Source organism: Glycocaulis sp., from assembly GCF_050485565.1.
In the GTDB taxonomy this organism is placed as follows: domain Bacteria; phylum Pseudomonadota; class Alphaproteobacteria; order Caulobacterales; family Maricaulaceae; genus Glycocaulis.
This window is the reverse complement of the sequence record NZ_JBJHBQ010000004.1, coordinates 111,820-223,628: the sequence shown is the minus strand read 5'-3', so window position 1 is coordinate 223,628 and position 111,809 is coordinate 111,820. Positions and strand designations below refer to the sequence as shown.

108 protein-coding genes (2 of these 108 only partly in view) are annotated in these 111,809 nt (G+C 63.9%); 41 read left to right on the top strand and 67 right to left on the bottom strand.

Annotated features, from left to right (window positions below; all coding sequences use genetic code 11):
• The 5 genes from nadC to ACQ5ID_RS06365 form a co-directional block, all read right to left on the bottom strand.
• Positions 1–172, bottom strand: partial view of a carboxylating nicotinate-nucleotide diphosphorylase gene (gene nadC, locus ACQ5ID_RS06385; protein WP_429911622.1) — the beginning only. It extends 662 nt beyond the left edge of the window; only the first 172 of its 834 coding nucleotides appear in the window; it begins with the start codon at positions 170–172; its stop codon lies off the left edge, out of view.
• A complete protein-coding gene (locus ACQ5ID_RS06380) occupies positions 169–1,698 on the bottom strand; it encodes an L-aspartate oxidase (protein WP_429911621.1) in 1,530 nt (509 codons plus the stop codon). The genes nadC and ACQ5ID_RS06380 overlap by 4 nt, the downstream gene beginning before the upstream one ends.
• Before the next feature lie 92 nt (positions 1,699–1,790).
• Entirely contained in the window at positions 1,791–2,918 is a 1,128-nt protein-coding gene (gene nadA / locus ACQ5ID_RS06375; RefSeq protein ID WP_429911620.1) for a quinolinate synthase NadA, read from the bottom strand.
• Positions 2,919–3,106: 188 nt separating this feature from the next.
• On the bottom strand, positions 3,107–3,667 hold the full coding sequence (locus ACQ5ID_RS06370) for a dihydrofolate reductase family protein (protein ID WP_429911619.1): 561 nt from the start codon (positions 3,665–3,667) through the stop codon (positions 3,107–3,109).
• A gap of 11 nt (positions 3,668–3,678) precedes the next feature.
• A complete protein-coding gene (locus tag ACQ5ID_RS06365) occupies positions 3,679–4,131 on the bottom strand; it encodes an SRPBCC domain-containing protein (RefSeq protein ID WP_429911618.1) in 453 nt (150 codons plus the stop codon).
• Between the two features lie 96 nt (positions 4,132–4,227).
• Here ACQ5ID_RS06365 and ACQ5ID_RS06360 point away from each other — a divergent pair, with 96 nt between their 5' ends.
• From ACQ5ID_RS06360 to ACQ5ID_RS06330, 7 genes are all read left to right on the top strand, one after another.
• Positions 4,228–4,722, top strand: coding sequence for a winged helix-turn-helix transcriptional regulator (locus ACQ5ID_RS06360; protein WP_429911617.1), 495 nt, complete (start codon positions 4,228–4,230; stop codon positions 4,720–4,722).
• 82 nt (positions 4,723–4,804) lie between these two features.
• Positions 4,805–5,698 (top strand): glycine--tRNA ligase subunit alpha, encoded by an 894-nt coding sequence (locus ACQ5ID_RS06355; RefSeq protein WP_429911616.1) that lies wholly within the window; start codon positions 4,805–4,807, stop codon positions 5,696–5,698.
• Positions 5,698–6,090, top strand: a complete 393-nt coding sequence (locus ACQ5ID_RS06350) for a hypothetical protein (protein WP_429911615.1) — start codon at positions 5,698–5,700, stop codon at positions 6,088–6,090. The genes ACQ5ID_RS06355 and ACQ5ID_RS06350 overlap by 1 nt, the downstream gene beginning before the upstream one ends.
• Positions 6,083–6,679 (top strand): glutathione S-transferase family protein, encoded by a 597-nt coding sequence (locus ACQ5ID_RS06345; protein ID WP_429911614.1) that lies wholly within the window; start codon positions 6,083–6,085, stop codon positions 6,677–6,679. Before ACQ5ID_RS06350 ends, ACQ5ID_RS06345 begins: the two co-directional genes overlap by 8 nt.
• Positions 6,680–6,698: 19 nt before the next feature.
• Positions 6,699–8,885 (top strand): glycine--tRNA ligase subunit beta, encoded by a 2,187-nt coding sequence (glyS, locus tag ACQ5ID_RS06340; protein ID WP_429911613.1) that lies wholly within the window; start codon positions 6,699–6,701, stop codon positions 8,883–8,885.
• 68 nt (positions 8,886–8,953) lie between these two features.
• Positions 8,954–11,620 carry a pyruvate, phosphate dikinase gene (gene ppdK, locus ACQ5ID_RS06335; RefSeq protein WP_429911612.1) on the top strand — a complete coding sequence of 889 codons (2,667 nt, stop codon included), beginning with the start codon at positions 8,954–8,956 and terminating at the stop codon, positions 11,618–11,620.
• Positions 11,621–11,871: 251 nt separating this feature from the next.
• Positions 11,872–12,624, top strand: a complete 753-nt coding sequence (locus tag ACQ5ID_RS06330; protein ID WP_429911611.1) for a cell wall hydrolase — start codon at positions 11,872–11,874, stop codon at positions 12,622–12,624.
• Here the strand turns inward: ACQ5ID_RS06330 and ACQ5ID_RS06325 are convergent.
• From ACQ5ID_RS06325 to ACQ5ID_RS06315, 3 genes are read right to left on the bottom strand one after another with little or no spacing between them, the layout of a single operon-like run.
• Positions 12,621–12,764 (bottom strand): hypothetical protein, encoded by a 144-nt coding sequence (locus ACQ5ID_RS06325; RefSeq protein ID WP_371394928.1) that lies wholly within the window; start codon positions 12,762–12,764, stop codon positions 12,621–12,623. The two genes, ACQ5ID_RS06330 and ACQ5ID_RS06325, sit on opposite strands and share 4 nt — an antisense overlap.
• Entirely contained in the window at positions 12,761–13,540 is a 780-nt protein-coding gene (locus ACQ5ID_RS06320; RefSeq protein ID WP_429911610.1) for a methyltransferase, read from the bottom strand. Before ACQ5ID_RS06320 ends, ACQ5ID_RS06325 begins: the two co-directional genes overlap by 4 nt.
• On the bottom strand, positions 13,537–13,758 hold the full coding sequence (locus ACQ5ID_RS06315) for a DUF2007 domain-containing protein (protein ID WP_429911609.1): 222 nt from the start codon (positions 13,756–13,758) through the stop codon (positions 13,537–13,539). Before ACQ5ID_RS06315 ends, ACQ5ID_RS06320 begins: the two co-directional genes overlap by 4 nt.
• 175 nt (positions 13,759–13,933) lie before the next feature.
• On the opposite strand from ACQ5ID_RS06315, the gene ACQ5ID_RS06310 reads away from it, so the two are divergent.
• Positions 13,934–14,890, top strand: a complete 957-nt coding sequence (locus ACQ5ID_RS06310; protein WP_429911679.1) for a polyprenyl synthetase family protein — start codon at positions 13,934–13,936, stop codon at positions 14,888–14,890.
• Here the strand turns inward: ACQ5ID_RS06310 and ACQ5ID_RS06305 are convergent.
• Genes ACQ5ID_RS06305 through ACQ5ID_RS06290 form a run of 4 tightly spaced genes read right to left on the bottom strand, consistent with a single transcriptional unit; the run spans position 14,884 to position 20,174 of the window.
• Entirely contained in the window at positions 14,884–15,912 is a 1,029-nt protein-coding gene (locus ACQ5ID_RS06305; protein WP_429911608.1) for a glycosyltransferase family 4 protein, read from the bottom strand. The genes ACQ5ID_RS06310 and ACQ5ID_RS06305 overlap by 7 nt on opposite strands.
• Complete coding sequence (locus ACQ5ID_RS06300) at positions 15,912–16,808, bottom strand: 4-(cytidine 5'-diphospho)-2-C-methyl-D-erythritol kinase (RefSeq protein WP_429911607.1); 897 nt, start codon at positions 16,806–16,808, stop codon at positions 15,912–15,914. Before ACQ5ID_RS06300 ends, ACQ5ID_RS06305 begins: the two co-directional genes overlap by 1 nt.
• The gene (locus tag ACQ5ID_RS06295; RefSeq protein WP_429911606.1) at positions 16,805–18,532 is read right to left on the bottom strand and encodes a tetratricopeptide repeat protein; all 1,728 of its coding nucleotides are present in this window, start codon (positions 18,530–18,532) and stop codon (positions 16,805–16,807) included. The genes ACQ5ID_RS06300 and ACQ5ID_RS06295 overlap by 4 nt, the downstream gene beginning before the upstream one ends.
• A complete protein-coding gene (locus ACQ5ID_RS06290) occupies positions 18,507–20,174 on the bottom strand; it encodes an electron transfer flavoprotein-ubiquinone oxidoreductase (protein WP_429911605.1) in 1,668 nt (555 codons plus the stop codon). The genes ACQ5ID_RS06295 and ACQ5ID_RS06290 overlap by 26 nt, the downstream gene beginning before the upstream one ends.
• A gap of 183 nt (positions 20,175–20,357) precedes the next feature.
• Between ACQ5ID_RS06290 and ACQ5ID_RS06285 the strand changes: the two genes are divergently transcribed.
• The gene (locus ACQ5ID_RS06285) at positions 20,358–21,152 is read left to right on the top strand and encodes a uracil-DNA glycosylase (protein WP_429911604.1); all 795 of its coding nucleotides are present in this window, start codon (positions 20,358–20,360) and stop codon (positions 21,150–21,152) included.
• Here ACQ5ID_RS06285 and ACQ5ID_RS06280 read toward each other — a convergent pair.
• Both ACQ5ID_RS06280 and ACQ5ID_RS06275 read right to left on the bottom strand, forming a co-directional pair.
• On the bottom strand, positions 21,149–21,856 hold the full coding sequence (locus tag ACQ5ID_RS06280; protein WP_429911603.1) for a TIGR04282 family arsenosugar biosynthesis glycosyltransferase: 708 nt from the start codon (positions 21,854–21,856) through the stop codon (positions 21,149–21,151). The genes ACQ5ID_RS06285 and ACQ5ID_RS06280 overlap by 4 nt on opposite strands.
• On the bottom strand, positions 21,853–22,566 hold the full coding sequence (locus ACQ5ID_RS06275; RefSeq protein WP_429911602.1) for a TIGR04283 family arsenosugar biosynthesis glycosyltransferase: 714 nt from the start codon (positions 22,564–22,566) through the stop codon (positions 21,853–21,855). The genes ACQ5ID_RS06280 and ACQ5ID_RS06275 overlap by 4 nt, the downstream gene beginning before the upstream one ends.
• Before the next feature lie 85 nt (positions 22,567–22,651).
• On the opposite strand from ACQ5ID_RS06275, the gene ACQ5ID_RS06270 reads away from it, so the two are divergent.
• From ACQ5ID_RS06270 to ACQ5ID_RS06260, 3 genes are all read left to right on the top strand, one after another.
• A complete protein-coding gene (locus ACQ5ID_RS06270; protein WP_429911601.1) occupies positions 22,652–23,755 on the top strand; it encodes a PA0069 family radical SAM protein in 1,104 nt (367 codons plus the stop codon).
• A gap of 289 nt (positions 23,756–24,044) precedes the next feature.
• On the top strand, positions 24,045–24,632 hold the full coding sequence (locus tag ACQ5ID_RS06265; RefSeq protein ID WP_429911600.1) for a ribonuclease HII: 588 nt from the start codon (positions 24,045–24,047) through the stop codon (positions 24,630–24,632).
• 56 nt (positions 24,633–24,688) lie between these two features.
• Positions 24,689–25,789, top strand: a complete 1,101-nt coding sequence (locus ACQ5ID_RS06260) for a site-specific DNA-methyltransferase (RefSeq protein WP_429911599.1) — start codon at positions 24,689–24,691, stop codon at positions 25,787–25,789.
• A gap of 167 nt (positions 25,790–25,956) precedes the next feature.
• On the opposite strand, the gene mutY is transcribed toward ACQ5ID_RS06260, so the two are convergent.
• A complete protein-coding gene (mutY, locus tag ACQ5ID_RS06255; RefSeq protein WP_429911598.1) occupies positions 25,957–27,072 on the bottom strand; it encodes an A/G-specific adenine glycosylase in 1,116 nt (371 codons plus the stop codon).
• Here mutY and ACQ5ID_RS06250 point away from each other — a divergent pair.
• Positions 27,071–27,637: a DciA family protein gene (locus tag ACQ5ID_RS06250; protein WP_429911597.1), complete on the top strand. Its 567-nt coding sequence runs from the start codon at positions 27,071–27,073 to the stop codon at positions 27,635–27,637. The two genes, mutY and ACQ5ID_RS06250, sit on opposite strands and share 2 nt — an antisense overlap.
• Before the next feature lie 153 nt (positions 27,638–27,790).
• Here the strand turns inward: ACQ5ID_RS06250 and ACQ5ID_RS06245 are convergent, their stop codons facing one another.
• From ACQ5ID_RS06245 to ACQ5ID_RS06235, 3 genes are read right to left on the bottom strand one after another with little or no spacing between them, the layout of a single operon-like run.
• The gene (locus tag ACQ5ID_RS06245) at positions 27,791–28,348 is read right to left on the bottom strand and encodes a YceI family protein (RefSeq protein ID WP_429911596.1); all 558 of its coding nucleotides are present in this window, start codon (positions 28,346–28,348) and stop codon (positions 27,791–27,793) included.
• A 36-nt stretch (positions 28,349–28,384) separates the two neighbouring features.
• Positions 28,385–28,969: a cytochrome b gene (locus tag ACQ5ID_RS06240; RefSeq protein ID WP_429911595.1), complete on the bottom strand. Its 585-nt coding sequence runs from the start codon at positions 28,967–28,969 to the stop codon at positions 28,385–28,387.
• Positions 28,970–28,975: 6 nt separating this feature from the next.
• Positions 28,976–29,572 (bottom strand): YceI family protein, encoded by a 597-nt coding sequence (locus ACQ5ID_RS06235; protein WP_429911594.1) that lies wholly within the window; start codon positions 29,570–29,572, stop codon positions 28,976–28,978.
• A 295-nt stretch (positions 29,573–29,867) separates the two neighbouring features.
• Between ACQ5ID_RS06235 and ACQ5ID_RS06230 the strand changes: the two genes are divergently transcribed.
• On the top strand, positions 29,868–30,146 hold the full coding sequence (locus tag ACQ5ID_RS06230) for a hypothetical protein (protein ID WP_429911593.1): 279 nt from the start codon (positions 29,868–29,870) through the stop codon (positions 30,144–30,146).
• Between the two features lie 295 nt (positions 30,147–30,441).
• The gene (locus ACQ5ID_RS06225) at positions 30,442–32,226 is read left to right on the top strand and encodes an acyl-CoA dehydrogenase (protein WP_429911592.1); all 1,785 of its coding nucleotides are present in this window, start codon (positions 30,442–30,444) and stop codon (positions 32,224–32,226) included.
• Positions 32,227–32,586: 360 nt separating this feature from the next.
• Here ACQ5ID_RS06225 and ACQ5ID_RS06220 read toward each other — a convergent pair whose 3' ends face one another.
• The gene (locus tag ACQ5ID_RS06220; RefSeq protein WP_429911591.1) at positions 32,587–32,970 is read right to left on the bottom strand and encodes a DUF4870 family protein; all 384 of its coding nucleotides are present in this window, start codon (positions 32,968–32,970) and stop codon (positions 32,587–32,589) included.
• Between the two features lie 83 nt (positions 32,971–33,053).
• On the opposite strand from ACQ5ID_RS06220, the gene ACQ5ID_RS06215 reads away from it, so the two are divergent.
• From ACQ5ID_RS06215 to ACQ5ID_RS06200, 4 genes are read left to right on the top strand one after another with little or no spacing between them, the layout of a single operon-like run.
• On the top strand, positions 33,054–33,314 hold the full coding sequence (locus ACQ5ID_RS06215; RefSeq protein WP_429911590.1) for a hypothetical protein: 261 nt from the start codon (positions 33,054–33,056) through the stop codon (positions 33,312–33,314).
• 17 nt (positions 33,315–33,331) lie between these two features.
• Complete coding sequence (locus ACQ5ID_RS06210; RefSeq protein WP_429911589.1) at positions 33,332–33,661, top strand: YbjQ family protein; 330 nt, start codon at positions 33,332–33,334, stop codon at positions 33,659–33,661.
• Entirely contained in the window at positions 33,658–34,449 is a 792-nt protein-coding gene (gene lepB, locus ACQ5ID_RS06205) for a signal peptidase I (protein WP_429911588.1), read from the top strand. Before ACQ5ID_RS06210 ends, lepB begins: the two co-directional genes overlap by 4 nt.
• A 41-nt stretch (positions 34,450–34,490) precedes the next feature.
• Positions 34,491–35,363 (top strand): SDR family oxidoreductase, encoded by an 873-nt coding sequence (locus ACQ5ID_RS06200; RefSeq protein WP_429911587.1) that lies wholly within the window; start codon positions 34,491–34,493, stop codon positions 35,361–35,363.
• 214 nt (positions 35,364–35,577) lie between these two features.
• On the opposite strand, the gene ACQ5ID_RS06195 is transcribed toward ACQ5ID_RS06200, so the two are convergent.
• The 8 genes from ACQ5ID_RS06195 to dusA form a co-directional block, all read right to left on the bottom strand.
• Entirely contained in the window at positions 35,578–36,162 is a 585-nt protein-coding gene (locus tag ACQ5ID_RS06195; protein ID WP_429911678.1) for a methyl-accepting chemotaxis protein, read from the bottom strand.
• Positions 36,163–36,180: 18 nt separating this feature from the next.
• On the bottom strand, positions 36,181–37,275 hold the full coding sequence (locus ACQ5ID_RS06190; RefSeq protein ID WP_429911586.1) for a HAMP domain-containing protein: 1,095 nt from the start codon (positions 37,273–37,275) through the stop codon (positions 36,181–36,183).
• A 156-nt stretch (positions 37,276–37,431) separates the two neighbouring features.
• Positions 37,432–38,637, bottom strand: a complete 1,206-nt coding sequence (locus ACQ5ID_RS06185; RefSeq protein WP_429911585.1) for a TIGR03862 family flavoprotein — start codon at positions 38,635–38,637, stop codon at positions 37,432–37,434.
• Positions 38,634–39,410, bottom strand: coding sequence for a crotonase/enoyl-CoA hydratase family protein (locus ACQ5ID_RS06180; RefSeq protein ID WP_429911584.1), 777 nt, complete (start codon positions 39,408–39,410; stop codon positions 38,634–38,636). Before ACQ5ID_RS06180 ends, ACQ5ID_RS06185 begins: the two co-directional genes overlap by 4 nt.
• A gap of 3 nt (positions 39,411–39,413) precedes the next feature.
• A complete protein-coding gene (locus ACQ5ID_RS06175; RefSeq protein ID WP_429911583.1) occupies positions 39,414–39,677 on the bottom strand; it encodes a helix-turn-helix domain-containing protein in 264 nt (87 codons plus the stop codon).
• The gene (locus tag ACQ5ID_RS06170; RefSeq protein WP_429911582.1) at positions 39,658–39,951 is read right to left on the bottom strand and encodes a BrnT family toxin; all 294 of its coding nucleotides are present in this window, start codon (positions 39,949–39,951) and stop codon (positions 39,658–39,660) included. The genes ACQ5ID_RS06175 and ACQ5ID_RS06170 overlap by 20 nt, the downstream gene beginning before the upstream one ends.
• Before the next feature lie 18 nt (positions 39,952–39,969).
• The gene (locus ACQ5ID_RS06165) at positions 39,970–40,782 is read right to left on the bottom strand and encodes a sulfite exporter TauE/SafE family protein (RefSeq protein WP_429911581.1); all 813 of its coding nucleotides are present in this window, start codon (positions 40,780–40,782) and stop codon (positions 39,970–39,972) included.
• A complete protein-coding gene (gene dusA / locus ACQ5ID_RS06160; protein ID WP_429911580.1) occupies positions 40,782–41,771 on the bottom strand; it encodes a tRNA dihydrouridine(20/20a) synthase DusA in 990 nt (329 codons plus the stop codon). The genes ACQ5ID_RS06165 and dusA overlap by 1 nt, the downstream gene beginning before the upstream one ends.
• Positions 41,772–41,881: 110 nt before the next feature.
• On the opposite strand from dusA, the gene ACQ5ID_RS06155 reads away from it, so the two are divergent.
• The 3 genes from ACQ5ID_RS06155 (at position 41,882) to ACQ5ID_RS06145 (ending at position 44,631) form a co-directional block, all read left to right on the top strand.
• Positions 41,882–42,355, top strand: coding sequence for a MaoC family dehydratase (locus ACQ5ID_RS06155; RefSeq protein WP_429911579.1), 474 nt, complete (start codon positions 41,882–41,884; stop codon positions 42,353–42,355).
• Between the two features lie 177 nt (positions 42,356–42,532).
• On the top strand, positions 42,533–43,393 hold the full coding sequence (locus tag ACQ5ID_RS06150; protein ID WP_429911578.1) for a hypothetical protein: 861 nt from the start codon (positions 42,533–42,535) through the stop codon (positions 43,391–43,393).
• A 116-nt stretch (positions 43,394–43,509) separates the two neighbouring features.
• On the top strand, positions 43,510–44,631 hold the full coding sequence (locus ACQ5ID_RS06145; protein ID WP_429911577.1) for a nitrilase-related carbon-nitrogen hydrolase: 1,122 nt from the start codon (positions 43,510–43,512) through the stop codon (positions 44,629–44,631).
• Between the two features lie 146 nt (positions 44,632–44,777).
• Here the strand turns inward: ACQ5ID_RS06145 and ACQ5ID_RS06140 are convergent, their stop codons facing one another.
• The 5 genes from ACQ5ID_RS06140 to ACQ5ID_RS06120 form a co-directional block, all read right to left on the bottom strand.
• Positions 44,778–46,118: a flavin monoamine oxidase family protein gene (locus tag ACQ5ID_RS06140; RefSeq protein ID WP_429911576.1), complete on the bottom strand. Its 1,341-nt coding sequence runs from the start codon at positions 46,116–46,118 to the stop codon at positions 44,778–44,780.
• Positions 46,111–47,577 (bottom strand): sodium/proline symporter, encoded by a 1,467-nt coding sequence (locus tag ACQ5ID_RS06135; protein WP_429911575.1) that lies wholly within the window; start codon positions 47,575–47,577, stop codon positions 46,111–46,113. The genes ACQ5ID_RS06140 and ACQ5ID_RS06135 overlap by 8 nt, the downstream gene beginning before the upstream one ends.
• A gap of 20 nt (positions 47,578–47,597) precedes the next feature.
• The gene (locus tag ACQ5ID_RS06130; RefSeq protein WP_429911574.1) at positions 47,598–48,893 is read right to left on the bottom strand and encodes an APC family permease; all 1,296 of its coding nucleotides are present in this window, start codon (positions 48,891–48,893) and stop codon (positions 47,598–47,600) included.
• A gap of 78 nt (positions 48,894–48,971) precedes the next feature.
• A complete protein-coding gene (locus ACQ5ID_RS06125) occupies positions 48,972–49,403 on the bottom strand; it encodes a hypothetical protein (protein ID WP_429911573.1) in 432 nt (143 codons plus the stop codon).
• 4 nt (positions 49,404–49,407) lie between these two features.
• The gene (locus ACQ5ID_RS06120) at positions 49,408–49,755 is read right to left on the bottom strand and encodes a glycine zipper domain-containing protein (protein ID WP_429911572.1); all 348 of its coding nucleotides are present in this window, start codon (positions 49,753–49,755) and stop codon (positions 49,408–49,410) included.
• Between the two features lie 157 nt (positions 49,756–49,912).
• Between ACQ5ID_RS06120 and mgtE the strand changes: the two genes are divergently transcribed.
• A complete protein-coding gene (mgtE, locus tag ACQ5ID_RS06115; protein WP_429911571.1) occupies positions 49,913–51,217 on the top strand; it encodes a magnesium transporter in 1,305 nt (434 codons plus the stop codon).
• A 120-nt stretch (positions 51,218–51,337) separates the two neighbouring features.
• Here mgtE and ACQ5ID_RS06110 read toward each other — a convergent pair whose 3' ends face one another.
• A complete protein-coding gene (locus ACQ5ID_RS06110; RefSeq protein WP_429911570.1) occupies positions 51,338–53,425 on the bottom strand; it encodes an amidohydrolase family protein in 2,088 nt (695 codons plus the stop codon).
• 193 nt (positions 53,426–53,618) lie between these two features.
• On the opposite strand from ACQ5ID_RS06110, the gene ACQ5ID_RS06105 reads away from it, so the two are divergent.
• On the top strand, positions 53,619–54,815 hold the full coding sequence (locus ACQ5ID_RS06105; protein WP_429911569.1) for an acyl-CoA dehydrogenase: 1,197 nt from the start codon (positions 53,619–53,621) through the stop codon (positions 54,813–54,815).
• Positions 54,816–54,917: 102 nt separating this feature from the next.
• Here ACQ5ID_RS06105 and ACQ5ID_RS06100 read toward each other — a convergent pair whose 3' ends face one another.
• The 4 genes from ACQ5ID_RS06100 to ACQ5ID_RS06085 form a co-directional block, all read right to left on the bottom strand.
• On the bottom strand, positions 54,918–56,351 hold the full coding sequence (locus ACQ5ID_RS06100; protein WP_429911568.1) for a hypothetical protein: 1,434 nt from the start codon (positions 56,349–56,351) through the stop codon (positions 54,918–54,920).
• A 230-nt stretch (positions 56,352–56,581) separates the two neighbouring features.
• Positions 56,582–57,346: a ThuA domain-containing protein gene (locus ACQ5ID_RS06095; RefSeq protein WP_429911567.1), complete on the bottom strand. Its 765-nt coding sequence runs from the start codon at positions 57,344–57,346 to the stop codon at positions 56,582–56,584.
• Positions 57,347–57,411: 65 nt separating this feature from the next.
• On the bottom strand, positions 57,412–57,822 hold the full coding sequence (locus ACQ5ID_RS06090; RefSeq protein ID WP_429911677.1) for a PaaI family thioesterase: 411 nt from the start codon (positions 57,820–57,822) through the stop codon (positions 57,412–57,414).
• Positions 57,823–57,830: 8 nt separating this feature from the next.
• Positions 57,831–58,820: a M20/M25/M40 family metallo-hydrolase gene (locus ACQ5ID_RS06085; protein WP_429911566.1), complete on the bottom strand. Its 990-nt coding sequence runs from the start codon at positions 58,818–58,820 to the stop codon at positions 57,831–57,833.
• 109 nt (positions 58,821–58,929) lie between these two features.
• Between ACQ5ID_RS06085 and ACQ5ID_RS06080 the strand changes: the two genes are divergently transcribed.
• Both ACQ5ID_RS06080 and grxD read left to right on the top strand, forming a co-directional pair.
• Positions 58,930–59,160 carry a BolA family protein gene (locus tag ACQ5ID_RS06080; protein WP_429911565.1) on the top strand — a complete coding sequence of 77 codons (231 nt, stop codon included), beginning with the start codon at positions 58,930–58,932 and terminating at the stop codon, positions 59,158–59,160.
• A gap of 74 nt (positions 59,161–59,234) precedes the next feature.
• Entirely contained in the window at positions 59,235–59,567 is a 333-nt protein-coding gene (gene grxD, locus ACQ5ID_RS06075; RefSeq protein WP_429911564.1) for a Grx4 family monothiol glutaredoxin, read from the top strand.
• 219 nt (positions 59,568–59,786) lie between these two features.
• Here grxD and ACQ5ID_RS06070 read toward each other — a convergent pair whose 3' ends face one another.
• The 3 genes from ACQ5ID_RS06070 to ACQ5ID_RS06060 all read right to left on the bottom strand — a co-directional run bounded on the left by ACQ5ID_RS06070 (position 59,787) and on the right by ACQ5ID_RS06060 (position 62,011).
• A complete protein-coding gene (locus ACQ5ID_RS06070; protein ID WP_429911563.1) occupies positions 59,787–60,182 on the bottom strand; it encodes a hypothetical protein in 396 nt (131 codons plus the stop codon).
• A 127-nt stretch (positions 60,183–60,309) separates the two neighbouring features.
• A complete protein-coding gene (gene rpsD / locus ACQ5ID_RS06065; RefSeq protein WP_429911562.1) occupies positions 60,310–60,927 on the bottom strand; it encodes a 30S ribosomal protein S4 in 618 nt (205 codons plus the stop codon).
• A gap of 325 nt (positions 60,928–61,252) precedes the next feature.
• Positions 61,253–62,011, bottom strand: coding sequence for an RNA methyltransferase (locus ACQ5ID_RS06060; protein ID WP_429911561.1), 759 nt, complete (start codon positions 62,009–62,011; stop codon positions 61,253–61,255).
• Positions 62,012–62,119: 108 nt separating this feature from the next.
• Here ACQ5ID_RS06060 and ACQ5ID_RS06055 point away from each other — a divergent pair, with 108 nt between their 5' ends.
• Positions 62,120–63,337: an NADP-dependent isocitrate dehydrogenase gene (locus tag ACQ5ID_RS06055; RefSeq protein ID WP_429911560.1), complete on the top strand. Its 1,218-nt coding sequence runs from the start codon at positions 62,120–62,122 to the stop codon at positions 63,335–63,337.
• A gap of 120 nt (positions 63,338–63,457) precedes the next feature.
• Here ACQ5ID_RS06055 and ACQ5ID_RS06050 read toward each other — a convergent pair whose 3' ends face one another.
• Positions 63,458–63,772 (bottom strand): hypothetical protein, encoded by a 315-nt coding sequence (locus ACQ5ID_RS06050; protein ID WP_429911559.1) that lies wholly within the window; start codon positions 63,770–63,772, stop codon positions 63,458–63,460.
• Between the two features lie 241 nt (positions 63,773–64,013).
• Here ACQ5ID_RS06050 and ACQ5ID_RS06045 point away from each other — a divergent pair, with 241 nt between their 5' ends.
• Positions 64,014–65,096 (top strand): alpha/beta hydrolase family protein, encoded by a 1,083-nt coding sequence (locus ACQ5ID_RS06045; protein WP_429911558.1) that lies wholly within the window; start codon positions 64,014–64,016, stop codon positions 65,094–65,096.
• A gap of 118 nt (positions 65,097–65,214) precedes the next feature.
• On the opposite strand, the gene ACQ5ID_RS06040 is transcribed toward ACQ5ID_RS06045, so the two are convergent.
• On the bottom strand, positions 65,215–65,568 hold the full coding sequence (locus ACQ5ID_RS06040) for an MmcQ/YjbR family DNA-binding protein (RefSeq protein ID WP_429911557.1): 354 nt from the start codon (positions 65,566–65,568) through the stop codon (positions 65,215–65,217).
• An 83-nt stretch (positions 65,569–65,651) separates the two neighbouring features.
• Between ACQ5ID_RS06040 and meaB the strand changes: the two genes are divergently transcribed.
• Both meaB and ACQ5ID_RS06030 read left to right on the top strand, forming a co-directional pair.
• A complete protein-coding gene (meaB, locus tag ACQ5ID_RS06035; protein WP_429911556.1) occupies positions 65,652–66,629 on the top strand; it encodes a methylmalonyl Co-A mutase-associated GTPase MeaB in 978 nt (325 codons plus the stop codon).
• A gap of 67 nt (positions 66,630–66,696) precedes the next feature.
• Positions 66,697–67,260: a DUF1993 domain-containing protein gene (locus tag ACQ5ID_RS06030; RefSeq protein WP_429911555.1), complete on the top strand. Its 564-nt coding sequence runs from the start codon at positions 66,697–66,699 to the stop codon at positions 67,258–67,260.
• A gap of 33 nt (positions 67,261–67,293) precedes the next feature.
• Here ACQ5ID_RS06030 and ACQ5ID_RS06025 read toward each other — a convergent pair whose 3' ends face one another.
• From ACQ5ID_RS06025 to aceA, 5 genes are all read right to left on the bottom strand, one after another.
• On the bottom strand, positions 67,294–67,746 hold the full coding sequence (locus ACQ5ID_RS06025) for a hypothetical protein (RefSeq protein WP_429911554.1): 453 nt from the start codon (positions 67,744–67,746) through the stop codon (positions 67,294–67,296).
• Between the two features lie 12 nt (positions 67,747–67,758).
• A complete protein-coding gene (locus ACQ5ID_RS06020) occupies positions 67,759–68,805 on the bottom strand; it encodes a hypothetical protein (protein WP_429911553.1) in 1,047 nt (348 codons plus the stop codon).
• Positions 68,806–68,967: 162 nt separating this feature from the next.
• The gene (gene aceB, locus ACQ5ID_RS06015) at positions 68,968–70,575 is read right to left on the bottom strand and encodes a malate synthase A (protein WP_429911552.1); all 1,608 of its coding nucleotides are present in this window, start codon (positions 70,573–70,575) and stop codon (positions 68,968–68,970) included.
• Between the two features lie 215 nt (positions 70,576–70,790).
• Entirely contained in the window at positions 70,791–71,270 is a 480-nt protein-coding gene (rraA, locus tag ACQ5ID_RS06010) for a ribonuclease E activity regulator RraA (RefSeq protein ID WP_429911551.1), read from the bottom strand.
• Between the two features lie 275 nt (positions 71,271–71,545).
• Positions 71,546–72,841, bottom strand: coding sequence for an isocitrate lyase (gene aceA, locus ACQ5ID_RS06005; protein WP_429911550.1), 1,296 nt, complete (start codon positions 72,839–72,841; stop codon positions 71,546–71,548).
• A gap of 152 nt (positions 72,842–72,993) precedes the next feature.
• Here aceA and ACQ5ID_RS06000 point away from each other — a divergent pair, with 152 nt between their 5' ends.
• Positions 72,994–74,406, top strand: a complete 1,413-nt coding sequence (locus tag ACQ5ID_RS06000; protein ID WP_429911549.1) for a helix-turn-helix domain-containing protein — start codon at positions 72,994–72,996, stop codon at positions 74,404–74,406.
• A gap of 60 nt (positions 74,407–74,466) precedes the next feature.
• Here the strand turns inward: ACQ5ID_RS06000 and ACQ5ID_RS05995 are convergent, their stop codons facing one another.
• Together ACQ5ID_RS05995 and ACQ5ID_RS05990 are read right to left on the bottom strand one after the other, a co-directional pair.
• On the bottom strand, positions 74,467–76,908 hold the full coding sequence (locus ACQ5ID_RS05995; protein WP_429911548.1) for a TonB-dependent receptor: 2,442 nt from the start codon (positions 76,906–76,908) through the stop codon (positions 74,467–74,469).
• Positions 76,909–77,337: 429 nt separating this feature from the next.
• Positions 77,338–77,970: a glutathione S-transferase family protein gene (locus tag ACQ5ID_RS05990; RefSeq protein ID WP_429911547.1), complete on the bottom strand. Its 633-nt coding sequence runs from the start codon at positions 77,968–77,970 to the stop codon at positions 77,338–77,340.
• Between the two features lie 272 nt (positions 77,971–78,242).
• Between ACQ5ID_RS05990 and ACQ5ID_RS05985 the strand changes: the two genes are divergently transcribed.
• From ACQ5ID_RS05985 to scpA, 5 genes are all read left to right on the top strand, one after another.
• Positions 78,243–79,190 (top strand): hypothetical protein, encoded by a 948-nt coding sequence (locus tag ACQ5ID_RS05985; protein ID WP_429911546.1) that lies wholly within the window; start codon positions 78,243–78,245, stop codon positions 79,188–79,190.
• Positions 79,191–79,238: 48 nt separating this feature from the next.
• Positions 79,239–80,042 carry a hypothetical protein gene (locus tag ACQ5ID_RS05980; RefSeq protein ID WP_429911545.1) on the top strand — a complete coding sequence of 268 codons (804 nt, stop codon included), beginning with the start codon at positions 79,239–79,241 and terminating at the stop codon, positions 80,040–80,042.
• Between the two features lie 391 nt (positions 80,043–80,433).
• Positions 80,434–80,595, top strand: a complete 162-nt coding sequence (locus ACQ5ID_RS05975; protein ID WP_429911544.1) for a Flp family type IVb pilin — start codon at positions 80,434–80,436, stop codon at positions 80,593–80,595.
• A gap of 370 nt (positions 80,596–80,965) precedes the next feature.
• Positions 80,966–82,819, top strand: coding sequence for a methylmalonyl-CoA mutase family protein (locus ACQ5ID_RS05970; protein ID WP_429911543.1), 1,854 nt, complete (start codon positions 80,966–80,968; stop codon positions 82,817–82,819).
• Positions 82,816–84,954: a methylmalonyl-CoA mutase gene (scpA, locus tag ACQ5ID_RS05965; RefSeq protein WP_429911542.1), complete on the top strand. Its 2,139-nt coding sequence runs from the start codon at positions 82,816–82,818 to the stop codon at positions 84,952–84,954. Before ACQ5ID_RS05970 ends, scpA begins: the two co-directional genes overlap by 4 nt.
• Positions 84,955–85,086: 132 nt before the next feature.
• Here the strand turns inward: scpA and alaS are convergent, their stop codons facing one another.
• From alaS to ACQ5ID_RS05950, 3 genes are all read right to left on the bottom strand, one after another.
• Positions 85,087–87,744 carry an alanine--tRNA ligase gene (gene alaS, locus ACQ5ID_RS05960; RefSeq protein ID WP_429911541.1) on the bottom strand — a complete coding sequence of 886 codons (2,658 nt, stop codon included), beginning with the start codon at positions 87,742–87,744 and terminating at the stop codon, positions 85,087–85,089.
• A gap of 116 nt (positions 87,745–87,860) precedes the next feature.
• Complete coding sequence (recA, locus tag ACQ5ID_RS05955; protein WP_429911540.1) at positions 87,861–88,949, bottom strand: recombinase RecA; 1,089 nt, start codon at positions 88,947–88,949, stop codon at positions 87,861–87,863.
• 118 nt (positions 88,950–89,067) lie between these two features.
• Positions 89,068–91,650, bottom strand: coding sequence for an ATP-binding protein (locus tag ACQ5ID_RS05950; RefSeq protein WP_429911539.1), 2,583 nt, complete (start codon positions 91,648–91,650; stop codon positions 89,068–89,070).
• Positions 91,651–91,853: 203 nt separating this feature from the next.
• Here ACQ5ID_RS05950 and ACQ5ID_RS05945 point away from each other — a divergent pair, with 203 nt between their 5' ends.
• On the top strand, positions 91,854–92,336 hold the full coding sequence (locus tag ACQ5ID_RS05945; RefSeq protein ID WP_429911538.1) for a VOC family protein: 483 nt from the start codon (positions 91,854–91,856) through the stop codon (positions 92,334–92,336).
• A 5-nt stretch (positions 92,337–92,341) separates the two neighbouring features.
• On the opposite strand, the gene flhB is transcribed toward ACQ5ID_RS05945, so the two are convergent.
• The 4 genes from flhB to ACQ5ID_RS05925 all read right to left on the bottom strand — a co-directional run bounded on the left by flhB (position 92,342) and on the right by ACQ5ID_RS05925 (position 94,824).
• Positions 92,342–93,409, bottom strand: coding sequence for a flagellar biosynthesis protein FlhB (gene flhB, locus ACQ5ID_RS05940; protein ID WP_429911537.1), 1,068 nt, complete (start codon positions 93,407–93,409; stop codon positions 92,342–92,344).
• Between the two features lie 7 nt (positions 93,410–93,416).
• Positions 93,417–94,175 carry a flagellar biosynthetic protein FliR gene (fliR, locus tag ACQ5ID_RS05935; protein ID WP_429911536.1) on the bottom strand — a complete coding sequence of 253 codons (759 nt, stop codon included), beginning with the start codon at positions 94,173–94,175 and terminating at the stop codon, positions 93,417–93,419.
• An 8-nt stretch (positions 94,176–94,183) separates the two neighbouring features.
• Positions 94,184–94,447 carry a flagellar biosynthesis protein FliQ gene (fliQ, locus tag ACQ5ID_RS05930; RefSeq protein ID WP_429911535.1) on the bottom strand — a complete coding sequence of 88 codons (264 nt, stop codon included), beginning with the start codon at positions 94,445–94,447 and terminating at the stop codon, positions 94,184–94,186.
• A gap of 83 nt (positions 94,448–94,530) precedes the next feature.
• On the bottom strand, positions 94,531–94,824 hold the full coding sequence (locus ACQ5ID_RS05925) for an aspartate decarboxylase (RefSeq protein WP_429911534.1): 294 nt from the start codon (positions 94,822–94,824) through the stop codon (positions 94,531–94,533).
• A gap of 207 nt (positions 94,825–95,031) precedes the next feature.
• Here ACQ5ID_RS05925 and ACQ5ID_RS05920 point away from each other — a divergent pair, with 207 nt between their 5' ends.
• The 4 genes from ACQ5ID_RS05920 (at position 95,032) to ACQ5ID_RS05905 (ending at position 99,611) form a co-directional block, all read left to right on the top strand.
• Entirely contained in the window at positions 95,032–95,298 is a 267-nt protein-coding gene (locus tag ACQ5ID_RS05920; RefSeq protein WP_429911533.1) for a hypothetical protein, read from the top strand.
• 105 nt (positions 95,299–95,403) lie between these two features.
• Entirely contained in the window at positions 95,404–96,330 is a 927-nt protein-coding gene (locus ACQ5ID_RS05915; protein ID WP_429911532.1) for a DUF4349 domain-containing protein, read from the top strand.
• 131 nt (positions 96,331–96,461) lie between these two features.
• Positions 96,462–97,016: a hypothetical protein gene (locus tag ACQ5ID_RS05910; protein WP_127567613.1), complete on the top strand. Its 555-nt coding sequence runs from the start codon at positions 96,462–96,464 to the stop codon at positions 97,014–97,016.
• Between the two features lie 111 nt (positions 97,017–97,127).
• Positions 97,128–99,611: a PAS domain-containing sensor histidine kinase gene (locus ACQ5ID_RS05905; RefSeq protein ID WP_429911531.1), complete on the top strand. Its 2,484-nt coding sequence runs from the start codon at positions 97,128–97,130 to the stop codon at positions 99,609–99,611.
• Position 99,612: 1 nt separating this feature from the next.
• Here ACQ5ID_RS05905 and ACQ5ID_RS05900 read toward each other — a convergent pair whose 3' ends face one another.
• The 11 genes from ACQ5ID_RS05900 to ACQ5ID_RS05850 form a co-directional block, all read right to left on the bottom strand.
• Positions 99,613–100,149 carry a periplasmic heavy metal sensor gene (locus ACQ5ID_RS05900; protein ID WP_429911530.1) on the bottom strand — a complete coding sequence of 179 codons (537 nt, stop codon included), beginning with the start codon at positions 100,147–100,149 and terminating at the stop codon, positions 99,613–99,615.
• Positions 100,149–100,568 (bottom strand): hypothetical protein, encoded by a 420-nt coding sequence (locus ACQ5ID_RS05895; RefSeq protein ID WP_429911529.1) that lies wholly within the window; start codon positions 100,566–100,568, stop codon positions 100,149–100,151. The genes ACQ5ID_RS05900 and ACQ5ID_RS05895 overlap by 1 nt, the downstream gene beginning before the upstream one ends.
• On the bottom strand, positions 100,568–101,188 hold the full coding sequence (locus ACQ5ID_RS05890; RefSeq protein WP_429911676.1) for an RNA polymerase sigma factor: 621 nt from the start codon (positions 101,186–101,188) through the stop codon (positions 100,568–100,570). Before ACQ5ID_RS05890 ends, ACQ5ID_RS05895 begins: the two co-directional genes overlap by 1 nt.
• Positions 101,189–101,243: 55 nt before the next feature.
• Positions 101,244–101,840: a hypothetical protein gene (locus ACQ5ID_RS05885; protein WP_429911528.1), complete on the bottom strand. Its 597-nt coding sequence runs from the start codon at positions 101,838–101,840 to the stop codon at positions 101,244–101,246.
• A 70-nt stretch (positions 101,841–101,910) separates the two neighbouring features.
• Positions 101,911–104,781 (bottom strand): bifunctional [glutamine synthetase] adenylyltransferase/[glutamine synthetase]-adenylyl-L-tyrosine phosphorylase, encoded by a 2,871-nt coding sequence (locus tag ACQ5ID_RS05880; protein WP_429911527.1) that lies wholly within the window; start codon positions 104,779–104,781, stop codon positions 101,911–101,913.
• Between the two features lie 42 nt (positions 104,782–104,823).
• Positions 104,824–106,275, bottom strand: a complete 1,452-nt coding sequence (locus ACQ5ID_RS05875) for an ATP-binding protein (protein WP_429911526.1) — start codon at positions 106,273–106,275, stop codon at positions 104,824–104,826.
• Positions 106,272–106,943 carry a response regulator transcription factor gene (locus ACQ5ID_RS05870; protein WP_371395011.1) on the bottom strand — a complete coding sequence of 224 codons (672 nt, stop codon included), beginning with the start codon at positions 106,941–106,943 and terminating at the stop codon, positions 106,272–106,274. Before ACQ5ID_RS05870 ends, ACQ5ID_RS05875 begins: the two co-directional genes overlap by 4 nt.
• Before the next feature lie 34 nt (positions 106,944–106,977).
• A complete protein-coding gene (locus ACQ5ID_RS05865) occupies positions 106,978–108,459 on the bottom strand; it encodes a Do family serine endopeptidase (RefSeq protein ID WP_429911525.1) in 1,482 nt (493 codons plus the stop codon).
• Between the two features lie 138 nt (positions 108,460–108,597).
• Positions 108,598–109,812, bottom strand: a complete 1,215-nt coding sequence (locus ACQ5ID_RS05860; protein ID WP_429911524.1) for a bifunctional alpha/beta hydrolase/OsmC family protein — start codon at positions 109,810–109,812, stop codon at positions 108,598–108,600.
• Between the two features lie 55 nt (positions 109,813–109,867).
• Positions 109,868–110,239 carry a cytochrome c-type biogenesis protein gene (locus ACQ5ID_RS05855; RefSeq protein ID WP_429911523.1) on the bottom strand — a complete coding sequence of 124 codons (372 nt, stop codon included), beginning with the start codon at positions 110,237–110,239 and terminating at the stop codon, positions 109,868–109,870.
• Positions 110,236–111,809 carry the 3' portion of a heme lyase CcmF/NrfE family subunit gene (locus ACQ5ID_RS05850; RefSeq protein WP_429911522.1) on the bottom strand. Its footprint extends 355 nt past the window's final position, so only the last 1,574 of its 1,929 coding nucleotides appear in the window; its start codon lies beyond the right edge, outside the window — the gene reads right to left on this strand; the stop codon is at positions 110,236–110,238. Before ACQ5ID_RS05850 ends, ACQ5ID_RS05855 begins: the two co-directional genes overlap by 4 nt.

Below are 111,809 nucleotides of genomic sequence, written 5' to 3'. Positions count from 1 at the left end.
AGACTTCAGCTGCCACCGCCTGGCCTGACAGCACGCCCTCGCCCCGCGACGCAATCACGAACGCGGCATGGGCGTGGGCGGGGATCACCGCCTCGCTGGTCACATCGCCGCGCCCGCCCAGATCCTCGGCCAGCGCGCGGGCGACGATGTCGGTGAGGTAGGAGCTGTTCATTCGGCAGGCTCCGCCAGCGGGGAAATGTGAGAATTCACGGCGCGCGCTTCTGCGAGCGTCAGGCGGGTATGCGTGGCCGTCGCGGCGGTGGCGGGATGGTCGCAGCGGAAATGTCCGCCCCGGCTCTCGGTGCGGGTCAACGCCCCGGCCGCCACAAAACGCGCAGCGACCAGCGCATCGGCTTCGCCGTGAGCTGCTTCCAGCGTGTCGATAAGATCAAGCAGGCGGGCCAGCCCCGCCGCCTCGCGCTCCACGCCTGCCTGCATCGCCATGGCGGCGCGCAAGGTACCAAGCGCCTCAGCGGGCAATGACGGGGCAGGATCGGCCTCCAGCGGCGTCAGCGCGCGCTGGGAGGCGTTCTTCAGCGCCTCTGCCGCCCGCCGCCCGAACACCAGCCCTTCCAGCAGGGAGTTCGAGGCCAGCCGGTTCGCGCCATGCACGCCGGTGGAGGCGCACTCGCCCACGGCCCACAGGCCCGGCACGCCGGTAAAGCCTTCGGTGTCCGTCGCCACGCCACCCATGTGATAATGCGCGGCAGGCGCGACCGGGATCGGCTGCACACGCGGATCAATGCCCGCCGCCCTGCAGGCGGCAAACACGGCCGGGAAGCGCTCCGGAAATTCCCCGCCTACCGCCGCGCGGGCATCGAGATACGCGCCCCGCCCGGTCTTCACCTGACGATGGACGGCGCGGGCCACCACATCGCGCGGGGCGAGCTCTGCTTGCGAGTGAACGCCGCGCAGGAAGCGATGGCCTTTCGCATCGATAAGGGTTGCCCCCTCACCGCGCAGGGCCTCAGTGGCGAGCGGTGCCGGATCGCGGCCCACATCGATGGCCGTGGGGTGGAACTGGACAAATTCCGGGTCCTGAATGACTGCGCCGAGCCGCGCTGCCCAGCTGAGCGCCTGACCCTGGCTGCTGGCGGGCGTCGTCGTCACGCCATAGAGCCCGCACAAACTGCCCGTCGCCAGCACCACATCGCTCGCCAGAAGGTCGTGGCGCGCGCCGCTCGCATCAGAGGCGATCACGCCTGCACAGCCGCCGTGTTCATCAGGGATCAGGCCGGCTGCACGCCAGCCCTCGCGGATCTCGATATGGGGCGCGGCCTGAACGGCCCGGATCAAAGCGGCGAGTATGCACGCCCCGGCCTGATCGCCCTTCACCCGCGCCACGCGGGCGCGCGAATGGGCGGCTTCGCGCGACAATGCCCAGCCGCCGTCTGCCTCGCGCTCGAACGGCGCGCCGAGCGCATAAAGTGCCTCGATCTCAGCAGGTCCGGCTTCGGCCAGAAGGCGCGCTGCCGCCTCATCGACCAGCCCGGCGCCAGCGGCAATCGTGTCGCGCGCATGCAAGGACGGGCTGTCATCGGCCCCCAGCGCTGCGGCCACCCCGCCCTGCGCCCAGCCGGTGGAGCAGCCCTCGCCCAGCTTCGCGCCCGTCAGCAGGATCACCCGGCGCGGCGCGGCATGCAGCACGGTCCACAAGCCCGCTATGCCAGCGCCGACGATGATGAGGGGGTGGTTCACTTCAAAGCCTTTAATCCGCGTTTCACCGGGATGAGCCGGTGCCCAGCTTTTTCTGGGTCCCGGCGTTCGCCGGGAAAACGAGAAACGAGTGACTAAACGCTCACATAGGGGATCGAGACGGCAGGCTTGCTGGTATCGAAGGCAGGCGGCTTGCCGAGCGAAGGCAGCGCCAGCATCGCGTCCACGCTGGCCTTCGCGCGCTCCGCGATCAGCGGGTCCACGTGGACTTCATGCTTCATGTCGCGCAGCGCCTCATAGATGCCTTTAAGCGTGATGCGCTTCATGTGCGGGCAGAGATTACAGGGCTTTACGAAGTTCACGCCCGGATTTTCCACCGCCACATTATCGCTCATCGAGCACTCGGTGATGAGGATGGCCGTTTGCGGCTGGTGATCCTTCACATAGGCCGCCATCGCGCCGGTGGAGCCCGCAAAATCAGCCGCTTTCAGCACGTCCGGCGGGCACTCGGGGTGGGTGATGATCATGGCTTCGGGGTGGGCGGCGCGCAGGGCCTCGATATCCTCCACCGTGAACTGCTCATGCACCTCGCAGGAGCCTTTCCAGGTGAGGATGCGGATATCGGTCTGGCTCGCGACATTCTTGGCGAGATATTCGTCCGGAATGAGGATGACCGTATCGGTATTCCACTCCTCCGCGATGGCTTCGACCACCTGCACGGCGTTCGACGAAGTGCAGCAGATATCGGAATATGCCTTCACCTCGGCCGAGGTGTTCACATAGGTGACGATGGGATAGTCGGGATAAGCCTCTCGGATGGCGCGCACGTTCGCGCCGGTGATGGAGGCAGCCAGCGAACAGCCCGCGCGCTCATCGGGGATCAGCACGGTCTTTTCCGGCGAGAGGATTTTCGCCGTCTCGGCCATGAAATGCACGCCCGCCTGCACGATCACGCGGGCCTCGGTTTTCGCCGCTTCCTGCGCGAGTTTGAGCGAGTCCCCCATGATATCGCCCACCGTGTGGAAGATGTCGGCGGTCATGTAGTTATGGGCGAGGATGACAGCATCGCGCTCGATTTTCAGCCGGTTGATCGCGTCGATCAGCGGCGCATGCAGCGGCCACTCCATTGGGGTCACCACCGATTTCACCTTCTCATAGAGGTGATCGGTGCGCGCCTTCACGCCCGCATCATAGACCAGCGCATCGGCTTCGGGCCATGGATTATCAAGGGCTTGCATGCGGGTCGGATCGTGCCGGTCCATCGCGTCTCATCCTCTCCCTGCCCTCTTTTGCTCATTTTGAGCATTATGAGGGGCCAGAAAATCGGCGGGCCGTTTACCGGTCTCGCCGTTATGCTCTTAGTGAGCCTAAGGTGGGATGTTTCTACGCCCGCACAAGAGGGGATGCAAGACAGTTTTCTTACACCCCATCGTGAGAAGCGCGGGTACGCCTATCTCACGCGGGCATAGCGCAGCAGTACGACGTCCTTTTTCATCGGCCGGGCTTCCAGCAGGGAGAGCTTTCGTCGGCCTGCCCATTGCTTGAACAGCGGCACACCCTCTCCCAGCAATAGCGGCGCAATGCCGATGCGGTACTCGTCAAACAGATCCGCCTCGATCAGCGGACGGGCCAGGTCCGCACTGCCGAAAAGATAGAGGTCCTTGCCGCCTTCGGCCTTCAGCCGCGTGATCTCCGCCACCGGGTCGGTGTTGAACATTGTCACGTTGGACCAGTCGGAGTGCTCCACCGTGCGCGAGAAAACATATTTCGGCAGCGTGTTCATGAAGTAGGCGACATTGGCCTCCGGCCCGTCCGCCGCTGCCGGCCAGTGGCTCGCCATCAGATCATGGGTGCGCCGTCCGAACACCATGGCGCCCATCGCCTCGCCCTGCTGCATGGAGAGCGCCTCCATATCCTCGCTCCAGGCATCGGCCATCCACGAAATATCATGGCCCGGCCCTTCAAACCGGCCATCGAGGCCCATCAGATTCCACATGATCAGCTTGCGCATGGGCGCTGTCCTCACGCCGCACGGGCGAGTTCGCCAGCCAGATTGTCGAGCGAAGCGCCATAGCCGTGGCGATAGCCGTCGGCCATGCCGGGCACAAACTCTGTCACCTGGCAGGTCACGATCTGGCGGGTGCCCTTGCCGTCTGCAGCCAGCGAGACGCTGACCAGCGCCGCACACATCGGTTTTCCGTCCTCGCTGATGGTTTCGGCCAAGACGATACGCTCGTTCTGGACGATATCGAGATAGAGGACTTCGGCCTGAAACCGCAGATCGCCCTTCGCACCGCAGCGGGCGAGATCACGCCCGCCAACGCGAAAGTCTGACGTCTCATAGCGTAGTTCATGGTCCGGGCCGGGCACCGCCCAGCGGCTCATCGCCTCGCTATCCGCCCAGGCCGCGAATACCTGCTCCGGCGTTGCATCATAGCTGCGGTCGAACCGCACCGTGTCGTGGGAAAGGGTCATGGTCACACCTCCAAACCAATTGCATTTATCAACCGGTTGCAGCATGCTTCGAACCACATCAGATATGCAAGTGGTTTTTAAGGAGAATTGCAGGTCATGGCCGACGCGCCCCGTTCGGGCTGTCCGATCAATCTGTCCGTGGAGGTGTTCGGCGACCGCTGGAGCCTGCTCATCCTGCGCGACATGATCTTTGGCGGGCGCAGGCATTTCCTCGACCTGATGAAGAACCAGGAAGGCATCTCGACCAATATTCTCGGAGACCGGCTCAAACGCCTTGTGGCGCTCGGCATGCTGACAGCCGCGCCTGACCCCACCCACCGCCAGCGCATGATCTATTCGCTCACCGAACAGGCCATCCAGCTCATACCCATCATGGCGCATCTGGGCGCGTGGGGGCGCCGGCATCTGCCCGTCACCCCTGCCCTTTCGATCCGCGCACAATTGCTGGAGGAAGGCGGCCCGCCCATGTGGGAGGACTTCATGGAGGATCTGCGCTTCGAGCACCTCCGCCAGCCGCGCAAAGACCCGTCACGCCCATGGGTGCGCGACCGCCTGCAGGCCGCCTATGAGGCGATAGCGGGCGAGGGGTGACACCGCCTGATCTGCGGCTTGATTGCGGGCGCGGGCGCGCCTAGGTTCGCGCGCAATTTCCACCCCCGCCGGAACCCGCGCCATGGCCGAGCAAAAAGCCCCGTCCTTTCAGGACCTGATCCTGACGCTCCAGCAATATTGGGCAAGGCAGGGCTGCGCCATTCTCCAGCCGTATGATACCGAGGTTGGCGCAGGCACGCTGCACCCGGCCACCACGCTGCGCTCGCTGGGGCCGAAGCCGTGGCGGGCCGCCTATGTGCAGCCCTCGCGCCGTCCGGGCGACGGGCGCTATGGCGAGAACCCCAATAGGCTGCAGCACTATTACCAGTTCCAGGTGCTCTTGAAGCCCTGCCCGGCCGATATTCAGGACCTGTATCTCGGCTCGCTGGATGCGCTGGGCATCGACCGGCGCTTACACGATGTACGCTTTGTGGAAGATGACTGGGAAAACCCGACCGTGGGTGCCTGGGGCCTTGGCTGGGAGGTCTGGTGCGACGGGATGGAGGTCAGCCAGTTCACCTACTTCCAGCAGGTCGGCGGGCTCGATGTGGAGCTGGTCTCCGGCGAGCTGACCTACGGTCTGGAACGCCTCGCCATGTATGTGCAGGGCGTGGAGAATGTCTACGACCTCGATTTCAACGGGGCCGAGGGGGAAAACCGCCTGACCTACGGCGATGTATTCCTGGAGAACGAGCGCCAGCACTCGGCCTTCAATTTCGAGCATGCCGATGTCGACATGCTGATCGAATGGTTCAAGGGCGCGGAGAAGCAGTGCATGGCGCTGCTGAACCTGCCGAAGCCTTTGCCCCTGCCCGCCTATGACTGGTGCCTGAAAGCCTCCCATCTCTTCAACCTCGTCGATGCGCGCGGCGCGATTTCGGTGGCTGAACGGGCGAGCTGGATTGCGCGGGTACGTGAGCTCGCCAAGGGCTGCGCCAGCGCCTGGGTGGAACAGCAGAAACGCGAGGCCGCGTGATGGTGAACCGCAATTTCTCTTTTGTTCCTAATTCGCTGCTGGTGTCGCTGGAAGGCTCGAACGGAAAGGTTTGGCGCGTAAGGGCCGAAGGCAAAGCATACCCCGGCGACACCAAACAACCGTGTCTCGGCGGCGACGCTAAATTAGAAATCCTCGATGGAATCGATCCGCACGTCGCGGTTTTAAAAGGTAAAATTTCGATTGGTTTGCCTTTAGCCGCTATGACAGAGGCAGCAGCTTGGTCTCTGATTTCAAACGCACTGCGCTCAGGAAGCGCCCCAGAACTTCAGATGCGGGTTTTACCAGATTTCTATTCTGAATTGGAATCTGAAGTGTCTTCTATCAAGACATGGTCATGGGACGTTGCAGCGTTTGGAGAAGACGATGACTGACCTCATCGTCTGGCACGGCCCCAATACCCGCTCCACCGGTACGGTCTGGCTGGTGGAGGAGCTGGGCGTGTCTTACGAGCTGCGTAAAGTCGACGTGTTCGGCGGGGAAACGCGCGAGGCGGAATTCCTGAAAATCAATCCGGCCGGCAAGGTTCCCGCCATCCGCCACAAGGGCAAGACGCTGACCGAGATGGCCGCAATCTCGCTCTATCTGTGCGATGAATTTCCGGGTGCGGGCCTCGCCCCTGCCATCAATGATCCGCTGCGCGCCGATTATCTCTACTGGAGCGTATTCCGCCCCGGCGTGCTGGAACCGGCCATCGTGACAAAGGCGCAAAACCTCGATGTTGATCCGCGCACGGTCGGCTGGGGCGAGTGGGAGACGGTCATCACGCTGATCGAGACCGCGCTGGAGGACGGCCCCTATCTGCTGGGAGAGCGCTTCTCGGCTGCCGATATTCTCATTGGCGGCGCGCTCGGCTGGCTCAAACACTTCAAGCTGATGCCGGATAATCCGCGCATTGACGACTACATCACCCGCCTGCACGCGCGGCCCGCCTATGCCCGCATGCAGGCCAGCAACCAGTAAGAACCGGACGCGTTTTACCTTGGCCCAGCTACTCATCGAACTCTTCTGCGAGGAAATCCCGGCCCGCATGCAGGCGCGGGCCGAAGAAGACCTTGCCCGGCTGATGGGCGAGGCGTTCAAGGCGGCGGGCCTTGGCGTTGAGAGCCTTCAGACCTTCTCCGGCCCGCGCCGCATTGGTCTCGTCGCGGAAGGGGTCCCTGCCCGCACGGCGGATGTCAGCGAGGAGCGCAAAGGCCCGCGCGTTGGCTCGCCCGATAAGGCGGTTGAAGGCTTCCTGCGCGGGGCGGGGCTGGAAAGCCTCGATCAGTGCCGCATCGACAGCACCCCCAAGGGTGATTTCTATGTCGCTGTCATCGAGAAGCCGGGCCGCGATGCCGGCGCGGTGATTGCCGAGGCGCTGGAAGCGGCGATCCGCAACTTCCCCTGGCCAAAATCGATGAAGTTTGGCGAAGGCGAGCGGGCCCAGCGCTGGGTGCGCCCCCTGCACCGCATCATCTGCCTGCTGGACGGCGCGGTCGTGCCGGTAAGCGTCTTCGGTATCGAGGCGTCAAACCTCACCGAAGGCCACCGCATCCATTCGAAGGGTGAACGCGTCTTCGCGGTGAAGGACCATGCCGATTACGCTGCACGCTTGCGCGATAATGGCGTGGTGCTGACGCGCGCCGAGCGCTCCGCCATCATCCTTGAGGGGGCAAAGCGCGTCTGCGCGCAGGCCGGCCTTGAGCTGATCGAGGATGAGGGCCTGCTTGCCGAAGTGACGGGCCTTGCCGAATGGCCGGTCGCGGTGCTGGGCGAGATCGACCCTGCCTTCCTCGACCTGCCCGCCGAAGTCATCGCGCTGACCATGAAGGTGCACCAGAAATACTTCGCGGTGCGTGATCCCAAGACCGGCAAAATCGCCCCCAAATTTGTAAAAATCGCCAATCAGGACGCGACAGATGGCGGACATGCGATTGCCCATGGCGCGGCCCGCGTGGTCTCCGCGCGCCTGTCTGATGCCCGCCATTTCTGGGATCTCGACCGCAAGCGCGGCCTCGACGCGATGGCGGGTGAACTCTCCAAGGTCACCTTCCACGAAAAGCTCGGCACGCTGGCCGACAAGGTGGAGCGCGTCGCTGCGCTCGCGCGCGAACTGGCCCCGGCTGTGGGCGCAGACCCGGAGCTGGCATACCGCGCGGCGAAGCTCGCCAAGGCCGATCTCGTCAGCCAGATGGTCTATGAATTCCCCGAGCTTCAGGGCGTGATGGGGCGCTATTATGCGCTGGCGGCGGGTGAACCGGCGGAGATCGCCGACGCCATCCGCGATCACTACAAGCCGCAAGGCCCGTCAGACGCGGTGCCGACAGCGCCGGTCAGCGCAGCGGTCGCGCTCGCCGACAAGCTCGATACGCTGGTTGGCTTCTGGGCGATAGACGAAAAACCCACCGGCTCGAAAGACCCGTTCGCCCTGCGGCGCGCGGCGCTGGGGGTTATTCGGATACTTGAAGCGGGCGGGTATCGTCTTCCGCTCTTGCAAGCCTTAAGCGGCATGAAGTCAATCGAGCAGTTGTTGAAGGCGGTCCGTTCGGATCAAGTGGCTGTGAACGCTCGGCTTGAGCGAGCGAAAGACCTCCTCTCGTTCTTCGCCGACCGCCTTAAGGTCCACCTCCGCGATGAGGGCGTACGCCACGACGTGATCGATGCGGTATTCGCGCGCAATGATGACGACCTGGTACGGGTCACGAACAAGTCGCGGGCGCTACAGGCGTTTCTGGAGACCGATGACGGGTCTGCGCTGCTGGCTGCTTACAAACGGGTACAGAACATTCTCTCTGCCGAGGAGAAGAAGGGCTTCAACTCGGTTGCATACACCTCTGAAATACTGAGAGAAATTCCTGATCCGGATGATAATCTGTCGTGGTCGAACGAAGCTATGGACGCCGCCCTGCTTGCAGCCATCGCCAAGACGGCCGACACGCCGCAAGAGAGCGTCCTTGTAAGTGAAATCCAGACCGCAAGCACCGATGCGGCGAAGGCACTCCAGGCAGAAAACTTTGAAGGGGCGATGCGGGCGCTGGCCTCTTTGCGTGCGCCGGTTGATGCCTTCTTCGAGGCGGTTACGGTGAATGCGGACGATCCCATGTTGCGGCGCAACAGACTTGTTCTATTGTCGCGCATCTGCGCGGCGGTGAGGGCTGTGGCAGATTTTGACAGGCTGGAAGGCTAGGCAGGCGCCCGGCACATCACATGACCGCCCCAGCGCGGCGGACCTTAGGAAGAGCGAGTACACTGGCGATGACGAAATGGGTTTATGCCTTTGGTGGCGGCGCAGCCGATGCGATGACCGGCGATGCCCGCGCGCTTTTGGGGGGCAAGGGCGCAAACCTTGCCGAGATGGCGCGCCTTGGCCTGCCCGTCCCGCCGGGCTTCACCCTGACCACCGAGGTTTGCACCGCGTTTTACGCCAATGACCGCGCCTATCCGGCCGAGCTGGAAGGCCAGGTGGAAGCCGCCCTCGCCAGCCTGGAGAAGAAGGTCGGCAAGACGTTTGGCGATCCCGCCAATCCACTGCTGGTGTCGGTGCGTTCGGGCGCCCGCGCCTCCATGCCGGGCATGATGGATACGGTCCTCAATCTGGGCCTGAATGACGAGACGGCAGAGGGGCTGGCCAAGCTCTCCGGTGACCGCCGCTTCGCGCTCGACAGCTATCGCCGCTTCATCACCATGTATTCGGACGTGGTCTTAGGCGTCTCCCATAGCGAGTTTGAGGAGATCCTTGAGCGCTACAAGGAAGAGAACGACCTGCAGCTTGATACCGAGATCACGGCAGAGGGCTGGGAAGAGATCATCGCCGACTACAAGGCGGCCGTGCAATCGGCGCTGGGCGAACCCTTCCCCGCCGATCCGCGCGACCAGCTCTGGGGCGCTGTTGGAGCGGTGTTCGGTTCGTGGATGAATGACCGGGCCATCACCTACCGGCGCATGTATGACATCCCCGCCAGCTGGGGCACGGCTGTCAACGTGCAGGCCATGGTGTTCGGCAATATGGGCGACAGCTCGGCCACGGGTGTTGCGTTCACCCGCGATCCTTCAACCGGCGAGCGCGGCTATTACGGCGAGTTCCTGATCAATGCGCAAGGCGAGGACGTGGTGGCGGGCATCCGCACACCGCAATGCCTGACCAAGACCATGCGCGAGAAGATGGGCGACACCCAAGCCTCCATGGAGGAGGCCCTGCCGGAAGTCTATGGCGAGCTGGCAAAGGTGTTCGACTCGCTGGAGCGCCACTATCGCGACATGCAGGACATCGAATTCACCGTCGAGATGGGCCGGCTCTGGATGCTGCAGACCCGCAACGGCAAGCGCACCGCGCGCGCGGCGCTGAAAATCGCCTGCGACATGGTCGACGACGGCCTGATTACGCAGGAAGAGGCCGTGCTGCGCGTGGACCCGTCTGCGCTGGACCAGCTGCTCCACCCGACCATCGCCGAGGATTACCAGCGCGACGTGATCGCCAAGGGCCTGCCCGCCTCTCCGGGTGCGGCATCGGGCCGGGCGGTGTTTGATTCCGATGAAGCCGAACACCGCGCCAGCCTTGGCGAGAAGGTGATCCTGGTACGCGTGGAAACATCGCCTGAAGACATTCACGGCATGCACGCAGCCCAGGCCATCGTGACGGCGCGCGGCGGCATGACCAGCCACGCCGCGGTTGTCGCGCGCGGCATGGGCCGGCCTTGCGTCTCCGGCGCGGGCGAAATCCGCATCGATGCGGGCAAGAAGCAGTTTACCGCGCGCGGGCGCACCATCACCGATGGCGACATCATCACGGTCGATGGCGCTACCGGCGAAGTGCTGTTCGGCGAAGCCAAGATGATCAAGCCGGAGCTGACCGGTGATTTTGGCAAGCTGATGGGCTGGGCGGACGCGGCGCGGCGCATGAAGGTGCGCACCAATGCCGAAACGCCTGCCGATGTGCAGACGGCCAAGGAGTTCGGCGCCGAAGGCATCGGGCTTTGCCGCACCGAGCACATGTTCTTTGATGCCGACCGCATCGCCGCTGTGCGCGAGATGATCCTGTCGGAAGATCAGGACGGGCGCATCAATGCGCTGGCCAAGATCCTGCCCATGCAGCGCGATGATTTTGCGCAAATCTTCCGCATCATGGAGGAGCGCCCCTGCACGATCCGCCTGCTCGACCCGCCTCTGCACGAATTCCTTCCCCATAATGAGGAAGACGTGAAAGCGGTCTCCGAAGCGACCGGCCTGCCCGCCGACGCGCTGATGGAGCGCGCACGGGCGCTCGCCGAAACCAATCCGATGCTTGGCCATCGCGGCTGCCGGCTCGGCATCACCTTCCCTGAAATCTACGAGATGCAGGCGCGCGCCATCTTCGAGGCGCAGGCGCTGGTGGAGAAGGAAACCGGCTTCAAACCCGTGGCCGAAGTGATGATCCCGCTGGTTGCGACCGCCAGGGAGCTGGAAATCCTCAAAGTACGCGTGGCGGCCGTGGCCCGCGATGTGGAGCGCGAATCTGGCGTAGCGCCGGTGTATCTTATCGGCACCATGATCGAACTTCCGCGCGCGGCCCTGCGTGCGGGCGACATAGCGGAATTTGCCGAATTCTTCTCGTTCGGCACGAATGACTTGACCCAGACCACGTTCGGCCTGTCTCGCGACGATGCCGGCAAGTTTCTGGGCGCTTATCTCGAAGCACAGATTTTCGAGCGCGATCCGTTTGTAACAATCGACCAGGATGGTGTTGGCGACCTTATCCGCATCGCCGTGGAGCGCGGACGGGCCGCCCGGCCGGAGCTAAAGCTCGGAATTTGCGGGGAACATGGCGGTGACCCGGCCTCGATTCGGTTCTGCGAGTCGGTCGGCCTCGATTACGTCTCGTGTTCACCTTATCGTGTACCGATTGCCCGTCTGGCGGCGGCGCAGGCGGCATTGAAGGCCAAGTAAGACTAGCCTGCACTTTGCCTGAACTTTCCGATTACTGAAGTTGGGCGGAATTGTGGCTATAGTTAACAGCCAGTGCAGCGCTGTTGACCTTGCATGCGCACTTGAGTATGCATGGCCAGATTTCGTTCACACCTTGCTAACCGAAGCAGGCACCCTATGTGTGCCATCTCTGGCGCTCGGTCTGGTGCGCAGATTGCATGGGGACGTGCAAGCCGCAGCACCCGAACGGCAAGGCGGAAGAAGAGGTATGCATGGCTATCGCGACGCGATTGCGTTCAGCGTTGTCAGAATTTGCGCGTCTTGCAGGCGTTGCGACAACCATCGGTGTGATGTCTGCCCTGCCGCTCGTCAGCGGCGAGGTTTCGGCGCGCGCCGATAACGCACTCTGGTCGGCCATTGCCGAACGCTATCTGGACAGCGCGCTGGAAGGCAGCTGGGAAGAGGGCGAGGCCCTGTTCCAGACCGCTTCCTTCACTATCGACGCTTCAGACGGGCTTATGGTTCCGCAGGTCAATGGCCGGTCGCTGGACGATCTGCAGACATTTGATCTGGGGCATCTCTCGCTGGCCCGCGATGCGCGCCGCCAGCAGAACTGCCTGGCCGAAGCCGTCTATTACGAAGCGCGCGGCGAAACCCTCAGCGGTCAGATGGCCGTCGCCGAAGTGGTGCTGAACCGGGTGCGCCACCGCGCCTATCCGGACAGCATTTGCGGTGTGGTCTATCAGGGCTCCGAGCGCGCTACGGGGTGCCAGTTCAGCTTTTCGTGTGATGGCTCGACCGAGCGTGCGCCGCGTGGCCGCGCCTGGCGCCAGTCACAGCTGGTCGCCAAGCATGCCATGCTGGGCTTTGCCCCGCAGGTGACGCGCTCTGCCACGCACTTCCACACGGCCAGCGTCAATCCGCGCTGGTCTTCCAGCCTCGTGCAGACGCGCCGGATCGGCTATCACATCTTCTACCGCATGCCGAACCGCGCCGAGCGCGACCTGATCGACCGCGGCGTCTAGCGCCCGTCTTTTTCGAGTTGTTGCTCAACCGCTTTGCGGGCCGCTTCGGCGGCCCGTTCGCGTTTCTGGCGGGCATTGCGGCCGAATATCAGCGCGAAGATGATGGCCAGCAGGACAAGGCCGATAGTCAGCTCGATCATGGGCGTCTCCTCTCCGGGGACTGCAGGGCCAGGCGGGCCTCTCCCATCAGCACCGCCTTCGCTTCAGGCGTAAACCGCTCCCCCTCCCCGCCATGCACGATAAGGCCGGGCAGTATGCGCAAGGGCGCGCGGCTGGCCTTCACGGCCCGCACGATGATCCGCTTGGCCGGTTCGCCTGCGCGCGGATGGACCGGCAATATGCCGATATCGCCTGCACGGCCCTGAAACTCCGCCAGAATATCGCCCAGCCGGTCCGCCCTGTGGATCAGCACGATCTGACCCCTCGGGCGCAGTGCCTTCAGGCCCGCGCGTATCCAGTCTGCCAGCGGCGCATCGCTGATCCAGGCCCCGCGCTTTTCCGCCGAAGGCGGGCGCAAGGCGGTCTCATCGTCAAAGAAGGGCGGGTTGGAAAACACCGCGTCGAACCGCGCCGCCCCGGCCAGCGCCAGCGCCAGCGCATCGCCGGTTTCCACCCCAATCCGCTCATCACAATCATTCAGGGCAATATTCGCGGCGGCCAGCGCCGCCATGGAGTGATCTTTCTCGAACGCCGTGAAACGCGCTTCAGGGTTCAGCCGCGCCGCGCACAGGAGCGCGGCCCCTGCCCCGCAGCCAAACTCGCAGGCATGGGCGCCGGGGCGCAGCTCCAGCGCCGCCGCCAGCAGGACGGCATCCAGCCCGGCGCGATAGCCTTTGACCGGCTGGTCCAGCGTCACGCGTCCATCATGCAGGGTAGACCGGCTTAGCTGAGCCTCGCCTGAGGCGATAGCGCTCATGCCTTGCCTGTATTGCCCAGCGCATCGGCAAGGAGGCGGCGGGCCTTGTCCGCATACTCATCCGGCACCAGCACACGGCGCTTTATCCACGGCACCGCGCCACCAAACATACCGGCCGTCTCTGCGTCCGTTACGACGTATCTGATGCGGGCATCTTTCAGGACAGCCTCAATGAAAGACAGCTTTACCGGATCGTTGGTGGTCTCTATCTCGATCACGCACTATCTCCTGATGAAGCGGGTTCATTGGCCGCAGTGCCCTGCGCTTGCTGACACGCTAGCGCATTTCTATTGTGGCGGCTCGAACCCGCGCTTAGCAAGAGTATAGCCCATCGTGAACGGACTGCCCCTTTCAGACACGCCGCAGGCGATACCCGATCCTGTGTCCACGCTGATGGCGCTGGCCGGAAACGACATGGTGCGCGTGGAAGGTCTGCTGACCGAGCGCATGGCCAGCCCCGTGGAGCTGATCCCGGAACTGGCGGCCTGGCTGGTCAAGGCAGGCGGCAAGCGCATACGCCCCCTTATCACGATCGCCAGCGCGCGCATGCTGGGCTATGAGGGCGACGGCCATCTGGCGCTGGCCGGGGCTGTCGAGCTGATCCACACCGCGACGCTGCTGCATGATGATGTGGTCGATGAGAGCGAGCTGCGGCGCGGCAAGGCGTCTGCCAACCATATCTGGGGCAATCCGCAGAGCGTGCTGGTGGGCGATTTCCTGTTTGCGCAAGCCTTCATGCTGATGGTGGATTCCGGCTCGCTGGACGCGCTGCACGTACTGTCGCGCGCTGCGGCCATCATTGCGGAGGGCGAAGTGCGCCAGCTGGCGCTGGTGGGCGATGTCGCCCTGTCGCGCCAAAGCTATATGGATGTGATCGACGCCAAGACGGCGGCGCTCTTTGCCGCCGCTGCGCAGGTCTCCCCCATTCTGGCGGGGCGGCCCAAGGCCGAGGAAGACGCGCTCTACACCTATGGGCGCGAGCTGGGCCTGGCCTTCCAGCTGGTTGATGATGCGCTTGATTATGGCGGGCTTGCCGCCCTGCTGGGCAAGAATACGGGCGATGATTTCCGCGAGGGCAAGATCACGCTGCCCGTCACTCTCGCACTGGAAAAAGCCAGCGATGAGGAACGCGCCTTCTGGAGCCGCACGCTGGGTGACAAGAGCCAGACAGACGGCGATCTGGATGAGGCCATCGCGATACTGAAACGCCATGGCGCGCTGGATGAGACGCTGGCACAGGCGCGCACCCATGCCGCCAATGCCCAGTCCGCCTTGAGCATTTTCCCGCGCAATGACTGGAGCGAGGCCCTTTCCGCGCTCGCCGAATTCGTAGTCGACCGCGCCTACTGAACGCTGCCCGCCAGCCTTGCAGCATAACGCCCGCCGATCAGGTAGAGCGCACTCAGCACACCCGTCATCAGGGCAAAGGCCAGGAATGGCGCGCCTTGCGGTCCCTGCAGCGCCAGAAGACCCGCCAGCACGCACAGCGCACTCGCGCCCGCATAGAGAACCGCCACCCCGCCATGGCTCCATCCGGCTGCGATCAGGCGCTGATAGAGGTGTTCGCGGTGGGCCTGCATGTCCAGCCGCCTGCCAGCGGCGCGCCGGGCCATGGTCAGCAGCACATCAGCCAGAAACGGCAGGATGAAGAGCGGAGCGAGCCAGAGCGCGCCGGAGAAGCCTGATCCTGCCATCGCCAGCGCACCGCCCGCATAGAGCGCGCCTGCGCTGAGCGATCCGCCATCTCCGGCAAACACGCGCGCGGGCGGCTTGTTCAGCAGGAAGAAGCCCGCAAGGCCGCCGGCCAGCGCCGTGCCGGCAAAGGCCGCATCAAGATGGCCGGTGGCAAGCCCCGCCAGCACCAGCCCTGCACCGCCGGGCAAAAGACCGGCAACCAGCATGCCGTCTGAGCCGTCCATGAAATTGACGGCGTTGATTGTGACGAAAATGAACAGGCCCGCACCGGCCAGCGCCACCCATACCGGCAAGGCGAGATACACACTCTCTGTCAGGGCAAAATAGCCCGGCACACCGATGAACCACGCCGTAATAAGGGCTATGGCGGCCATCAGGGCAAATTTCGTGCGGGAAGACAGGCCGAACAGATCATCGGCCACGCCTAGCGCGCCCATGAGGGTGGTCAGCGCCAGAATGGCCAGCGCGCTCCCGCCCGGCACCGGCAACAGGGCCAGCATGATCCCCGTGACCCCGGCTGCGGCCAGCATGCCGATACCGCCCCCGCGCGGGGTGGGCGTTTCGTGCAAGGACCGGTGGCCGGGCATGTCCAGCACCCCGGCCTTCCACACCAGCATGGCAATGGCGAAACTGACTGCCGCTGCCAGCAGCGCACTTATGACCATCAGCATGCCCATCAGGCCGCTCCGGCCAGGCGCACGGCACGGACGGTCCAGCCTGGGTGGTTTCCTGCAATCGCCATTGCCACGCCTTCAGCCGCTGCAGCATCATCGGTCAGCGCAAAGCAGCTGGCGCCGGAGCCGGACATGCGCGCCAGACGCACGGCCCTGAAGGCATTGAGTTCGGCCAGCACGTCGCTGATGGCCGGTTCCAGTGTCATAGCCGCCGCCTCAAGATCGTTCTGCCCTGCCGCCGCCAGCGCCAGTGCCGCTGCGGGGTCTCCGGCAACGGGCAATCGCGCCAGCGCGCCAAATCCCTTGCGGTCACTGTCCTGATCAAGGGCCGCGAACACGTCCGGCGTCGATACCGGCCTGCCCGGATTGACGATAACGGCGTTCAGTTCCGGCCAGGCGGGCAAGACCCTGATTTCCTCGCCAATGCCTTCCATCAGCAAGGGGCGCGACCAGACGCAGGCTGGCACATCAGCGCCGACCACGCTGCCAATCTCGGCCAGCGCGCGCGTCGAGAAACCCAGCTCCCACAGATCATTGAGCACGCGCAAGGCCGCTGCCGCGTCGGCAGAGCCGCCGCCCATGCCGGACGCCAATGGCAATTGCTTGTCCAGCACCAGACGCGCGCCAAGTTGAGGACGGTCGGCGGCCGCGCGCAGCGCCCAGGCTGCCTTGAGCACCAGATTATGGGAATCGCCGGCCAGAGCCTGCGCAAAAGGGCCTTCCAGCTGCAGGCTGAGATCACTGGCCGGGCTGGCGTGCAGCGTGTCACCCCAATCGGCAAACACGACAAGGCTTTGCACAGGATGATAGCCATCGGCGCGCGGCGGCCCGGCACGCAAGGTCAGATTGATCTTGGCAGGCGCGAAGGCTGTCAGCCTCCCCGTCTCAGGCCCGGTCATTCAATATCCTCTGGCGCGCCTTCCAGACCCTGTGACAGGCGTGCTTCAAGCAGGGCTTCCTCGCGCGGATCACCGGTCAGATCCAGCGCACGCTGCCATTGGAAACCAGCCTCAAGCTCGCGTCCGGCACGCGCATAGGCATCGCCCAGATGCCAGTGAATGGTCGCGTTGGCGGGCGACAGCTCGACCGCACGCTCCAGCCATTCCACGGCTTCCTCGTACCGGCCCATCTTGAAATGGCCCCATCCCAGACTGTCCAGGATCGCCCCGTTATCGGGTGCCAGCTCGGCAGCCCGCTCGACGAGGGCAAGGCCCTCATTCACCCGCTCGCCCAGCACAATCCAGTTATAACCCAGATGGTTGAGTACCCGCGCCTCATCGGGTTCCAGAGCCAGTGCCTGCAGGAAGCCTTCTTCTGCGCCCGCCCAGTCGCCGGCGATCTGCAGGCAGACCGAGCGGTAGAAAATATGCCGCCAGTCCATATTGCGGCCTTCAGCGGCCCGTTGGGCCAGAACATCGTCATAGAGGGCCACCGCATCGTCGCAATGGCCTGTCAGCCGGTAGATATCGGCCAGAAGCAGGCGCGGCTGCTCGGCCATCTGAGCTGAGACCAGCGAGCGGGCGCGTGCCAGCGCATCGGTCTGGTCACCGCGCCGGAACTGGGTCCAGGCTGCATCGACGCGCGCCTGCTCCATGAAGGGCGGGCTGTCCACCGTATCAAAGGCCGCAACGGCATCATCCTCCAGCCCGAGACGGTCCAGTACCGTGGCCAGAAGCATGGTGTTGCGGTCAAAGTCCGGGTCAATGCTCTGCACGATGCGCAGATAGAGCGCGGAATACTCCGCCGGTGCCGACGCGTTCAGCATGGCCGCAGGCGCAAACATGGAGCGCGCCGCAGCCTGCGCCGGCGTGAACCGGGCCGGGGGGCGGCGTCCGGCATTCAGACGGGCAAGCGCCTGCACTACTTCCGGGTCGCGCTGGCCGGCGCCGCGGTTCAGATGCGTTTCATAAAGACGCCGCGCTTCATCGCGCCGTCCCTGGCGCTCGAAGAATCCACCACGCACGATCGTGGTGAAGCCTTCCATATCGAGGCCCGAATAGGCGGCGCGGTAGGCTTCATCAGCCGCCTCCATGCGCCCGGCTGCCTCCAGGATCATGCCCCGGTGGAGCATGATATGCCCGGTCAGCCCTGCAGAGGCCGTGACCGGACGATCAGCCGCTTCAGAGGCCCGGCCAGCGCGCACCAGAAGCCAGTCATCCAGCATGGAAGACACCATCGCGCCGAACGGGCCAAACGGGTCTTCCAGCTCGACCGACGGTCCACGCACACGCCCGGCCAGCTCGCCGCCCTTCAGGTAGATATGCGCCAGTTGCAAGCCGTCCGGGTGATCCCCGGCAATGCGTGCAGGCTCGTCGGCCCGGCCAAACTCGCCTGCCAGCAGGGCCGAATAGAAGGCCCGCTCGGACAAGAGCGATGAGCCGGGCTCAAGGCTCAGCGCTTCTGAATAAAAGCGCGAGGACTCCACCGTGGAGCGTGACGATCCGGCATAGCGCCCGGCCAGAAACGCTCCGTAGACGCTTGCCTCTTCCTCCTGCACAAAGCCGTGTGGCAGCGCGCACGACACCGCCAGCACGGGCAGGCATACCGCCACCCGCAACAGACCGGCCAGCGGTGAGCGCCAGGACGGCGCTTGCGGACTACATGTTGGGATAGTTCGGGCCACCGGCTCCCTCTGGCGTTGTCCAGTTGATGTTCTGGTTGGGATCCTTGATGTCGCAGGTTTTGCAGTGGACGCAGTTCTGCGCATTGATGACGAATTTCGGCTCTGCGCCGTCCTCGACCCACTCATAGACCGCTGCCGGGCAGTAGCGCGCGGACGGTCCGCCATAGACATCGTACTCGCTCGACTTCTGCAAGGGCATGTCAGCCACTTTCAGGTGAACGGGCTGGTCTTCCTCATGGTTGGTGTTCGAAATGAACACCGAGGAAAGCCTGTCGAAGGTCAGCACGCCATCGGGCTTGGGATAGTCGATTTTCTTGCACTGACCGGCGGGCTTGGTCGCCTCGTAGTCCGCCCCGCCATGGCCCAGCGTACCGAAGATGGAGAAGCCGAACAGCTCGTTCGTCCACATATCCATCCCGCCAAGACCGATACCGATGAGCGTACCCCATTTGGTCCAGAGCGGTTTGACATTGCGGACCTTTTTCAGCTCCGCCTTGACCCAAGACTTGTCATAGGCCGCCTCATAGGCGTCGAGCACATCATGCTGGCGGCTCTCGCCCAGCGCGGCAAAGGCAGCTTCAGCGGCCAGCATGCCGGTCTTCATGGCGTTATGGCTGCCCTTGATGCGCGGCACGTTGACGAAACCGGCCGAGCAGCCGATCAGCGCGCCGCCGGGGAAGGCCAGCTTCGGCACCGACTGGAAACCACCCTCGGTGATGGCACGCGCGCCATAGGACAGGCGCTCTGCCCCTTCAAAGATCGGCGCGATATCGGGATGGGTTTTCAGGCGCTGGAATTCGCCAAACGGAAACAGGTTCGGGTTCTTGTAATTGAGGTGCACCACAAAGCCGATGGCGACCAGATTATCGCCAAAATGGTACATGAACGAGCCGCCGCCCGTATCGTTGGAGAGCGGCCAGCCCATGGTGTGCATGGCCAGACCCTTCTTGTGGTTCTCCGGCTTCACGCGCCAGAGTTCCTTCATGCCGAGACCGTATTTTTGCGGCTCGCGCCCCTCATCGAGATTGAAGCGCTTGATGAGCTGCTTGGAGAGGCTGCCGCGCGCGCCTTCGGCAAACAGCGTGTATTTCGCGCGCAGCTCCATGCCCGGCTGGTACATGTCCTTGTGGCTGCCATCGCGCGCCACGCCCATATCGCCGGTGATGACGCCCTTGATGACGCCGTCTTCCTCGATCAGCTCTGCTGCCGGGAAGCCGGGATAGATCTCCACGCCCATGGCCTCAGCTTTTTCAGCGAGCCAGCGGCACAGATTGCCCAGCGAGCCGATATAGCAGCCGTGATTGTGCATGAAGCCCGGCATGGCGAAGCCGGGGAAGGTGGCCGAACCGGACTCGCCCAGCGCCACGAACTTGTCGCTCGTCACTTCTGTATCGAAGGGCTGGGACGGATCATCGCGCCAGTCAGGAAACAGCTCGTCGAGCGCCTTGGGATCAAACACCACGCCGGAGAGAATGTGGGCGCCAATCTCGGAGCCTTTCTCGATCACGGCAACGGAGACCTCGCGGCCTTCGGCCTCGGCCAGTTGCCGGATGCGGATGGCAGCAGCCAGACCCGCAGGTCCGCCACCTGCAATCACCACATCATATTCCATTGCGTCGCGCTGGATCTCGCCGTCAGCCATGTTGCCTCCCGTCAGTTCTTCTTCCCGCGCTGGATATATGCGCCAGCTTGACACCAGCGTTTGCGCGAGGCCCTGTCCCGTCTTAGCTTACCGCTCGGAAATGAGCTAGGCCATCAGCCGCGCCGCACCAGCAAAAAGCGCAGAGCGCGGATAATCCTCAAAAGACAGAACGGACCCCGACGCGTGACGCCTGACCAACCACCCTCTCAAGCCGATGCGCTGTCCGCGCTGAAAAGCCTTGTGGGCTGGTGGGATGATGTCGGGATCGCGGTGGACATACCCCCCGCTCCGCCCGCCGCGCTGCGCACAAGCGCGCCGGAGCGCAAGGCCGCACCCGCAGCCCCTGCGGTGAAATCAGCGCCTGCAGCGCCGGAAAAGCCGGCGCAGGACGCGAGCGCGATGGCGAGCGCCGCCACTGACGTCGCGGCCCTGAAAGCCGCTGTGGAGAGCTTTGACGGGTGTGATCTCAAACGCACCGCGCGCAATACCGTGTTCGCACGCGGCAACGCAGGTGCGCCGCTGATGGTGATCGGCGAAGGCCCCGGCCAGGATGAGGACCGCGAGGGCCTGCCCTTCGTAGGGCGTTCGGGGCAGCTTCTCGACCGCATGCTGGCCGCCATCGGGCTGGATGAGACCAGCGCCTACATCACCAATGTCGTATTCTGGCGACCGCCCGGAAACCGCAAGCCCTCGACCGAAGAGATTGAAATCTGCCGCCCCTTCGTGGAGCGCCATATCGCGCTGGCAAAGCCCCGCCTGATCCTGCTTGTCGGCGGCATTTCCACACAGGCCATGCTGAAAACACCGCAAGGGATCATGGCGCTGCGCGGACGCTGGTCGCAAGTGACCGCCGGAGGCCATTCCGCCCCGGCCCTGCCGACTTTCCACCCGGCCTTCCTCCTGCGCCGCCCGCAGGAGAAGGCCAAAGCCTGGGCCGACCTGCTGAGCCTTCAGGAGAAGCTGGAAGAGATCTCCTAAGCCTCATCCACATCGGCCAGTTCACGCAAATAGGCGATACGGGTGAGGCCGTGGGCGCGCAGGCGGGCTTCCAGATCGCGGCGCGTGTGGACGCTCGACCAGCGTATGCCATCAAACAGGCCGAGCGGTGGTGGCGCTTTGAGAGCCAGCAGCCAGTAGCCGCCATCACTCGCCGGGCCGATTACGGCGTCGTGGCGTTTGAGCAGGGCAAAGCCCCGCGCCACATCGCGCCGCGTGATATCGGGCGCGTCGGTGCCGATGATCGCGATGGGAAGCGCGCTTCCCCTTTTCTCCCCCCGTTCACGGGGGGAGTGCCCCCGCAGGGGGCGAGGGGGGGACACTCTTGAAAGAACTTCCCCCCTCCGGCCTTTCAGGCCACCTCCCCCGTGAACGGGGGAGGAAAGCCATCCTCCAGCTCCGGCAAACACCCTTGCCTGACGCGCGCCGAGATCGCCGCCCCCTTGCGGCCAGCGCGCCAGATCATCCGGCCAGACCTTGCCGAACGCGCGAGTGATGGCGCTGTCCGGACTGACCGCCAGCACGGTTCGCCAGCGCGCATCGTCACGCACGGCCCGAAGCGTCTTTGCCGTCATCGCCCGGTAGGCGCGCCACGCCATCACCTTGCCGATACCGGCGGCAAGGCGCGTCTTCGCCCCGCCAATCACCGGCGCGCGGGCAAAGACGATGAGGCGCGGCTTTCTCATGCCTTGCGCCTGCCATAGGCCCGCGTCAGCTTTTCCGGGTCTGCCCCCAGAAAATAGCGCGCCAGCAGGATCAGATTGGCCGCAGAGCGGCGCAGATATCCCTCGGAGCGGAAACGCTCTGCGCTGGTGACGGCGCGCGCTGGCAAGGGCTTCAACCGCCCTCTGCCGATCCGTCGGACCAGCTCCACATCCTCAAACAGGCGCATCAGGCGGTATCCGCCAAGGCGCTCATAAAACTGCGCCGGAATGAGCAATCCCTGATCGCCATAGGGCAAGCCAAACGCCGCGCAGCGCCAGGCCACAAACCGCTCCAGACGGCGCGCAGGCGCGCTGTCATCATCCAGCGCAAACTGGAAATAGCCCGCCACATCCCCGCCCGCATGCTCCGCCATGAAGGCTTTTACCGATTTCGCCCAGCCCGGCTCCAGCCTTGTGTCCGCGTGCAGGAAAAGCAGCCAGCCGCCCTCGCCTGCACTTTCCATCGCGCGGCCCGCACCGGCGGCGAGCTGCAACCCGCGCCCCTGCAAGGACTTCACCACATCAAATCCGCGCGCGCGGGCGAGCTTCACCGTGGCATCGCCCGACCCGCCATCGGCCAGCACCCAGCGCGAGACCAGCCCGCACGCTATTGCCGGCTCCAGGCTGGCGAATGTGTCCGGCAGGGAGGGGGCCGCGTTCAGTGCGGGAATGATAACAATCACATGGCTCATGCGCGCCATAAGGTGCACGGGCGGCGAGCCTCGTCAATGCGATTTTGTTCTTGAATTGTTCCAGATTTCGAGTCAACGTCCGGCCATGAACGCGATCACCCCCGCTCGCCAGTCAGAGGCCCTGCCCGAGCCCTTCCAACCCAGCGGAAGAGGCGCGAAATCCAATGCCGCCGGCCGGTTTGAGCGCGCCACCGCGGAGCCGGTCGATGATGGCTGGCATAGCGACGCGCCGCCGCGCCAGATCAAGACCACGCTGATCCGCGATGGCGCGCGCTCCATCATCGCAACGAATGACAGTCCGGATATTAGCTTTGACCAGTCTGTGAACCCCTACCGGGGCTGTGAACATGGCTGCATCTACTGTTTTGCACGGCCCACCCACGCCTATTGGGGGTATTCGGCCGGATTGGACTTTGAGAGCGTCATCTTCTTCAAGCCCGGCGCGGCGGAGCTTTTGCGCAAGGCGTTTTCAAAGCCCGGCTACGTCCCGCGCGTGTTGGCCATGGGCAGCAATACCGATCCCTACCAGCCGGTGGAGCGCGATTTGCGCATTACCCGCGCCATTCTTGAAACCTGCCTGGCGTTCAGACACCCGGTCAGCATCATCACCAAGTCGGCGGGCGTGTTGCGCGATCTCGATCTATTGCAGGAGCTGGCGGGCATGGGTCTCGCCCATGTGGCGATCTCGGTGACGACGCTGGATGCGAAACTGGCGCGCACCATGGAGCCGCGCGCGTCCACGCCAACCCGGCGGCTTTCAGCCATCACGGCATTGAGCGAAGCGGGCGTGCCGGTCAGCGTCTTCACCTCGCCCATGATACCGGGGCTCAACGATCACGAGCTGGAAAACCTGCTCGGCGCAGGGGCAAAATCCGGAGCCCGCCATGCCAGCTATGTGCTGCTGCGCCTGCCGCTGGAGGTGGAGCCGCTCTTTAAACAATGGCTCTCGGTAGAGCGCCCCCTGTCAGCCAAGAAGATCATGGGGCTGATCGAGAGCACGCGCGGCGGCAAGGCGTATGACAGCCGCTTTCATGCCCGCATGCGCGGCGAAGGCCCTGTGGCGGAGCTGATCCGCGCCCGCTTTGAACGCGCCTGCCGGGCAAACGGGCTGTCGCGGAAAGTAGTGCCGCTGCGCACCGGTCTTTTCACCGTGCCGGAGAAGGAGAGCGATCAGTTGAGCCTGTTTTGATTTTGCCTACCTGGTTGTCATGGCCCGGCTTGCCTGCGCCCGCGCAGGCGGGTGTCCGGGCCATCCATGCCTGAGAGCTAGCTTTTCCCTCGTCCTTCGAGACGTTCGCTTCGCTCACCCTCAGGATGAGGGAAAAGCGCATCCCAAAGCCCTCATCCTGAGGGGCTTCGTCAGAAGCCGTCTCGAAGGACGAGGGCTTGGGCATGGATCACCCGCATGAAGCGGGTGATGACAAGGGATGGCTACCTCCCCCCTTTACCCCTCGTGCGCACCGCCCTAGCAAGGCGGTATGGCCACAGACGCGATTACCGCAGGCATAGACGAGGCTGGGCGCGGGCCGCTGGCCGGGCCGGTCGTGGCGGCAGCGGTCATCCTGCCTGCGGGTTTTTCAGCCCTGTCGGCGCTGGCGGACTCCAAAAAGCTCACCGCCAGACGCCGCGAGGCGCTGGCTGCCGTGATCCGCGCTGAAGCAATAGTGGGCGTTGGCATTGCCGAGCCGGCCGAGATAGACCGCGTCAACGTGCTGGAGGCCACGATGCGGGCCATGTCGCGCGCCTGCCGCAATCTGGCCCTCGCGCCCGAAATGGTGCTGGTGGATGGCAACCGCCTGCCGCATCTGGACTGCCCGGCAGAAGCGATTATCGGCGGCGATGGCAGCGAGCCGGTGATTTCTGCCGCCTCCATCATCGCAAAAACCGTGCGCGACGCGCTGATGATCGAAGCGGCACTGCGCTGGCCCGGATACGCGCTGGAGGGCCATAAAGGCTATGGCGCAAAGGCCCATATCTATGCCCTGCAAGGGCTGGGGGCCACCCCCATCCACCGGTTTTCGTACCGGCCTGTCGCGGCTGCGGCAGAAAAAAGTGCACACGGGTGATTCGCGCTTAACCCCTCGTTAGGCGTATCATTTCAAGCCTTTTGCACCGGATACGAATGAGGGTGGCGCTGGTGTCAACTGTTTTGCCGATAAATCAGGTCCTGCACGGGAACTGCGTGGAGATCATGCAGACCCTGCCTGACAACAGTGTGGATCTGATCTTTGCCGATCCGCCCTACAACCTCCAGCTTGGCGGCGATCTGCACCGCCCGGACAATTCCAAGGTGGACGCGGTCGATAATGACTGGGACCAGATTGGCGGGTTCGACGAGTATGATCTGTTCACCTGCGGCTGGCTGGAAGAGGCGCGGCGCATCCTGAAAGAGGATGGCGCGCTGTGGACCATTGGCAGCTATCACAACATATTCCGCGTCGGCACGTTCCTGCAGGATATGGGCTTCTGGGTGCTCAATGACGTTATCTGGCGCAAATCCAACCCGATGCCGAACTTCAAGGGCACGCGCTTTACCAATGCGCACGAGACCCTGATCTGGGCCGCCAAGCACAAGACCAGCAAGGTGACGTTCAACTACGCCGCGATGAAATCGCTTAATGACGGCGTGCAGATGCGCTCTGACTGGACGCTGCCGATCTGCTCGGGCGGTGAGCGCCTGAAAGCGGGCGATGGCCGCAAGGCCCACCCGACGCAGAAGCCGGAGGCGCTGCTGCACCGCGTGCTGCTCTCCACCACCCATCCTGGCCAGATCGTGCTCGACCCGTTCTTCGGCACCGGCACCACGGGCGCAGTGGCACGCAAGCTGGGGCGCAAATTCATCGGTATCGAGGCAGACGCCGACTATGTGACCCTCGCCCGCCAGCGCATCGAGGCGATCAGCCCCGGCGATGCCAGCGCGCTGCAGGTGACAGCCTCGAAACGCTCATTGCCGCGCATTCCGTTCGGCAATGTGGTCGAAGCCGGTCTGATCAAGCCCGGCGACACGCTGTTCTGCGCGCAAGGGCGGCGCACCGCGCGCGTGCGCGCTGACGGCTCGGTCACAGGCGGCGGCGAAACCGGCTCCATCCATCAGGTCGGCGCAGCCGTGCAAGGCGCGCCCTCGTGCAATGGCTGGACGTTCTGGCATATCCGCCGCAATGGCACGCTGATGCCCATCGATGTCTTACGCAGCCGCATCCGCGCGGAAATGGAAGAGGCTTAGGGACACCCCCAACCTCCGGGCCTTTCCCGGCGACTGCGATGCCTCTCCAGTGTCATCACCCGCTTCATGCGGGTGACCCATGCCTGAGAGCCTCCGCGTGCATGTCCGTCACAGGAATGGGTCCCCCGGACCTCGCTGACGCTCGGCCGGAGGATGACAATTTGCGTTCACAACGCCGCCTGCACGGCCTTCTTCATCGCTGTAGGCAGCCCCGCTGCGCGGATCGGATGTACGCCCACCCAGCGCGCGCCATCGGGCAGGCTGGCCCGTGCATCGAACGGCGCGGCAAAGACAGTCAGGCGCAATTCAAAATGCGTGAAGACGTGGGTGACGCGGCCCGCTTCGCGCCATCTGAGCGCCAGCGGAGCAGCCTCCTCTGGTGACGGCAACGCGCCGGCATCGTCCAACCAGTCCGTTCCCGGCACTTCCAGCATCCCGCCGAGTAATCCCTTGTCGGGGCGTGTGCGTGCCAGCACTTCGCGCGCCTCGCCTGATCCGCGAAAGACCACAAAGGCGAGGCCATGGCGCACGGGCTTTGCCTTCTTCGCGGCTTTCACCGGATAGCGCTCCTGATCGCCCGCCGCGCGCGCAGCGCAATGCACCTCCCACGGACACGCCCCGCATGAGGGTGCGCGCGGCGTGCAGACAACAGCGCCCAGATCCATGATGGCCTGTGCATAGTCTCCCGGACGATCCGGATCAGCCAGGCTGGCGGCCGCTTTACGGATTTGCGGCTTGGCAGAGGGCAGCGGGGTTTCGATGCGGAAGATCCTCGTAATCACCCGCTCCACATTGGCGTCCACCACACTGGCGGGCAGGTTGAAGGCGGCGGCGCGGATGGCGTGGGCGGTGTATTCACCAATGCCCGGCAGCGCGCGAAGCCCTTCCAGATCGCTAGGGAACACGCCCGCCAACTCACGCGATACCGCCTGTGCGCAGGCATGCAGATTGCGCGCGCGGGCGTAGTATCCAAGCCCCGCCCACGCGGCCATCACTTCCTCGCGCGGCGCATTGGCAAGGTCATGAACCGTGGGCCAGAGCGACAGGAATTTCGCATAGTACGGCGCGGCATGCGGCACAGTCGTCTGCTGCAGCATGATCTCCGACAGCCAGACCGCATACGGGTCTGACGCGCGCCCCGCCGCGCGCTCTTCAGGGCGGATGCGCCAGGGCAGGGTGCGCCCCTCCCGGTCATACCAGGCCAGCAGGCGGGCGCGCATGGCGGCGATGTCACCGCTCGCCGGGCTTGCCGCATCATCTCGAAGTGCCGACACTGTGCTCATGGATGAAAGCTGGAAACACGATCGCCAAAAGGCAATCACGCAGCGCAGGCGCATACGCTCGAAAAGCGATGCCGTCTCGCGCGCGGAGGCTGATCTGTGGGCCGTCGATCACCGGGGGAAACCCGCCATCAAGCCTCCGCCGCCCGCCGGACGTGCGCTGGCCAAGGTGCTGCGTCCGCTGGCGCGCGCCTTCGGGCCGGGTGCGTCCGAGCTGGAGGAGCATTGGGAGGCGATTGTGGGCGAGGCACTGGCGCGCTGGACCAGCCCTGAAAAGCTGCAATCAGGCACGCTGACCGTGCGGGCGCGCGGGCCTGCCGCCGCGCTGATCGAGGCGCAATCGGGCGTGATACTGGAGCGGGTGGCTCAATATGCCGGCAAAGCGCCCAAGCGCCTGCGCATCGTGCAAGGCTCGCTAGCTGCGCCCGCCGGGCCAGTACGCCGCGCGGCAAGCCGGGTGGTCAAACGCGCCGAACCCTTGCCCGAACCGCCCGCCGATCCGGCAGAACGGCTGGCCGCGGCGCTGGCTGATTTCGAGGCGGCGGTAAGGGAGCGCGAGGGGGGGTAGCATCGCCCTCGCCCTATCCAATGCTGTCATCCTCCGGCCGAGCGTTAGCGAGGTCCGGGGGACCCATGCCTCAATCTTTCCGCCCGGTCGCTCTTTGCAGGCATGGGTTCCCCGGATGGCTGCGCCACCGGGGAATGACAGCTTGGCGCAACCCTACCCCGCATCTGCCTCGATATGCAGGCGCACGGTGACGTTCGGCGCGACCTCGGCCCAGCTGGAGCCGCCGACGCCGAAGTCTGCCCGCAGGATTTCCAGTGTGCCTTGCGCCACGGCGCGGCCATCGCTGATCTCGACGGTGAAGGGCAGGACGGCATCGCGGCTTTCGCCCTTGATGGTCAGGGTGCCGCGTGCCTCATAGCCCTCATCTGTCGCCACGATCTCATCGGACACGAAGATGGCTTCGGAATATTCCGCCGGGTAGAGGCCGTCACGGCTGACGAGTGCGCTTTGATATTCACGATTGGGAATAGTGCCAGTCTCGCTGGTCACGCGCGCGGAAATACTCGCGTTTTCAAGGTCCTCCGGATCGAATGTGATCTCGGCTGAGAACTCGGCGAAACTGGCCGTCACGGCCTGGCCGAACACTCGGGTTTCGGCGGTGACTTCAGACGCCGCTGTATCGATAACCCAGTCCTGCGCAGCCACCTGCGCAGATAGTGGAAACGTGCCGGTCAGGGCAAAGGCAATAGCGGCGATGGACGAACGGATCATGGGGAGTTCTCCGCAAAAGGATTGTTTTTCTTGTAGTTATACGCGGAATTTCAGGAAGGGGATCATGCGCGTCAGCACATCATCCCTGTTGACGAAATGATGTTTCAGCGCCGCGCCGACATGCAGGGCCAGCAGCGCGAAGATCACCCACGCGCCGGCGCTATGGATAGACCCCAGCGGCTCGTAGGCCTCATTGGGCACCGGCAGATGCGGCAGTTCCAGCGCGGGGTTATTGGCGATGTAGGAGGGAAAATTGGTCGCCGAGGCTGTCAGCCAGCCAACCAGCGGCATGGCGATCATCACCGCGTAGAAAGCGATATGCGTGGCGCGCGCGGCTATTGCTTCCCACGGCTTCATGGTGGCGGGCAGAGGCGGAACCTTGTGCGTCAGCCGCCAGCCAAGACGGACCAGCGCCAGCACCAGAAGGCTGATCCCGATGGTCTTGTGCCAGTTATAATAGGTCTGCACCTCGGCAAAGGTGAGTTCGCCGGCCAGCGCCTGATCGCGCATATCCTCCATCTGCCAGCCCATGAAGATCATGCCGACCAGCAGGGCCGCCATCAGCCAGTGGAGGATGATGGCAACAGCCGTGTAGCGGGGTGTTTCGGTGGTGCTCGTCATCGCGCCCTAATCCCTTGCGACAAATTCCGCCTCGATAGATAGGCGCACCGTGTCGCCAATGAAATTGCCTGGCAAGCGGCCAACGTTGAACTGCGTCCGGTCGATCTCGAAATAGCCTCTAAATCCCAGCATGTTACGCTGGATCAGCGGATTGAAGACGCCGCCGTAAAACTCTGTTTCCATAATGACAGGGTGGGTGACCCCTTTAAGCGTGAGGAGGCCATGAACTTCGCCCGCCCTCTCACCTGTCACCACTATCCGGTTCGAAACAAAGACGATTTCCGGGTGGCGAGCGGCATCCAGCCAGCCGCGCCCGCGCAAGGTTTGGTCAAAATCAGGATCGCCGGTAGAGACCGAAGCCGCGTCCACGATTGCGGTGAGTTCGGCGGCTTCCGGATTGGCGGGATCGAACTGAAGGCTTGCGCGCACGCCATCAAAGCGCGCCGTGTACCAGGAAAGCCCCAGATGGCGCACCTGCCAGGTGACGCTCGTGTGCTCGCTATCCAGCTCCCACACGCCCGCAGGCAGCCGGGCGGGGTCCGTCACCGGCGCGGAGACGCAGGCCGTCAGCAGGAGCGTTATCGCAGCAAGGGCCAGACGCATGGGGCCAGTGTCCTTCAAGGCAGAACTCAAAGCTAGGGCGGACGGCGGAGATGTCATGGATCACCCTTGTTCGTTTCACCGGCGTAAACCGGTGCCCAGCCTTTCTGGGTCCCGGCTTGCGTCGGGAAAACGAGAATTGGATCCCGGCTCGGGGATCGGGACCCCGGTGGTTATCACCGAGCCTCTCAACCGGGGTCCCGGGCTTGACCCGGGATCCATTTTTGGAACCACGCGGCCATTTTCCCCGTGCCAGTCCCGCCCCACCAATGTAGAATTACGTGATGGGAGGCCGGTCATGCTGCGGCTGCTGGGCGCAATTCTGGTTGCAGGGATGGCCGTTCTCGCGGCGGCGCTTGGAGCGGCCTCGCTGCTTGATGCGCGCGCCACCGAAGGCGGGCGTGAGCTCGCTGCCGCGCTGGCGACTAGGGATGTGGACACGGCAGCAAGGCCGCTAGTGGATTGTAATGCCTACCGCGTCATCATTCTTGAGGATGATCCGGAAGCCGTCGATCTCCCGTTGCGGCCTACGCCCAGTGCTTTCAGCATTCTCACCGGCTGTCCTGACCCAAAGTAGGAGTCCCCCCGCCCGCTCCAGGCTGCCCCTCATGTCGTCGTTCCCGCGCAGGCGGGAACCCAGAACCAGTTGGCAACCGGCAGAGCCCTATGATCGTCTGAATTCCCGCGTTTCACCGGCGCAAGCCGGTGCCCAGCACTCTTTTTCTGGATTCCCGCCTGCGCGGGAATGACGAAGGGGGAGCGAAAGCAAATCCCGTTAGCCAGCACCCATCTGCCGCGCAGCTTCGCCCTCGCGTTCGGCGCACGCCGCGCTATGTTGTGCATCGCAAAAACCTGAACCGGGGAGACCATCCATGAGCTATCGCGCGCCCGTCCGCGACATCCGTTTCAGCCTGGAGGAAATCGCTGCGCTGGACAGCGTGCGCGCCACTGGCGCCTTCCCGGAGTTTTCCGGCGATCTGACCGGCGCGATCCTCGAAGAGGCGGCCAGGCTGTGCAATGACGTGATCGCGCCGCTGAACTGGCCGTCAGACCAGCAGGGCTGCACGCTCAAAGACGGCGAGGTGAAGACTCCGGACGGCTTCCCGACCGCCTATGCCAAATTCGTCGAAGGCGGCTGGCAGGGCCTGCAGTTCGGCACCGAGCATGGCGGCATGGGCCTGCCAAAGGCTCTCGGCTGCGCCCTGATGGAGATGCTGCAGAGCGCCTCGATGAGCTTCGGCCTTGGCCCGATGCTCTCCTTTGGCGCCATCGAGGCGCTGATCGCCCATGGCTCGGACGAGCAGCGCGCGCTCTATCTGCCAAAAATCATTTCCGGTGAATGGTCAGCGACGATGAACCTCACCGAACCGCAGGCGGGCTCCGATGTCGGCGCGCTGCGCACCAAGGCCGAACCGAACGCAGACGGCAGCTGGGCGGTCTCAGGCCAGAAAATCTACATCACCTGGGGCGAGCATGACTGCGCGGAAAACATCATCCATCTGGTGCTGGCGCGCACGCCGGACAGCCCGGCCGGCACCAAGGGCATCTCGCTGTTTCTGGTGCCGAAATTCATCCCCGATGCGAACGGCAATCCGGGCAAACGCAACGGGGTGAAGGCCATTGGCCTTGAACACAAGATGGGCATTCACGGCTCGCCCACCTGCACGATGGAATACGCGGGCGCGACAGGCTGGCTGATTGGCGAGGAAAACCGGGGCATGGCCGCCATGTTCACCATGATGAACTCGGCGCGCCTGAATGTCGGTGTGCAGGGCGTCGGCATTGCCGAGCGCGCCTATCAGCAGGCGTTTGAGTTTGCAAAAGAGCGCCGTCAGGGCCGCGCACCGGGCGGGGAAGGCCCTGCCCCGCACGCGATCATCGATCATCCTGATGTGCGCCGCATGCTGTCCCTGATGAAAGCGAAAATCGAGGCGGCGCGTGCGATCTGTTTCCACGCGGCGGTGGAAGGTGATCTGGCCGAGCACCATGGCGATGAGGACGAGGCCGCCTGGGCGCACCGCCGCGAAGAGCTGCTCATCCCCATCGCCAAGGCGTGGTCCACCGATCTGGGCGTGGAAGTGGCCTCGCTCGGCGTACAGATCCATGGCGGGATGGGCTTTATCGAGGAAACCGGCGCCGCCCAGCATTACCGCGATGCGCGCATCGCCCCGATCTATGAGGGTACGAACGGCATTCAGGCCATCGACCTCTCTGGCCGCAAGCTCTCCATGGAGGGCGGGCTGGCCTTTGCCGAGCTGATCGAGGATATCCGCCAGACGGTGGAGGATTGCGAGACCTCGTCCAACCCGGCTTTGCCGGAGCTGGCGGCGCGTCTGGGTCCGGCGGTGGATGTGCTGGAGGAAGCCGTCCAGTGGATGGCGTCGGCAGACATGGAAGACCGGCTGGCGGGCTCCACCGCCTTCCTGAAACTCACCGGAGACGTGACGGGCGGCTGGCTCCTGTGCGTCGGCGCGGTCGCCGCCCAGCGCCGCCTGAAAGAGGCAGAAGGCGATCAGGCTTTTGCCGAAAACCGCATCGCGCTGGCGGGCATTTATGCCGAAACGGTGCTGGCCGCCGCGCCGGGCCTGATGGGCGAAATCCGCATGGGCGCAGACACGCTGTTCGAGCCGGGTCTCGCCATGCTGGAGAGTGCTTGAGCTTTCTGAGTTCCTGGCCTTACCCATGTGTCATCCCCCGCTTCATGCGGGGAACCCATGCCTCTTTTAGTTCCGCAACGCATCCCCCGATCGTAGCCGGGGGCAAGCCGCGTTGCGATGTTCCGCGAACCCCCGCCTGCGCGGGGGCAGGCAGTCGCGGGCGCAAAGGCCCGTCCCCGGCCTGACCGGGGATCGCGCTTTTCAGGCCGCAAAGCGGCCTGAATAGACGCCGCTAGCACAAAACTCTCAGGCATGGGTGGCCCGGACAAGCCGGGCCATGACAGCTATGAGAGAGGCCCCGGATCGCTACGCGTCCGGGGTTTCAGCTGGATGACCTCGCGCTCAGGCAGGCAGAAACGCCTACACCCAGAACCCTGTCGGGTCGGCGTGGGTGCGCCCTTCGGTGAGGCGGATCAGCCCGACCACCGCGCGCACGATGAACCAGATAGCCGTTGCCAGCATGATGAGCAGGCCAAGGCCCAGCACCCAGATGGTCAGTATGCCAACCACCATGCCTGCCAGCCCGTACCAGAAAGTGCGTATCTGGTAGGTGTAGTGGTTCTTCAGCCAGTCGGGTGCCTCGGTCATGCGCACATAGGCCAGGATCACCGCAACAATGGCCGTCAGACCGGTCACGACCGAGAGAATCTGCAATATGTAGCAGACCAGAGCGAATGTGCGGTCCGTGTCGGTTGTGCCCGGAGCCGGGGGCGGCGCGGCTTGTGTGGTCTGCTCATCGGTCATCAGGCAAAGTCCTTTCCTGTCATCGGGTGCGGCGCTGAAACGACACTGTCACAAATTTAATGCAGGCGGCGTGGTGTTTCGCCTTGGTTGTGTGGCCCGGCGCGGCCAATATTCAGCCCATGATTGGTGTGGATAATCAAGCTGGCGTGCGGCCCCTTGTGTGGCTGGAGCGCACAATGTTTGGCGCTGGCGCGCTGGGAGTTCTGGCCCTTGGCATTCAACGCCAGGTGTCGGGCGAAGCCTTGGCCTATCCGCAATCGCTGCTCTGGATCGTCCCGTGTGCTGCACTTGCGGCAGGATGCGCACTGCTCTACTGGCGTGTCGCCACACGAACGCCGCAATGACAGGCAAGGAAGCCCCCATGACCACCCCCGCCATTATCGTGACCATGTCCGACAGCGTGCCCGGCCGCCAGATGGGCGATGTTCTGGGCATTGCGCGCGGCAGCGTTGTGCGCGCGCGCTTTGTCGGGCGGGACTTTGTCGCCGGCCTGCGCAATCTGGTGGGCGGTGAAGTGAACGAATACACGGACCTGATGGCGCAGACGCGCGAGCAGGCCATGGCGCGCATGATCGCGCATGCTGCCGAGCTGGGGGCGGACGCTGTTGTCACCTTCCGGTTTTCCACATCGACCATAACTGAAGGCGCTGCCGAGATCCTGGCCTACGGGACGGCGGTGAAACTGACATGACCGATCATTCCGGCCAGGGCGAAGTGCGCCCGCAGAACATGGTGACGGCCTTTTTCCGCCGGGTAGTGTCGGAGTTTGGCGAAACGATACGCTTTTTCGCCGGCGTGGCGGCGGTGTGGTTTGCGCTGGTGACGTTCGGGTTTGCCGCCTTCCACATCCCCTCTGAAAGCATGCAGCCTGCCCTGCAGGTCGGCGACCGCGTGCTGGTTTCGAAGTTTACCTATGGCTATTCGCGCCACTCCCTGCCGCTGAACATGGGCTATCTGCTGCCTGAGAGCTGGTCAGGGCGCGTCCTGAATTTTGGCGGACCGGCGCGGGGCGAGGTGATCGTCGTGCGTGATCCGCGCCAGCGCATCAACATCATCAAGCGCGTTATCGGCCTGCCCGGCGACACGATCGAGGTGCGTGGCGGGCGCCTGATTATCAATGGCGATGTGATGGAACGGGTAGAGCAGGATGTCATCCGCTACCGCACGCGCGAAGGCCAGGTGGTCGCCGTCACCGTGTATGAAGAGATCCTGCCCGAGGGTAACAGCCACATCATCTATGAGCGTACCGACAATGCGCTGCTGGACAATGTCGGGCCGTTCCGTGTGCCCAATGACAGCTATTTCCTGATGGGCGACAATCGCGATGCGTCGGCCGACAGCCGGGTGGCAAGCCAGCTGGGCTATGTCCACCGCGACAATATCGTGGGGCGCGCCTTCACGGTGCTGTTCACCTTTGCCAATTGCCGCAATGAGGAAGGGCTGGCCTGTCCGCCCTGGAGGGTCTTCCGCGGGCTGTAAACGCGTTCTACTCTCTTCCTTTGAAAAGGGAGGAGAGCCAGATGAGCCTCAAGGGAAAGACCATCTTCATCACCGGGGCCAGCCGGGGCATTGGCCTGGCGATTGCGGAGCGCTGCGCACGCGACGGGGCCAATATCGCCATTGCCGCCAAGACGGCTGATCCGCACCCCAAGCTCGAAGGCACGATCCACACGGCCGCCGCCGCCATCGAGGCCGCAGGCGGCAAGGCGCTGCCCATACAGTGCGATATCCGCGAGGAAGAGAGCGTGGAAGCCGCCGTGAAGCAGACCGCGGACACGTTTGGCGGTATCGACATTGTCATCAACAATGCCTCGGCCATCTTCCCCATGCCGACGAAAGACACGCCGGCCAAGCGCTGGGACCTGATGCATCAGGTCAATGCGCGCGGCACCTATGTCGTCACCCGCGCCTGCCTGCCCTGGCTCGAAAAGGCGGAAAATCCCCACATCCTTGCCCTCTCCCCGCCGCTGGACATGCGCGCCAAATGGTTCGGGCCGCATGTCGCCTATACCAGCGCCAAATATGGCATGAGCCTGTGCATTCTGGGCTGGTCGCAGGAATTCCGGGGCAAAATCGCCGCCAATGCCATCTGGCCGCGCACCGCCATCGCGACCGCCGCCATCGCCAATGTGCTGGCCGGCGAGGAGGCGTTCAAAAACTGCCGCAAGCCGGAGATTCTCGCCGAGACGGCCTACCGCGTGCTGGTGAAACCAGCGGCGAAGTTCACCGGCAATTTCCTCATCGATGACAGCTTCCTCGTCTCCGAAGGCGTGACCGATCTGGATCAGTATTCGGTGGAGCCGGGCGTGGAATTGCTGCCCGACTTCTTCGTGCCGGACGATCCCCCTGCTCCGCCGGGCGTGAAGATCATGGCGATCCCGCTGGGGCATTAACTGCCAGCGAGCCAAGTCCGCCATTCTTCGTCATTCCGGCGAAAGCCGGAACCTAGCTCTTTTAGCGCTGGGTTCCAGATAAGCGCTGACGCGCTTTCTGGAATGACGAGGGGTAAGCCGCGCACTTGCAACAGTTCCCTGCCAAGCGATCACAAGAAAAAAAACCCGGAACCTGCAGGTTCCGGGGTTTCATTTTCAGGACTTTTCAGGGCCGTCAGGCAGCCTGCACATCGCGGATATAGCGCTGGATGTCTGACTTGATCCGCTCGGAGCGTTCGGCAACCTGGGCGGCTGTCATCGCAACCTGATTGGCCGCCGCGGCGGTCGTGCCAGCGGCCTGCTCCAGCCCGCCCAGAGACCGCGACACCGCTTCGGCGCCCATTGCGGCCTCGTTCACATTGCGGCTGATCTCGCCGGTCACCGCCACCTGCTCTTCAGCAGAGGAGGCAACGGCGGTAGAAATCTGGCTGACCTCATCGACCACCTGCTCGATGCTGCGCACTGCCGTCACAGCCGTCTCGGTACCTTCCTGGATGGCGCGTATCTGCTCGATCACGGTGGCAGTGGCCTTCTCGGTCTGCTCGGCAAGCTGCTTGACCTCGTTGGCAACAACCGCAAAGCCCTTGCCAGCTTCGCCAGCGCGAGCCGCCTCGATCGTGGCGTTAAGCGCCAGAAGCTTGGTCTGCTCGGTCACGGCGCTGATAAGGGCGGCAACCTCGTCAATGGCGCTTGCCGCGTTGACCAGCACATCGATCCGGCTCAGCGCCTCATCCACCCGCTTGGTGGCATCGGACGCGATACCGGAGGTGCGCCCGATCTACACGGCCACTTCCTTGATCGAGCTGGTCAGCTCTTCAGATGCACTGGCCACTGTCTGCACATTGGCAGCCGTCTGCGTGGTGCTGGCCGACACGGTCTGCGTTTCAGCCGAGCTTTCCTCTGCGGTCGAGGCCATGGACTGAGCCGTTGATTGAAGCTCTTCGGCAGCGCTGGCCAGCGTTGCGACGGCCTCATCAATTTCCTTTTCGAAGGTGGCCGTCAGGGCATTGACCCGCTCGGCCTGCTCCAGCTTGCGGCGCGATTCCGCCTCCTGGGCTGCAGCCAGATCGCGCGCCTTGATGGATTGCTGCTTGAAAGCCTCCAGAGCCCTATTGAGGACCCCGATCTCGTCGCCCCGGTCAGCCTCGGCAATCTCGACCTCAAGATCACCGCCGGCCAGAGCGTTCAGGCGGCCAATGGCGCGGCCAATCGGCTGGCCTACGCCATAACGGCCGATCAGCACGCTGACCGCGCTGCCAGCTACAAGACCGATAACGATGCCGATAATCATCAGATTGCGGGCGGACTCGGCCGTCGCTTCAGCGTTCTCGAAAGCCGCCAGCTCGGCAGCGGATTCATAGGCGAGGAACGCATCCAGGGCTTCGCGCACCTCAACGCCAATCGGATACGCCGCGAAGGCGGCAGTCTCTGCGCGGGCCTGCAGGGATTGCCGGTCCATGCCGCGTAACCTGCGAAGCTGTTCCGCCTCAGCCTCAAACGCGGACACGAACCGCTCGAAAGGCGTCTGGATTGCGTTGAGATGGCGCTGGGCCTGCCCGTTGGAACCGCTGTTCAACAACGCTGTGTGCTCGGTGGCAAACCGTTCGCGGGCACCCCGTACGATGCTGCTGAGCTGGTCCACCTCTTCGGGCTGAATAGCCAGCCGGTACCAGGAACCGCGAATGGCCGTGAACGCATCAGCCATATTGGCGGCACGTTGCTGATCGGTAGACGCGGTGTGAATGCGGTACGCTGAATCGCGCACCTGGTGGACCTCATAAATGCCAAAAACGCCCAGTGCAGCGAGAACCGCCGCCATGGACGCCACAATAAGTAGAAGCTTGCCCATGACAGGCAGGTTGGACAGGCGCATCGGCGAATCTCCCGTGAAGAGCCAAACTCGCCCGACAGTTGAGTTGCGTTGGTTAACAGCGCTTAAACCATGCTGCGCATAGGGATAAATAATATATATTTTTTTCAATTAGTTATTCTTATCTTTGACCCTCCGCATAAGTTATTCCTGTCTGGTTCAGGTCCGCAACCACGCCGCCACACCACTTGCAGCTGCGACGCCACTGGCAAAGCAGGCCTGCAACAGATAGCCGCCCGTGGGCGCTTCCCAGTCGAGCATTTCGCCCGCCACGAACACGCCGGGCAGCGCTTTAAGCATGAAGCGGTCATCGACTGAGCTGCGCGATATGCCGCCTGCACTGGAGATCGCCCGGTCGAGACCCTGCATGCCGGTGAGCGTGATGGGCACGGCCTTGATGCGCGCGGCCAGCTCTTGCGGTTCACGCGGCACCGCGCCCGCCTCACGCAGCAGCGCAGCAGAGAGCGGCGACAACCTCGCCTGCTTGCGCAGCGTGTTGGAAAGCGACTGGCCGGGCTTGGCGGTGCCGAGGCGTTTGGCCAGCGCCTCCTCTGATGTGTCAGGCGCAAGATCAAGGGTGAGTACCGTCTTTCCGTTGGCCTCAAGCGCTGTGCGAAGGGACGCACTCAACGTATAGATGGCCCCGCCCTCCATGCCGTAGGCCGTGATCATGGCTTCGCCGCGTATCGTGCGGCCCTGATGGGTGAAGCTGGCGGTTTTCAGCGGCTCGCCGGCGAAGCGCTCGGCAAACACGGCCGACCAGCGCACATTGAAGCCCGCATTGGACGGCGTGAAGGGCGTGATTTCTACGCCGCGCTCTTTCAACCAGCCTGTCCACTCGCCCTTCGAGCCCAGACGCGGCCAGCTTGCCCCGCCAAGCGCCAGGATCACCGCATCGGGCTCAATCGGCCGCAGAAGACCGTCCGGCCCTGCGATCAGCATGCGCCCCGCACCGTCAAATCTACGCCAGGTGTGGCGGGCATGGATGGCGACGCCCAGCGCATCCAGCCTTGCCAGCCAGGCGCGCAGGAGCGGCGAGGCTTTCATGGATTTGGGAAAGATGCGCCCGCTGGACCCGGTGAACACCGCCTGCCCCAGCCCCTCACACCATGCCGTCAGTTCGGATGGCGGAAAGGCGCGGATGGCAGGCTCCAGCCAGTCACGGGCGGTGCCATAGCGCTCCAGAAAAGCGTCCAGGCTTTCAGAATGGGTGAGGTTCAGCCCGCCCCTGCCCGCCATCAGGAATTTGCGCGCCACGCTTGGCATGCACTCATAGACGTCGACCGCAAAGCCGTCACTGGCCAGTTTTTCAGCCGCGATCAGACCCGCCGGCCCCGCCCCGATAATGGCAATGCGCTGGCTCATTCTTCTGGCGTGTCGAAACTGCCGCCCCGGCCTTCGCCTTTGGCAAACCGCGTGGCCCCTTCCACTGTCTCGCCGCTCTGCAGGGTCTTCATGCCAAGGGCGAACTCTGCGGCGAGCGCTTCGCTCTCGGAAAGACCCCACTGGGTGAGCGCGCTCATCCGGTCATGTCTCATGCAGGCTTGCGGGAAGCCAGCGATCTCGCGGGCGAGCGATAACGCGGCTTCCAGCGCCTTGCCGGGCTCGACCAGCCTGTTGGCAAGGCCAATCGAGAAGGCTTCCTCCGCGCCGACGGGACGCCCGGTCAGGATCATGTCCATGGCGCGCGACTGGCCGATCAGGCGCGGCAGGCGCACCGTCCCGCCATCGATCAGCGGCACGCCAAACCGGCGGCAGAACACGCCGAACACTGCATCACGTGCCGCTACGCGCATGTCGCACCACAAGGCCAGCTCAAGCCCGCCCGCGACCGCATGGCCTTCCACTGCGGCAATAACGGGCTTGGAGAGCATCATGCGGCTGGGGCCCATCGGACCGTCGCCTTCGGGCTCGGTGCGGTTGGGTGTGCCGCCTGCAATGGCTTTGAGATCCGCGCCTGCACAGAAAGTCCCGCCCGCCCCAGTGAGAATGGCGATATCCGCGCTTTCGTCAGCCTCAAACCGGCGGAATGCATCGGCGAGAGCTTGCGCGGTGGGTCCATCCACCGCATTGCGCCGCTCTGGCCGGTCAATCGTGATGATCGCAATGCGGGCGCTGGTCTCGTAGCGGATGGTCATGGATCAGGCGGCACCGTCCAGCGCGCGTGCCACCGCGTCCGGCATGGAGGCGATCACGCGAAGATAGTTGCGCGTGGCCGCATCGGGCTTGCGCCTGCCCTGCTCCCAGTCGCGAAGGCTCGCTACCGGCACGCCATATCTTGCAGCAAACGCAGGCTGGCTCAGCCCCGTCGCCAAGCGTGCCTTGCGGGCCAGCACCGCAGCACGGCCCCGCTCGAATTCTTCATCGGAGAGCGGCGCGTCGGGATCAGGGGCGTTGCTCGCCATGATATCTTTCTGTCTCGCGCTCATTGGCTTTCCTCACCGAAATAATGCGGGCCGCGCCATCACGCGGTGCATGGACGCATACCCAGACCCGTCCTTCTGCGAACCCGTAGGTGACAAAGCGTTCCTCGCCATAGTCAAACCGGGTATCCAGCACATCGACCCGGTTGCGGTCCGCCAGCACCATTGTGGCAAAGCCTAGCGGGACGCCATGCTTGGCGAAGTTGGCTTCATCCTTCTCAGGATCGTAGTCCAGCTCTGACCAAGTATACGGCAATGCCGCACCCCTTTCAATCTACCCCCAAACCGCCGAGCGGAGCATGTTGAGGGCGACCAGAGCGAGGCCAATCGCAAACGCCTGACGCAGGCGCGCGGCGTTGAGGCGGTGCGCAAGGCTCGCCCCCAGCGGGGTTACGAACACCGCCGTGATGGCGAGCAGCGCAAAGCCCGGCATGGAGACAAAGCCCAGCGAGAACGGCGCGCGGTCTGCAACGCTCCAGCCCGTGACCACAAAGCCCAACGCCGCCGGAAAGCCTATGGCCACGCCGAAGCCCGCCGCGGTCGCCACGGCGACATGGATGGAGCGGCCAAAGACGGTGAGCAGCGTGACGCCGAACACGCCCCCGCCAATGCCCATCAGGGCCGACATGATGCCGATCGTGCCCGCCAGCAGCGCCCGGAAGGGCTGACCCGGTAGATCATCACCGAGCTTCCAGTCCGCCCGCCCGAAGAAGAATTGCGCCGACAGCAACAGGGCGGTCAGGGCAAAGATAAAAACGAGGCCGCGCGTCGGGATCGCGCCTGCTATCGCGGAGCCTGCCAGCGCGCCCAGCACGATCCACGGACACCATTTTTTGAGGACGCCAAAGTCCACCGCGCCCTTCTTCGCATGCGCCATGACAGAGCGCGCAGAGGTGATGACGATGACGGCGAGAGAGGTGCCGACGGCTGCGTGCATGGCGTGTTCAGGGTATCCCAGAAACACCAGCGTGTAATACATGGCCGGGACCATCACGACCCCGCCGCCAATGCCGAACAGCCCGGCGATCAGCCCAGCAAATGCGCCGACGGCCAAGAGGGTGAGAAGGTAGATCAGATATTGTTCCATCAGGCCGCCGCGCGCTCCCTCACGGCGTCCAGCGCGCGCTCGATAACGTCCCAGCCCGCGCCGTCGCGATTGGCTTCCGAGGAGAGTATCTGCCGCCAGCGGCGCGCACCGGGCATCCCGGCAAACAGGCCCAGCATGTGGCGCGTTATGGCGTGCAGACGCACGCCGCGCGCCAGCTGCTCGTCCACATAGGGCCGGTAGGCCTCCACCACCGCGAAGGGATCGTCATGCGGGTCCGCCTCGCCAAAGAAGACAGAGTCCACGCGTGATAGAATGAAGGGTGTGTGATAGGCCGCCCGGCCCAGCATCACGCCGTCCAGCCCCGCCATCTCGGCGTGCGCGTGCTCGAGACTTTCCAGCCCGCCATTGAGGATGATTTCAAGCTCAGGGTGCGCGGCCTTGAGGCGGCGCACGATGTCGTAGTCCAGCGGCGGAATATCCCGGTTCTCTTTGGGTGACAGGCCTTTGAGCCACGCCTTGCGGGCATGGACGCTAAAGCTCGTCACGCCGCTCTGCGCCACCGTCTCCACGAAGGCAAACAGGGTCTCTTCCGGGTCCTGCTCGTCCACACCGAGGCGGTGCTTCACCGTCACCGGCACCGATACCGCCTCGCGCATGGCGGCCAGGCAATCGGCGACCAGTTGCGGCTCGCGCATCAGACACGCCCCGAACGTGCCGGACTGCACCCGGTCTGACGGACAGCCGACATTGAGATTGACTTCCGCATAGCCGAAATCTTCCGCGATGCGGGCCGCGTCACTGAGCAGTGCCGGGTCACTGCCGCCCAGCTGGATGGCGACCGGATGCTCGGACGCGTCAAACCCGATCAGGCGTTTCGCATCGCCGCGTATGACCGCCTGATCGACCGCCATCTCGGTATAGAGCAGCGCGCGGCGCGACATGACACGGTGGAAGGCCCGGCAATGCCGGTCGGTCCAGTCCATCATGGGCGCGACGCTGAAGCGTCTGGAAAGCGGTGCCGGGCTCATGCCCGCCATGTAGGCCAGAGCGGGCAAAAGGGCAAACGGGGCACACTCACAGGCTTCCCCGGCGCAACCAATCGCCTATTCTCCCGCCAATACAGCGCGGAGGCACTCACATGACCCAACACACAGAATTGTCCCTTGGACTGGAGCCGGGCAGCGTGATGGGCGTGTCGGACTGGACCACGCTGACGCAGGAAGACTTCAATATTTTCGGCAAGGTGACGCGCGATGAAGACCCGATGCACACCGACCCGGACTGGTGCGCCGCGCACGGCCCCTTCCCCACCACGATAAGCTTCGGCTTCTTCACGCTCGCCTTGCTGACCGGTTTCAGCCATCAGGCGAGCCCGTGGCCGGAGGGTGCCTACGCCATCAATTACGGATTTGACCGGATACGCTTTCTTGCGCCGGTGCCGGTCAATTCGCGTGTACGCGGGCATTTCGCCTTCCTTGGGGCTGAGCCGCGCGAGGATGGCTCCTTCCTCTCGCGCATGGAGGTGAGTGTGGAAATAGAGGGCGTGGACAAGCCCGCCCTCGTCGCCGAGTGGCTGGGTCTGGTCTTTCCGCCCGAAGCGCAAGCCCGGTAGCCCTTCCCGGAACCGGCACCTCCCTCTCGCGTTTCCCTGCTGATCATCTTTGGCAGGGCGTGGCAGAGCTGCGCGAGGAGGCACCCGAAAATGGGCAAGGCGATAATCATGTGGTTTCTGGGGGTTCCGATCCCCGTCATCATTCTCATTCTTTTGCTGTTCTAGGAGGCGCACGACATGACCGATGCACCCATCACCGCGCCAGTGACGGCAACCCATCCCGTCCGCTGGACTGCACAGGCCATCAGCTGGTCGGCCGTGTTTGCCGGCGCGTTTGCCGCTGGCGGGCTGACCATTATTCTCGTCATTCTGGGCTCGGCCTTCGGCTTTGGCGCGATGTCGCCCTTTGCCGGAGACGGGCTTTCCCTGACCACGATCGGCGTGGTCACGATTATCTGGCTGATCTTCACGCAAGTCTTTGCCTCTGTCCTGGGCGGCTATATCGCCGGACGCACGCGCCTGCGCTGGTCGATCCACGCCGATGAAGTCTTCTTCCGCGACAGTGTTCACGGTTTCCTGACCTGGGCGGTGGCCAGCGCCTTCATGTTTGCGGCTGCGGCCATCGCGGCTGGCGGCGGCGCGCTGGGCGCAACGGCTGTGACAGCAGCGGCGGTGCATTCCGAAGAGGGCGCGCCCGCCCCGGCAACGATCATTACCGACCGGCTTTACCGCGCACCGGGCGCCGATCCTGAAACGCTGGCAAACGCCCGTAAGGAAGCAGACCGCTTCGTGGTACGCGCCATCGCCTATCCGGACACGGTGACGGCAGAGGATCGCGCCTGGCTGGTCGAGGACGTTGCCGAACGTGCCGGTATCGGCGTCAGCGACGCCGAGGCGCGCGTGCAGAATGCGTTCAACCAGATGGACACGGCGCGCGAAGAGGCCCGCGATGAAGTTGATACAGCCCGCGCGGCCAGCGCAACGCTGGCTATCGCCACGGCCCTTGCCATGCTGTTCGGTGCCTTTGCAGCCAGCGCAGCGGCAGTGTTTGGCGGGCGTGAGCGTGACGGACTGGAAGACAGGCTGGTTTCGCCCTAGCGCATCGGCCTGTTTTCATCAAAGGGCGCAGCTTTCCCCGGGCTGCGCCCTTTTTTCCTGCCTGGAAACCCGGCACACTGGTGAAGCGTAACTTCCCTACGCACTAGAGGTGTCACATGCCCCGCTGGCTTGTATTCATCGCGTGTATTGCCATCGCCGCGCTGGCGGGATGGTCGTTCTGGCGTGCGCTTCCCGCGCCGGATGCGCCCGTTGCCGACCCGATAGTGGTCAGCGAGACCGGCACCCGTTCAGGTGCCAATCTGATCGCCATAGAGCCGGTGATGCGCGTGGAAGATTATACCAGCGCAGACGCATTCCATGCGCGCCTCGCCGACTACCTCGAAGCCGCGCGCGAGGCAGGTGTGCTGACGCCGCGAAGCATTGCCGTCTTCCCCGAACATATCGGCACCTGGCTCGTCGCGGCGAACGCGCCGCGCGGTGTCTACCGTGCAAGCAGTGTGGACGGGGCGATGATTGCGCTCATCGCCGCCAATCCCCTGCCCTATGGCGGCTCACTGCTGGCAAGCGAAGAGCCGGACCGCGCGGCGGCGGCCATTTTCCGCATGCGCAGCGCGGACACGGCGGCAGGCTATCAGAGGGCCTTCTCGGCGTTGGCGCAGGAGTATGAGATCACCATCGTCGCCGGATCCGTCGTGCTGGCGGGCGCCCGCATCGAGGACGGCGCGATCCTGACGGACGCGGATGGCCCGCTGGAGAATATCAGCGCGGTGTTTGCCCCCGATGGACGCGTGCACGGCGCGCTGGTGCGCAAGGCCTATCCCATACCGTCCGAAGCTGGCTTCACCGCCGCGGCCAGCCTGGACGACTATCCGGTGTTCGATACGCCTGCCGGGCGGCTGGGCGTGCTGATCTGCGCCGATTCCTGGCACCCGGATGTCTACGCCGCGCTTGGCGATGCCGAGCTGCTGGCCGTACCGGCCTTCCTGCAGCCGGGCGATGTGTGGGACGCGCCGTGGGGTGGCTATGTCACCCCATGGCCCGATGACGTGCCGCGCGGCGATGCAGGCCATCTGACCGAAGGCGAAGCCTGGCAGACCCATGCGCTGGCGGGGCGGTTGGCAAGCACCTCTGCGCGCGCGGGGATCACGGCGTTTCTCGGCGGATCGCTCTGGGACATGGGATCAGACGGCGCGGCGATTGCCGTCAATGGCGAAGGCGTCCACACCGCCACCCGCACGAGCGGCGGGCAGGTAGTGGTGATGTGGGTGGGGGATTAGGCGGAAGGCTCGCGCCTTGGCGGTTTCTCCCCCCGTTTACGGGGGGAGTGGCCCGAAGGGCCGAGGGGGGGATAGTTCAAATAGTTTCCCCCCTCCGTCAGCTACGCTGACACCTCCCCCGTAAACGGGGAAGGAAAGACGGCAACTCACCCACCCAGCACGGCCCTCACCTCACCCGCAGCCCTGGCGCCCGCCTCCAGCGCGCCTTCGATATAGCCAAAGCCGTAGGTGGCGGTTTCGGTGCCGGCCACGTGGATCGGCCCGACAGGATCGCGCAAGCCCTTGCCCAGCGTCGTCCAGACGCCGGGACCAAGTATCGAGGCGTAGCAGCCGCGCGTCCACGGATCGCTGGTCCAGTCCTTGTCGGCATAGTCGATGGGCGAGCGCGCCTCCGGCCCGAAGAATCCGGCAAAGGCGTCCAGCACCGCGTCGCGGCGCGTCTCTGCTGACACTGGCGACCAGCGGCGCGCTTCCTCGCCCTCGATGAAGCCGAGGAGCAGTCCGGCATCCTTGCCCTTCTCGGTATTGTCGAAGGTGACGCGCACGGCGAGATCGCCGCCTACTGCTTGCCCGGACAGGCCGCGGGTCCGCCAGAAGGGCCGGTCGTACTGGGCCACGCACTTGATGCAGGCCCCGGCGGGCATGCGCCGCCATAGCGCATCGCGGTTTGACGGCAAGGCCGGATCGAAGCGTATGCCCAACGCCTGAGAGGGCGGGACGGCGAGGATTACGCGCTTTGCCCGCCAGCTCTGGCGGCTGGTGGTGACGGTCGCGCCATCTTTGTCCCAGCCGATTTCCTGCACCGGCTCGCCATAGCGCACACAATCGCCCAGAGAGGCGGCCAGAGCGGTAGCCAGCCCGCCCATGCCGCCATGCACCCGATCCTGCTGCGCGCCGCCGGAAACCGACAGGAGCGCATCCAGCGAGCCGCCGGAACGCGCGTAGAACAGGGCGTGCAGCAAGGAGAGCTCGTGCGGCTCGGCGCAGAACACAGCCCCGATGCCGATGGTGAACATCTCGCGTGCACGCTTCGTGAGCGTGTGGCGTTTCAGGAAATCGGCAACCGTCATCCGGTCCCATATATGCGCTTTGGGGTGCGTCCATGGCGCCGCCGGATCGAGCTGGCGCGCCATCTTTTCAAAACGTGAGAGGGCGTTGTTGAGATCGAGCAGGACAGGGATGGAGAGGCCGGGGATGGTGCCGCGATAGCGCTTGAGGCGCCCGGCCTTCACCAGATGATCGCCCTCATCCCAGAGCGGATAGGTGGCAAAGCCCATCTCGGCGATGAGGCCATAGAGCCGGTCCTGACCGGGGCCGACCCACTGGCCGCCAAGATCGGTCCCGCCGCCATTGGCAAAGGTGTGGGAGAGCACGCGCCCGCCCGCCCGCTCTCGCGCTTCCAGCACCACGACGTCATGGCCGGGCGCGAGGCGGCGCGCGGCCTCCAGCCCGGAAAAGCCTGCGCCGATGATGATGACATCATGCATGGGCAGGCCGCCTCCAGCTGAAGACGATGAGGAGCGGCAACACCCACGGCACCACGCGCTCGAAGGGTGAACCCGGCAGGGCCGCAAGATCAGCCAGGAAACCGCCCAGACCGCCCGTGCCTTCCAGTCCCATACCCCTGATGAGGAAGAAAAGCGCGCTCATGCCAAAGCCCAGAGCCATGGCGGCAAGGATCGCGCCGGTGGCGGGTTCCACGCGCGCCACGCGGGCGACGATGATCGGCCCGAAGGCAGCGCCCAGCGCGGACCATGAGAACAGCACCCGGTCAAAGATCGTCGCCGGGATGGCCAGCGCCATCATCACCGCCGCGGCGCACAAAGCCGCCATGACGATGCGCGAGATCGTCACTTCGCGGCCCGGATAGCGCTTCGAGACGCCCATATCGTGGGAGACGGCTGCGGAGGTGGCGATAAGCAGGGAATCCACCGTCGACATCACGGCCGACAGCACGGCAGCAATGATGATTCCGGCGAGCACGGGCGGTAAAAGTTCGCCTGCCAGCGTGTAGAACAGCGCCTCGCCCTCCTGCCCTGCCCCCAGCAGCGCACGGCCTGACAGGGCCAGCGTCACCATGCCCGTATAGACGATGAGGCCCCAGCCAATGGAGACGGCGAAGGCGCGCTTCCTTGCCGCCTCGTCCTTCACCGCCATCAGGCGGCTCATCAATTGTGGCTGGCCGAACGTGCCAAGCCCGATACCGGCCACGCCCAGCGCAAAGCCGATGAAGATGAAAAAGGCGCGTTCCCCGGTGAAGGACATATAGCCGTCGGGAGCGGTGGCCTGCAGCGTGGTCCAGACTTCAGCCGGGCCACCTGCGGCTATGAGGGCGAGCACGGGCAGCAGGATGGCGATAAGGGCCATCATCGCGCCCTGCAGCGTGTCGGTGATGCTGACGGCCCAGAAGCCGCCCAGCAGCGAATAGAGCAGGATGATGCCGGCACCGACGAGCACGCTTTCCATCCGGCCAAGGCCGAACTGGTTTTCAAAGGCGATGGCCGCCGCGCCGAACTGGGCCGCGATGTAGAAGATGAAGCAGAAGAGGACGAGCAGCGCGCCGGCCCACAATATCGCCGTGCGGCCTGTGCCTTTCGCGCGCGCCGCCAAAAAATCGCCCAGCGTCACCTGATTTTCGGCTGCACTCTCGGCGCGCATGCGCGGGCCGAACCAGACCCACATCACGACATAGCCGCCCAGTATCCCCGGCACCATCCAGAGCGCGGAGAGCCCTACCGCATAGACAAACCCGGAAAAGCCTAAGAGCACCCAGGCAGACGAGGTGGAGGCCGCGTAGGACAGGCCCGCCACCCACGGCCCCAGCCCGCGCCCGCCCAGCAGGAAATCGGTCTCGGTGCGGTTCAGGCGCGAGGCCCACAGGCCCACCCCGACCAGCACCAGCTTGTAGGTCACCAGCGTGATCAGTACGGCCAGCTCAGCGTTCATGCCCCATCCCCTTCATGTGCTCAGGCGCGGCGCGCGTTCAGATACTTCATCAGCGCATAGACTAGCGCCCCTGCCACCAGAAAGGCCGCCGTAATGGCCATGGAGCGCAGCGGCACCTGGCTGAGCAGCACCAGCGAGCCGAGTACGGCCAGCACAGGTATGGTCCAGCCCAGCGGCAGACGCATCGGCTTTTCGGTTTCGGCAGGCAGAGCGCGCACGCGCGGCATGGCCGCGATGCAGCCTACGTAAATCAGCACGCGCACAAAGGCGCTCATCGCGGCGAGGGCAAAGAAATCACCCACCACGGCGAGGAGCGTCGCCAGCACGGCGAAGAAGATGATGGAGTTGGCCGGCACATGGGTGCGCTCATCCACCTTGCCGAACCAGGCGGGCAGCGTCTTTTCCAGCGCCAGCGCGTAGGTCAGGCGCGGGGTGGTCACCACCGTGCCGGTGATATTGCCGCCGACCGAGACAATCACGCCCAGCGTCAGGAGAAGCGCGCCCGCAGGCCCGAACAGGATCGCGCCTGCATCGACCAGCGCGCGTTCTGAATTGGCCAGATCCGGCACCACCGCCACGCAGACGATCTGGATGACCACATAGAGCAGCGCCACGACGCCCAGCGCCCAGAACAGGCCCAGCGGCATGGCCCTGCCCGGTTCGCGCGTTTCGCCCGCCGGGATGACCGCCGACTCCCATCCGACAAAGGCATAGATGACCAGCAATACGGCCGCGCTCCATTGCGCGCTGGCCGGAAAGCCGAGCGAATTGTCGGGGAAGATATCCGGATTGATGTGGAAGAGGCCCACCAGGGCAATGGCCAGCAATGGCAGGAATTTCAGGATGGTCAGCAGACCCATTGCGCGCATGGCAGGTTTCGCGCCTGCGATATTGATGCCCGCCAGCACGGCGATGATGGCGACGATGACCAGAATACGCAGCGGCCCACCTTCAAGTGCAGGCACGAAGAAGGCGATGGAGGCCACCATCAGGTTCACATTGGCGGCAAAGGCGGTGATGCGCGTGGCGTAGACGGCCAATCCGGTCTCGAACCCGGCAAACTTGCCAAAAGCCGTTCGCACATAGAGCACCGGCCCGCCAGTGGAGGTGAAGCGGCTAGCCAGCTCTGCATAGCAGGCAACGATCAGGCCCAGCAGGATGGCGCAGACGACATAGACCAGCGGGCTCCACACGCCCATCAGCGCCGCCGCACCGGCAGGCACGGCAAAAATACCGGCCCCGATCATGCCGTTGACGGCCAGAAGCCAGATGCCCCGGGCCGTTATCTGCCGTTGAAGTTTTTCGCCGCCAGCCATCGCTGCCCCCGCATCGGTGTGGGGGCAGAGACTGGTCTGCTACGCGGGAATGGGCAAGTGCACGGCGCGGATGGCAGGCTAGTCAGAGTCCTCGTCGTCACCGCTCCGGCCACCGAGGACGATCATAAGCGCGATGGCAGCTGCGCCTGCGGCCAGCAGCCCGCCGCCTTTCAGTGCGGGCAGGGCCGAAACGAGCGCGATCTTAGCCAAGCGCTTCTCCGCCTCGCGCTGCGCGCGCTCACGGGCTTCATGGCGCTTTTGCTCCACAGCCATCACGATGAGCACGATGAGCGCGGCCAGCAGAAATACGCCCGCCATGACGGCCAGCGTGGTGACAAGGCCGATAGCCTCGGCCAGCAGGACGCTGGCGAGTACACAGCCGAACACCACCGCGCCAATAACGCACAGGGCCAGCAGGATTTTCAGATAGATGCGGCGCTTGAAATGCCGGCTGACCAGCGATACGTGCCCGCTGGCCAGCGACAACATGCCGTTTAAAGGACCAAGCATGCCGTTAGCGGCGCGCCAGGAAGCCGATCAGAAGGCCGGCAGCAGCCGCAATACCGAGCGCCTGCCAGGGATTTTCCTTGGTTTCCTTGAGGATACGGCCCTCGACTGTGTTCCACTGGTCGACGACCTCCTCGACGAGTTGCTCGCCAACATCTTTGCCCTGCTTGACCGTCGTTTTGGCCGCCGTGGAGGCTTCGTGGGCACCGACTTTTCCAACGCGGCCCACCTGCTCTACCAGCTCACGAAATTCGCGCTTCAGCTCGGCCAGCTCGGCAGCGAGAGACTCCGCGTCGGCTTCGCGCTTGACGGCGTCTTTCGCCTGTTTGGCGGCGCGTGCAGCAGAGGTGCTCATATGTCTGTCCTTCCTTCTACGGGGCAATCATGCGAGGCGGTGTGAGGGGCTTGCCCAAAGACGCAGCCAACTGTCTGCTATGTCCTTGGTAAGAACCGCCCTGCGGGTCTAGAACACAATTAACGCAGCACGATCCCGATGGTTGCAAGGAGTCCCCATGGCGCTTGATGAAGCTGACATCCAGATCAAAATCGACGCGGAAGACCACCCCGCGGACATTGCATCTGCCCTGTCGGAGATTGATCCGGGCGAAGGCTGGAAGCTTCTGTGCGCACTGCCTGTCGAGGTTCAGGCCGAGGTGTTCGGCTATATCGAGCCGGAGCTGCAGGAAGAAACCATCGAGCACATGACACGCCCGCAGCTCACGGCCCTCATCACCGAGATGAAGGCCGATGACCGGGCGGACGTGTTCAACCGCCTGTCGGAAGAGCAGCAGGAAATGCTGCTGCCCGCACTGGCGCATGTGGAACGCGAGAATATCCGCAAGCTGGCTTCGTACGAGGAGGGGACAGCCGGGGCCATCATGACCTCGGACTACGCCACCTTGAAGCCCGAGATGACGGCAAAGGAAGCCATCGCGCAGCTGCGCCGCGAGGCCCCTGACAAGGAAACCATCTACCGCACCTATGTGCTCAAAGATGATCGCGAGCTGATCGGCACGGTGCGCCTGACCGACCTGATCCTCGCCCCGCCCTCGCGCAAAGTCGCCGATCTGATGGATGACGATCCGGTCTATGTGTTTGTGGACGACGACCAGGAGAGCGTGGCACGCACCATCGCCAAGTACGACATTCTGGCCGTGCCGGTGGTCGACGCGCAGCACCATCTGCTGGGCATCGTCACACACGACGACGCGATCGATGCGCTGGAAGAAGAGGCTACGCAAGACTTCCTGCGCCTGGGCGCGCACGGTGAGATTACCGAGAGCGTGCGGACCGCCGGTATCATCACGCTCTACCGCGCGCGCATTGTCTGGCTGGTCCTGCTGGTCTTCGGCAATCTATTGTCGGGCTTTGGCATCGCCTATTTCGAGGACACGATTGCCGCCCATATCGCGCTGATCTTCTTCCTGCCGTTGCTGATCGCCTCTGGCGGCAATGCCGGGTCTCAGGCCGCCACGCTGATGGTGCGCGCGCTGGCCACCGGCGATGTCAGATCGCGTGACTGGGGGCGCATGCTGGGCCGGGAGTTTCTGGTGGCCGGCGCGCTCGGCATCACGATGGCACTGGCGGTATCGGGTATCGGCATTTTCCGGGGCGGGCCGGATATTGCGATGGTGGTGGCCAGCTCCATGATCATCATAGTGCTGGTGGGCAGCCTGATCGGCATGTCCCTGCCCTTCATCCTGTCACGCTTCAACATGGACCCGGCAACGGCCAGCGCACCGCTGGTTACCTCCATCGCGGACGCAACCGGCGTGGTGATCTACTTCTCCATCGCCAGCATGGTGCTGTTTACCTGATCCCTCGTCCTTCGGGACGCTGACCAACGTTCGCCCTCAGGATGAGGGATCTGGTATGGAAACGCCCCTCATGCTGAGGAGTAGCGATAGCTGCGTCTCGAAGCACGAGGGAAGTAAGCTCTACTCCACCACCCTCATCGCCGGTACATCGGTGAAGGGGCGGATGCCGAACTCGGGGTAGATTTCGCTCGGGAAATAGACCCGTCCATCGGCGACTACTGCGGCGATGGTCTTGATCTCGCGCAGGTCTTGCGTGGGATCGCCCGGCACCAGGAAGAAGTCGGCCAGATAGCCCGGCTCGATACGGCCAAGCTCGTTTTCAACGCCGAGAAACGCCGCCATGCCATGGCTGGCCCAGCCGAGGATCTCGGCCGGTTCCATCCCGATAAGCTGATAAAGCTCCAGCTCGCGGTGATAGGTGAAGGAGCCACCCAGATCGGTGCCCGGCACCATCGCGATACCGCGCTCACGCATCATGGCCAGCATCTGGCGTATCTGCTCGAACGCGCCGCGATAGGCTTCGTCCTCTTCGGGCGAACCGATGGCCGACATCGCACTGCGCGCACCACGCTGGGCGTTGACGGGCAGATGGTCGACATAGTCCACCGCGCCGGCAAACACCTCGCCATTGCGCGACAGCAATAGCTGCTCGTGGATGGCGAAGGTCGGGTCGATGGCGACCCCGCGCTCTACCATGGCATCGATGGTGGCCTGAACATTTGGACTGTCGAGGTCCAGAACGGGAAGGCGCTGCAGCGCGGTCAGGCGCAATAGCGTGCGGGTGTCCTCGTCGGCGTCCAGCACCCAGCCCAGCATGAGCTGGTTGATGTGGACGATCTCGTCATAGCCCGCCTCGATCATCGCATCGGCATTGGTAAAGGCCGGGATATGGCCGGTCACACGCAAGCCCCGCTCGCGCGCGGCCGCGATCACCGCCGGTATCCATTCAGGCCGCATGGAGTTGTAGATCTTGATCTGGTGGAAGCCGCCACGGTCGGCATAGTCATGGACAGCCTGGACGGCCTCTTCCTCGCTTTCCACCACCACGCCGCTATTGGAATTGAACGGGCTGCGCCCTTCGATGAAGGCGCTGCGATAGAGGCGCGGGCCGGCCACGCGGCCTGCCTCGATATTGGCGATAAGACCTTCAAGCACCTCATTATTATTGCCCATGTCCCGCGCGCTCGTCACGCCTGCGGCGATGTTCAGGAAGGCGCTCGCCTCGCCCATATGGGCGTGCATTTCAAACAGGCCGGGCAGCAGCGATCCGCCCGTGCCGTCAATCTCCACCTCACCGGCACGCGAGGGCATGTCCAGCGGATCGATAGCCGCGATGCGATTGCCTTCAACGACGACCGAGACCGGCTCGCCCAGTGCTTCGCTCAAAGGGTCAAAGACGCGCACATTGCGTACGCGCACAGGCCCGTCAAATTCATGCGCGACCCGCGCCTGAATGGCCTCAAAGCGGCTGGCACCGTAATCAGCGGCCAGCTCACGCAGGCGCTCGTCCTCGCCTTCAAAGCCTTCGGCCAGTATGGCGAAAGAGGGCGAGATGACCCCGAAAAACGCCTCGCCATCCATCAGGAAATAGGTGGGGTTCAGACCCAGCCCGGAGAGCGCCCAGCTGGTAATCTCGCGCGTCTCGTCACCATTGGAGACCGTCAGCCGGTCCATCTCTTCCATCCGCACCTCACCGCCGGGAATGGCCGCCAGGCGGTTACCGTCAGCGGCCATCAGCGCACGGGCCGTAATGGCGAGGCTGTAGGGGCTGGAGTTCTGCGGCGCGTAAAGGGCAGGCCCGGCCACATCCATCTCGTTCTCGCCGGTCGTGTCCCGCCAGAAGGCCGCGCCGTCTTCGAGGCGGAAAACCTCGTCCACCGCATTGCCGAAGGTTGTCGTGCCATTGATGGCCCAATGGGTTGGCAGGCCATCACCGTCCAGCACCACCACTTCATTGAAGGTCGGACCACGGCCATTATTGCGGAATTCGTAGAAGATGGCGTAACCGCTTTCCTGCGGCGTTACCTGCACCGCGCCGATGGGCGTGCCGCTGGCCAGAACGGTGAAGCTTGCCGCTTCATGCTCCACAGGACCGGCCCAGTGCGCCGCCTGCGCCGGCGGCTCTGCGGGGCGCTCGGCCGCCGGTTCACAGGCCGCAAGGCCCCCTGCAAAAACTGCAATACCTGCCAGCCGCACAAGCGTCGCCATGGCGCACCTCCCCTGATTTTTCTACATTCCTGCAAACGCTAGCACGCCCGGCGCGATCTGAAAGTCTGTATGCCATCACAGAGCCGTGACACCGGCGCCTGTGCATCAGGTGAAAAAGTCTCTGCCTTTTGCGCGCCAAGGGTAGTAGCAAGACGCCACTCGGGTCCGTCGAACACTGCGAGGAGCATTTATAATGGCCAGCACCAACACCCAGGGCCCAGCGATCCAGTTTCGCTGGGACGACGCCCTTCATCTCGACACCCTTCTGACCGAGGAAGAGCGCATGGTCTCTCAGGCCGCGCGCGACTATTCACGCGGCGAGCTGCTGCCGCGCGTGATCGAGGCGGCGCGCGAGGAAAAGTTCGACCGGAAGATCATGTCCGAGATGGGCGAGCTGGGCCTGCTGGGCGCCACCCTGCCGGAAGTCTATGGCGGCTCGGACCTCTCCCACGTTGCCTACGGCCTGATCGCGCGCGAAGTGGAAGCGGTTGATTCCGGCTATCGCTCCGCGATGAGCGTGCAGTCCTCCCTCGTCATGTACCCGATCTTCGCCTTCGGCTCTGATGAGCAGAAAAAGAAATACCTGCCCAAGCTGGCATCGGGTGAGTTTGTCGGCTGTTTCGGCCTGACCGAGGCCGATGGCGGGTCCGATCCGGGCGCAATGCGCACAAGCGCGAAGAAAGTCGATGGCGGCTACGTGCTCAACGGCTCGAAAATGTGGATCACCAACTCGCCGATCTCTGATCTGGCGGTGGTCTGGGCCAAGCTTGATGGTGAGATTCGCGGCTTCATCGTGGAACGCGGCACCAAGGGCTTCGAGACGCCCAAGATCGAGGGCAAGCTGTCGCTTCGCGCGTCCGTCACCGGCTCGATATCACTGGACGATGTGAAGGTCGGCGAAGACGCGATCCTGCCGAATGTGAAGGGTCTGCGCGGGCCGTTCTCCTGCCTCAACAAGGCCCGCTACGGCATATCATGGGGCGCCATGGGCGCGGCCGAGTTCTGCTTCCACGCCGCGCGTGAATACGCGCTGGAACGCGTTGTCTTCGGCAAGCCCATCGCCGCCACCCAGCTGGTCCAGAAAAAGCTCGCCGACATGCAGGCGGAGATCACGCTGGGCTTCCTTGGCGCGCTGCAGCTTGGCCGCCTGATCGACCAGGGCGCCTTCGTGCCGGAAGCCATCTCCCTGATGAAGCGCAATAATTGCGGCAAGGCGCTGGCCATTGCCCGCGAGGCGCGCGACATCCATGGCGGCAACGGCATCGCCGAGGAATACCACATTCTGCGCCATGCGATGAACCTTGAAACCGTCAATACCTATGAGGGGACGCACGATATCCACGCCCTCATCATGGGCCGCGCCATTACCGGCCATCAGGCCTTTGCGTAGGCACGTCTGAAATCCCGGAAGCTGCGCCAGCAGCTATCCGGGACCTCGTGCAAGCGAGGCAAAAAGTATAACGCTAGCTGAGTTTCTTTCTTCAAAAACCCACTATCTGCGTTTGCTTGCCGATAGCTTTTTTGAGCTGTCTATTACTATGATATCTGATGCTCTCAAGCCTGCAGAACGCCGCGTCGATTGTATTTGAGTAATTTCTTGAAGTTTATTACCCAAATCACCGTAATCCATAACCACATATATACCAAAATCTGACTTGGCAGCGGTCTTATAAAATTCTAATTGCTTCTCATACCCATGCTTCACTTGCCCGCTAGACCTTTTCATCTCGACAAGAACTCTTGATCGGTAGCCGGTTGAAAATTTGAAATCTACTGGACCACCGCCCATGTTAGCCTCCGGCGAAATATCAACATCGTGTGCCTTGCAGTAAGCATCTGAGATCGCATAATATAGAAGCTGCGCCGCCCGCTCCTTTTTGGGTTTACCATTAACCCAGAGCTCTTCCCATAAATTGCCATTCTCAACATGATGCCTAAATAATTCAATAGAATCCATAACGCACCGGTAAATTTCATTTGGACCAACACTTAAATCATATTTATTTTCTGTTTTAACGCCTTCATAGCCAGCGCTTATTATTGACTTCATCTTAAAGTATGACAGCGCATCCATATTTGGATCGTAGTTATCAGCCGCCTCCTTGATTGCGCTAAGAAAAGCCATAAACCTATCAGGAGAATGCAAAGCAAAACTTCGGACAGCATATTTTCTATCTGAAACAGTCGGCTTTGCGATACTTGATAGCATTACATTGACAGAATCCCGTATTTGCCGATTAGCGTTGATAGCGTCATAGACGTCGCTCCAGTCATTCGCCATTGGCAGCTCTCTGACTATATCCTTGGGAACGAGAACAAAGTATTTATTTTTTCCATTTTTAGATTTATATCTTGGAAGGGCGAAATCAAAACAAATATTGTTATTATATACAGGAATTTTTACGTGTTTACAGAAGTTATTTGTTATCTCAGCAAGTTGCCTCATGATAACCTGAGTGGTGAAGTCGCTTATCGTATCGGGACCAACACCCTCTTCGAAAAACCCCATAAGAGATATCATTTCGGGATCATCGGCCCCGAGCGTGATAATCTCCTTAGCAGTACGCATTATCGCTAGGCGCACCTCGGCAGACCTCGAGCTGCCTGATCGACTTGCACCTCCGTAACCAAGTCCATTCTCGGGTGGCTCACTAAGGGGCAGCAGGCGCTCCGCATTACGCCATGGCGTGTCGCCTTCAGCTTTTGAAATAGCAAGAAGCCTCAAAAAATTGGAGAAATGCTGCTTAAAATGTGCTGCCGCATCTTTGGAAATTATTTCATTTGAAGACTTCTCTAAAAGAAGCGGGTCTATAAACAGCTGAGTGTCCACATCTAAAAATGGGTCTATCAAACCAAATCTATCTAATGATCCACTATCCAAATTAAAATGCTTAGAAAATAATATTGGGTTTTTAAATTTTGACATATAATACTCCTTTGCATTATATCCAACACAGCTCCAGCCTAAAACAGATCGTTTAACGCTCTCTAGGCGCGGTGCAACTCGGTTTTCGTTATATACACTTTCTTTAATTTTGAAAAATTTGCTGTGGTCACAGGTCGTCATCGTTGAAGGATTCAACAAAAATATAGGAAAACTCGTGCGGTCGACAGCTGGGTTGGCGGCGTGATCTGGCCGCCAGCGGGCGGGTCCGACTAATCCTCCAGCCCCGCTGCCCAGGCGATGCCGCCGCGCACATGTTCAAGGAAGAGCGGCTCGGCAAAACTTTCGCGGGTATGGCCCAGCGCGGTGTAGAATACCCGCCCGCCTTCAAACGCGTGTGACCAGGCCATTGGCACCTCGCCGCCCGCCTCGCCGATGGAGGCGGCATCAAGCGTCATCAGCAGGCGCACGTTTTCGTCAAAGTCAGAGAACCAGTACCACTCATCAGTGCGGGTGAAATGCTCCGGCAAAGCGCGGGTTGCAGGGTGATCGCCGTCCACCCCGGTCAGATCGCCATCGGGCGTGCCGGGCGGGTGCATGTCGAAGGCGGCACCGATCATCTGCCTGTACCAGGGCCAGTGGTAATGCGCGTCCGCCGCGGCATGGATCGCCGCAATCCCGCCTCCGCCGCGCACAAAGCCCTGCAGGGCGGCGCGGCCGGTATCGGTCAGCCATTCGCTTTCCGGCGTACTGCCAGTGGTGGAGCTCAGCAGCACCAGTACGTCGGTGCGCTCCAGCGCGCCCTCATCGAATATCGAAGGGTCTTCGCTGGCTTCGAATGCCCAGCCATTTTCTTCAGCCATCACTCGCAGCGCCTCGACACCCGGTTCGATGGAGTCATGGCGCCAGCCCGTGGTGTGGGAGAAGACCAGCACGCGGGTGGTCTCGTCCGGTACACCCGCCGCGTCTTCGGCGCAGGCCGATGTTAACGATAACAAAATTAGCCCTGAAACGGCTGTAACGAGCGTCCTGAACATGAGCTTCTCCCCTTTACCGCGTAGCAAAGCAGGCCGGGCAGGAAGCCGCAAGGCAGGGCGGGGGTCTACCCCCTCGGCCACATATTGAGCTGGGTCTGGGTGGTCAGCGAGACCAGCTTGCCATCCTCCCGCTCGATGCGGGTCTGCCAGACCTGGCTGGTCCTGCCCTTGTGCACCGGCGTGGCCGTGGCGATGACTTTCATGCCCACGGGCGGGCTGGAGATCATGTTGGTCTTGCTCTCGGTGGTGGTTGTGCTGACCGCGCCCTCCGGTAGCGAGAGAAAAGCCCCTGTCGCGCCGGCGATATCGGCCAGGCTCATCATCGCCCCGCCATGGAGCGTATTGCCGAGCGTGCATATCTCCTCGCGCACCGTCATTTCGGCGACGACGCGCTCCGGCCCGGCCTCCACCATCACAATGCCCAGCGTGCGTGAGAGCGGGACGGCGTGCTCATTCAGCTGCTCAACCGTCAACATCATGCCGGTTACTTCTCCACCGTTTCGGGCTGGCGCGAGGGTGAGGTGGCGATGAGGTCCAGCATGGCATCGGCGCGCCGCGCCACGTCCACCGACGTCTCCACCGCGCCGCCGAAGAAGGCCAGCGTCATATTCTCATAGGTGTCGGTGATCTGGTGATAGTGCTCATGGTCCTCCACGCCCAGATAGAGGAAGGGGATGCCGGCGGCATGGAAGGGCCCATGATCTGACAGCATGGTCCAGTCATTGCGCGGATCGTCGGTCGGCTCGTCATAGCCGGTGCGCAAATTGACCGGGGACACCTCGGCGGCGGCGCTCACCAGCTCCAGCAGCACCGGATAGTGCCAGGTGCCGACCGCGTAGAGATCGTCGGTCTCGCTATAGGCGATCATGTCCATGTTCAGCATGAAACCGATCTGTTCATAGCCTTCCGGGCGATTGGCCACGAAATGGCGCGCGCCGCGAAGACCGCCCTCCTCGGCATCAAAGGCCACGAGGATCACATCATTCTCCGGCGGGTTCTCCATGAAGGCTGCCGCAACGGCCAGCAGGCCCGCCGTGCCCGACGCGTTGTCGTCCGCGCCATTGAAGATATTGCCGTCCTCATCCATGCCGACATGGTCGTAATGCGCGCCAACGACCATCACATGATCGCCCGGATTACTCCCGGCGATACGGCCCACCAGATTGACGGCGGTCACCGTTTCACGCTCCGCATCAGGATCGCGGAAATCGAGCGAACGCTGGAAGGTGAAGGCCTGCTCGTAGTTTTCAAACACAGCCTCGACGCCGATCTCGCCCAGCCGCTCAATGATGTATGCGCGGGCGCGAGCATTGCCCTCTGAGCCCACCAGACGCCCCTCCATGTCATCGGCGGACAGAATGCGCAGATCGGTCAGCGCCTGCGCCTCGCGCGACGGTCCGGTATCGGGCGGCGAGCAGGAGGCCAGCGCGAAAGCCAGCAAGGGAAGAGCCAGAAGCTTGGGGGTGAACTGCATGACGGGTAAGGCTCCCTGCCCTGATAAGCTGTTAGGATAGGCGCTTGAGGATTCGCGCCTGTGCCACCAAGTCTAGCGCCGGCTCGCGCCGCGAACAGGAGGAAATTCCATGCCCATGGCCGCCGACGACATTTCGCGCCTGATCCGCGAGGCCCTGCCCGATGCTGAAGTGGAGATCGAGGATCTGGCCGGTGATGGCGACCATTACCGCGCGACGGTGGTCTCACCGGCCTTTGCCGGCCTGCCCCGCGTGAAGCAGCACAAGCTGGTCTATGACGCGCTGGGCGGACGCATGGGCGGCGAGCTGCATGCGCTGGCACTCATCACCCGCGCGCCCTGAACGCCCCGCTTGACCGGACGGGCAGCGCTTCCTAGCTCTTGGCTATCCCTTGTGCGCGAAGGAGCGCTTGCGACATGACCGACACCGCCACGCTTGAATCGATCCGCAATACGGTGGAGGGCCACGATGTCGTGCTGTACATGAAGGGCACGCCGCTCTTTCCCCAGTGCGGCTTCTCCTCGCTCGTTTCGCGCGTGCTCCAGCATATGGGCGTGGAGTATCACTCGGTAAACGTGCTCGAAGACATGGAAGTGCGCGAAGGCATCAAGGTCTATTCTGACTGGCCGACCATCCCCCAGCTCTACGTGAAGGGCGAGTTCATCGGCGGCTGCGACATCGTCAAAGAGATGTACGAGACCGGCGAGCTGAAAGCCTTTTTCGACGAAAAGGGCATTGAAGCGGCTTAGCGGTTTGTGCTGCAACATTGTCATGGCCCGGCTTGTCCGGGCCACCCATGCCTCTAGAGTTTCCGGCTGATCGTTCGTTGCAGGCCGCAAAGCGGCCTGAAAAGCGCGAACGCGCGCCCGCGACTTTTCGCGGAATATCGCAACGCGGATGCGTTGCGGAACTAAAGAAGAGGCATGGATCACCCGCATAAAGCGGGTGATGACAAGTGAGAGGGCTATTCAGTATCTCGGCCTCGGCGTGGGCGCCTGCGGATTGATGACGCGCACGCTTGCGCTCCTTGGCAGGCCCAGCTCGTCACGAGTCCAGACCAGTTCCACCCCTTCGGGCAGAAACGCCCGGCAATGATCAGGCTGCAGGCGGCGCAACTCCAATGTGAACGACCAGCCTCGGCGCGAATCCATCATCACCACCGGCTCGAAACTCTCATTCGTGGTGCAGCCGTTTGAGCGCACCTGAACGCGGATCGAACCGTCCGGCATTTCCTGCCAGTAATGGATGGTCTCGCGTTCACCGGGCAGCATTTGCGAAGGCTGCAGGGAGGGGGCGGGCGCAGCCGCACATGCGGCCAGCAGCGCAGCCGTTCCGGCCACCGGTACCCATCCTGCAAGCGCCATGATCCTCATGCCTCCACACTTAGCGGGAACCGGCATGGCAGGCCAGACATGACTGGAAGCTGAAGGGCCAACAAAAAGCCCGCCAGCAAAGCTGACGGGCTTCTTGCATTCGATAACTCCAGGCGTCCTAGGACGCGTAGAATTCGACAACCAGGTTCGGTTCCATCTTCACCGGGTAGGGCACGTCGGAAAACTCCGGCACGCGGGTGTAGGTGGCTTTCATCGCCTTGGCATCGAGATCGATATAGTCCGGCACGTCGCGCTCGGCGCTATCCAGCGCTTCGAGGACGAGGGCCATGTTGCGCGACTTCTGGCGCACTTCCACCACGTCACCGGGCTTAACCTGGTAGGAGGAAATGTTGACGCGCTTGCCGTTCACCGTCACGTGGCCGTGATTGACGAACTGGCGGGCCGCAAACACGGTCGGCACGAATTTGGCGCGATAGACCACCGCATCCAGACGGCTTTCCAGCAGGCCGATCAGGTTTTCAGCCGTGTTGCCACGGCGGCGCTGCGCCTCTTCATAGGTGCGCGCAAACTGCTTCTCGGTGATGTTGCCGTAATAGCCTTTGAGCTTCTGCTTGGCCATGAGCTGCAGGCCAAAATCGCTCATCTTGCCCTTGCGGCGCTGGCCGTGCTGGCCGGGACCGTAGGAGCGGGTGTTCACCGGAGACTTCGGACGGCCCCAGATGTTTTCGCCCATACGGCGGTCAATTTTGTATTTCTGCGAATGACGCTTCGACATGGTTCTCTCTTCTTCGATGCGGCCCGGCCTGTGCGCCCTCACCATCGCACCGGCTACAAAACACGGCGGTTCACGCATCGTCCCGTGGGATGAATAATCAGGACTGTTACCAGCCCCAGCGTGAGGGAAGCGCGGCTTATGCTGCAGGGGCGGGAAATTGTCAATCAGCGTGGGTGAGTTGAGCCAAACCCCTCGTCCTTCGAGACGGCTTCTTACGAAGCCCCTCAGGATGAGGGGTTTGTTTTTTGTTTTTTTGTTTTTCGCTTTTCCCCTCATCCTGAGGGTGAGCGAAGCGAACGTCTCGAAGGACGAGGGGAAAAATTCCCTAATCCCGCACCACCCGCGCCTTCCCTCTCCCGATGGTGAGCGCCTTGATGGCGCCGCGGAAAGTGCGCACTTCCTGTTCGGTCAGGCCAGCGCGGGCGAACATGTTGCGCAAATTCTGCGTCATCAGCGGCTTTTTCTCCGGCGGGAAGAAGAAGCCCGCGCGCTCCAGCTCGTCCTCGAAATGCTCATACATGCGGTGGAGCGCCACGGCGTCTGCGGCCTCCTCCAGCGGTTTGAACTCTTCCGGCGGCGGATCGCCCGCGCGCCATTCATGGGCGAGCACGCCGACCGCCATGGCAAGGTTCAGCGACGCAAAGCCCGGATCAACGGGAAGCGTGAGGATGGCGCGCGAGCGGGCCACCAGCTCGTTGGGAAGGCCGGATTTTTCTGCCCCGAAGAGGAAGCCCGGCGTCTGTCCAGCGGCGATCAGCCCCCTCGCCTCGGCCATCGCCTCGCGCGCGGTCATTACGGGCTTCACCATGCCGCGCGGGCGCGCCGTGGTGGCGTAGAGCACCGTGCAGCCTTCCAGTGCGTCATCGAGATCATCGCTGACGCGGGCAGACGCATAGAGCGGCGAGCCGGCGCTCATCGCCTCGGCGCGCTCATTGGGCCAGCCATCACGCGGCGCATGGATTCGCAAATCATCAAGACCGAAATTGGCCATCACCCGCATGGCCGCGCCGATATTCTCGCCCATTTGCGGATTGACCAGCACGAAAGCGGGGCCGGGCGCGTGCGCGCCGTCACTTGATGACATACCTGCCCTTTCTTAAACGGGTGGGCGATGCTAGATGACCGCCCGAACCAGTAAGGCCCACCTCTAGCGCGCCGATGCGCGCGCCCTCAAGAGAAGAGCACACCGCACATGGCAAAGATCAAAGTCGATACCCCCGTTGTTGAGCTTGATGGCGATGAGATGACCCGGATCATCTGGGATCTCATCAAGCAGAAGCTGATCCTGCCCTATCTCGACATTGATCTGAAATACTACGACCTCTCCATCCAGAAGCGCGACGAGACCGATGACCAGATCACCATCGAGGCCGCCGAGGCGATCAAGCATTACGGTGTCGGCGTGAAATGCGCCACGATTACCCCGGACGAGCAGCGCGTGGAAGAGTTCGGCCTGAAGAAGATGTGGCGCTCGCCCAACGGCACGATCCGCAACATTCTGGGCGGCGTGGTGTTCCGCGAACCCATCGTGATCAAGAACGTGCCGCGTCTGGTGCCGGGCTGGACCAAGCCGATCGTCATTGGCCGTCACGCCTTTGGCGACCAGTACCGCGCCACCGACATGGTGGTGAAGGGGCCGGGCAAGCTGACCATGACCTTCACCCCGGAAGATGGCAGCGAGCCGATCACCCACGAGATTTTCAACTTCCCCGGCGGCGGCGTCGCCATGGGCATGTATAATCTGGACGAGTCGATCCGCGACTTTGCGAGAGCCTGCCTGCGCTATGGCCTGGACCGTGGCTGGCCGGTCTATCTCTCCACGAAGAACACGATCATGAAAGCCTATGACGGGCGCTTCAAGGACATCTTCGAGGAAATCTACCAGAAAGAGTTCAAGGCCGATTTCGACGCCAAGAAAATCACCTATGAGCACCGCCTGATCGACGATATGGTGGCGGCGGCCATGAAATGGTCCGGCGGCTATGTCTGGGCCTGTAAAAACTATGATGGCGATGTGCAGTCCGACACGGTGGCACAGGGCTTTGGTTCGCTCGGCCTGATGACCTCGGTGCTGATGACGCCGGACGGCAAGACGGTGGAAGCCGAAGCCGCCCACGGCACCGTCACCCGCCACTATCGCCAGCATCAGCGCGGCGAGCAGACCTCGACCAACTCCATCGCTTCGATCTACGCCTGGACGCGCGGCCTCTATCACCGTGGCAAGATGGACGGCAATCAGGCCGTTATCGACTTTGCAGAGAAGCTCGAGCTTACCGTCACCAAGACGGTCGAGAGCGGCTATATGACGAAAGACCTCGCGCTTCTGGTCGGCGACCAGCAGGGCTGGCTCTCCACCGAAGGCTTCCTGGACAAGCTGGGCGAGCGCTTCGCCGACGCGATGAAGAATTAGGGCTTATCGCCTGATTTCATGTGAAAAGCCCCGCCGGAATTGGCGGGGCTTTTTTTGTTTGCCCCTCGCCCACTTTCTCGTCATCCCCGCGCAGGCGGGGATGACGAAGAGAGTAATCGCTTAGTCCTCGAACGCCTCGCGGCAGGGCGCGAAGCGCACCTCCAGCGCGGCCATGTCATCGGCTAGGATCAGTTCCTGATTGACCGGGAAGAGCGAGTCTTGCGCGTCGTAGATATGGTCCTGCGTCGTGCGGCCATCGGCGACCGCCGCGTCCAGCCACTCGCCAGTGCTGATCATCAGGTTTTCGGCGAAGATGTCCGGATCATCATACTGCATCATCACCCCCGCCTGAGCGTTGCAGTAGATGTTCAGATCCACCTCGCTCATCTCCGGTGCGGGGTTCAGGGCGAGGGCGGCGGCAAGAAGAGCGATCATGGCGGCCTCCGTGAGATACCGGGGCGCAGCGTGCGCCCTCTTCCCCACGCTGCCAACTGACAATGGATGACAGGTCAGGCCACAGATATCTGCCGCTCAACGGTGCCATTAGGCCGCACTCAAAGGGGCGGGACACACTGTCAGGGCTCGCCGCATCCTGGCATTGACGATTTTTCATTAGCCACCGCCAACCCGGCAGCTAGGCTAACGGTTCAAGTTCAACAATTCCGGGATAATTGCCGTGCTCCTCACCATCTCCGCCGCCGTCTTTGCGGCGGCTCTTCAAGCCGTCACGCCTGCTGCCGGCATGGCCCAGCGCGACTGGGTCGATGAGGCACGTCCGCACCTGCTGGACGCCGGTGCCAGCCGTCCCGTCCACGCCGTAATCTGGTATCCGGCCGCCGACGCGCCGGAGACGATCGAGATTGCAGCCGGTCCGGCGCAGGCGCCAGTCTTCCGTTTCGGCCACGCTGCGCCGGGTGCGGAGCCCGCAGCGGGGCGCCATCCGCTCATCGTGCTGTCGCACGGCAATGGTGGTGCCGCCATGCAGATGATGTGGCTGGGTCAGAAGCTCGCCGAAGCCGGCTATGTCGTTGTTGCGGCCAATCATCACGGCAATACCGCCACAGAGCCACACCTGGACCTGCGTGCGTTTGCGGCCCCTTGGGAACGAGCGATTGACGTGCACTATTTGATCGACGCCATGCTGGCCGATCCGGTCTTCGGATCGTGGATCGACCCGGAGCGGATTGGGGTCGGTGGCTTTTCAATTGGCGGCTTTACGGCCCTCGTTGCCGCCGGTGCCCGTCCCGATTTCGAGGCCTATGCCACCTTCTGCGAGAGCGAGGCGCGCGACGGGACCTGCGAGCCGCAGATCGAGACTCCCGAACTGCGCTGGCGGAGTGATGAGTTGCAGGACGATCCGGTGTTCGCCGCGTCACAGGAGCGGCTGGCGGCACTGGACGGCGATTCCCGCATCGACGCCGTCTTCACCATCGCCCCGGCCCTGGGCCACGCCTTCGACCAAGCGGGTCTCGCCGGACTGCAGGTGCCGCTCTTCGTCATTGTGGGCGACGCCGATCCGGCAACGCCGGCTGAGACTAACGGATTGCGGATCGCTGAGCTGACCGAGGGTGCCAGTTTCCATCTCGCCGAGGGCGGGGTGAGCCATTACAGCTTCCTGGCGGAGTGCGGACCGACGGGACTCGAGCAGGTGCCGCAATACTGTGGCGATGCCGCTGGCGTCGACCGCGCCGCGATACATGCGCAGACCGTGGCACTGGCGGTGGATTTCTTCGACCGGTATTTGGCGGCCGACAGGTAAGTACGCGCGGGCTGGACGATCCAGAGTTGATGACGCACATCCCTCAAGGTGTCCGCATCGGCATCTGGACCAACCGGATCGACATCATCAATCCGGACACCCTGCCCCAGATGGAGCGTTAGCCAGCCTTCTTCTTCGGCTTTGGCGCTATCGCGCGATAGCTCTCATCAATCCAGCTTTTCAGCAGGTCGAGCGGCGCATCCTCCCCTTCGGGAAACTCGGCCCAGACCCAACCTGACTTGCCAAGATTATAGCCAGCAGGCGAGGCAAATTCGTAGACCGAGAGAACTGCCGGCCCGGATTCGGGCAGTTTCGCCGTGATGGCACAGCCTGTGCCGGAGCGTCCGCCGGAGAGGAAGACAAAGCTCTTGTTCTTCACCTTGATGGCGATATCGCCCCAAGGGTGATGCTCGCTCGCGCCGGGCAGGGTGAGCGCATAATCGACAAGGCGTTGAATGTCGGGATGGGACATGGCCGGGCCTCCTTCGGGCATCCTATCATACTGCGCCGCACCCCTGCCTTGCCAAGCCCGGCAAATGGCGTATGCGTGGGGCCATGAGCGAGATTGCAGACCGCCTTGTTTCGGGAGACCGCGCCGCGCTGGCACGCGCCATCACGCTGGCCGAATCCACCCGCGCGGACCATCAGGGCGAAGCGCGCGCGCTGCTGACGCAGGTGATGGACCGGACCGGCGGTGCGGTGCGCATCGGGCTGACCGGCGTGCCGGGCGTTGGCAAGTCCACCCTGATCGAGGCGTTCGGCACCTTACTCACCCGTCAGGGCCACAAGGTCGCCGTGCTGGCGGTAGACCCCTCTTCCACCCGTACCAGGGGTTCCATTCTTGGTGACAAGACGCGCATGGGGGCGCTGGCGACCGATCCCAATGCCTTCATCCGCCCCTCGCCCTCGGCCGGCACGCTGGGCGGCGTGACGCGCAAGACACGCGAGAGTCTGCTCCTGTGCGAAGCAGCCGGGTTTGATGTCGTCATCATCGAGACGGTGGGCGTCGGCCAGTCAGAGACCGAGATTGCGGGCATGGTGGATGTGTTCGTGGCCCTGATGCTGCCGGGCGCTGGCGATGAGCTGCAGGGCATCAAGAAGGGCCTGCTGGAGCACGCCGAGATATTGTTCGTGAACAAGGCCGATGGCGAGAACGAGAAGCGGGCGAAACGCGCCGCGCGTGATCTGGAGGCGGCGCTGCATCTCTTCACGCCGACAAACCCGCACTGGCAGCCCCAAGTGCTGACCGGCTCTGCCCTTGAGGGGCGCGGCATGGACGCGCTGTGGGAGGCGATTACCGCCCACCGCAATGCCATGCAGGGCGCGGGCGCGTTTGACGCAAGGCGTCGCGAGCAGCAGACCGGCTGGATGCGGGCCATGGTGGAGGCGATGGTGCTGGAGCAATTTCATACCAGCCCGGCCGTGCGCAGCGCGCTCTCCGGTCTCGAAGCCGATGTGGCCAGCGGCGCCCTGCCCGCCAGCGAAGCGGCAGAGCGCCTGATCGCCCTGTGGAACAAGGCCCGGCTGGATTAGGGCTGAAATTCGGAGCGATAGCCGCCAAGTGTTACGGTGACCGAAATCGCCAGGAGAGACGACGGGAATGCAGATATCCCTTTATGACCTCAGCGTGCCGACCTTCCTGCAAACCGTCAGAGCCATGGCCGGTTTTCTCGACCGCGCGGCCACTCATTTTTCAGATACCGGTATTGATGCCGACTACTTCGTGAACACCCGCCTGATTGACGATATGGCGCCCTTTCATTTTCAGATCGAGGCGGCCTGGCATCATTCGGTATGGGGCGTCGAAGCGCTCAAGACCGGCACCTTCGCCCCTCCGCCCCTGGTCGGACCGGTTCCCTTCGCCGAGCTGCAGGCCATGATGGGCAAGGCCGAAACCGCGCTGGAGGCGTTCGTCCCCGAGGAGATCAACCGTTGTTCCGGCAAGGAACTGAACATCGAGCTTCATAGACCGCTCGACGAGAAGGATGCCTGGACCCCGTGGGAGCCGCGGACCCTGGCCTTCACCCCCGAGACCTTCATCCTCTCATTCTCTCTGCCAAACTTCCACTTCCACGCCGTCACCGCCTACAACATCTTGCGCTTGCACGGCGTACCGATCGGCAAGCGTGATTATGAGGGCCGCCTGCGGACCCGCGCGTTGTAAGCGGGAACTCGGCCGGCAATCGAGGGGCAGTCCCTAGCCTTTCGCCAGCGCCTTTGCCTGCCCCACCCAGTCATCGCGCACGATGCGGCCACGGGCGTTGAGCAGCGCGTCAAATTTCTCGATATCAGCCGCGCTCCACGCCGCAATCTGGCGGAAATGGAACACGCCCGCCTCGGTCAGCGTGCTTTCGGCTTTCGGTCCCAACCCCTTGATACGGGTCAGATCATCCGGCCCTGCACTGGCGTCCGCGCCGGTCTTGGCCGGCTCTGGCGCAGGCTTCACCGCTTCGGCTTTCGCCGGCTCCGGCGATGACATGGGCTTTGCCGGTTCAGCAGCGGGCGCAGGATCGGCGGCAACGGGCTTTTCGCGCGGCGGCAGGCGCAAACTGCCTTCGGGGCGCGCGCCGCGCAGCATCCAGCCCGCCACCCCGCCCAGCAGCGCAGCCAGCGCCAGCAGGACCCACATATGCCACATCAGCCACATCATAGCGTCTTGTTCCTAGCTTGCTTCGGACACGTCTTCACGGGTGCCGCGCGCGACCACTTCCAGCGTAATGCCGGATTCCCCGGCCGGGCCACTGGCGCGGACCATCAGGCGTTGCGGATCGGCCCCGCCCGCAATCAGCGGCGACATCAGGGCCTCGGCCATGGCCGTACCGGAGCGCAGCGGCGTTGTAATCACCAGATCGCCGCGCACGCAGCGCGAAAAGGCCGACCCGGCCTCTGCCAGCGCGTCAACCGCCTCAGCCGAAACGGGCAGGCGCGCTTCCAGAGCGCTGCCGTCGGGACCCAGCGCGGCCTGTACCAGCAGGTCACAAAGCGCCACCGAGCGTACGGGCGCAGCGTACACATTGGCACCTGCGCGCACATGGGCCACAGCGCCAAAGGGCGGCGGCGGGGACATCATGCCGCCCGCCACGCTCTGCGCGGTCTGGGTATTGCCGCCAAGACCGGCCAGCGCCATGCCTTCATCCAGCAGGAATGCCGTGCCCTGACCCAGCCGGACCAGCTCGCCCAGAAGCAGGCGCACCGCCGCCTCCCAGCCATCGGGCATCTGGCCTGCGGACTCTTCGAGAAAAACGTCGGCGTCCGCGATCAGCGCCTGCGCGATATCGCCGACACGCGATGCCGCGCCCGGATCGGGCGCAAAGCCGCGCACGGTGAGTGCATCGCCGTCAAAATCCGCACGCAGGGCAAGGCCCGCTTCAGGCAGGGCAAGGCGCGTCGAATCGACAACGCGCGTTATGCCGCCTGCCACCGTGCCGCCTGCCCAATCGGCCTGGCGCACGGCCCGGACCGCGCGGGCGCGGGCATCCTCTGAAGGAGCATAGCCAGAGATGATGGCGCGCTGGCCGCGCATCTCCACCACCGCCCAGCCCTGCTCGCCCACGCGCTCCAGCCCGGCCTCTGCGGCAGCGCCAAGACGCGTCTCCATGGCGCGCGCCGACCAGGGCGAGAGATGCACGGCCCAGATGCCGAACAGGAGAAACATACCCGCCGCGATCAGCAGGCCACGACGGCGAATCAGAGGGGCGAAACGGTTCATGAGCGCCACCCTAGCGCGAATTGATCGCGGATTTTAGGGGGAAAGCGGGGTGGTTAGCCCCTCGTCCTTCGAGACGGCCTTCGGCCTCCTCAGGATGAGGGGCTGAAGTGGCTTCCCTCACCCTGTCGGACGCCGTGGCGCTCGAAAGGTGAGGGAAGCCCCCTACTCCCTGATCTTCTCATAGGCAGGCAAGGTGAGAAATTCCTCGAACGCGTCATCCAGCGCCAGCGATGTGAGAATGTCCTCAGCCTCGCCAAACCGGCCCTCACCCCACGCATTATCGCCGATCTCGGCGCGGATGGCTTTCGCCGCCCCGGCGATGACTTCCTTCACGTAAGCGGCATCGACCACGCGGCCCTCTGCCGTCTTCGCGCCGTGCGTGCGCCATTGCCAGAGCTGGGCGCGGCTGATCTCGGCTGTTGCCGCGTCTTCCATGAGGTTATGGATCGGCGCTGCGCCCCGCCCCTGCAGCCATGAAGCGATATAGCGGATGGCGACATCGGCATTCCCCAGCACACCGCCGTGCGTGATCGTGCCGTCGGGCGCGGTGAGCAGGGCTGCGGCATTTTCGGTCACGTCCGGGATTTTGGAGAGCTGGTTCGGGCCGCTCATCACGGCGTCAAACGCCTCCATCGCCACCGGCACCAGCGCCGGGTGGGCGACCCATGCGCCGTCATGGCCGATGCTGGCTTCGCGCGTCTTGTCGGCCTTCACCTTGGCGATGGCGGCTTCATTGGCTGCGTCGTCGCCCTTCACGGGGATGAAGGCACTCATCCCGCCCATGGCGTGCGCGCCGCGCCGGTGACAGACCGCGATCAGACGCTTGGCGTAGGCGGCCATGAAAGGCACCGTCATCGTCACCTGACCCCGGTCGGGCAGGATGGCTGCCGGATTGGTCTTCTGGCGCTTGATATAGCTGAAAATATAGTCCCAGCGTCCGGCATTGAGCGCGGTGATGTTCTCGCGCAACGCATAGAGGATTTCATCCAGCTCAAACGTCGCCGTAATCGTCTCGATCAGAATGGTGACGCGCGTGGTGCCTGCGGGCAGGCCAAGCACGCTCTCGCAATGGCGGATGACGAGCGACCAGAGCTGCGCCTCCTCCATGGTTTCCAGCTTGGGCAGGTAGAAGTAAGGCCCTGTGCCGTTCTTCTTCAGCTGGGCGTGATTGTGCAGGAGGTAGAGCGCGAAATCGGCAAAGCCGCCGCTCATCGGCGCGCCGTCAATCTCGATATGGGCTTCGTCCAGATGCAGGCCGCGCGCGCGCACGATCAGGACCGCATGGTCCTTCTTCAGCGCATAGGACTTGCCGCTATCGGGATCGGTGTAGTCGATCTTTTTATGGACGGCATCGCGCAGGTTTACCTGCCCGTCCATCATGTTCGTCCATGACGGCGTGGAGGCATCCTCAAAGTCCGCCATGAAGCATTTCGCGCCGCAATTGAGCGCGTTGATAATCATCTTGCGGTCCACCGGCCCGGTGATCTCCACACGCCGGTCGGCAAGGTCGGCCGGGGCGGCAGGGACGGTCCAGTCCCCGGCCCGGATGGCGGCGGTATCGGCACGAAAGCCGAGGGTCTCAGCGCCGGAATCCAGACGTGTCTGGCGCTCCAGCCGCGCCGCCATCAGCGCCTTGCGGCGCGCATCGAAGCGCCGGTGGATGTCTGCCAGCAGGCCAAGCGCCTCGCCCGTGAGGATCGTCTCGTAACCGGGACGCATCGCGCCCTTTATGGCAACGCCCTGCGGCGTGGTGATGGCTTGTCCGGTCATGTGTATGTCCTTTTTTACGTATTTTCCCGGCACAAGCCGGGATCCAGTCTTTTTAGTGATGCTCCGCACATCCGTGCGTCGCTCCTCGCCCCTTCGAGACGCCGCCTGCGGCGGCTCCTCAGGATGAGGGTGGCTCGGGCGCGCGGCCTGTCCTCGACTTGATCGGGGATCGCGCTTGCGGGCCGCTGATGCGGCCCGGGAAGCCGGGACCCAGATCAGATTCTCAACTCCCCCGCCGATACCACAACCCCGTCGCGGTCAGCATAGAGCCAGTCGCCGGGCGCGAAGGTCACGCCACCAAAACTGACCGAGAGGCCGCGCGTGCCAAGCCCGCGCTTTTCGGTCTTGCGCGGGATCAGACCAAGGGCCAGCACGCCCACCGGTTCAGCCTCCAGCTCGTGCGCATCACGCACCGCGCCATGGACCAGAATGCCGGCCCAGCCATTCTTGGCTGCGAGCTTTGCGAGGTCTCCGCCGACCATGGAGCGGCGAAGGCTCGCCCCGCCATCGATGACCAGAACCCGGCCCTCGCCAGCCTCGCTCAGAGCTTCGCGCACCCGCGAATTGTCCTCATAGGCCAGAATGGTCTCAACGGGTCCGTGAAACACCTGCCGTCCGCCATAATGGGTAAAGAGCGGTGCCAGCACGCGCACCTTGTCGGGCCAGGCATCGCACAGATCTGCGGTGTGGGGCATGGGTTTTTGTCCGGCCTTTCATTCGTTTTCCCGGCGCAAGCCGGGATCCAGAAAACTAGACTGGGCACCGGCTTTCGCCGGTGAAACGCAAGAGGGGAGCGACGTCCTCCCCCGTTTACGGGGGGTGAGACGCGAAGCGTCGAACGGGGAGCGTCAGCGAGACGGAGGGGGGAACTTTCTTGCAATCCCCCCCCCCTCGGCCTTTCAGGCCACTCCCCCCGCAGGCGGGGGGGAGAAACCGGCGTGCGCCCGGAATGACGCAAAAGAGGTGCGAATTACTCCGCCGCGCTTGCCTTGAACTGGGCGGTTTCGGTGCTTTCGCCCATGGCGGTGGTGGAGGCATTGCCGCCCGACAGGGTGAGATTCACCTTGTCGAAATAGCCGGTGCCAACTTCGCGCTGGTGGCGGGTGGCGGTGTAGCCGTCCTTCTCGGAGGCAAACTCGGCCTGTTGCAGCTCGGAATACGCACCCATGCCCCGGTCGCGATAGCCGCGCGCCAGCTCGAACATGCCATAATTGAGCTGGTGGAAACCAGCCAGCGTGACGAACTGGAACTTGTAGCCCATCGCGCCCAGCTCGCGCTGGTAGGTCTCGATGGTGGCCTTGTCCAGATTGGCTTCCCAGTTGAACGAGGGCGAGCAGTTATAGGCCATCATCTTGCCGGGATAGGCTTTCTGGATGGCTTCAGCAAAGCGCTTTGCCTCTTCCAGATTCGGCTTGGAGGTCTCCCACCACAACAGGTCGGCCACCTTGGCGTAGGCGAGGCCCCGCTTGATGCAGTGCTCGACGCCCACCCCGCTTTTCAGGCGGAAGAAGCCTTCCGCGGTGCGGCCGGCATCAAAATCGATGAACTCGTGGTCGCGCTCGTCGATATCGGAGTTGATGAGCGTGGCAGATTCCGCGTCGGTACGCGCGACCGTGATGGTCGGCACGCCCATAATGTCGGCAGCCAGACGGGCGGCATTGAGATTGCGCTCATGCTGGCTCGTGGGGATCAGCACCTTGCCGCCCAGATGCCCGCACTTCTTCTCGGCTGCCACCTGATCTTCAAAGTGGACGCCGGCAGCGCCCGCCTCGATAAAGGCCTTCATGATCTCGAAGCAGTTCAGCGTGCCGCCAAAGCCGGCCTCGGCATCGGCAACGATGGGGGCAAACCAGTCACGGCTCGCCTTGCCGGTCTCGGCAACCTCGATCTGGTCGGCGCGCTGGAGCGTGCGGTTGATCTTGCGGGCAAGCTCCGGCGCGGAATTGGCCGGGTAGAGTGACTGGTCGGGATACATCGCGCCTGCGGTATTGGCGTCGGCGGCAACCTGCCAGCCGGAAAGGTAGATCGCCTTCAGGCCCGCGCGCACCATCTGCATGGCCTGATTGCCCGACAGGGCGCCCAGCGCATTGATGTAGGGCTCGCTGTTGAGAAGCTGCCAGAGCCGGGCCGCGCCGCGCTCGGCCAGCGTGTGGCTGATCTGAACAGAGCCGCGCAGCTTCACCACCTCTTCAGGCGTGTAATTGCGCTCAATGCCGTCAAAACGGCCCGGTGCAGCGGCGGGAACGAGATCGTAGAATGTGGTCATGGCTGACCTCCTCAAGTTTGAACTTGTAGGCTTCATACACCGATCATCTGCCAAGCACGCCAGATCACGCATATAAAACGGGAATGCGTGTATCACCTTGATGCAAATCAATTTGTATGATTGTGATATTTCATACAATGGAGTTGCCCCACATGGATGCTGGTCAACAGGAGAAACTCTACGCTGGCGCGCGCCTGCGCAGGCTGCGCCGGGAGCTGGGCCTGTCACAGGCCGAGTTCGCCGAAACCGTCGGCATTTCCGCCAGCTATCTGACCCTGCTGGAGCGCAATCAGCGCCCGGTGACCGCGCGCGTGCTGCTGGCGCTGGCCGAGAGCCATGATGTGGATGTGCGCGCCTTTGCCGCCGAGTCCGACCGGCAGACGGTCAGCGACCTGACCGAGGCGCTGGGTGATCCGGTGCTGAAAGGGGCCGAGCTGGATCAGCGCGACATGCGCGAACTGGCCGATGCGCACCCGCGCGCCGCCGAGGCCATGGCACGCCTGTTCCAGGCATATCGCGAAGCGCAGGGCAATGCGGCAGAGCTGGCCTCACGCCTGGCCGACGGCCCGGCAGCCCCTACAGGTTCGCTGCTGCCGCTGGAGACAGTGCGCGATGCGCTGGACAATGCGCAGAACCATTTCCCCCAGCTGGAGGATGCCGCCGAAGCCCTGCGCGAGGCAGCGCGTCTCGACGAGCTGGACCGGACGCAAGGCATGCATGATTATCTGCGCCGCCAGCACGGCGCGGCGGTGCGCATCTATAATGACAGCGTGATGGCCGGCACGCTGCGCCGGTTCGACTTTCACGCACGCAAGCTGCTGCTGTCGGAACTGCTCTCGCCGGAAGGCAAGGACTTCCAGACCGCGCTGACCATGGTGCTGCTGGACTGCGCCGATGTGCTGGACGCGGTGACGGCGCGCGCGGCCCTGCCAGATCCTGTCACCGCGCGCCTCCTGCGGGCCAATCTGGGCGGATATACAGCTGCCGCCCTTTTGATGCCCTATGACAGCTTTCATCAGGCCGCTGAAGGCACAGGTTATGATGGCGGCGCGCTCAGCCATCGCTTTGGCGTCAGCTATGAGCAGGCCGCCCACCGGCTGACCACGCTGAACCGCCCGGCAAGGCGGGGCGTGCCCTTTTTTCTGATGCGTATCGATCAGGCCGGGAATGTCACCAAGCGCTTTGGCGGCGGGGTGATCCCGTTTGCACGCTCAGGCGGCGGATGCGCGCGCTGGCCCATCCATGACGCCTTCCGCATGCCCGAACGCACGCACACCCATGCTGTCGAGCTGCCCGACGGCGCGCAGTACATATCCATGACACGCGCGGTGGCACGCCCCCTGCCCGGCGGCGGCGCGGCGCTACAGGCCGTTGTGCTGGGATGCGAGGCAAAGCATGCAGACAGGCTGGCCGTGAAGGCGTCAGACCACGCGCCCATCGGTATCGGCCTGACCTGCCGCCTGTGCGAGCGGACAGACTGTGCCCAGCGCGCCTTCCCGCCCCTGCAGCGCAATCTGAAGATCGAGCCGCATACAAGGCCGGTAGCACCTTTCGCGTTCAGCTAGGCAAGCAAAAAGGGCCGGAGCAATGCTCCGGCCCTTCCCGTTTCAAGGCTCAAATGAAACCTAGAAGCGCGTACGCAGCGTGACGCCATAGGTGCGCGGGGCACCGAGGAAGCCACCAAACGTCCCCGTCTGGGCGAACTGGTCGAATGCCACCTGGACATAGGTCTCATCTGTGAGGTTGCGGCCCCACAGCTCCAGAGCCCAACGCTCATCTTCGCTGCCAATTCCCACGCGTCCGTTAAACAGGGCGAAGGAAGGCTGGACCTTGCCGGGGGCGAGGTCAGAACCGGTATTGTAGTCCGACACCCAGCGGCCGTCACCGGCCAGCTGGAATGCAAGGCCATTACCCAGCGGCTGTTGGTAGATGAACTGCAGATTGGCCGAGTGACGCGGAGTGAGCGAAATACGTTCGCCCGGCAAGCGAGACAGTGCAGGCGGCAGCGTGCCCAGATTGTCCCCGTAGCGCGCATCCACATAGGCGTAACCACCAGAGATATCGAGCCCATCAACTGGGGTGGCCCAAGTGAAGTCGAGTTCAACGCCGCGCGTTTCAATCTCGGCGATGTTCTCGACCACGAAAGCGAGGCCTGTGAAGGTATTCAGCTGGAAGTCGTCAATGGTCTGATAGAAGAAGTTGCCGTTGAGCTGCAGCGAGTTGGCAAACAGCTGCGACTTGAAGCCGATCTCCCAGGAATCCACTGTTTCCGGAAGGAAGGAGCTATCCGGATTGACGTAGCTTCCGGCGACCACCGGGCCGTTGAACTGACGGTCCAGATTGTAACCGCCAGCCTTGAAGCCACGCGAGTAGCCCGCATAGATCATCATGTCGTCAGTGGCATCGAAAGTGAAGCGGATCGTGCCAGACAGCTCCTCATCGGTACGTGACTGATCATACCCGTTCGCATCTAGGCTGGAGCGGGCGTAGGGCAGACAGATCAGCGGAGCAAGTGGCGCCAGACCCGTACCTGCCGAGCCGGCAATCGGATCCGGGCCAAAAACTGCTTCCAGCACGGCACAGGCCGGAGTCGGATTGGTTGAGAAGCTGGCGGTCACGTCTTTCGTTTCGTTGGTCCAGCGCAAACCGCCGGTAATCGCAAACCGGTCTGTCAGCTGATAGGTGTTGTGGGTAAAGATCGCCCAGCTTTCGCCACGCTGGTTATAGACGTCCTGATTGACACCGGAACCGCCTGGCAGCCACTGACCGGGAGCCAGAGCCGGCGCACCTGGAAGCGCCCCGAGCGCTTGCGAGATCAACAGCGGATTCGCCCCGCCTGACGCGGCCAGCCCCAGATAGAACTCCCAGTCGGAGCCGAAGCGGATGGCGTCGTTCAGGTCCAGATCTTCACGCGAGTAAATGCCACCGACCAGCCAGTCGAGATTGCCGTGGATACCGGTGAGGCGGAACTCCTGATCGAACCGGCGCAGGCGCGTCGAGTTGCCGTCCGCCCGATAACCGATATCGGCAGAGGTGTAGTCAACGTCCTGCGTGCGGTCATTCTCCCAGCGCCGCCAGGAGGTGACCGAGGTCAGCGTGCCGAAATCGAAGTCAACGTCGAACTCGGCGGAAATGCCATAGTCGGTCACGTTCTGGGCGTACTCGCGGTTGGAAAATGCCTGGCGCTGGTCCGGATCGGCCGGATTGAGCACCTGGCCGCCAACAGCCCCGATCAGCAGGGCAGGGCCGGGGGCCGTTACATACTGGGCAGCCGAGCAGCAGAACTCGCTGCGATCGGTGAAGTCAGCGATGATGCGTCCGCTCACTGTAGCGCTCGGCGTCCAGAGCAGCTGGCCGCGGATCGAGTAATAGTCCTGATCGTCAGAGCGCGTAGTGCGCGTGCCACCCGGCTCGCGTACAGTCAGATCCATATAGCCGTCACGCTGGCCATGCACGGCGAACAGGCGGAAGGCGAGCTGGTCCTCGACGAGCGGGCCGGTAACCGAACCCGACACGCGGCGCATATCGTAATTGCCGACCGTCAGTTCAGCGTTTGCTCCAAATTCAAACTCCGGACCCTGGGTGACGATATTGAGAACGCCCGCCGAGGTGTTCTTGCCAAACAGCGTACCCTGGGGACCGCGCAGCACCTCAATCCGTTCGATCTCGCCGAGATCGCCGAAGCCAACACCGTTACGGGCGCGGAATACACCGTCAACATAGACACCGACCGAGCTTTCCAGGCCGAAATTGTCGCCGACCGTGCCGATGCCACGGATACGGGCGGTGGTGATGGTCTCCGACTGGGTTGACGTAACCATCAGGCCGGGGGCGAGCGATACGAGGTCCTTGATGTCACGAACGCCCGACGCTTCAAGTTGAGCGGCCCCATAAGCCCCGATGGAGATCGGCACCGACTGGGCGGCTTGCTCGCGCTGCTGGGCGGTCACGGTGATGACTTCAACCTGGCGGGGGCCGCCCGGCGCTTCGGCCGTCTGGGAGAAAGCACCGCCCGCCAGGACGATCGGGGAAGCAGCGGCAAGAAGCGCCGCGCGAATATATTTCATTTTCATCTGTTTCCTCCGCAAGTAACGGGTTCGAATGCCCGCCCTGTTGTTGCGGCGCAGCATGCTGCTGCGCCATAGTCTGCGCTCACGACGATGCAGGAAACGCGGCTGAATTCCACCACAAAGGCCCGCCATCTCCCCCATTTTTTGTCCGCACACTGTCTTTATGGGTCACGTGTTGCAAAGCAACAACGAAACACGCGCTGATTTCACTTAATGGCTACGATTTTTTACTGCAGCGCAACAATATATGTGTGCTAACGCAGCAAAGGCCTGCCAGGCCGCCAATGATGAAGAAACTGTGTGAATATACGAAAGGCCAAGGCGACGCCTTGGCCTTTCGTCCTCCCTGACGGTTCTGATGACCGCTGCAGGTCTATTGATACGGATGATAGCGATTGCAAAAAATAATGCCAGCGCAAACTGGAATCAGGCCGAAGCCGAGGGTCTGGCCCGTACCGTCTCCAGCCAGCTGACCAGCGCGTCATGCTGCGTGCCGGGCGCAATTTTCACCCAGCCTGCGAACTCGACAAATACAAATGCCGCTATGTCCGCCACGGAGAACTGGTCTCCGGCCAGCCAGGGGGCTTGGGAGAGCTGCGCGTCCAGCACATCCATGAAGCGCTGTGCCCGTTGGCGGCCGCGCTCTGCCAGCTCGGGTATCTGCTCGACCGCATGCGGACCGGGCAGCGCCCGCCCGGCCATGGCCTTTGAGCTGTTGCGCAAGACCTCCATGATCGCCATCAGGCCCTCGAACTCGGCGCGCCACAGCCACTCGGCCACCCGCGCCTTGCCCAGCGCGCCCACGCCCATCAAGGGTGGATCGGGGAAAACTTCCTCCAGCCAGCGCGCGATCGAGGCATTGTCGCAAAGCGCCTCGCCTTCCGGCGTTACCAGTACCGGAACCGTGCAGGCCGGGTTGATGGCGCGGAAGGCGTCGGAAAACTGTTCGCCATTGCGCAAATCCACCTCGACGCGGGTCACCTCCACCCGCTTTTCAGCAAGGATCATCCGCGCGCGGCGCGGGCTTGGCGCTGTGGCGCAGTCGTAAAATGTAATCATGGCCGCCAACACTCCCGGATTTTTGCCGTGCGCCGCAGGCTGACCATCGTGCACAGTGTTGGCAAGCGCCCTGCCCCGCTTTTGCCCAGATGTGTCCAAAATGGCCTTATTCTGTCCAAGTCCTGACGCGATGCGTCCTTAGGGTTAATGCGGGTTGAACACTAACGGAGGGGGGCCTCCTCATGTCATCGTATGAATCGAGAGATACTACTATACGCCGGCGTCCCGAATACCGCACCGCAGACACCAATGTTTCGGGAGACGTCAGGCAGATGAGCCGTATTGACCAGAAAACACACCAGATCGTCGACAGGCTGAGCGACGCCTTTTATCGCGCGGCAGGCGACTTCAATGCCTATCTGGATTTCCGGGCCACACGTGGGCGGATGTTTGGCGGGGCTTTGCCGCCCCATCGCTGGGTGCAGCGCGCCGCGCAATACCCCGACAGCCATATCATGCACTTCTCCATTCTGGCCGCCCTGATCCTGTTTGAGGGCATGGCCAACGCCTATTTCTTCTCCAAGGCGTCAGACCTTGGCCTGCTGGGCGGCTGGATCCAGGCGATCACGGTGGCCTTCACCAACGTCATTGCCGCCTTCTTCCTGATCGGATTTGTCGGCCTTCGCAGCCTGTCCAACCCGGACCGCCCCTTCTCCTTCATTGCGGCGCTGATCGGCGTTCCTGCTGCGCTGAGCTTCGTTGTCTTCCTGAACTTCTCTGCGGCGCACTATCGCGACCTGCTGGAGATAAACGAGGCGGCGCTGGCGACCGGTGCGCTGGCGGGAACGGGCGAGATACTCGCGCCTGTTACACGCGCGCTCACCTTCCAGCCCTTCGAAACGCTCGAAGCCCTGCTGCTGTTCATTCTGGGCATCACGTTTGCCGCGATTGCCGCCTTCAAGGGCGCGACATTTGATGACCGCCTGATCGGCTATGGCGCGGTACAGCGCCGTGCCATGCGCTCGGCCGCCCATCTGGCCGCCGTCATCAAGCAGGTGCCGCTGGACCGCAGCGGCGAACCCACTAGCGCGGGCAACACGGTTGGCGCAAGCACCTATGAGGACGCTGTCCGGCTCAAGCTCGACATTGATGCCTTCTTTGCCGAGCAGACCCAGCGCGCCCTCGACCGCCACCGTGAGGCCGCCGATGTCCAGGACGATTCGGTCCGTCATGGCCCGCCGGCCGGTTCGCGCGACGACAAACCGCCTTTCCCGGGCTAGTATCCACCAATCCGGTACGGGGGTGCCGCGAAAAAGGGGGCAAAGCACATGAGAGGCAAGGATCTCGTCGGCCTGTTCAATATCGTGATTGTGGCAGGTGTTCTGGGCGCTATCAGCTACGCGGCACTGGTGCTGCAACCGGAAGAGTACGACCCTGAAACCTTGTGCCTTGTGGGCCAGACGCCCCCCCACACCGTGGTGATGATCGACCGTACAGAGGTGCGCTATTCGCCCGGACAGGCGCGCCGCATCCATGACGTCATCCAGCAGGCCCGTGCCGAACTGGAGATCGGCGAGCGGCTCTCGCTCTACGAGCTCAACCATCGCGGCGAAATCCGCAATACCAACCGGTTCTCGGTCTGCAATCCGGGCCGAGGCGACCAGATCAACCCGCTCTACCGCAACCCGAACCGGGTGCAGGCGCGCTATGATGCGCTGTTCGACCGTCCGCTGAACCGGGCGCTGGACGGCCTGCTGGACCTCATAAACTCGCCGGTGACGCCGCTGCTGGAATCGCTGGCCGAACTTGGCAACCATGAAGACTTCCACACCGGTGTGCCGCGCCGCCGTGTCATCCTGATCTCCGACATGCTGCAGAACACGCAGCTATATTCTGTCTACGGCCATGCCCGCGCGGACCTCGCAAACCGCCTGCCTGATCCCGCTACAATCGCCCGGCAGATCGAAGCGCGCTATGGCCGCTCGCTCGCCGGTGTCGAGATCGAGATACTGTTCGTGGCCCAGGACCATGATGGCTGGACCCCTGAACAGCGCGCCATCATCCGCGCGCACTGGCAGACCATTTTCACCCAGCTGGGGGTTCGCCAGAGCTGGCAGGAATTCCCCGAGTAGGGGAAAACTTCATCCTGCACCTCCCGGTGTCATGGCCCGCTTCATGCGGGCCACCCATGCCTGAGAGTTTGGAATTACGGGGTCTTTGCAGGCCGCCAAGCGGCCTGAAAAGCGCGACCGCGCGCCCGCGACTTTTCGCGGAATATCGCAACGCGGATGCGTTGCGGAACTAAAAGAGACATGGATCACCCGCATGCGCGGGTGATGACAGATTGCCCCGCAATTTAACCGCGCCTTAACTATGCTAATTATTTCAGCGATTTACAAAAAATAAAGGACGAATTTTTACCGGACTGAAACGCTCTCCGGTGTTTACTCGCATCACGTTCAGGACGGGTCGGGATGGACTTGGCTCTGGGCAGCCAGCGAACAAACAACAAGGAGTAGTGGGATGAAAAATCTGGTTTCGCGTTTCTTCAAAGACGAGTCGGGCGCCACGGCCATCGAATATGGTCTGATCGCCGCCCTTATCGCCGTCGTGATTATCGGCGCGGTTGGCCTTCTGGGCGATGGCCTGAGGGAAACGTTTGAGGAAGTTACGGCCGCTCTCTAGCAAGAGAGAGTTCGCCAAGAGTATCCCGACCCAGAGTCGGCTGGATGGGCCGCCCTTATAAGGGCGGCCTTTTCAGTTGTTGGGGGCTCATCTTTTCATCCCTTTGGCTCTTTCTGCGTGTCATCACCCGCTTCATGCGGGTGATCTATGCCTCTTTTGGTTCCGCAACGCATCCGCGTTGCGATGTTCCGCGAAAAGTCGCGGGCGCGCGTTCGCGCTTTTAGGTCGCACGGCCACCCGAGGCCCCTCATCCTTTCGGACGCGGTGGCGCTCGAAGGACGAGGGAAAAGCCGCCGGGAAGCGGCACCGGCCTCCGGTTTCAGCGGTCGGAACTTCCCTCTGACGCCCTGCCGGTATACTCACTGGCACCATGACAGATCAGATCATACCGCTTGCTGACGGATTTGCGCCTGCCACGCCGGATGCCTGGGAGGCGCTGGCGCTTAAAGCCCTGTCAGGCAAGCCCTCCGCCAGCCTCGTCCGCCATACCCGCGACGGACTCGCGCGCGGCCCCCTCTTTGCGCCGCATAACGCTGTCACGCCTGACCCTGCCCTGCCCGGCAGCGCGCCTTTCGCGCGCGGGCGCACGCTGGCGCGCGATGCCTACCTGCCCTGGGCGATGCGTCAGGCACACGACACGCCCGGCCCGCGCGAGGCAAACACCGCCATACTGGCTGACCTTGCAGGCGGGGCGAGCGAGATCACGCTGGAGATCGACCCATCCGGCAAATCCGGCATCGCCGCGCGTAATGCAGAAGAACTCGAAGCCGTCCTTTCCGATGTGATGCTGGACCTCGCGCCGGTCCATTTGCGCGCGGGCGCTTGGGATATTGAAGCGGCGGGGCTGCTGCTGGGCCTGCTGGAGCGCCGGGACGCGGTGTCGGGCGGCGGTCTGGGTCTGTCAGCCGCTTTGGGACAACAGGCAGACAAACGCATTGCACTGGCCACCCGCGCCAGGGCGCTATCACCCGCCATCCGCTCTTTCCGCGCCGATGGCCGCGCCATATTCGAGGCTGGCGGCACCGAGGTGCAGGAGCTGGCGTTCGCTGCTGCCAGTGCTGCCGAAGCCATGGAAGCACTGGTCAAATCGGGCTGGGATGCGGGCGATGCCGCCGCCACGATAGAGGTGGAGCTGGCCGCCGATACCGATATTCACCTGACCATTGCCAAGCTGCGCGCCATGCGCCTGATCTGGGCGCAAATGATGGACGCCTGGGGCGTCAGCGATAGCCGCGGCGCGCTTTACCTGCACGCCACGACCGGCGAACGGGGGCTGTCCGCGATTGATCCGTGGACCAATCTCATCCGCGCGGCCTGTGCAGGCTTTGCCGCCACGGCGGGCGGAGCGGACGCGCTGACCATCACGCCGATGACGCGCGCTTCCGGCCGCTCCACGCCCTTCTCGCGCCGTCTTGCCCGCAATCTGCACATATTGCTGGCCGAAGAGACCCATGCCGGAAAGATCAGCGATCCGGCAGGAGGCAGCTATCTGCATGAAACGCTGAGCCACCAGCTGGCCGAAGCGGGCTGGGGCGAGATGCAGCGCATCATCGCGCGTGGCGGGGCCAGCGCGGCGTTGCTCGTCGACAGCTGGAAAGCCGATATTGGAAAAGCCGCCGACGGGCTGATGAAGCTGGTCAGTACGGGCAAGGAGCCGGTTATCGGGGTCACCAGCTTCCCCGATCTCGATCCGCGCGCCCTGCCATCTGAGAGCAGCGACTACACGCCGCCCGCCTTGGCCAAATCTGCCTTCGCAGACGCGCCGGTGGACGCCATCCCCCTGCCCGCCCCGATGCGCACCGCCGCGCCGTTCGAGGCTATCCGCGCCAAGGTGGAGGCCGCTGCGCCGGGGCCGGTTTTCCTGGCGACGCTTGGCACCCTGCCCGAATTCAACGCCCGCGCAGGCTTTGCCATCAACCGGCTGGGTGTGGCCGGGCTGCGTACAGCGCCCGCCATGGCCCATGACGGCGTAGAGGCATGCGTTGAGGCGTTTAGAAGCTCCGGCTCTGCCCTCGCCATCATTTGCGGTACGGATCAGGCTTATGCAGACCATGCCGCCGGGCTCGCCGTAGCGCTGAAAACCGCCGGTGCGGCATCGGTCTGGCTGGCCGGGCGGCGCGACAGCGCGCCGGCGGAGGCGGCCATCGATCACGCGATCCATATGCGCTCTGACGCGCTGGAAGACGCCCGCCTTGCCGCGCGCGCGATGGGAGTGGATGCATGACCCGCCAGACCCCACCCGATTTTGCGTCTATCGCCTTCAACGCCCCGCGCGCAGCAGCCAGCAAGACCGCCCGCCCGGACGGCTGGATGAGCCCGGAAGGCATCGAGATCGCCGCCGCCTACGGGCCGCAGGACACCGCGCCGCTGGACTTCGCAGGCGGCCTGCCGGGCCTTGCGCCCTTCCATCGCGGCCCCTACCCGACCATGTTCGTCCAGCGCCCGTGGACGATCCGCCAGTATGCGGGCTTCTCCACGGCGGAAGACTCCAACGCGTTCTACCGGCGCAATCTCGCCGCCGGACAAAAAGGGCTTTCCATTGCCTTCGATCTGGCCACGCACCGGGGCTATGACAGCGATAATCCGCGCGTGATCGGCGATGTCGGCATGGCCGGCGTGGCGGTCGATTCCATTCTCGACATGCGCCAGCTCTTTGACGGCATACCGCTCGACCAGATGAGCGTATCGATGACGATGAACGGTGCGGTGCTGCCCGTTCTCGCGCTCTACATCGTCGCGGCAGAGGAACAGGGCGTAAAACCGGCCCAGCTTTCAGGCACGATCCAGAACGACATCCTGAAAGAGTTCATGGTGCGCAACACCTATATCTACCCGCCTGCGCCCTCCATGCGGATCATCTCCGACATTTTCGCCTTCACCTCAACGCAGATGCCGCGCTTCAACTCCATCTCCATCTCCGGCTACCACATTCAGGAGGCTGGCGCTCCGGCGGATCTGGAGCTGGCCTACACCATTGCCGACGGGTTGGAATACATCGCAGCCGGCGTAAAGGCCGGGCTGGACGTGGACAGCTTTGCCCCCCGCCTCTCCTTCTTCTGGGGCATTTCCATGAATTATTACATGGAGGTGGCGAAGCTCCGCGCCGCGCGCCTGATCTGGGCGAAGCTGGTGAAGGAGCGCTTTGCGCCCAAGAGCGACAAATCTCTCTCGCTGCGCGCGCACAGCCAGACTTCCGGCTGGTCGCTCACCGCGCAGGACGTGTTCAATAATGTCGCGCGCACCACCATCGAGGCGATGGCCGCCGTCGACGGCCACACCCAGTCTTTGCACACCAACTCGCTGGACGAAGCGCTCGCCCTGCCCACAGACTTCTCCGCGCGCATCGCGCGCAATACCCAGATCGTGCTGGAAACCGAGGCGCACCTGACCGATGCCATCGATCCGTGGGGCGGCAGCTGGTTCGTCGAGCGCCTGACCCACGATCTGGCTGCCCGCGCGCTTGCCCATATCGAGGAAATCGATGCGCTGGGCGGCATGGCGAAAGCCATCGAGGACGGCACGCCGAAACTGCGCATCGAGGAAGCCGCTGCCAAGACGCAAGCGCGCATCGATTCCGGTCAGCAGACGATTGCAGGCGTGAACAAGTTCCGCCTGACCGAGCCGGAAGACGTGCCGGTGCTGAAAGTCGACAATGCCGGTGTGCGCCGACAGCAGCTGGAAAAGCTGAAAAACCTCAAAGCCAATCGCGACGGGGCGAGGGTGGAAGCGGCGCTCAACGCCCTCACCCGCGCGGCAGACGAGAGAAGCGGCAATCTTCTGGCGCTGGCCGTCGATGCGGCGCGCGCGCATGCCAGCGTGGGCGAAATTTCCGACGCGCTGGAAAAGGTTTATGGCCGCCACAAGGCCGCCATCCAGTCGATACAGGGGGTGTATTTGAAAGCCTCAGGCAATGACGAGAAGGTCCAGCGCGCGCTGGCCGCCGCCGACGCCTTTGCGCAAGCCGAGGGGCGCCGCCCGCGCATACTGATCGCGAAAATGGGTCAGGACGGCCATGACCGGGGCCAGAAGGTTGTCGCGTCCGCCTTTGCTGATCTGGGCTGGGACGTGGATATCGGCCCGCTCTTCCAGACGCCCGAAGAAGCCGCACGTCAGGCCATCGAGAACGATGTCCACGTGGTCGCCGCGTCTTCGCTGGCCGCTGGCCACCTCACCCTGGTGCCTGCGCTGCGCGATGCGCTGAAAGATGGCGGGGGCGGTGACAAGCTGATCGTCGTGGGCGGGGTCATCCCGCCTGAAGACGTCTCCACGCTGCGCCAGATGGGCGCCGCCGCCGTCTATCCGCCCGGCACGGTGATCGCCGACAGCGCGATTGAACTGATCGAGAGGTTGGGTGGTTAAGCCCTCAGCTGTCATCCTCGGGCCGCGTAGCGGTCCCGGGGACCCATGCCTGAAGCCTTGCGGTTGAACGTCCCTCACAGGCATGGCTCACCCGCATAAAGCGGGTGATGACAGCGTGGAGGGAGCTAGCCCCTAACCCGCCAGCGCGGCGCGGATAGCGGCGAGCGCTTCCTCGCCCTTGCTGGCATCGGGGCCGCCGGCCTGCGCAAAGTCCGGCCGTCCACCGCCGCCCTTGCCGCCAATCGCCTCTGACCCGGCGCGTACCAGCGCCACCGCGTCCGCTGCGCTGCCCGCCAGATCCTCTGTCACCCCGACCGCAATCGCGGCCTTGCCATCATTAATGCCAACGAAGGCCGCGATGCCGGAGCCCATTTCGGCGCGCGCCGCATCGACCAGGCTGCGCAATTCCTTGCCGCCCACGCCTTCCACGATGCGTCCGGTGAATTTCAGATTGCCAATGGTTTCAACGGCCTGCGGCGCAGCGCCGCCACCGCCCCCCATGGCGAGCTTCGTTCTGGCGTCGCTCAATTCCTTTTCCAGCTTGCGCCGTTCATCGACCAGCGCAGACAGGCGCTTTTCCAGCTCCGAAACCGGGACTTTCAGCGTATCGGCAGCGGCCTTGGCGATACTGGCCTGCTGTTCCAGGTATTCGCGCGCGGCCTCACCCGTCAGCGCCTCGACACGGCGCACACCGGCAGATACGGCGCTTTCACCGACAATCTTGAACAGGGCGATATCGCCGGTGCGGCGCACATGGGTGCCGCCGCACAGCTCCACCGAATAGGCCTTATCGGGCGCGCCCGGCGCCTGGCCGATGGAGAGCACGCGCACCTTGTCGCCATATTTCTCGCCAAACAGGGCCAGAGCGCCCTTGGCGATGGCCTCCTCGGGCGTGGATTCGCTGGTCTCGGTCTCGTCATTCTGGCGCACGACCGCGTTCACCTCCGCCTCGATGGCGGCGATGTCGGCAGGGGACAGCGCTCGGCCATGGGAGAAGTCAAACCGCAGCCGGTCCGGCCCCACATAAGAGCCTTTCTGGGAGACATGCGGGCCCAGCACATTGCGCAGGGCCGAGTGCATGAGGTGGGTCGCCGAGTGGTTGGAGCGGGTGCGGTCGCGCCGCTGCGCATCCACCAGCAACTCGGCCTCGTCGCCGGCCTTGATGGAGCCGCCTTCGAGCGTGCCGATATGGGCGAACACATCGCCCGCGCGCTTTTTCACGTCCTCGACCACAAAGCGCGCGCCGCCGGAAAAGCGGATTTCGCCGGAATCGCCTATCTGACCGCCGGATTCGGCGTAGAAGGGCGTGCGGTCGAACACCAGCTCGCCGCGCGCGCCCTCGGCCAGAGTTTCCTGCATGCCGCCATTGGCAATGATCGCCTTGAGCGAGCCCTTTGCCGACAGCTCGCTATAGCCGAGAAACTGCGTCGGCCCCGTCACATCGCGCACCGCGAACCAGATCGCATCGCCCGCGGCATCGCCAGAGCCCTGCCAGTGGGCGCGCGCCTCGGCGCGCTGACGGTCCATGGCCGTGTTAAAACCCGCCTCATCGACAGAAAGCCCGCGCGCGCGCAGCGCGTCCTGCGTCAGATCAAGCGGGAAGCCATAGGTGTCATAAAGCTTGAACGCGGTTTCGCCGGGCAGAGCTGCGCCTTCGGGCAGATCGGAAATCGCCTCTTCCAGCAGCGTCAGGCCACGGCCCAGCGTGCGCTGGAAACGTTCTTCCTCGCCGCGCAGTGTCTCCTCGATCACGGGAAGGGCGCGGTTCAGCTCAGGGAAGGCATCGCCCATCTCGGCGGCCAGCACCGGCGCCAGCGTGTAGATGACCGGCTCGGTAGCGCCCAGAATATGCGCATGGCGCATGGCACGGCGCATGATCCGGCGCAGCACATAGCCGCGCCCTTCATTGGAGGGCGTCACGCCATCGGCGATAAGGAAGCTGGTGGCGCGCAAATGGTCCGCTATGACGCGGTGGCTGGCGAGCGCCTCGCCCTGCGCCTTCACTTTGAGCGCCTCTTCGCCGGCCCTGATTAGGTTGGCGAACAGATCAATCTCGTAATTATTGTGCTTGCCCTGCAGGACAGCCGCCACCCGCTCCAGCCCCATGCCGGTATCGATGGAGGGCTTGGGCAAGGCTCGGCGAGAGCCATCGGCCTGCTGGTCAAACTGCATAAAGACGAGATTCCAGATCTCGATGAAGCGGTCGCCATCCTCGTCCGGGCTGCCCGGAGGGCCGCCGGGAATATGTTCGCCATGGTCGAAGAAAATCTCCGAGCACGGACCGCACGGGCCGGTATCGCCCATCATCCAGAAATTGTCAGACGTGGCGATGCGGATGATGCGATCATCGGGCAGGCCGGCAATTTTCTTCCAGAGCGCGGCCGCGTCATCATCGTCGGCGTAAACCGTGACGAGGAGCTTGTCCTTCGGCAGGGCAAAGTCCTTCGTCACCAGCGTCCAGGCATGGTGGATGGCCTCTTCCTTGAAATAGTCGCCGAAGGAAAAATTCCCCAGCATTTCAAAGAAGGTGTGGTGGCGCGCCGTGTAGCCGACATTATCAAGATCGTTGTGCTTGCCGCCTGCACGCACGCATTTCTGTGAGGACACCGCGCGCGGATTGGCGCGCTTTTCCGCGCCGGTGAAGACGTTCTTGAACTGGACCATGCCCGCATTGGTAAAAAGCAGGGTCGGATCATCCTTGGGCACGAGCGGGCTGGAGGCCACCACTTCATGGCCGTTCCCTTCAAAATAGCCAAGGAACTGGGCACGTATGTCGCGCAAGCGCGTCATGGCAGTCTCCGCTCATCTGCAAAATTTCACTTACCGTTGCGCACATATACGAACGGGCGCCCGGCTTAGCCAAGCGCCCGCTGCAATGCAATGCGGTTCAGAACTGCGAAGAAGCCCTACCCTGCCGCTTCCGCCGCGTCATCCAGATCATCATCCTCGCCCGGACCGACCAGCATTTCCTCGGCAATGAGGCCTGCATTGGCGCGGATCTGGTTTTCGATCTTCTCGGCGATCTCCGGGTTGTCGAGCAGGAATTTGCGGGCATTCTCGCGACCCTGACCGATGCGTTCGGAATCGTGCGAGTACCATGAACCCGACTTTTCGATGATCCCGGCCTTCACGCCCAGATCGATGACCTCGCCCATGCGCGAAATGCCTTCGCCATAGAGAATGTCAAACTCGACCTCGCGGAAGGGCGGGGCCACCTTGTTCTTGACCACTTTCACACGCGTCTGGTTGCCGATCACCTCGTCACGGTCCTTGATGGCGCCGATGCGGCGGATATCGAGGCGTACGGAGGAATAGAATTTCAGCGCATTACCGCCCGTCGTCGTTTCAGGATTGCCGAACATCACACCGATCTTCATGCGGATCTGGTTGATGAAGATGACCAGGCAGTTGGACTTGGAGATGGAGCCGGTGAGCTTGCGCAGCGCCTGGCTCATCAGGCGGGCCTGCAGACCCGGCAGGCTGTCACCCATATCACCTTCCAGCTCGGCGCGCGGGGTGAGTGCGGCGACCGAGTCGATCACCAGCACATCAATCGCACCGGAACGCACCAGCGTGTCGGTAATTTCCAGCGATTGCTCGCCGGTATCAGGTTGGGAAATCAGCAGCTCGCTGACATCGACACCGAGCTTTCGGGCATAGACCGGATCCAGCGCATGCTCGGCATCGACAAAGGCGCACACACCGCCGCGCTTTTGCGCCTCGGCAATGCAGTGAAGGGCCAGCGTCGTCTTGCCGGAGCTTTCCGGGCCATAAATCTCCACAACCCGCCCCTTGGGCAGGCCGCCAACGCCCAGCGCGATATCGAGGCCCAGCGAGCCGGTGGATACCGCCTCGATATTCTGGTTCGGGCGGGCGCCGAGCTTCATCACAGAGCCCTTGCCAAACTGGCGGTCGATCTGTGTGAGCGCGGCTTCGAGTGCCTTGGACTTGTCCATATCGGTGTCTTTCACCAGTCGGATTGCGGAAGATGCCATCGGTTCGGTTCCCTTATTTCACGCATCGCCCGGATCGGCAATTGCGCTGCGTTGAGGGAATCTGTACCGGATTTGTTCACAGAACACAAGCGGAACATTTATGCGCGGCGAACGCGCCCTAGCGCCCCAGCTCGTCCTTCACGCGCTGGGCCAGCGCCTCTAGGCTGAAGGGCTTTGGCAGGAAGGAGATATCGAGGTCCGCAGACAGGGTGTGGGAGAAATGTTCCTCGGCATAACCCGAAATGAAGATCACGCGCGCATTGCCGAGATACTGGGCAGCCGCCTTGAGCAGCCCCGGACCGTCCAGCCCCGGCATCACCACGTCGGAGATGATGAGGTCAAACCCGCCCGGACGCTCTTCGAGAATCGCGAGGGCTTCTTCGCCGTCTTCGGCCTGCTCCACCTCATAGCCGCGCTTTTTCAGCGTTGCGGCCGTAATGGTGCGTACCGGCGCTTCGTCCTCTACCAGCAGGATGCGCCCGCGCCCGGCGAGGTCTGCGGGTTTACGCTGCACGGGCACTTCGGCCTTGCGCGCTTCGCTCTTGGCGATTTCCTCGGCGTCGGGCGTGTGGCCGGGCAGATAGATGGAGAACGTCGTACCATCGCCGGGCTTTGAACGCGCGAACAGGAAGCCGCCGGACTGCTTGACGATGCCGTAAACGGTGGCAAGGCCCAGCCCCGTTCCCTTGCCCGGCTCCTTGGTGGTGAAGAAGGGCTCGAAAATTTTCGCCAGCGTGTCTTCATCCATGCCAGAGCCTTCATCGGTGACATGAATGGCGGCCCACGGCCCTTCCTTGGCATCAGGCGCACCGGCCGCACGCACAGCGCCGGCGTCCACCGCTTCGGTAGAGATGGTCAGCGTGCCACGCCCCTTGGACGCCATCGCATCGCGCGCATTGGTGGCCAGATTCATCAGCGCGTTGGCCAGCTCGTCCTTGTCGATGCGCACCAGCGGCACATCACGGCCATGGCGGATTTCCACGCGCATCCACTCTTCCACGCTCTGGCGCACCAGATGCACCGTATCGGCCAGCGTTTCGGTCAGATCGACGGTTTCCACGCGCAGCGTCTGCTTGCGGGCAAAGGCGAGCAGATGCTTGATCCGCCCGGCGGCCTGCAACACCACACCGTTGATGTTCTGCAGGTCAGGATAGGTCGGATCGCCCACAGGATGGCGCAGCAGGAGATTGTCGGTATTAAGCCGGATGGCGGTCAGGAAATTGTTGAAGTCATGCGCCACGCGCGCCACCAGCTCGCCGACGGCTTTGAGTTTCTGCGCCTGCGCATACTGGCCTTCCAGCTCACGCAGCGCCGTGATGTCGACCACATAGGCCGCGCGCTTGCCCGACCGGGCCGGTGAGAGGAAGAGGTGCACGTCGCGCATGCCGTCTGATGAATTCAACTTGAGCGCCACAGGCTCGCTCCGGCCGGACATGGCGGTGGCAAAGGCTATGTCTGCGCTGTCGCCATGGCTCCAGTCGAACAGGGCTTCAAACGCCACGCCCGGCAGGGCCGCCCCGCCCGACAGCTGAACCAGAGCGGGATTGGCATCCTCGATGATCGAGCTGGTGGGGTCTGCGCCATCAAGACGCGCCACGCCGAACGGCGCGCTTGCAAACATGTCGTCAAAGGTGCGGCCCGTCCGCCCGCCCGTATGTTGGGCGATCATCTGGGCTACGCCCGGCGGTGTACCGGCGGCGGTCAGCCCGTAAACGACCGCGCGCGCCCTTGCCGGACGCCCCTCATCCCATTCAACCGCCAGCGTGACAGGGCTTTCCACGCCCTCACGGGCCAGCAGACGCGCATCCAGGCGTACGACGCCCTTCTCGCTACGCGTTTTGAGAAAGCCCTTCGCCATGTCTCCGGCCAGAAAGTCTTTCACCTTCAATGCCTGCCCTTCGGGCGCGTCCAGCCATGCGCGCAAGGTGGCATTGGCGGCCAGCACGCGGCCCTCGCCATCGGCCATGAACAGGCCAACCGGCGCGTGCTCGGCCCAGTCCGGGGTGCCGGGCTCGGTTTCCAGCGCCTCGTCAGCGCGGCTCTGCGTAAAGCGCCACAACGCGCCGCCGCCGGGTACCGGATCAATCGAAACGCTGTAAACGCCGCCGCCGCTCTCGCCCAGCGCCGCCAGGGTCTCACGGGCCGATTCACCTGACGCCGCCGCACGCGACAGCCGGTAGAGCGCGCCGCCCGAACTGCCCGGCCACAAGCGGTCCGGCGCAGGCAGGGCGATGCCTGCCGTCAGCGGCATCACGGTCTTGGCCAGCTTGCGATAGGCACCATTGGCCCAGGCCGCTCTGCCCCGCGCATCGGTGACGAGTATGGGCTCGCCCGCCGCATCGATGGCGGCGCTGACCAGCGCGTCGGCCTTTGGCCGGACAGCAGGCTCGATACGCAGTGAGCGCGCCGCGCTCTCGCCAGCGGCCAGCGCGAACATCAAGATGAAGGCGACGAACGCGATGCCCGACAGCAATACAAATCCGTGCCAGCCCGCCGTTGATGCCGCGATGAGTGAGAACCCGGCCGCGCCAAGCGCCAGAAGGCCGGAAATCCAGAACACGGTGCGCGCCAGCAATGCGATCCGGCTCTGACGCTCTTTGGGAAGGGATGCCTCACGCACCGATACCGGCTCGCTTGCGGCCCGGTCAGCTTTCGTCTTCGCCTTGGCAGGCTTCTCAGTACGGGCGGGGGCGTCAGTCATCACGGCACTCCGTGCGGGGAAAAGCGATTCGGCCGATTGTTTCACCGATTCAGGTTAACCAGTTTTCCGCCCCCTGACGAAAACTTCTGCCATTACCCATGCACTGCATCACTCGCGCAAAAACGCTTGATCTAAACCTTGGTTGAGGTTGCAGACAGGTGATCCGTTTTATCCGGCAATCTCTGGAGAAAGAAGGATCACCCATGAGTCCCCTGCACCAGCTTCTGCTCGCTGACCGCCGCGCCACCATCGATGCAAGCGCGGATACCGCTCGCGTTGAACATATCAATCTCACCGTCTCCGACCCTGAGCGCACCAGCGCGATGATGCAGGCCGTGTTCGGCTGGCATGAACGCTGGCGCGGGCTGGAACCGGACGGGCGTATCGGCCTGCATGTGGGCAGTGAACACAGCTATGTGGCGCTATACCCGCCCCGCCCGCCAGCAAAGGCGCAAGTCTGGCCGAAAAGCCGGCCCCTCAATCATCTGGGCGTGGAAGTGCGTGACCTTGCCGCCGCCGAAGACCGGGTAAAGGCATACGGCCTGAAACCGTATGCCCACGCCGATTACGAGCCGGGTAAGCGCTTCTATTTCGAGGACTGGGACGGGATCGAGTACGAAATGGTGAGCTACACCGCAGCAAATGCTTCGGAAGACACCTCCATGCTCCAGCCCGGCAGGTGGTGACGTTTCTAGCGCCGCTTCTTCAATGAGAGCACATAGCCAATCACCTTGGCGACGGCGGCGAAGTGCTCTGGCGGGATCACCTCGTCGAGATCGACGCTGGCGTGCAGGGCGCGCGCCAGCGGCGGATCTTCGACGATTGGCACGCCGTGCTCCTCGGCGATCTCGCGGATTTTCAGGGCCACCGCCTCCACGCCCTTGGCCACGCATATGGGGGCGGGAGTAATGCCCTGCTGGTATTTCAGCGCGACGGCGTAGTGGGTCGGGTTGGTGATGATGACAGCGGCCTCCGGCACCGCGGCCATCATGCGCTTTCTCGCCCGCTCCTGACGGATCTGGCGCAGGCGCGCGCGCACCATGGGATCGCCTTCGGACTCCTTGAACTCGTCGCGGATTTCCCGGCGGCTCATCTTGTTGCGGTTATAGAATTGCTGGCGCTGGAAGATGTAGTCGGCCAGCGCAATGATCGCGAACACGGCGAGCGCGGCCAGCATGAGCTGGATGGCGATCTCGCGAAACAGGACCAGAATCTGGCTCGGCGCAACTGCTGGCAGGCCCGCCAGCAAAGACTGGCGCGGCCACAGGACGATGGTGATGGCGATGGCCACCAGCGTCATCTTGGCAAGGCCCTTGGCGAAATTGACCCAGCCTTGCGGCCCCAGAATGCGCTTCACGCCCTCGACCGGGTTCAGCTTGTTCAGCTTGGGTTCCAGCTTGGATGTGGTGAAGATCAGCCCGTGCTGGACGAAATGACCGGCCAGCGCAGCGGCGACTATCGCGCCAAATGCCAGCCCCATGACCAGCATCACCTTCATGATGGCGGCAGCGGTCAGCGCCAGCGCGCCGGTATTGTCGAGCGACATTTCGTGCGGCTTGGCGAGAAATACCGACAGTTCGCGCACCAGCCCGCCGCCCATGGATGGCCCGAACGCCGCCAGCACGCCCAGCCCTGCCGCCAGGATGAACCAGGCCGGTATCTCCTGCGATTTGGGGACGTCGCCCTTCTCGCGCGCCTTGTCCAGCTTTCGCTGGCTTGGCGGCTCGGTCTTTTCGCTCTTGTCTTCACCTTCTGCCATGTGATCCTCACATCAGCGTTGCGGTGAAGGCTTCGACACGGTCCAGCCAGACCATGGCCATCGTGCCGAGCGCGAGCGAGAAAATGGTGAAGCCGACAAGGATGTTCATCGGCATCGCCACGAAGAAGATCTGCACCTGCGGCATCATGCGCGACAGCACACCCAGCCCCAGATAGAAGACCAGGCCGAACAGGACCAGCGGTGCAGCCAGCTGGATGCCGATATTGAAGGCGCTGATGAAGATATCCACCGCCCACTGGGCCGCATCGCCCCACATCGGCGCCTGGCCGGGCGGCATCATCATGTAGGAGCCCGCCGCGGCCTGCAGGAGCAGATGGTGCAGATTGGTGGTGAAGAGCAGCACGATGAAGAGCAGGTTCAGGAAGGTGGCGGGCAGCGCTCCGGTCTGCCCCTGCGCCGGGTCAAACGCCTGCGCCATGGCCAGCCCGCTCTGATAGCCGATGACCTGTCCGGCCACGGACGCTGAAGCCAGCAGCATGCGCGCAGCGCCGCCGATCATCAGGCCGATAATCACCTCGCCCGTCACATAACCGGCCAGCCCGGCAAGGGTTTCAGGCTGGACGGGCAGCATCGGTGCCACCACCGGCCCGATGGCAAAGGAGAAGGCGAGTGCAAACGACAGCCTGATGCGGATCGGAATGCCCGGCTCGGCAAAGCCCGGCAGCAGCATGAGGATCGCCCCCATGCGGGCAAACACCAGCGCGGCGGCAAAGACGATGGCAGGAAGATCGAAGCTGATGACCATGGCAGCGTTCAGCCTGCCGCGATTCTGTCCGCGATATTGGTCATGAATGCGCCAAGCACCGCGCCCATCAGCGGCAGGAAGACAACCAGTGCCAGAAAGATCGCGAATATCTTCGGCACGAAGACCAGCGTCATCTCCTGGACCTGGGTAAGTGCCTGAAAGAGCGCGATTATGATGCCAACGCTCAGCCCCACAATCATAATGGGCGCGGCCATGGCCAGCATGGTCCAGATGGCCTCACGGCCGACATCGAGTACTTCCGCGCCCGTCATTCTGTCAGGCTCCAGCTGGAGGTTTCCAGTCTTCCAGACGCCAGTGCGCCGGTTAAGAAAGGTTAAATATCGTTTACCCCTTGTCAGGCATTGTCGCGGCGCCAGTGCTCCATCGCGCCGGAAATGGCAAAGGTTTCCCGGTATTTGGGCGAGCCGGACGGGCGCGGCGGACGCTCCGAGGTCAGCGCCATGATTTCAGCCAGCTTGTTGTGGGCGGCGCCCGCCTGACCGGCCCCGATATAGGCGTGCAGCTCGACCAGCGCATTTGATAGCGGGTCATGGGCGCGGATCACGAAATAGGGCTCATCCTCTGCCAGATCGGGCAGGCAGTCGAACTGCGAGGGATTTGCCTTCGAGCCAAGCGGTGCATCACTCATTGTTTCAACCTTTTCCTGCCGGGGCGGGCTGCGCCGTCACGAGCCGCTTCAATCCTCAACTTCTACCCGATTCCCTGCCCCATGGCAGTTGCGCACATGCCCTCTTTTCCAGACGCCCTTTCATCGCCAAATATCGGCTTGCGCGGCGGACACCCCTTGCGGCCCGCGCGCACCATTTTTTGAGCGTTCTTTTGTCTGGAGTTTCCCATGACCACCGAGACCGCCGCGTCACCGGCGCGGCTAACCGTGTATGCCATCATCGCCGCTGTAACCGGCTCGCTCTTCATCTCTGTCACCGGCTTTCTGACCGTCGCTGCCGTGATCTGGGCGCTGGGCATGACCCTGCACCTGCCCATGCTGGCCATCGAGATCGGTGAAGTCCTCGCCGGTATGGGCGCGCTTGTCCTGACCGTGATCCTCATCAAGGGAGCGCTGGCGCTGGAACGCCAGAGGCAGAGCGGCGAGCTGGTCTGACATTGCCGGCAAGGCGGGGAGGCCCGTCTTGCCCCTGCCACATTTCATGGCGCACACTCCGCTCCGGATCTGCCGCAAAGCGGTGGCAAAGGGGAGGACAGACTCATGACCACACGCCTGATCGCTACAGGCTGGCTGGCCGCGCTGTTGCTGGCTGGCTGCGGAGACGCAGGGCAGGAGGCTGGCTATCGCGACGGCCGTGATGCGGTTGTCGAATCTGCGCCGCCTGCGCAGATGCACGAGATGGGCCTCGCCTCGAGAGCCGCCAGCCCCGCTCCGCCTCCACCCCCGGCATCGGGCGGACAGGCAGCAGAAGAAGCCGCCCTGCTGGCCTATCGCCACACCTATGGGCTGCGCGTGCCTGCCGCCCAGCTTGCCGGTCTGCATACCGCCCATCAGGACGCCTGCACCGCCGCCGGTGGTAATGTGTGCCGCGTTATCAACGCCTCCATCAATGATCCTGATGGCGAGCGCCCGTCCGGCTCACTGGAAATCCGCGCCCGGCCCGACTGGATCGCAAACTTCCGCGCCGGGCTTGGCGAGGAAGTCAGCGAGGCTGGCGGCAATATCCAGAGCGAGAACACCTCGGTAGAGGATCTCACCACGCAGATCGTGGATGGAGAGGCCCGTCTGGCCGCCCAGACCGCGCTGCGTGACCGGCTGCAGGGCCTGCTGGAAACCGCTGACGGCCCGATGAGCGATATTCTGGCCGTGGAGCGGGAGCTGGCCCGCGTGCAGGCCGATATCGACAGCCGCGCCAGCGTCATCGCGGCGCTGCGTACACGCGTCGAGACATCGCGCCTGACGCTGCACTACCACCCGATTATCAGCCAGACCTCGCCGGTGCGCTTCAACCCGATCATGCAGGCGCTGGAAGACTTCACAGACACGCTCTCTGAAGGCGTGGCAGCGGTGATCGTGTTCATAGCCGTGATCCTGCCCTGGCTGATCCTTCTGATACCGGCGGTCTTCCTCATTCGCTGGCTGCTGGTGCGGCGCAAGCGCAAGAAGGCTGTAGCCAAGCCATCATAGTCCGGTCCTGACGCGCCGTTTGCACAGACGTGCAAACGGCGCGTTAACCACGCTCTTTAACGCCGCTCTAAACCGGCTGGCGTAATGTGTCCGTGATTTCGCCTCTCCGGCGAGAAACAGCGGAGCCTGTCATGGCCAAGGCCGTCTTTCACAAGCACCAGCGCGTGTTCGTCCATCCGGTCGGCACATGGGCGCTGGTGGAGAAGGTCAAGCCGCAATGGGTCCGCGATGTCGAGGAGCCGGTAAAGGTCTTCTACGATTGCGGGCTGGGGCGCGATTTCCAGGCGCACGAGCTGGCGGTTGAAGATGGCGGCGGCGAAAACACGGGCAATAACTGGCGTGTACTGCGCGCGGCCAATAAATGGCAGACGCCCGAAGAATGCGCCCACCACCCCTTCCCCGGCACCTATCCGGTGGTCGTCACCGACCAGCAGAACTGGGGCGGCTGGCGTACGCCGGGCGCCGAATATGACCGCGACCCGCACCGCATCGAGACGCAAGCGCGCCTGATCGCGCAGGCCCCGCGCCTTCTGGCACTGGCTGAAGCGGTGGCGCGCGCCGTTGCCGACAATCCTGAATGCGGGCCCGAACTGGTGGGGCTTGCCCGCCAGATGTCAGAGACCGTGCGCACGGTCCGGGCGAAGCCGGGCGAGGCGGGAAGCGCGGCCAGCCAGGCCGCCGAATAATACCTTAGAGGCGCTGGACGTTTACCGGCCTGCAACCCTATTCTGGGAGCGATGATTCGAGCCCGGACAGCGCGCAATACCGACGCACGGCGTCCGCACGGACGGCCGGCCATGGACGGGCCAGCCTCCGGGCGCGCACGCCTGTCCCGTCTTGTCCTGATTTTCCTCATCGTTTTCGCAGGCGTTTTCGGCACCGTCATCTGGGCCAAGTTGCAGATGGAGTGGAGCTCGGCGCAGGCCGAGGCGGAAAACCGTCAGGCCCGCAGCGCCGCCTTCATCGCCGAGAGCGTGTCAGGGCGGCTGTCGGAAATACGCGGCACGCTCAGTTTCGCAGCGACCAGCCTGTCGCAAGCCGATACCGGCATTGACCAGCAGGCCATCGTGGAAGCGATTACCAGCTCCTCCCATGTATCGGGCGCTGCGCTCTGGCTGCCCGGTGCCGAGCCGCTCATTGCGGGCAGCCAGCCCTCCGATCTGGCGACCGCCGCCGATGCCGCCCTTGGCAGCCCGCAATGGGTTGCCGGCATTGCGGGCGAAACCGCTCATGTCGTGCTGGCCGCGCCGGTTCCCCTGCCCGACCAGAGCGTCGGCACCCTGCTGGCATTTGCCACCCCGTCAGAGCTTGTCAGCGCTGATGGTGCGGCCCGCATCGCGGTGCTGACCGACAGTGTGGGCCGCACGCTCGCGCTTTACCCCGAAGCGCCGGTTACTGGCGCACCGCTGGCTGCCGAGCGCTTCGGCCTGCAGAGCCGGGACGCGAGGGCGCTGGCCGATGCCGGTGGCGGCGCGCTGACAGGCGCGCGCCTTGGCGAGGCCGAACAGGTGCTGGGCGTCGCCCGGCTGCGCGATGCGCCCCTCTATGTCTATTCCATCGGGCCGGCGGGCCTGAACGCGGCCGCCTGGAACATGACGCTCATTTTCCACGCCCTTCTGTTCTTCGGGCCGCTGTTTACCGCCATCGCGTTTTACGTCGTGCTGCTGATGCAGACCGGGGCGCTGAAAAAGGCCGAAGCGCGCCTGCACGATTCTGAACGCCGCTTCCGGCTGGCCATTGAGGGCGCACGCTGCGGGGTCTGGGACTGGGATCTGGAGACCGATGCGGTGTTCATCACCGACTCCTTTGCCCGCATGCTGGGGCTGGACGATGCGGCCAGCATGTCCGGGGCCGACTTCCTGCAATTGCTGTCGAATGAAGACCGCTCACGCCTGCGCACGGCCATCCGCGCCGCATCCAGAGCCGAAGAGGTGGATCTGGAGGTTCGCGCGCAAAACCTGGCTGTCTGGGTGCAGATGCGCGGCCGGCCACTGGCGAGCGAAGGGGCGGGGCCGGGACGGCGTCTGGTCGGTGTGGCGATCGATGTCACCGAGCGCAAAGGCGCGCAAAAGCGCGTGCTCGCCGCCGAAACCCGCCTGCGCGCAGCCTTGGAGTCCATGACGGAAAGCTTTGCGTTGTGGGATTCGCGCCGCCGCCTGGTTCTGTGGAACCGCAAGTTCCGCGACTTCTTCAACCTGCCTGAAGGTTCGCTGCGTCCGGGCATGGCGTACGAGGCTGTCGAGGCTGCGGCGTCCGGCTCGATAGCCGGTGTGCACAGCAGCGAGAATGATGGCGAATCCTACCAGATGGAGCTGACCGACGGGCGCTGGCTGCACTATTCGGAACGCCAGACTGCCGATGGCGGCCTGGTCAGCGTCGGGGCCGACATCACGCTTCTCAAGCAGCAGCAGGGCGAGCTGCGCGATAATCAGGAGCGCTTGCGCCAGTCCTATAACGAGCTTGAAGCCTCCTCCCAGCAGATCCGGGAGCTGGCCAAGAGCCACCATGAGGAGAAGCTGCGCGCCGAGGAAGCCAACCGGTCCAAATCCGAATTCCTGGCGAATATGAGCCATGAGCTGCGCACGCCGCTGAACGCCATTATCGGGTTCAGCGAGATGATGCAGAAGCAGATTTTCGGCCCGCTCGGCCATGACCGCTATATCGAATATGCTGGCGACATCCACAATTCCGGCGGGTTATTGCTGTCGCTCATCAACGACATCCTCGACATGTCGAAGATCGAGGCCGGCAAGATGAACCTGCAGACCGAGCCGCTCGATCCGGGGGCCGTGATCGAACAATGCGTGCGCCTGATCGGCGCGCGTGCGCAGGAGAAAAGCCTGCAGGTGCGCGCTGAATGCGGTGATCTGCCGGAGGTGGAGGCCGATCCGCGCGCGCTCAAGCAGATATTGCTGAACCTGATGTCGAACGCCGTGAAATTCACGCCCGAAGGAGGCCGCGTCATCGTGCGCGGATTTGAAGCCGCTGACGGCATCGTCCTGCAGGTTGCCGACACAGGTATCGGCATTGCCGAAGAAGACCTGCCGCGCCTCGGCCGCCCGTTCGAGCAGATCGAGAACCAGCACTCCAAGAGCTATCAGGGCTCAGGACTGGGTCTGGCCCTGTCAAAATCGCTGGTCGAGCTGCATGGCGGCGAGCTGCGCATCGACTCGGTGCTGGGCAAAGGCACCACCATCTCCTTCACCATTCCCCGGCAACAGCCGGGCAGTAATGGCAGCGGAAGTGGCGAACCCGATGCGGTCACCGAGGCCGCAGAATAATCTATTCGGAACCTTCAACCTGATGATGACGGCGGCGTTCCCCATCCCGCCTTTCACCACCGCGCCTCATACCCCGGCCACGCGGCGCATAGGCCGCCTCCAGAGCGGCACGGCGGACCTCCGGCTCAAGATCAGACACAATGCTGAGGAGCACCTCTTCGCCGCCTGCATCCAGCCGGGCGCGGATGGCGCGTATATCGGCCGTCAGAGCCAGCATCGCGGCCTCGTCGAACTCATCGGCGCGCAGCAGCGCGTTCATCTCGCGCCGCCGGTCGATCATCTCGCCAAACAGGGGACGCAGCTCACGCAGGCCCTCGCGCAGCTCGCGGCGCGCTGTATCACGGCGCTCCTCCGGCAGGGCGGCGATGAAAGCACGCGGATTGAAGCCGCCGCTGCCGGGCATATACCGGCCCGTTTCCTGGACCGTGCTGGCCGGCGCCAGCGCGCGCTGGGCAAGTATGCCCGCCAGGACGCCATTGGCACCCAGCGACACGACAAGAAGCGCAATCCAGAAACGCCGTCCCTCAAACCAGCTCATCAGCGCACCTCATTCTCGATGAAGTCGACCAGCTCTTCATAGGCCGGGTCTGCAAAGCTGGAAAATGCCATGGCATAGGCCGCATCGCTCTGACTGGCACCGCCAAGGCTTGCACCGCCCCAGCCAAGGCCCAGTCCGGCACTGAGCGCGAGCACGGCCGCCAGCCGCGTCCATTCAGGGGCAAAGCGCGACTGCGCCTGCCCGGCGGCCAGTATGCGCCCTGCAAGACCTGCAGAGGGCGGTTCTGCCCGCGCCGCTTCCAGCAGCCCGTCCAGCTCGCCCGCCTCTGCCACCAGTCTGGTAGCCGTCTCGCTATGGCTTTCCATGAAGGCAAGCGCGCCCGGACGTTCTGCCTGCGGCCAGCGTTTGGGGTCCGCCCCATAGGCGGAAAGAAGCGCGGAAAATCGTGTCTGGTCCATCATATCGGGTCCCCCCGGCTTTGATCGCCTCGGCCATGAGCCAGCGTGTTTATGAGGTCAGCTGCGTTGTCTGCCAGCTGTTCGCGCAGGCTGCGCCGCGCTCGTGACAGCAGGGATTCCATCGCTTCCACACTGACCTCCATTATCTCTGCCGCCTCGATATTGCCCAGCTCCTGAAAATGACAAAGTTCAAGCGCAAGGCGCTGGCGTTCGGGAAGGTTGGCGACAGCGGCGCGCACGGCGTCCTGACTGTCCTTACCTGCCAGCATGCTGTCTGCATCCGCTCCGCCATCTGCCCGATCATAGTTTTCAGGCATGCTGGTCTCGCGGCGTTTTCTCAGGCGGTCATAACAAAGATTGACCGCAATTCTCATTACCCAGCTATCAAAGCGCGCTGCGCCGGGCTTCCATTTGTGTGCATGCCGCCAGACCCGCAAATAGGTCTCCTGGGCCACGTCTTCGGCTTCGCTGCGATCACCCAGCAACCGCCGGGCAGCGCCGGTGATCTTGGGCAGGGTGCGGGCAATGAATGCCTGCATGGCTGCACTGTCACCCCGGCTGAGCGCACGCGCCAGGGCGGCGTCGCCGTCAGGGGCGGCGCTCCTTCCAGAACCGGTAATGACCTGCAGAACCGGCCGGATGGACGCCTCCCTGACAAGCTAGCCTTCAGTCGTTCTAGTCGCGGCTGCGGCGCTGGCGGCGTTCACCGCGCTCGCCGCGCTGAGCGCGCATTTCCGCCATACGTTCCTGCACGGCGGCGACGGTGACGGAATCATTACCTTCACCGGCCCAGCGGTCAAACATGGCATTACCGCGTGCCTCGAAATCAGCGCGGGTGATCTCGCGGTCGGCGCGCTCACGGTGTTCGCCACCACGCTGGCCCCATTGACGGCGGCGCTCGCCACCTTCAGCGCCACGCTCCGCACGGCGTTCAGCCCAGCGCTCGCGCATCAGCTCACGGTCAGCCGCGTTGATGACGCCGTCATTATTGGCGTCCATGCGGTCGAACATGGCGTTGTGATGGGCGAGAAACTCGGCGCGGGTGATGACGCCGTCGCCGTCAGCGTCGATGCTGGCAAGACGCTCGGCAAAGGCTTCGCCATTGCCGCGCGGGCCGCGATGGCCCCAGCGATGGCCGCGGCGTTCACCGCGCTCGCCAGCTTCAGATTCCTGCACGGCCGCTTCAGCAGCAACAGCGCTGACAGACATGACCGGCACGGAGGTAAAGCCGAGCGCCAGAGCGGCTGCGGCAAATTTCAGGGAGGTTTTCATTGCGTCGTAACTCCGATTGCTTCGGTGAGCAGATGTCCCTCTGCACCCTCTCAAACGAAGTAAGCGCGCCCTATCCGTCGCTCGCCGATGCTCTTTTTTCTACCACCTTGATAAATATAGCCCTTGTCTGGTCGGCAAGCGCCTCTACCCGCGCCCTCAACGCCTCGAGATTGGCGCAGCCTGCCGCCTGGGCGAGACGCCGGGCGAAGGGTTCGCTGGCATCTTGCGGATCAAATCCGCTGCCATGGGCCAGCCGGGTCAGCTGCGTCACCGCTTCATAGAGCGCATGGGCCTCCAGCAGGGTGTGAGCGTCCGCCGCCTCCAGCCAGTGCGTGCCGCCCAGCCTCTCCAGCGCCTTGCGCGTGGACGGCTCGCAGCCCAGACGCCCTGCCACCAGTCCCGCCTGCGCCACGAACTCGATATCCAGGAGACCGCCCTGGCGCAGTTTGAGATCCCAGGACGAGGCCGCAGGCTTGTCGCGCTCCAGCCGGGCGCGCATGTCGCTGGCGGCCTTGCAAACCTCCCCCTCGCTCAGCGTGTGCGCATTGACCGCATCGGCTATGGCACGGCCGACGGCACCATCATCACCGCTGGAGGCGACGAGGCTCGCGCGCGTCATCGCCATGCGCTCCCACACCCACGCCTCCTCGCGGTAATAGGTTTCAAAGCGCTGCAGCGAGACCGCTACAGGCCCGGCAGAGCCGGATGGGCGCAAGGCCAGATCAACCGGGTAGAGCGCCCCTTCCTCGGTCGGCGCGGAGAGCGCTGACACAAGGCGCTGGGTGAAGCGCGTAAACCAGACCGGCGCTTCGAGCGGCTGGGCACCGTCAGACTGCTCGGCCTGCGGCTCGTACACGACGATCAGGTCCAGATCGGAATCGGCTGACAGCTCCCCGCCGCCCAGCTTGCCCATGCCCAGCACATGCCACCGTCCAGGCGCGGCCCCGTGGCGGCGCTCCATCTCGCGCTCGGCAGCTCCGGACATGGCCATCACGCTATGGCGGGCGAGGATGGAATAGGCGTTGGCCGCATCGCTGGCCCCTGCCCGGCCACGCAGGAGCTGCGCGCCTATGCGCAGGCGCTCCTCACGCACGAAACGGCGCGCGGTATTCATGGCATCCTCGAAGGTCTCCCCGCGCGCCAGACGCTCGGTGAGCACTTCCTGGCTGGCTGGCCCGGTCTCGGACAGTGGCGCAGCAAACGCAGGCTCCAGCATCACATCCAGAAGCGCGGGGCGCTTGCCGATCTCGTCGGCAAGGCTTGGTGCCAGCCCCAGAATGGCGATCAGCTCGTCGGCCAGAGCCGGATGCGCGGTCAGGAGCGATAGCGGCTGGACGCCCGAAGGCAGTCCCTCAAAGAAGGCCGCAAACCGGGCAAAGGCGGCATCGGCATCCCCGGTCGCGCCGATGGCTTCCACCAGACGCGGTGCCAGACGCGAGAACAGCCTGCGGGCTCGCTCCGTGCGCGCGGCCCGCGCCCGGCCTGCCGCCCAGCCCGAAAGCTGGTGCCAGATGCGCACCGGATCGGAAAAGCCTAGCCGGGAAAGCGTTTCGAGCGTGTCAGGCGTCGGCTCGACGCCGGTCAGCACCAGGCTGCCCTCATGGGTGGCAAGGCTCTCGCCCTCCTCGAACTGCTCGGTGAAGGCGTTGTGAACCGCCCGCAACGTCTCCGCTACGCGCGCATCAAACGCGTCGAGCTCGGCATAGCCGGCAAGGGCGGCAACGCGCGCCCGGTCAGCATCCTTCTGCGGAAGCGTCTGGGTCTGCTCGTCATCAAGCATCTGGATGCGGTGCTCGACATGGCGCAGGAAGGTGTAGCTCTCGGCCAGCACGCGCGCCGTATCGGCCTCAATCAGCTCTGCGCCGCGCAAGGCTCCGAGGGCTGACAGCGTGCCCGCCACGCGCAATTGCGGCTTTCGCCCGCCAAAGACCAGCTGCAGCACCTGGGCGTAAAACTCCACCTCGCGTATGCCGCCAAGGCCCAGCTTCACGTCATGTCCGGCAACATTCAGCTCTGCGCGATTGCCGACGGCCTGTATCTGCTTGGCCAGCGCCCGGATATCCTCCACGGCCGCAAAATCCAGCGTGCGCCGCCAGATGAAGGGTTCCAGATCGGCGATGAAGGCGTTGCCAGCTTCGATATCACCAGCCACCGCGCGCGCCTTGGCATAGGCGGCCCGCTCCCAGTTCTGGCCTACCGCCTCGAAATAGTGGCGCGCCATGTCGCCATTGACCGCCAGCGGCGTGGAGGACGGGTCGGGGCGCAGGCGCAGATCGGTGCGGAAGACATAGCCCTGAGGCGTCATTTCGCTCATCAGGCGCACAAGGCGCTGGGTGAGGCGCGTGGCCAGCTTTTGCGGCTCCTTGCCGCCTGGCGCTTGGAAGCGCTCCGCCTCCCACACCACCACCAGATCAATGTCGGAGGAGTAGTTGAGGCTCTGCGTGCCGAGCTTGCCGAGCGCCAGCACGGCAAACCCGGCTACCGTGCCGTCTTCGCCCGCCAGTCCCATCTCACGCGCCGCAAAACCCAGCGCGCCCTGCAGGGCAGCATCGGCGAAGGCGGAGATGGTGGCGGTTGTCTGCTCCAGCGGCCATGCGCCGGACAGATCGGCCAGCGCCGTCGCCAGATGGATATCCATCTTGGCCTCGCGCAAGGTCTGCATAACGTCGGCTTCGGTGTCGCAAGCGCCTGCCGATCGCGCGTTGGCAATAACCGCCTCGCACACGGCTTCAGGGCTGCCGGTGGCCAGCGCCTGCAACGTGGCGGCGCGCCTTTCCATCAGCCGGGCCAGATAGGGCGAAGCCGACATCACCGCATCGAGAAAGCCCTGTGGCCAGGCGGACAGCGCAGCCGCCGGAATACTGGCGCGCCGCTGGCGGGCAGCGTCAGCGTCGCGGACGGGAAGGGTTGCGGTGATGCGTTGGGAGACAGGGGCGGTCATAGGCCGCAAACTGGCCCGCGTCTGACCTTCAAGGCAAGCGCGTCACGCGCGATGGGCAGGAAACAGTAATGCGATGCGCAGGCCCGGTCCGGCGCCGTCCAGCCCGCCGGGGCCGTCATCGAGTTTCAGCTCGGCACCGTGCACCTCCGCAATGGCCTGCACCAGCGACAGGCCAAGGCCGACGCCGGGCAGATTGCGGCTGGCTTCAAGGCGCACGAAGCGTTCCAGCACGCGCGGCCGTTCGTCTGGCGGAATGCCAGGGCCGGTATCGGTCACGGAAATCTCCACCGCGCCCCTGGAGGTCGCCCGCAGGCGCAACATGATGGCGCCGCCGGCCGGCGTGTATTTGATGGCATTGTCCAGAAGGTTGGCCACCGCCTGCGCCACCAGCTCGCGGTCTGCCAGAATGGTCAGGCCCGCACTGGCATCCAGCGCGAAATCATGGCCGGTTTCCTCGCACACCGGCTCATACAGCTCGGCGACGTCGGCGATAATCTCCGCCGGGTCGAGCACTTCCAGCGCGCGGCGGCGCTCGCCGGTCTGAAGGCGTGAGAGCGACAGCACGGCATTGAAGGTTTTGAGCAGTTCGTCGGAATCGGAGATGGCCTGCGCCAGCGCGGCCTCACGGTCTGCGATATCTCCCGCCTCCACCAGCGATGCTTCCAGCCGCCCGCGCATACGCGTCAGCGGCAGGCGCAAATCGTGGGCAATGGAATCGCCCGCCGAGCGCATGCGCTGCATAAGGTGCTCTACCCGGTCCAGCATGTCGTTGAAGTTCGACGCCAGATCATCAAGCTCATCACCGGAGAAATTGCGCGGCGCGCGGGTCTGCAGCCGCCCGGCCATCACCTCGCGGGCTGCGGCATTGATGTCATCAAGGCGGCGCGAGAAGCGCCGGCTGACCACCGCGCCTGAAACAATACCCATCGCCACCGCCAGCCCGGACGCGATGAGCACGGCGTTGAGAATATAGGTGACGAAGCGGGCCTCGTCCTCCACATCGATGCCGACGAAGAGCTTGTAGCCGCCTTCCAGCTCGCTGATCAGTCCGCGCGCGGCGCGGCTGGGTTCTGCCGCCGTCTGCCCGCCCGGCGGCGCGCGCTCATAGGTGAAACGCACCCGCCCCTGCGCGTCGGGCGGGGTGGATGGCAGGTTGGAGATATTACCCGACAGGCGGCGCCCGGAGGGCTGGTTGAGGAGATAGAGAAACTCCCCGCCAGCGACCGAGCTCTGGACAATATAGCGGTTGGCAGCGGCTACGCCTTCGGCCCGGAAGCGGGTCTCGATGGCAATGCTTTCCTGAGCGACGGCGTTGTCCGCCCGGCGCACGCCTGCCGTCACGGTGGCGGCATAGACCAGTGCCAGGATCACGAAGCTGGAGAACGCAAACAGCGCCGCTGACAATAGGGTCAGGCGGAAAGCCGTCGTGCGCGCGAAGGCTGGCAGGATGAACCTGCCAGCCGGCACCGGCGATATCGGCGCTGTCTCGCTCACGCCTGCAGCCGGTAACCCGCACCGCGAACGGTATGCAGCATGGTCGAGCCGAACGGCTTGTCGATCTTGGAGCGAAGCCGGGAGATATGAACGTCGATCACATTGGTCTGGGGGTCAAAGTGATAGTCCCACACCTTTTCCAGCAGCATGGTGCGCGTCACCACCTGTCCGGCATGGCGCATGAGAAACTCCAGCAGGCGGAACTCGCGCGGCTGCAGGAGGACATCCTCCCCGCCGCGCCTGACCGTGCGCGCCAGCAGATCCATTTCCAGATCACCGACCGAAAGCTGGGTCTGGACCGAACCCGGATCACGCCGCCGGGCCAGCACCTCGACGCGGGCCAGAAGCTCGGCAAAGGCGTAGGGCTTCACCAGATAGTCATCAGCACCCGATTTCAGCCCGTCCACCCGGTCATCCACCTCGCCCAGGGCGGAGAGGATGAGGATCGGGGTTGCCATGCCTTCGGCGCGCAGGGTCTCGATCACGGACAGCCCGTCGCGGCGCGGCATCATCCGGTCAACGACCAGCACGTCGTACTGGCTGTTGCGGGCCATCTCCAGCCCGTCCTCGCCGTCATGGGCCGCATCGCAGACATGCCCCGCCTCACGCAGGCCCCGCCCCATGAAGGCAGCCACCTGCTTGTCGTCTTCCATAATGAGAATGCGCATGTCCGGAGCTCCCGATCCGATGTTTCAACGCGCCCTATTCGGCATCGAGCCGGAGCGCGACATAGCGCACCCCGCCCTGCTGGCGGGCCACCAGCACAAGCACGGCATTGCGATTGCTTTCACGCGCAGCCGCCACGGCCGCCCGCAATTCGTCGACCGTGCGTACATCACGTCCGCCTGCTTCCAGGATGACATCGCCATTGCGGATATCGCGGCGTGACGCCTCGGAGTCCGAACGCACGCTGTTCACCAGAAGGCCACGATTGCCGCTGGCACCGACGCGCTCACGCGCGGCGTCATCAGCCGGAGTGAGATTCATGCCGAACACCTCATTGCGCGAGGGCTGAACCTCAGGGCTGGTGGAGGCGGTACCGGCATCCGGACGCTCTGACAGGCGCACGCGGATGGTGCGCTCACGGCCATCGCGGATGATGCGCAGTTCCACGCGCTCACCGGGCGCCACTGCGCCGATGCGCTGGAACAGCTCGCGCTGCTCGTTCACCGTCTGGCCGTCAATGCGGATAATGACATCGCCATTTTGCAGGCCAGCGTCCGCCGCCGGGGTTCCGGCGATGACTTCGGCCACCAGTACGCCGCGCCGGTCACGCGGCAGGCCAAGGCTTTCAGCAAGGTCTGCGGTCAGCGATTGCGGCGCGATACCCAGATAGCCGCGGCGCACTTCGCCGCCCTGGATCAGCTGGTCCACAACCGACGCCGCCAGATCTGAAGGGATGGCAAAGCCGATACCGACATTGCCGCCGGTCGGCGAGAAGATCGCAGAGTTCACGCCGACCACATTGCCATGCAGGTCAAACGCCGGACCACCCGAATTGCCCCGGTTGATAGGCGCATCGATCTGCAGGAAATTCGTGTAGAGCTGGGTGTTGCCCAGGGGGCGGCCAATTGCGGAGACGATACCGGCCGTTGCCGTGCCGCCCAGGCCAAACGGATTGCCGACCGCGACGACCCAGTCGCCCACGCGGATGGACGGGGTGCGATCAAGGTTCACATAGGCAAATTCGCGGTCCGAACCATTGACGCGCAGCAGGGCGATGTCGGTGGCCGCATCACGCCCCACGACTTCGGCGGGAAACTCCGATCCGTCCACCAGCGTGACCGTAATCTCGGTGGATCCGGAGATGACGTGCTCGTTCGTCACCAGCAGGCCATCAGCGGAGATGAAGAAGCCTGAGCCTTGCGAGCGGCGCTCACGCGGCTGGGCTGGTCCGCCCTGCCCGCCAAAGCGCTCGAAAAACTCGCGGAACTGCGGCGGAATGTCGGACAGGTCCGGCACGCCGCGCGGATCAACACTGCCCGCCGCTTCAATCGATACAACTGCCGGGCTGACCCGCTCGATCAGGTCAGCAAAGGACATCGGCGTGCCCGGCGGCATGGATTCAGCGCTTCTGGCCGTCTGTGCCGATGCGCCTGGAGCCAGCTGCGGCGGCATGAGGCAGACACTGCCCGCAAGCAGGGCGGGGATCAGAAGCGAACGGAAGGCGCGCGGTGACAACATGAGAAATCCTCTGGCGGCTGGGTGTGGTTTGACTCCGCTTGCAAGGGCGGAGCCAGATCGTCCCTGACCGCGTTCATGGCGTGGTCAGGCTCTACGCTCTATTACCAAATGGTGACGAAGCTGTAATGATAAAGAGGGTCAGGTCTCGTCATCCGCATAGGCGGTGTCGATATGGGAGCTGCGTTCCAGCGTCCGGTGAACCGGGCATTTGTTCGCAATTTCGACGAGCTTTTCCGACTGCTCTGCGCTCAGCCCGCCTTCAACCGAGATCGTACGGGTAAACACATCGCGCGGCGGCTGACCATCTTCGGCATCGCCTTTGGCGTGGGTCACGTGGGTCGTGATACGCCCCAACGCCCAGTCCTTCCGGTCTGTATACATCCGCAAGGTGATGGTGGTGCAGGCTGCCAGCGCGGTTGAGAGAAGCTGATAGGGAGCCGGACCCGCATCAAACCCGCCAAGATCCTCCGGCTCATCCACCAGAAAGCGCGCTTCGCCGGTTGAAGCCCAGCTCAGGTACGCGCCCTTGCCGGTCTCCTGTACGAGGGCTGAATTATTACCCGGCGGCGAGGCTGGCGCGGCAGGCAGCGGATCGTTCAGCGCGTAGCGCTCCGCCCAGGCGGCGATGACCTTGGCCGCATGGGCGGCGTGGGCCGCGCCGCTCAGCAGATGATCGCCATCATCAAGACTGAGGAAGCTCTTGGGGTGTTTCGCGGCGACGAAGAGGCGCGTGGCGTTGTCGATGCCCACCGTCTCATCGCGCGGCGCATGCGCGACCAGCAGGGCCGCTTTCAGGCTTTTGGCCGCCTCCAGCACGTTCTGCCCGGCAATGTCATCGAGAAATTGCTTGCGGATGGTGAAGGGCCGCCCGGCGAGCTGGACGCGCGCCTCCCCGCTCTGGCGTATGGTGTCCACATCGTCGGCGAACTGCTTTTCGACATGGGCCGCATCAGCGGGTGCGCCGATGGTCACCACCGCCTTTACTTCAGGGATTTTTGCCGCCGCAACCAGCACCGCCGCACCGCCCAGAGAATGACCGATCAGGATGGAGGGCGCTTCATAGTGCTCGCGCAAATGATCGGCAGCACGCAGCAGGTCGTCGATGTTGGAGGAGAAATTGGTGTTGGCAAACTCGCCGTCGGAATGGCCAAGCCCGGTAAAGTCAAAGCGCAGGACCGCGATGCCATGTCCGGCCAGCTCGCGCGCCACCCGCGTGGCCGCCAGCGTATCCTTGGAGCAGGAAAAGCAATGCGCAAACAGGGCGTAGCCGCGCGGCGGCGGCTTGGGCCGGTCGAGCCTTGCCGCCAGCATTGCGCCCTGACTGCCCGCAAACTCCAGCTTTTCAGACCGCATCGTGCCGCTCCCGTTATTGCCCTGACGCGCGGAGTGTCCGGCAAGCGGCGGGCGCTTACAAGCTGTCCTTACGCGCCTTGCGGCGCATGCTGGTGAACAATAGCGCGCCGCCCAGCGCGAGGAAGATCAAGGGCGCCAGCCAGAGCGGCAGAGTGCGCACCTCCATGGGCGGGCGCATCAGCACTTCATGGCCGAAACGCGCCACCAGCGCGGTGCGCACGGCCTCGTCCTCACGCCCTGCGGCAATTTCCTCGCGGATGAAGCGGCGCATGTCTCCCGCCATGGGCGCACTGGAATCCAGCACCGACTCGCCCGCGCACACCATGCAGCGCACCTCGCGCATCAGACCTTGCGCGCGCGCCTCGTCAGCCGGTGCCAGTTCGGGCGAAGCCTGCAGGGCCAGAGCCATCAGGAGCGCGGCAATCATGGCTGCACCGTGCGCTGGCGGCGGGTGAGTACTTGCGCGGTGAGCGCTGAAAAACCGCCCAGCACGATCAGGGTCGCGCCAAGGCCCAGCATCCAGACCAGTGGATGGAAGGCGGCGCGGATTTCATAGGCCGCACTGCCATCCTCACGCGGGCGCGCCTCCCCGATGGAGACATAGAGATCGCCTCTCAGCGATGAGCCGAGCCCCACTTCGCGGGTATGCTGGTCAGCGGCCCAGTAGAAGCGGCGCTCCGGGCTGATCGTGCCGCCACCGGACACCGACAGGGTGGCGCGGTCGGCCAGATAGTTGGGACCATCGGCGCGGCGCACATCGGTGAGCGTCAGAGTGCGCCCGGCAATCTCGATGCTCTCTCCGCTTCCCAGCGCGCTGTTCACATCCGGCGGGCGCGAGGCATCAGCGGCAGCGCCCAGCGCGATGAAGCCCACCCCGGCATGCGCCATGGCCCGTCCGGCCGTGGCAAATTTCAGCACGCGCGTCTGTGCCAGCGGCAGCGATCTGAACGCGTCCATCGCGGCCCCCGCCATCACCCATACGCCCAGCGCCCCGCCAATCACGGCCAGCACCGGCGCGCCAAACCAGATGAGCGCGATACCCGCAAGCGCAACCGGCAGAAGAAGGACGGCCGCCCGCATCTGTTTCAGAGCCGGTTTCGCGCCCCCGTTTGACCAGGGCAGGAAGGGTGCAATCGGTACCAGCAGGAGGGCAAGGATCAGCAAAGGCGTCGCCGCCGCATCAAAATAGGGCGGGCCGACAGATACCGGCGCACCGCCCAGCATCTCCACAAACAGGGGATAGAGCGTGCCGACCAGCACCACGCCCGAAGCCGCCGCGAGAAGCAGGTTATTGGCCCCGATGAAGGCTTCGCGGCTGGTCGGCTCAAAGCCTTCGCCCTCGCCCAGATGACCGGCGCGCAGCGCAAAAAGGCCAAAGCCCGCGACAGCCGACACGCCCAGCATGCCGAGAATCCAGACGCCACGTTCAGGATCGAGCGCGAAGGCATGCACAGACGTGATAACGCCGGAGCGGACCAGAAACGCGCCAAGGATCGACAGGACATAGGCCAGAAGCGCGAGGAACACCGTCCAGCCGGGGAAGGCCCCGCGCTTCTCCGTGGCGATGACCGAGTGAACCAGAGCGGCCCCCAGCAGCCACGGCATGAAGCTGGCGTTTTCCACCGGGTCCCAGAACCACCATCCGCCCCAGCCCAGCTCGTAATAGGCCCACCAGGCCCCCAGCGAGATACCCGCCGTCAGGCTGGTCCACGCGCCAATCGCCCAGGGGCGCAGCGCGCGGGCAATGTCGCGCCCGGATGTTTTCTGGATCAGTCCGGCCGCCGCGATGGCAAATGCCGCCGACAGGCCGACATAGCCCAGGTAGAGAAGCGGGGGGTGAAAGGCGAGCGCGGGGTCCTGCAGGATCGGATTGAGGTCACGGCCCTGCAATGGGGCCGGATCAAGCCGGTCAAACGGGTTGGAGGCAAACACCAGAAAGGCAAAGAACAGGCTTTGCAGCAGGCCCTGCAGGCTGACAGCGCGCGCGCGCAGCGCGG

Coding starts and splice junctions, on each gene's coding strand:
- scpA (WP_429911542.1), top strand. CDS start 82,816: ATGACCCGCCAGACCCCACCCGATTTTGCGTCTATCGCCTTCAACGCC.
- ACQ5ID_RS06060 (WP_429911561.1), bottom strand. CDS start 62,011: ATGTCATCAAGTGACGGCGCGCACGCGCCCGGCCCCGCTTTCGTGCTG.
- ACQ5ID_RS06175 (WP_429911583.1), bottom strand. CDS start 39,677: ATGGCGAGCAACGCCCCTGATCCCGACGCGCCGCTCTCCGATGAAGAA.
- ACQ5ID_RS06325 (WP_371394928.1), bottom strand. CDS start 12,764: ATGATCGAGCTGACTATCGGCCTTGTCCTGCTGGCCATCATCTTCGCG.
- alaS (WP_429911541.1), bottom strand. CDS start 87,744: ATGACGCGCTTGCGCGACATACGTGCCCAGTTCCTTGGCTATTTTGAA.
- ACQ5ID_RS06260 (WP_429911599.1), top strand. CDS start 24,689: ATGAGGGTGGCGCTGGTGTCAACTGTTTTGCCGATAAATCAGGTCCTG.
- ACQ5ID_RS06105 (WP_429911569.1), top strand. CDS start 53,619: ATGGCCAGCACCAACACCCAGGGCCCAGCGATCCAGTTTCGCTGGGAC.
- recA (WP_429911540.1), bottom strand. CDS start 88,949: ATGGCATCTTCCGCAATCCGACTGGTGAAAGACACCGATATGGACAAG.
- ACQ5ID_RS06230 (WP_429911593.1), top strand. CDS start 29,868: ATGCTGCGGCTGCTGGGCGCAATTCTGGTTGCAGGGATGGCCGTTCTC.
- ACQ5ID_RS06030 (WP_429911555.1), top strand. CDS start 66,697: ATGCAGATATCCCTTTATGACCTCAGCGTGCCGACCTTCCTGCAAACC.
- ACQ5ID_RS05895 (WP_429911529.1), bottom strand. CDS start 100,568: ATGGACCAGACACGATTTTCCGCGCTTCTTTCCGCCTATGGGGCGGAC.
- ACQ5ID_RS06225 (WP_429911592.1), top strand. CDS start 30,442: ATGAGCTATCGCGCGCCCGTCCGCGACATCCGTTTCAGCCTGGAGGAA.
- ACQ5ID_RS05945 (WP_429911538.1), top strand. CDS start 91,854: ATGAGTCCCCTGCACCAGCTTCTGCTCGCTGACCGCCGCGCCACCATC.
- ACQ5ID_RS05900 (WP_429911530.1), bottom strand. CDS start 100,149: ATGAGCTGGTTTGAGGGACGGCGTTTCTGGATTGCGCTTCTTGTCGTG.
- ACQ5ID_RS05905 (WP_429911531.1), top strand. CDS start 97,128: ATGGACGGGCCAGCCTCCGGGCGCGCACGCCTGTCCCGTCTTGTCCTG.
- ACQ5ID_RS05950 (WP_429911539.1), bottom strand. CDS start 91,650: ATGACTGACGCCCCCGCCCGTACTGAGAAGCCTGCCAAGGCGAAGACG.
- ACQ5ID_RS06090 (WP_429911677.1), bottom strand. CDS start 57,822: ATGTTGACGGTTGAGCAGCTGAATGAGCACGCCGTCCCGCTCTCACGC.
- ACQ5ID_RS06365 (WP_429911618.1), bottom strand. CDS start 4,131: ATGACCCTTTCCCACGACACGGTGCGGTTCGACCGCAGCTATGATGCA.
- flhB (WP_429911537.1), bottom strand. CDS start 93,409: ATGGCAGAAGGTGAAGACAAGAGCGAAAAGACCGAGCCGCCAAGCCAG.
- mgtE (WP_429911571.1), top strand. CDS start 49,913: ATGGCGCTTGATGAAGCTGACATCCAGATCAAAATCGACGCGGAAGAC.
- ACQ5ID_RS06100 (WP_429911568.1), bottom strand. CDS start 56,351: ATGTCAAAATTTAAAAACCCAATATTATTTTCTAAGCATTTTAATTTG.
- ACQ5ID_RS06190 (WP_429911586.1), bottom strand. CDS start 37,275: ATGCGCCTGTCCAACCTGCCTGTCATGGGCAAGCTTCTACTTATTGTG.
- ACQ5ID_RS06235 (WP_429911594.1), bottom strand. CDS start 29,572: ATGCGTCTGGCCCTTGCTGCGATAACGCTCCTGCTGACGGCCTGCGTC.
- ACQ5ID_RS05915 (WP_429911532.1), top strand. CDS start 95,404: ATGACCACACGCCTGATCGCTACAGGCTGGCTGGCCGCGCTGTTGCTG.
- ACQ5ID_RS06290 (WP_429911605.1), bottom strand. CDS start 20,174: ATGGCTGACGGCGAGATCCAGCGCGACGCAATGGAATATGATGTGGTG.
- rraA (WP_429911551.1), bottom strand. CDS start 71,270: ATGCCCCACACCGCAGATCTGTGCGATGCCTGGCCCGACAAGGTGCGC.
- ACQ5ID_RS05880 (WP_429911527.1), bottom strand. CDS start 104,781: ATGACCGCCCCTGTCTCCCAACGCATCACCGCAACCCTTCCCGTCCGC.
- ACQ5ID_RS06320 (WP_429911610.1), bottom strand. CDS start 13,540: ATGAGCGCTATCGCCTCAGGCGAGGCTCAGCTAAGCCGGTCTACCCTG.
- ACQ5ID_RS06280 (WP_429911603.1), bottom strand. CDS start 21,856: ATGAGAAAGCCGCGCCTCATCGTCTTTGCCCGCGCGCCGGTGATTGGC.
- ACQ5ID_RS05855 (WP_429911523.1), bottom strand. CDS start 110,239: ATGATTGCCGCGCTCCTGATGGCTCTGGCCCTGCAGGCTTCGCCCGAA.
- ppdK (WP_429911612.1), top strand. CDS start 8,954: ATGACGAAATGGGTTTATGCCTTTGGTGGCGGCGCAGCCGATGCGATG.
- ACQ5ID_RS06150 (WP_429911578.1), top strand. CDS start 42,533: ATGACCGATGCACCCATCACCGCGCCAGTGACGGCAACCCATCCCGTC.
- ACQ5ID_RS06370 (WP_429911619.1), bottom strand. CDS start 3,667: ATGCGCAAGCTGATCATGTGGAATCTGATGGGCCTCGATGGCCGGTTT.
- ACQ5ID_RS05985 (WP_429911546.1), top strand. CDS start 78,243: ATGAGCCGTATTGACCAGAAAACACACCAGATCGTCGACAGGCTGAGC.
- ACQ5ID_RS05990 (WP_429911547.1), bottom strand. CDS start 77,970: ATGATTACATTTTACGACTGCGCCACAGCGCCAAGCCCGCGCCGCGCG.
- ACQ5ID_RS06130 (WP_429911574.1), bottom strand. CDS start 48,893: ATGGCTGGCGGCGAAAAACTTCAACGGCAGATAACGGCCCGGGGCATC.
- grxD (WP_429911564.1), top strand. CDS start 59,235: ATGACCGACACCGCCACGCTTGAATCGATCCGCAATACGGTGGAGGGC.
- ACQ5ID_RS05975 (WP_429911544.1), top strand. CDS start 80,434: ATGAAAAATCTGGTTTCGCGTTTCTTCAAAGACGAGTCGGGCGCCACG.
- ACQ5ID_RS06185 (WP_429911585.1), bottom strand. CDS start 38,637: ATGAGCCAGCGCATTGCCATTATCGGGGCGGGGCCGGCGGGTCTGATC.
- ACQ5ID_RS06265 (WP_429911600.1), top strand. CDS start 24,045: ATGGCCACAGACGCGATTACCGCAGGCATAGACGAGGCTGGGCGCGGG.
- ACQ5ID_RS06025 (WP_429911554.1), bottom strand. CDS start 67,746: ATGATGTGGCTGATGTGGCATATGTGGGTCCTGCTGGCGCTGGCTGCG.
- ACQ5ID_RS05925 (WP_429911534.1), bottom strand. CDS start 94,824: ATGAGTGATGCACCGCTTGGCTCGAAGGCAAATCCCTCGCAGTTCGAC.
- ACQ5ID_RS06145 (WP_429911577.1), top strand. CDS start 43,510: ATGCCCCGCTGGCTTGTATTCATCGCGTGTATTGCCATCGCCGCGCTG.
- ACQ5ID_RS06020 (WP_429911553.1), bottom strand. CDS start 68,805: ATGAACCGTTTCGCCCCTCTGATTCGCCGTCGTGGCCTGCTGATCGCG.
- ACQ5ID_RS06080 (WP_429911565.1), top strand. CDS start 58,930: ATGCCCATGGCCGCCGACGACATTTCGCGCCTGATCCGCGAGGCCCTG.
- ACQ5ID_RS05980 (WP_429911545.1), top strand. CDS start 79,239: ATGAGAGGCAAGGATCTCGTCGGCCTGTTCAATATCGTGATTGTGGCA.
- ACQ5ID_RS06155 (WP_429911579.1), top strand. CDS start 41,882: ATGACCCAACACACAGAATTGTCCCTTGGACTGGAGCCGGGCAGCGTG.
- ACQ5ID_RS06345 (WP_429911614.1), top strand. CDS start 6,083: ATGACTGACCTCATCGTCTGGCACGGCCCCAATACCCGCTCCACCGGT.
- ACQ5ID_RS06355 (WP_429911616.1), top strand. CDS start 4,805: ATGGCCGAGCAAAAAGCCCCGTCCTTTCAGGACCTGATCCTGACGCTC.
- ACQ5ID_RS05920 (WP_429911533.1), top strand. CDS start 95,032: ATGACCACCGAGACCGCCGCGTCACCGGCGCGGCTAACCGTGTATGCC.
- ACQ5ID_RS05860 (WP_429911524.1), bottom strand. CDS start 109,812: ATGCGGTCTGAAAAGCTGGAGTTTGCGGGCAGTCAGGGCGCAATGCTG.
- ACQ5ID_RS06200 (WP_429911587.1), top strand. CDS start 34,491: ATGAGCCTCAAGGGAAAGACCATCTTCATCACCGGGGCCAGCCGGGGC.
- ACQ5ID_RS06250 (WP_429911597.1), top strand. CDS start 27,071: ATGGATGAAAGCTGGAAACACGATCGCCAAAAGGCAATCACGCAGCGC.
- meaB (WP_429911556.1), top strand. CDS start 65,652: ATGAGCGAGATTGCAGACCGCCTTGTTTCGGGAGACCGCGCCGCGCTG.
- ACQ5ID_RS05865 (WP_429911525.1), bottom strand. CDS start 108,459: ATGTTGTCACCGCGCGCCTTCCGTTCGCTTCTGATCCCCGCCCTGCTT.
- ACQ5ID_RS06350 (WP_429911615.1), top strand. CDS start 5,698: ATGGTGAACCGCAATTTCTCTTTTGTTCCTAATTCGCTGCTGGTGTCG.
- fliQ (WP_429911535.1), bottom strand. CDS start 94,447: ATGACGGGCGCGGAAGTACTCGATGTCGGCCGTGAGGCCATCTGGACC.
- ACQ5ID_RS05870 (WP_371395011.1), bottom strand. CDS start 106,943: ATGCGCATTCTCATTATGGAAGACGACAAGCAGGTGGCTGCCTTCATG.
- aceB (WP_429911552.1), bottom strand. CDS start 70,575: ATGACCGGACAAGCCATCACCACGCCGCAGGGCGTTGCCATAAAGGGC.
- ACQ5ID_RS06165 (WP_429911581.1), bottom strand. CDS start 40,782: ATGGAACAATATCTGATCTACCTTCTCACCCTCTTGGCCGTCGGCGCA.
- dusA (WP_429911580.1), bottom strand. CDS start 41,771: ATGAGCCCGGCACCGCTTTCCAGACGCTTCAGCGTCGCGCCCATGATG.
- ACQ5ID_RS06210 (WP_429911589.1), top strand. CDS start 33,332: ATGACCACCCCCGCCATTATCGTGACCATGTCCGACAGCGTGCCCGGC.
- ACQ5ID_RS06125 (WP_429911573.1), bottom strand. CDS start 49,403: ATGCTTGGTCCTTTAAACGGCATGTTGTCGCTGGCCAGCGGGCACGTA.
- ACQ5ID_RS05970 (WP_429911543.1), top strand. CDS start 80,966: ATGACAGATCAGATCATACCGCTTGCTGACGGATTTGCGCCTGCCACG.
- lepB (WP_429911588.1), top strand. CDS start 33,658: ATGACCGATCATTCCGGCCAGGGCGAAGTGCGCCCGCAGAACATGGTG.
- ACQ5ID_RS06360 (WP_429911617.1), top strand. CDS start 4,228: ATGGCCGACGCGCCCCGTTCGGGCTGTCCGATCAATCTGTCCGTGGAG.
- ACQ5ID_RS06180 (WP_429911584.1), bottom strand. CDS start 39,410: ATGACCATCCGCTACGAGACCAGCGCCCGCATTGCGATCATCACGATT.
- ACQ5ID_RS06110 (WP_429911570.1), bottom strand. CDS start 53,425: ATGGCGACGCTTGTGCGGCTGGCAGGTATTGCAGTTTTTGCAGGGGGC.
- nadA (WP_429911620.1), bottom strand. CDS start 2,918: ATGGACCGGCACGATCCGACCCGCATGCAAGCCCTTGATAATCCATGG.
- ACQ5ID_RS06300 (WP_429911607.1), bottom strand. CDS start 16,808: ATGACCGGGCCTGAGACGGGGAGGCTGACAGCCTTCGCGCCTGCCAAG.
- ACQ5ID_RS05885 (WP_429911528.1), bottom strand. CDS start 101,840: ATGAAAACCTCCCTGAAATTTGCCGCAGCCGCTCTGGCGCTCGGCTTT.
- ACQ5ID_RS06140 (WP_429911576.1), bottom strand. CDS start 46,118: ATGCATGATGTCATCATCATCGGCGCAGGCTTTTCCGGGCTGGAGGCC.
- ACQ5ID_RS06310 (WP_429911679.1), top strand. CDS start 13,934: ATGGCGCTGGCCGGAAACGACATGGTGCGCGTGGAAGGTCTGCTGACC.
- ACQ5ID_RS06245 (WP_429911596.1), bottom strand. CDS start 28,348: ATGATCCGTTCGTCCATCGCCGCTATTGCCTTTGCCCTGACCGGCACG.
- ACQ5ID_RS06135 (WP_429911575.1), bottom strand. CDS start 47,577: ATGAACGCTGAGCTGGCCGTACTGATCACGCTGGTGACCTACAAGCTG.
- ACQ5ID_RS06330 (WP_429911611.1), top strand. CDS start 11,872: ATGGCTATCGCGACGCGATTGCGTTCAGCGTTGTCAGAATTTGCGCGT.
- mutY (WP_429911598.1), bottom strand. CDS start 27,072: ATGAGCACAGTGTCGGCACTTCGAGATGATGCGGCAAGCCCGGCGAGC.
- ACQ5ID_RS06085 (WP_429911566.1), bottom strand. CDS start 58,820: ATGCAGTTCACCCCCAAGCTTCTGGCTCTTCCCTTGCTGGCTTTCGCG.
- ACQ5ID_RS06055 (WP_429911560.1), top strand. CDS start 62,120: ATGGCAAAGATCAAAGTCGATACCCCCGTTGTTGAGCTTGATGGCGAT.
- ACQ5ID_RS06270 (WP_429911601.1), top strand. CDS start 22,652: ATGAACGCGATCACCCCCGCTCGCCAGTCAGAGGCCCTGCCCGAGCCC.
- ACQ5ID_RS06275 (WP_429911602.1), bottom strand. CDS start 22,566: ATGAGCCATGTGATTGTTATCATTCCCGCACTGAACGCGGCCCCCTCC.
- ACQ5ID_RS05910 (WP_127567613.1), top strand. CDS start 96,462: ATGGCCAAGGCCGTCTTTCACAAGCACCAGCGCGTGTTCGTCCATCCG.
- rpsD (WP_429911562.1), bottom strand. CDS start 60,927: ATGTCGAAGCGTCATTCGCAGAAATACAAAATTGACCGCCGTATGGGC.
- ACQ5ID_RS06050 (WP_429911559.1), bottom strand. CDS start 63,772: ATGATCGCTCTTCTTGCCGCCGCCCTCGCCCTGAACCCCGCACCGGAG.
- aceA (WP_429911550.1), bottom strand. CDS start 72,841: ATGACCACATTCTACGATCTCGTTCCCGCCGCTGCACCGGGCCGTTTT.
- ACQ5ID_RS05995 (WP_429911548.1), bottom strand. CDS start 76,908: ATGAAATATATTCGCGCGGCGCTTCTTGCCGCTGCTTCCCCGATCGTC.
- ACQ5ID_RS06220 (WP_429911591.1), bottom strand. CDS start 32,970: ATGACCGATGAGCAGACCACACAAGCCGCGCCGCCCCCGGCTCCGGGC.
- ACQ5ID_RS06000 (WP_429911549.1), top strand. CDS start 72,994: ATGGATGCTGGTCAACAGGAGAAACTCTACGCTGGCGCGCGCCTGCGC.
- ACQ5ID_RS06070 (WP_429911563.1), bottom strand. CDS start 60,182: ATGGCGCTTGCAGGATGGGTACCGGTGGCCGGAACGGCTGCGCTGCTG.
- ACQ5ID_RS06240 (WP_429911595.1), bottom strand. CDS start 28,969: ATGACGAGCACCACCGAAACACCCCGCTACACGGCTGTTGCCATCATC.
- ACQ5ID_RS06120 (WP_429911572.1), bottom strand. CDS start 49,755: ATGAGCACCTCTGCTGCACGCGCCGCCAAACAGGCGAAAGACGCCGTC.
- fliR (WP_429911536.1), bottom strand. CDS start 94,175: ATGGTCATCAGCTTCGATCTTCCTGCCATCGTCTTTGCCGCCGCGCTG.
- ACQ5ID_RS06095 (WP_429911567.1), bottom strand. CDS start 57,346: ATGTTCAGGACGCTCGTTACAGCCGTTTCAGGGCTAATTTTGTTATCG.
- ACQ5ID_RS06040 (WP_429911557.1), bottom strand. CDS start 65,568: ATGTCCCATCCCGACATTCAACGCCTTGTCGATTATGCGCTCACCCTG.
- ACQ5ID_RS06305 (WP_429911608.1), bottom strand. CDS start 15,912: ATGGGCATGCTGATGGTCATAAGTGCGCTGCTGGCAGCGGCAGTCAGT.